The organism is Streptomyces sp. NPDC041108 (assembly GCF_055592645.1).
Map to the genome: position 1 here is coordinate 1 of NZ_JBVIYK010000018.1, position 114,789 is coordinate 114,789.

The 114,789-nt window shown below is 72.6% G+C and carries 91 protein-coding genes and 4 pseudogenes (1 of these 95 only partly in view); 53 read left to right on the top strand and 42 right to left on the bottom strand.

Annotation, left to right across the window (positions count from 1 at the left end; all coding sequences use genetic code 11):
* Positions 1 to 234 precede the first annotated feature (234 nt).
* Complete coding sequence (locus tag ACZ6BB_RS34895; protein ID WP_471619135.1) at positions 235 to 840, bottom strand: TetR/AcrR family transcriptional regulator; 606 nt, start codon at positions 838 to 840, stop codon at positions 235 to 237.
* Positions 841 to 917: 77 nt separating this feature from the next.
* On the opposite strand from ACZ6BB_RS34895, the gene ACZ6BB_RS34900 reads away from it, so the two are divergent.
* From ACZ6BB_RS34900 to ACZ6BB_RS34910, 3 genes are read left to right on the top strand one after another with little or no spacing between them, the layout of a single operon-like run.
* Positions 918 to 1,469 carry an amino acid permease gene (locus ACZ6BB_RS34900; protein ID WP_471619136.1) on the top strand — a complete coding sequence of 184 codons (552 nt, stop codon included), beginning with the start codon at positions 918 to 920 and terminating at the stop codon, positions 1,467 to 1,469.
* Positions 1,466 to 1,666: a hypothetical protein gene (locus ACZ6BB_RS34905; RefSeq protein ID WP_471619137.1), complete on the top strand. Its 201-nt coding sequence runs from the start codon at positions 1,466 to 1,468 to the stop codon at positions 1,664 to 1,666. Before ACZ6BB_RS34900 ends, ACZ6BB_RS34905 begins: the two co-directional genes overlap by 4 nt.
* Positions 1,656 to 2,702, top strand: coding sequence for an alpha/beta hydrolase (locus ACZ6BB_RS34910; RefSeq protein WP_471619138.1), 1,047 nt, complete (start codon positions 1,656 to 1,658; stop codon positions 2,700 to 2,702). The genes ACZ6BB_RS34905 and ACZ6BB_RS34910 overlap by 11 nt, the downstream gene beginning before the upstream one ends.
* Positions 2,703 to 2,913: 211 nt before the next feature.
* Here the strand turns inward: ACZ6BB_RS34910 and ACZ6BB_RS34915 are convergent, their stop codons facing one another.
* Complete coding sequence (locus ACZ6BB_RS34915) at positions 2,914 to 4,590, bottom strand: protein-arginine deiminase domain-containing protein (RefSeq protein ID WP_471619139.1); 1,677 nt, start codon at positions 4,588 to 4,590, stop codon at positions 2,914 to 2,916.
* A gap of 383 nt (positions 4,591 to 4,973) precedes the next feature.
* Between ACZ6BB_RS34915 and ACZ6BB_RS34920 the strand changes: the two genes are divergently transcribed.
* The gene (locus ACZ6BB_RS34920; protein ID WP_471619140.1) at positions 4,974 to 5,396 is read left to right on the top strand and encodes an ATP-binding protein; all 423 of its coding nucleotides are present in this window, start codon (positions 4,974 to 4,976) and stop codon (positions 5,394 to 5,396) included.
* Positions 5,397 to 5,429: 33 nt separating this feature from the next.
* Positions 5,430 to 5,576: pseudogene (locus tag ACZ6BB_RS34925) on the top strand (LuxR C-terminal-related transcriptional regulator); the annotation flags it as partial.
* A 19-nt stretch (positions 5,577 to 5,595) separates the two neighbouring features.
* Here ACZ6BB_RS34925 and ACZ6BB_RS34930 read toward each other — a convergent pair.
* Complete coding sequence (locus ACZ6BB_RS34930; RefSeq protein WP_471619141.1) at positions 5,596 to 6,390, bottom strand: phytanoyl-CoA dioxygenase family protein; 795 nt, start codon at positions 6,388 to 6,390, stop codon at positions 5,596 to 5,598.
* Between the two features lie 63 nt (positions 6,391 to 6,453).
* On the opposite strand from ACZ6BB_RS34930, the gene ACZ6BB_RS34935 reads away from it, so the two are divergent.
* The gene (locus tag ACZ6BB_RS34935) at positions 6,454 to 7,380 is read left to right on the top strand and encodes a helix-turn-helix domain-containing protein (protein WP_471619142.1); all 927 of its coding nucleotides are present in this window, start codon (positions 6,454 to 6,456) and stop codon (positions 7,378 to 7,380) included.
* Positions 7,381 to 7,406: 26 nt separating this feature from the next.
* On the opposite strand, the gene ACZ6BB_RS34940 is transcribed toward ACZ6BB_RS34935, so the two are convergent.
* Complete coding sequence (locus tag ACZ6BB_RS34940; RefSeq protein WP_471619143.1) at positions 7,407 to 8,666, bottom strand: SLC13 family permease; 1,260 nt, start codon at positions 8,664 to 8,666, stop codon at positions 7,407 to 7,409.
* A 119-nt stretch (positions 8,667 to 8,785) separates the two neighbouring features.
* Positions 8,786 to 11,200 carry a SpoIIE family protein phosphatase gene (locus tag ACZ6BB_RS34945; RefSeq protein WP_471619144.1) on the bottom strand — a complete coding sequence of 805 codons (2,415 nt, stop codon included), beginning with the start codon at positions 11,198 to 11,200 and terminating at the stop codon, positions 8,786 to 8,788.
* Positions 11,201 to 11,678: 478 nt separating this feature from the next.
* Between ACZ6BB_RS34945 and ACZ6BB_RS34950 the strand changes: the two genes are divergently transcribed.
* The 4 genes from ACZ6BB_RS34950 (at position 11,679) to ACZ6BB_RS34965 (ending at position 17,094) form a co-directional block, all read left to right on the top strand.
* A complete protein-coding gene (locus ACZ6BB_RS34950; protein ID WP_471619145.1) occupies positions 11,679 to 13,922 on the top strand; it encodes a glycoside hydrolase family 9 protein in 2,244 nt (747 codons plus the stop codon).
* 152 nt (positions 13,923 to 14,074) lie between these two features.
* A complete protein-coding gene (locus tag ACZ6BB_RS34955; protein ID WP_471619146.1) occupies positions 14,075 to 14,320 on the top strand; it encodes a hypothetical protein in 246 nt (81 codons plus the stop codon).
* A gap of 3 nt (positions 14,321 to 14,323) precedes the next feature.
* Positions 14,324 to 14,701 (top strand): hypothetical protein, encoded by a 378-nt coding sequence (locus tag ACZ6BB_RS34960; protein WP_059078428.1) that lies wholly within the window; start codon positions 14,324 to 14,326, stop codon positions 14,699 to 14,701.
* A gap of 560 nt (positions 14,702 to 15,261) precedes the next feature.
* Entirely contained in the window at positions 15,262 to 17,094 is a 1,833-nt protein-coding gene (locus ACZ6BB_RS34965) for an RICIN domain-containing protein (protein ID WP_471619147.1), read from the top strand.
* A 55-nt stretch (positions 17,095 to 17,149) separates the two neighbouring features.
* Here the strand turns inward: ACZ6BB_RS34965 and ACZ6BB_RS34970 are convergent, their stop codons facing one another.
* Positions 17,150 to 18,337 carry a lactate 2-monooxygenase gene (locus ACZ6BB_RS34970; protein WP_471619148.1) on the bottom strand — a complete coding sequence of 396 codons (1,188 nt, stop codon included), beginning with the start codon at positions 18,335 to 18,337 and terminating at the stop codon, positions 17,150 to 17,152.
* A gap of 496 nt (positions 18,338 to 18,833) precedes the next feature.
* Here ACZ6BB_RS34970 and ACZ6BB_RS34975 point away from each other — a divergent pair, with 496 nt between their 5' ends.
* Positions 18,834 to 19,268, top strand: a complete 435-nt coding sequence (locus tag ACZ6BB_RS34975) for a protease inhibitor (protein ID WP_471619149.1) — start codon at positions 18,834 to 18,836, stop codon at positions 19,266 to 19,268.
* 197 nt (positions 19,269 to 19,465) lie between these two features.
* On the opposite strand, the gene ACZ6BB_RS34980 is transcribed toward ACZ6BB_RS34975, so the two are convergent.
* From ACZ6BB_RS34980 to ACZ6BB_RS34995, 4 genes are all read right to left on the bottom strand, one after another.
* Positions 19,466 to 19,657 (bottom strand): hypothetical protein, encoded by a 192-nt coding sequence (locus ACZ6BB_RS34980; RefSeq protein ID WP_471619150.1) that lies wholly within the window; start codon positions 19,655 to 19,657, stop codon positions 19,466 to 19,468.
* A gap of 115 nt (positions 19,658 to 19,772) precedes the next feature.
* A complete protein-coding gene (locus ACZ6BB_RS34985) occupies positions 19,773 to 20,252 on the bottom strand; it encodes an STAS domain-containing protein (protein WP_471619151.1) in 480 nt (159 codons plus the stop codon).
* A 199-nt stretch (positions 20,253 to 20,451) separates the two neighbouring features.
* Positions 20,452 to 20,637 (bottom strand): hypothetical protein, encoded by a 186-nt coding sequence (locus ACZ6BB_RS34990; RefSeq protein ID WP_471619152.1) that lies wholly within the window; start codon positions 20,635 to 20,637, stop codon positions 20,452 to 20,454.
* 25 nt (positions 20,638 to 20,662) lie between these two features.
* Positions 20,663 to 21,685, bottom strand: a complete 1,023-nt coding sequence (locus ACZ6BB_RS34995; RefSeq protein WP_471619153.1) for a Ppx/GppA family phosphatase — start codon at positions 21,683 to 21,685, stop codon at positions 20,663 to 20,665.
* 213 nt (positions 21,686 to 21,898) lie between these two features.
* Here ACZ6BB_RS34995 and ACZ6BB_RS35000 point away from each other — a divergent pair, with 213 nt between their 5' ends.
* From ACZ6BB_RS35000 to ACZ6BB_RS35015, 4 genes are all read left to right on the top strand, one after another.
* Positions 21,899 to 22,453 (top strand): GNAT family N-acetyltransferase, encoded by a 555-nt coding sequence (locus ACZ6BB_RS35000; protein ID WP_471619154.1) that lies wholly within the window; start codon positions 21,899 to 21,901, stop codon positions 22,451 to 22,453.
* Between the two features lie 69 nt (positions 22,454 to 22,522).
* Complete coding sequence (locus ACZ6BB_RS35005) at positions 22,523 to 24,016, top strand: ABC transporter substrate-binding protein (protein WP_471619155.1); 1,494 nt, start codon at positions 22,523 to 22,525, stop codon at positions 24,014 to 24,016.
* A 299-nt stretch (positions 24,017 to 24,315) separates the two neighbouring features.
* Positions 24,316 to 25,785, top strand: coding sequence for an ABC transporter permease subunit (locus ACZ6BB_RS35010; RefSeq protein WP_471619156.1), 1,470 nt, complete (start codon positions 24,316 to 24,318; stop codon positions 25,783 to 25,785).
* Positions 25,782 to 27,074, top strand: coding sequence for an MDR family MFS transporter (locus tag ACZ6BB_RS35015; RefSeq protein WP_471619157.1), 1,293 nt, complete (start codon positions 25,782 to 25,784; stop codon positions 27,072 to 27,074). Before ACZ6BB_RS35010 ends, ACZ6BB_RS35015 begins: the two co-directional genes overlap by 4 nt.
* Positions 27,075 to 27,301: 227 nt before the next feature.
* Here the strand turns inward: ACZ6BB_RS35015 and ACZ6BB_RS35020 are convergent, their stop codons facing one another.
* The 4 genes from ACZ6BB_RS35020 to ACZ6BB_RS35035 form a co-directional block, all read right to left on the bottom strand.
* A complete protein-coding gene (locus ACZ6BB_RS35020; protein WP_471619158.1) occupies positions 27,302 to 30,124 on the bottom strand; it encodes an NHLP bacteriocin export ABC transporter permease/ATPase subunit in 2,823 nt (940 codons plus the stop codon).
* Position 30,125: 1 nt separating this feature from the next.
* Positions 30,126 to 32,363 carry an NHLP family bacteriocin export ABC transporter peptidase/permease/ATPase subunit gene (locus ACZ6BB_RS35025; protein ID WP_471619159.1) on the bottom strand — a complete coding sequence of 746 codons (2,238 nt, stop codon included), beginning with the start codon at positions 32,361 to 32,363 and terminating at the stop codon, positions 30,126 to 30,128.
* Positions 32,360 to 33,166 carry a hypothetical protein gene (locus ACZ6BB_RS35030; protein WP_471619160.1) on the bottom strand — a complete coding sequence of 269 codons (807 nt, stop codon included), beginning with the start codon at positions 33,164 to 33,166 and terminating at the stop codon, positions 32,360 to 32,362. The genes ACZ6BB_RS35025 and ACZ6BB_RS35030 overlap by 4 nt, the downstream gene beginning before the upstream one ends.
* 102 nt (positions 33,167 to 33,268) lie before the next feature.
* The gene (locus ACZ6BB_RS35035; protein ID WP_005484006.1) at positions 33,269 to 33,484 is read right to left on the bottom strand and encodes a hypothetical protein; all 216 of its coding nucleotides are present in this window, start codon (positions 33,482 to 33,484) and stop codon (positions 33,269 to 33,271) included.
* Positions 33,485 to 34,166: 682 nt separating this feature from the next.
* Between ACZ6BB_RS35035 and ACZ6BB_RS35040 the strand changes: the two genes are divergently transcribed.
* On the top strand, positions 34,167 to 35,615 hold the full coding sequence (locus tag ACZ6BB_RS35040) for a S1 family peptidase (RefSeq protein ID WP_471619161.1): 1,449 nt from the start codon (positions 34,167 to 34,169) through the stop codon (positions 35,613 to 35,615).
* A gap of 254 nt (positions 35,616 to 35,869) precedes the next feature.
* Here the strand turns inward: ACZ6BB_RS35040 and ACZ6BB_RS35045 are convergent, their stop codons facing one another.
* Positions 35,870 to 38,008, bottom strand: coding sequence for a SpoIIE family protein phosphatase (locus tag ACZ6BB_RS35045; protein WP_471619162.1), 2,139 nt, complete (start codon positions 38,006 to 38,008; stop codon positions 35,870 to 35,872).
* 282 nt (positions 38,009 to 38,290) lie between these two features.
* Between ACZ6BB_RS35045 and ACZ6BB_RS35050 the strand changes: the two genes are divergently transcribed.
* Positions 38,291 to 38,899, top strand: a complete 609-nt coding sequence (locus ACZ6BB_RS35050; RefSeq protein WP_319369435.1) for a response regulator transcription factor — start codon at positions 38,291 to 38,293, stop codon at positions 38,897 to 38,899.
* A gap of 261 nt (positions 38,900 to 39,160) precedes the next feature.
* On the opposite strand, the pseudogene ACZ6BB_RS35055 reads toward ACZ6BB_RS35050, so the two are convergent.
* The 4 genes and pseudogenes from ACZ6BB_RS35055 to lanKC all read right to left on the bottom strand — a co-directional run.
* Positions 39,161 to 40,705: pseudogene (locus ACZ6BB_RS35055) on the bottom strand (ATP-binding cassette domain-containing protein); the annotation flags it as partial.
* The gene (locus tag ACZ6BB_RS35060; protein ID WP_471619163.1) at positions 40,705 to 42,537 is read right to left on the bottom strand and encodes an ABC transporter ATP-binding protein; all 1,833 of its coding nucleotides are present in this window, start codon (positions 42,535 to 42,537) and stop codon (positions 40,705 to 40,707) included. The gene ACZ6BB_RS35060 and the pseudogene ACZ6BB_RS35055, both read right to left, overlap by 1 nt.
* Positions 42,538 to 42,676: 139 nt before the next feature.
* Positions 42,677 to 42,793 (bottom strand): SapB/AmfS family lanthipeptide, encoded by a 117-nt coding sequence (locus ACZ6BB_RS35065; protein ID WP_005483995.1) that lies wholly within the window; start codon positions 42,791 to 42,793, stop codon positions 42,677 to 42,679.
* An 85-nt stretch (positions 42,794 to 42,878) separates the two neighbouring features.
* Entirely contained in the window at positions 42,879 to 45,548 is a 2,670-nt protein-coding gene (lanKC, locus tag ACZ6BB_RS35070) for a class III lanthionine synthetase LanKC (RefSeq protein WP_471619164.1), read from the bottom strand.
* Positions 45,549 to 45,799: 251 nt separating this feature from the next.
* Between lanKC and ACZ6BB_RS35075 the strand changes: the two genes are divergently transcribed.
* Positions 45,800 to 48,220, top strand: coding sequence for a SpoIIE family protein phosphatase (locus ACZ6BB_RS35075; protein ID WP_471619165.1), 2,421 nt, complete (start codon positions 45,800 to 45,802; stop codon positions 48,218 to 48,220).
* Positions 48,221 to 48,399: 179 nt separating this feature from the next.
* Positions 48,400 to 48,903 (top strand): metallophosphoesterase family protein, encoded by a 504-nt coding sequence (locus ACZ6BB_RS35080; protein WP_471619166.1) that lies wholly within the window; start codon positions 48,400 to 48,402, stop codon positions 48,901 to 48,903.
* Positions 48,904 to 48,906: 3 nt separating this feature from the next.
* Here ACZ6BB_RS35080 and ACZ6BB_RS35085 read toward each other — a convergent pair whose 3' ends face one another.
* Positions 48,907 to 50,046 (bottom strand): XdhC family protein, encoded by a 1,140-nt coding sequence (locus ACZ6BB_RS35085; protein WP_471619167.1) that lies wholly within the window; start codon positions 50,044 to 50,046, stop codon positions 48,907 to 48,909.
* A 227-nt stretch (positions 50,047 to 50,273) separates the two neighbouring features.
* Here ACZ6BB_RS35085 and ACZ6BB_RS35090 point away from each other — a divergent pair, with 227 nt between their 5' ends.
* On the top strand, positions 50,274 to 52,325 hold the full coding sequence (locus tag ACZ6BB_RS35090; protein ID WP_471619168.1) for a GTP-binding protein: 2,052 nt from the start codon (positions 50,274 to 50,276) through the stop codon (positions 52,323 to 52,325).
* A 201-nt stretch (positions 52,326 to 52,526) separates the two neighbouring features.
* Complete coding sequence (locus tag ACZ6BB_RS35095; RefSeq protein WP_471619169.1) at positions 52,527 to 54,392, top strand: glycoside hydrolase family 5 protein; 1,866 nt, start codon at positions 52,527 to 52,529, stop codon at positions 54,390 to 54,392.
* Here the strand turns inward: ACZ6BB_RS35095 and ACZ6BB_RS35100 are convergent.
* Entirely contained in the window at positions 54,385 to 55,650 is a 1,266-nt protein-coding gene (locus ACZ6BB_RS35100) for a YncE family protein (protein ID WP_471619170.1), read from the bottom strand. The two genes, ACZ6BB_RS35095 and ACZ6BB_RS35100, sit on opposite strands and share 8 nt — an antisense overlap.
* 215 nt (positions 55,651 to 55,865) lie before the next feature.
* Between ACZ6BB_RS35100 and ACZ6BB_RS35105 the strand changes: the two genes are divergently transcribed.
* On the top strand, positions 55,866 to 56,528 hold the full coding sequence (locus ACZ6BB_RS35105; RefSeq protein ID WP_471619171.1) for a TetR/AcrR family transcriptional regulator: 663 nt from the start codon (positions 55,866 to 55,868) through the stop codon (positions 56,526 to 56,528).
* A 128-nt stretch (positions 56,529 to 56,656) separates the two neighbouring features.
* On the opposite strand, the gene ACZ6BB_RS35110 is transcribed toward ACZ6BB_RS35105, so the two are convergent.
* Complete coding sequence (locus ACZ6BB_RS35110; RefSeq protein ID WP_471619259.1) at positions 56,657 to 57,874, bottom strand: glycosyltransferase; 1,218 nt, start codon at positions 57,872 to 57,874, stop codon at positions 56,657 to 56,659.
* 111 nt (positions 57,875 to 57,985) lie between these two features.
* Positions 57,986 to 58,351 (bottom strand): nuclear transport factor 2 family protein, encoded by a 366-nt coding sequence (locus ACZ6BB_RS35115; protein WP_471619172.1) that lies wholly within the window; start codon positions 58,349 to 58,351, stop codon positions 57,986 to 57,988.
* A 165-nt stretch (positions 58,352 to 58,516) separates the two neighbouring features.
* Between ACZ6BB_RS35115 and ACZ6BB_RS35120 the strand changes: the two genes are divergently transcribed.
* Together ACZ6BB_RS35120 and ACZ6BB_RS35125 are read left to right on the top strand one after the other, a co-directional pair.
* The gene (locus tag ACZ6BB_RS35120) at positions 58,517 to 58,813 is read left to right on the top strand and encodes a hypothetical protein (RefSeq protein ID WP_471619173.1); all 297 of its coding nucleotides are present in this window, start codon (positions 58,517 to 58,519) and stop codon (positions 58,811 to 58,813) included.
* A 182-nt stretch (positions 58,814 to 58,995) separates the two neighbouring features.
* Positions 58,996 to 60,456, top strand: coding sequence for an aldehyde dehydrogenase family protein (locus ACZ6BB_RS35125; RefSeq protein WP_471619174.1), 1,461 nt, complete (start codon positions 58,996 to 58,998; stop codon positions 60,454 to 60,456).
* 29 nt (positions 60,457 to 60,485) lie between these two features.
* Here the strand turns inward: ACZ6BB_RS35125 and ACZ6BB_RS35130 are convergent, their stop codons facing one another.
* Positions 60,486 to 62,246, bottom strand: coding sequence for an ABC transporter ATP-binding protein (locus ACZ6BB_RS35130; protein WP_471619175.1), 1,761 nt, complete (start codon positions 62,244 to 62,246; stop codon positions 60,486 to 60,488).
* Between the two features lie 191 nt (positions 62,247 to 62,437).
* Between ACZ6BB_RS35130 and ACZ6BB_RS35135 the strand changes: the two genes are divergently transcribed.
* The 3 genes from ACZ6BB_RS35135 (at position 62,438) to ACZ6BB_RS35145 (ending at position 65,244) form a co-directional block, all read left to right on the top strand.
* Positions 62,438 to 63,523: an S-(hydroxymethyl)mycothiol dehydrogenase gene (locus tag ACZ6BB_RS35135; protein ID WP_471619176.1), complete on the top strand. Its 1,086-nt coding sequence runs from the start codon at positions 62,438 to 62,440 to the stop codon at positions 63,521 to 63,523.
* Positions 63,523 to 64,152, top strand: a complete 630-nt coding sequence (locus ACZ6BB_RS35140; protein WP_471619177.1) for an MBL fold metallo-hydrolase — start codon at positions 63,523 to 63,525, stop codon at positions 64,150 to 64,152. Before ACZ6BB_RS35135 ends, ACZ6BB_RS35140 begins: the two co-directional genes overlap by 1 nt.
* Positions 64,153 to 64,329: 177 nt before the next feature.
* Positions 64,330 to 65,244 (top strand): SDR family oxidoreductase, encoded by a 915-nt coding sequence (locus ACZ6BB_RS35145; RefSeq protein WP_471619178.1) that lies wholly within the window; start codon positions 64,330 to 64,332, stop codon positions 65,242 to 65,244.
* A gap of 7 nt (positions 65,245 to 65,251) precedes the next feature.
* On the opposite strand, the gene ACZ6BB_RS35150 is transcribed toward ACZ6BB_RS35145, so the two are convergent.
* Positions 65,252 to 65,839, bottom strand: coding sequence for a hypothetical protein (locus tag ACZ6BB_RS35150; RefSeq protein WP_471619179.1), 588 nt, complete (start codon positions 65,837 to 65,839; stop codon positions 65,252 to 65,254).
* A gap of 38 nt (positions 65,840 to 65,877) precedes the next feature.
* Entirely contained in the window at positions 65,878 to 66,657 is a 780-nt protein-coding gene (locus ACZ6BB_RS35155; RefSeq protein ID WP_471619180.1) for a DUF3050 domain-containing protein, read from the bottom strand.
* Between the two features lie 154 nt (positions 66,658 to 66,811).
* Here ACZ6BB_RS35155 and ACZ6BB_RS35160 point away from each other — a divergent pair, with 154 nt between their 5' ends.
* Genes ACZ6BB_RS35160 through ACZ6BB_RS35185 form a run of 6 tightly spaced genes read left to right on the top strand, consistent with a single transcriptional unit; the run spans position 66,812 to position 74,893 of the window.
* Positions 66,812 to 67,477 carry an antibiotic biosynthesis monooxygenase gene (locus tag ACZ6BB_RS35160; protein ID WP_471619181.1) on the top strand — a complete coding sequence of 222 codons (666 nt, stop codon included), beginning with the start codon at positions 66,812 to 66,814 and terminating at the stop codon, positions 67,475 to 67,477.
* A 30-nt stretch (positions 67,478 to 67,507) separates the two neighbouring features.
* Entirely contained in the window at positions 67,508 to 69,628 is a 2,121-nt protein-coding gene (pabB, locus tag ACZ6BB_RS35165) for an aminodeoxychorismate synthase component I (protein ID WP_471619182.1), read from the top strand.
* A complete protein-coding gene (locus ACZ6BB_RS35170; protein ID WP_471619183.1) occupies positions 69,625 to 71,247 on the top strand; it encodes a benzoate-CoA ligase family protein in 1,623 nt (540 codons plus the stop codon). Before pabB ends, ACZ6BB_RS35170 begins: the two co-directional genes overlap by 4 nt.
* Positions 71,248 to 71,288: 41 nt before the next feature.
* A complete protein-coding gene (locus tag ACZ6BB_RS35175; RefSeq protein ID WP_471619184.1) occupies positions 71,289 to 72,878 on the top strand; it encodes a class I adenylate-forming enzyme family protein in 1,590 nt (529 codons plus the stop codon).
* Positions 72,875 to 74,074, top strand: a complete 1,200-nt coding sequence (locus ACZ6BB_RS35180) for an FAD-dependent monooxygenase (RefSeq protein ID WP_471619185.1) — start codon at positions 72,875 to 72,877, stop codon at positions 74,072 to 74,074. The genes ACZ6BB_RS35175 and ACZ6BB_RS35180 overlap by 4 nt, the downstream gene beginning before the upstream one ends.
* 24 nt (positions 74,075 to 74,098) lie before the next feature.
* A complete protein-coding gene (locus ACZ6BB_RS35185; RefSeq protein ID WP_471619186.1) occupies positions 74,099 to 74,893 on the top strand; it encodes an aminotransferase class IV in 795 nt (264 codons plus the stop codon).
* A gap of 108 nt (positions 74,894 to 75,001) precedes the next feature.
* On the opposite strand, the gene ACZ6BB_RS35190 is transcribed toward ACZ6BB_RS35185, so the two are convergent.
* Positions 75,002 to 75,487: a carboxymuconolactone decarboxylase family protein gene (locus ACZ6BB_RS35190; RefSeq protein WP_471619187.1), complete on the bottom strand. Its 486-nt coding sequence runs from the start codon at positions 75,485 to 75,487 to the stop codon at positions 75,002 to 75,004.
* 135 nt (positions 75,488 to 75,622) lie between these two features.
* Between ACZ6BB_RS35190 and ACZ6BB_RS35195 the strand changes: the two genes are divergently transcribed.
* Complete coding sequence (locus ACZ6BB_RS35195) at positions 75,623 to 76,318, top strand: L,D-transpeptidase family protein (protein WP_471619188.1); 696 nt, start codon at positions 75,623 to 75,625, stop codon at positions 76,316 to 76,318.
* A 40-nt stretch (positions 76,319 to 76,358) separates the two neighbouring features.
* On the opposite strand, the gene ACZ6BB_RS35200 is transcribed toward ACZ6BB_RS35195, so the two are convergent.
* Positions 76,359 to 77,561, bottom strand: a complete 1,203-nt coding sequence (locus ACZ6BB_RS35200; RefSeq protein WP_471619189.1) for a Gfo/Idh/MocA family protein — start codon at positions 77,559 to 77,561, stop codon at positions 76,359 to 76,361.
* Between the two features lie 167 nt (positions 77,562 to 77,728).
* Here ACZ6BB_RS35200 and ACZ6BB_RS35205 point away from each other — a divergent pair, with 167 nt between their 5' ends.
* Both ACZ6BB_RS35205 and ACZ6BB_RS35210 read left to right on the top strand, forming a co-directional pair.
* Entirely contained in the window at positions 77,729 to 78,889 is a 1,161-nt protein-coding gene (locus ACZ6BB_RS35205) for an ROK family transcriptional regulator (RefSeq protein WP_471619190.1), read from the top strand.
* Between the two features lie 79 nt (positions 78,890 to 78,968).
* Positions 78,969 to 79,151 (top strand): hypothetical protein, encoded by a 183-nt coding sequence (locus ACZ6BB_RS35210; protein ID WP_020115084.1) that lies wholly within the window; start codon positions 78,969 to 78,971, stop codon positions 79,149 to 79,151.
* 103 nt (positions 79,152 to 79,254) lie between these two features.
* Here the strand turns inward: ACZ6BB_RS35210 and ACZ6BB_RS35215 are convergent, their stop codons facing one another.
* The 3 genes from ACZ6BB_RS35215 to ACZ6BB_RS35225 all read right to left on the bottom strand — a co-directional run bounded on the left by ACZ6BB_RS35215 (position 79,255) and on the right by ACZ6BB_RS35225 (position 82,104).
* On the bottom strand, positions 79,255 to 80,634 hold the full coding sequence (locus ACZ6BB_RS35215) for a S1 family peptidase (RefSeq protein WP_471619191.1): 1,380 nt from the start codon (positions 80,632 to 80,634) through the stop codon (positions 79,255 to 79,257).
* 100 nt (positions 80,635 to 80,734) lie between these two features.
* Entirely contained in the window at positions 80,735 to 81,253 is a 519-nt protein-coding gene (locus ACZ6BB_RS35220) for a GNAT family N-acetyltransferase (RefSeq protein WP_471619192.1), read from the bottom strand.
* 11 nt (positions 81,254 to 81,264) lie between these two features.
* Positions 81,265 to 82,104: an SAM-dependent methyltransferase gene (locus ACZ6BB_RS35225; protein ID WP_471619193.1), complete on the bottom strand. Its 840-nt coding sequence runs from the start codon at positions 82,102 to 82,104 to the stop codon at positions 81,265 to 81,267.
* A gap of 288 nt (positions 82,105 to 82,392) precedes the next feature.
* On the opposite strand from ACZ6BB_RS35225, the gene ACZ6BB_RS35230 reads away from it, so the two are divergent.
* The gene (locus ACZ6BB_RS35230) at positions 82,393 to 83,028 is read left to right on the top strand and encodes an HAD family acid phosphatase (RefSeq protein ID WP_471619194.1); all 636 of its coding nucleotides are present in this window, start codon (positions 82,393 to 82,395) and stop codon (positions 83,026 to 83,028) included.
* An 84-nt stretch (positions 83,029 to 83,112) separates the two neighbouring features.
* Positions 83,113 to 83,502: a PPOX class F420-dependent oxidoreductase gene (locus ACZ6BB_RS35235; RefSeq protein WP_471619195.1), complete on the top strand. Its 390-nt coding sequence runs from the start codon at positions 83,113 to 83,115 to the stop codon at positions 83,500 to 83,502.
* Between the two features lie 48 nt (positions 83,503 to 83,550).
* On the opposite strand, the pseudogene ACZ6BB_RS35240 reads toward ACZ6BB_RS35235, so the two are convergent.
* A pseudogene (locus tag ACZ6BB_RS35240) lies at positions 83,551 to 84,214 on the bottom strand (LuxR C-terminal-related transcriptional regulator).
* On the opposite strand from ACZ6BB_RS35240, the pseudogene ACZ6BB_RS35245 reads away from it, so the two are divergent.
* From ACZ6BB_RS35245 to ACZ6BB_RS35255, 3 genes and pseudogenes are all read left to right on the top strand, one after another.
* Positions 84,174 to 84,796, top strand: a pseudogene (locus tag ACZ6BB_RS35245) (sensor histidine kinase); the annotation flags it as partial. The pseudogenes ACZ6BB_RS35240 and ACZ6BB_RS35245 sit on opposite strands and share 41 nt — an antisense overlap.
* Before the next feature lie 88 nt (positions 84,797 to 84,884).
* Positions 84,885 to 85,676 (top strand): peptidoglycan-binding domain-containing protein, encoded by a 792-nt coding sequence (locus ACZ6BB_RS35250; protein WP_471619196.1) that lies wholly within the window; start codon positions 84,885 to 84,887, stop codon positions 85,674 to 85,676.
* A 90-nt stretch (positions 85,677 to 85,766) separates the two neighbouring features.
* Entirely contained in the window at positions 85,767 to 88,157 is a 2,391-nt protein-coding gene (locus ACZ6BB_RS35255; RefSeq protein WP_471619197.1) for an ATP-binding SpoIIE family protein phosphatase, read from the top strand.
* Positions 88,158 to 88,211: 54 nt separating this feature from the next.
* Here ACZ6BB_RS35255 and ACZ6BB_RS35260 read toward each other — a convergent pair whose 3' ends face one another.
* Together ACZ6BB_RS35260 and ACZ6BB_RS35265 are read right to left on the bottom strand one after the other, a co-directional pair.
* The gene (locus tag ACZ6BB_RS35260) at positions 88,212 to 90,116 is read right to left on the bottom strand and encodes a phosphatase PAP2 family protein (RefSeq protein ID WP_471619198.1); all 1,905 of its coding nucleotides are present in this window, start codon (positions 90,114 to 90,116) and stop codon (positions 88,212 to 88,214) included.
* 96 nt (positions 90,117 to 90,212) lie between these two features.
* On the bottom strand, positions 90,213 to 91,127 hold the full coding sequence (locus ACZ6BB_RS35265) for a BadF/BadG/BcrA/BcrD ATPase family protein (RefSeq protein WP_471619199.1): 915 nt from the start codon (positions 91,125 to 91,127) through the stop codon (positions 90,213 to 90,215).
* Between the two features lie 243 nt (positions 91,128 to 91,370).
* Between ACZ6BB_RS35265 and ACZ6BB_RS35270 the strand changes: the two genes are divergently transcribed.
* The 5 genes from ACZ6BB_RS35270 (at position 91,371) to ACZ6BB_RS35290 (ending at position 97,777) form a co-directional block, all read left to right on the top strand.
* The gene (locus ACZ6BB_RS35270; RefSeq protein WP_471619200.1) at positions 91,371 to 92,492 is read left to right on the top strand and encodes an ROK family protein; all 1,122 of its coding nucleotides are present in this window, start codon (positions 91,371 to 91,373) and stop codon (positions 92,490 to 92,492) included.
* A gap of 284 nt (positions 92,493 to 92,776) precedes the next feature.
* Positions 92,777 to 94,099: an extracellular solute-binding protein gene (locus tag ACZ6BB_RS35275; protein WP_471619201.1), complete on the top strand. Its 1,323-nt coding sequence runs from the start codon at positions 92,777 to 92,779 to the stop codon at positions 94,097 to 94,099.
* 146 nt (positions 94,100 to 94,245) lie between these two features.
* Entirely contained in the window at positions 94,246 to 95,157 is a 912-nt protein-coding gene (locus ACZ6BB_RS35280; RefSeq protein WP_471619202.1) for a carbohydrate ABC transporter permease, read from the top strand.
* Entirely contained in the window at positions 95,154 to 96,056 is a 903-nt protein-coding gene (locus tag ACZ6BB_RS35285) for a carbohydrate ABC transporter permease (protein WP_471619203.1), read from the top strand. Before ACZ6BB_RS35280 ends, ACZ6BB_RS35285 begins: the two co-directional genes overlap by 4 nt.
* 2 nt (positions 96,057 to 96,058) lie before the next feature.
* The gene (locus ACZ6BB_RS35290; protein ID WP_471619204.1) at positions 96,059 to 97,777 is read left to right on the top strand and encodes a hypothetical protein; all 1,719 of its coding nucleotides are present in this window, start codon (positions 96,059 to 96,061) and stop codon (positions 97,775 to 97,777) included.
* A 191-nt stretch (positions 97,778 to 97,968) separates the two neighbouring features.
* On the opposite strand, the gene ACZ6BB_RS35295 is transcribed toward ACZ6BB_RS35290, so the two are convergent.
* Positions 97,969 to 98,622: a nucleoside/nucleotide kinase family protein gene (locus ACZ6BB_RS35295; RefSeq protein WP_471619205.1), complete on the bottom strand. Its 654-nt coding sequence runs from the start codon at positions 98,620 to 98,622 to the stop codon at positions 97,969 to 97,971.
* 93 nt (positions 98,623 to 98,715) lie between these two features.
* Here ACZ6BB_RS35295 and ACZ6BB_RS35300 point away from each other — a divergent pair, with 93 nt between their 5' ends.
* From ACZ6BB_RS35300 to ACZ6BB_RS35310, 3 genes are read left to right on the top strand one after another with little or no spacing between them, the layout of a single operon-like run.
* Positions 98,716 to 99,594 (top strand): ANTAR domain-containing protein, encoded by an 879-nt coding sequence (locus ACZ6BB_RS35300; RefSeq protein ID WP_471619206.1) that lies wholly within the window; start codon positions 98,716 to 98,718, stop codon positions 99,592 to 99,594.
* 56 nt (positions 99,595 to 99,650) lie between these two features.
* Complete coding sequence (locus ACZ6BB_RS35305) at positions 99,651 to 100,409, top strand: HAD family hydrolase (RefSeq protein WP_471619207.1); 759 nt, start codon at positions 99,651 to 99,653, stop codon at positions 100,407 to 100,409.
* Positions 100,406 to 102,766 (top strand): glycoside hydrolase family 65 protein, encoded by a 2,361-nt coding sequence (locus ACZ6BB_RS35310; protein ID WP_471619208.1) that lies wholly within the window; start codon positions 100,406 to 100,408, stop codon positions 102,764 to 102,766. Before ACZ6BB_RS35305 ends, ACZ6BB_RS35310 begins: the two co-directional genes overlap by 4 nt.
* 1 nt (position 102,767) lies before the next feature.
* Here the strand turns inward: ACZ6BB_RS35310 and ACZ6BB_RS35315 are convergent, their stop codons facing one another.
* From ACZ6BB_RS35315 to ACZ6BB_RS35335, 5 genes are all read right to left on the bottom strand, one after another.
* Positions 102,768 to 103,883, bottom strand: a complete 1,116-nt coding sequence (locus ACZ6BB_RS35315; RefSeq protein WP_471619209.1) for a serine hydrolase domain-containing protein — start codon at positions 103,881 to 103,883, stop codon at positions 102,768 to 102,770.
* A 130-nt stretch (positions 103,884 to 104,013) separates the two neighbouring features.
* Positions 104,014 to 105,375, bottom strand: coding sequence for a CAP domain-containing protein (locus ACZ6BB_RS35320; protein ID WP_471619210.1), 1,362 nt, complete (start codon positions 105,373 to 105,375; stop codon positions 104,014 to 104,016).
* A 40-nt stretch (positions 105,376 to 105,415) separates the two neighbouring features.
* Positions 105,416 to 105,733 (bottom strand): YkvA family protein, encoded by a 318-nt coding sequence (locus tag ACZ6BB_RS35325; protein WP_471619211.1) that lies wholly within the window; start codon positions 105,731 to 105,733, stop codon positions 105,416 to 105,418.
* A 106-nt stretch (positions 105,734 to 105,839) separates the two neighbouring features.
* Complete coding sequence (locus ACZ6BB_RS35330) at positions 105,840 to 106,223, bottom strand: hypothetical protein (protein WP_383894135.1); 384 nt, start codon at positions 106,221 to 106,223, stop codon at positions 105,840 to 105,842.
* 292 nt (positions 106,224 to 106,515) lie between these two features.
* Complete coding sequence (locus ACZ6BB_RS35335; RefSeq protein WP_471619212.1) at positions 106,516 to 107,439, bottom strand: MurR/RpiR family transcriptional regulator; 924 nt, start codon at positions 107,437 to 107,439, stop codon at positions 106,516 to 106,518.
* A gap of 159 nt (positions 107,440 to 107,598) precedes the next feature.
* On the opposite strand from ACZ6BB_RS35335, the gene ACZ6BB_RS35340 reads away from it, so the two are divergent.
* The 4 genes from ACZ6BB_RS35340 to ACZ6BB_RS35355 all read left to right on the top strand — a co-directional run bounded on the left by ACZ6BB_RS35340 (position 107,599) and on the right by ACZ6BB_RS35355 (position 112,918).
* Entirely contained in the window at positions 107,599 to 107,988 is a 390-nt protein-coding gene (locus ACZ6BB_RS35340; protein WP_471619213.1) for a hypothetical protein, read from the top strand.
* On the top strand, positions 107,988 to 108,806 hold the full coding sequence (locus tag ACZ6BB_RS35345) for a DUF1206 domain-containing protein (RefSeq protein WP_471619214.1): 819 nt from the start codon (positions 107,988 to 107,990) through the stop codon (positions 108,804 to 108,806). The genes ACZ6BB_RS35340 and ACZ6BB_RS35345 overlap by 1 nt, the downstream gene beginning before the upstream one ends.
* Positions 108,807 to 108,956: 150 nt before the next feature.
* Complete coding sequence (locus tag ACZ6BB_RS35350) at positions 108,957 to 109,490, top strand: DUF6328 family protein (RefSeq protein ID WP_471619215.1); 534 nt, start codon at positions 108,957 to 108,959, stop codon at positions 109,488 to 109,490.
* 209 nt (positions 109,491 to 109,699) lie between these two features.
* Entirely contained in the window at positions 109,700 to 112,918 is a 3,219-nt protein-coding gene (locus ACZ6BB_RS35355; RefSeq protein WP_471619216.1) for an amidohydrolase family protein, read from the top strand.
* 21 nt (positions 112,919 to 112,939) lie between these two features.
* Here the strand turns inward: ACZ6BB_RS35355 and ACZ6BB_RS35360 are convergent, their stop codons facing one another.
* On the bottom strand, positions 112,940 to 114,139 hold the full coding sequence (locus ACZ6BB_RS35360) for a 4-hydroxybenzoate 3-monooxygenase (protein WP_471619217.1): 1,200 nt from the start codon (positions 114,137 to 114,139) through the stop codon (positions 112,940 to 112,942).
* 30 nt (positions 114,140 to 114,169) lie between these two features.
* A protein-coding gene (locus tag ACZ6BB_RS35365) for a threonine/serine dehydratase (RefSeq protein ID WP_471619260.1) crosses the window boundary here: on the bottom strand, positions 114,170 to 114,789 show its 3' portion. It continues 358 nt past the right edge of the window; 620 of the gene's 978 nt are visible here — the last part of the coding sequence; its start codon lies off the right edge, out of view; it ends in the stop codon at positions 114,170 to 114,172.

A 114,789-nucleotide genomic window follows, 5' to 3' on the forward strand; every position in this document is an offset into this window, starting at 1 on the left:
CCTGCGCGATCTGGCACAACCGCACCATCGGCGCACCCATCACCAGGTCCCTGACCGCCTACGACCACTGAGCCACATCGGAACTAATCATCTAGGGCGAACAGGGCGAGCAGCAGGCGCCGTTGGAGGGTGGCGCGGTCGATGCGCTCGTACGCGGCGACGGCGGAGAACTCGTCGAGCCGGTGAGGAAGTCGGCGTTCTTGAGCACGTCCAACTGCACCGAGGACGCGGGCGTCATCGCTTTGCAGTTCGCTGCGTGTCAGGACCAGGAGCGGGCAGCAGTGCCTTCACGTGCTGCCACGCCTGTTCGACGGTGAGCGTGGTGTCGCCCGTCAGCAGAGCCACGCTCAGCCCGTCCATGAGGGCGACCACTCGCTGTGTGAGCGTTTCGATGTCGTCGGTCAGCTCGCCGAGGATCTGGGCGATCGCCGCGCGCCAGGCGGCGTCGAACTCGAGCTGAGCCTCGCGCAGGGCGGGCTCGTGCATCACCCGCGGCCACAGCTCGACCCAGAGCAGCCAGCGGGGGTCACCGGCGGCACGAGGGAAGTTGAGCATGCACAGACTGCGCAGTCGCTCCTCGGCCGAGCCGTCGGACTCCAGCACGAGTGCCAGCTGCTCGGCCAGCTCGTGCTCGCTCCAGCGGAGCAGCTCGAGGAGCAGGCCGCTCTTGCTGCCGAAGTAGTAGGAGAGGTGACCGGCGCTGGTGTCCAGGCGACGCCCGAGTTCGGAGAGGCTCAGGTCGGCCAAGCCGCGCTCGACGAGCAGCGCCCAGGCCTCCTGCATGACCCGCTCGCGCGGACGCTCGAGCCGGCGGTGTCGCCTGAGGTTCTGGTTGGTCACCTCTTGACTCTAGCCACGGGGCGCCGCACAGTGACGCGAAGCATAGTTTTGAAAGGCTTTCAATTCGAGGAGTCATCATGGCGCCGACACCCACCGAGACGACCGCCGATCCTCCCGCCGAACCCCCCGCCCGGGCCTCGAGACGGCTGAAGCCGGTGCTCGGCGTGACCGCGGTGATCCTGCTGACCGTCTCGTGCATCACACCGGCCTCCAGCCTTTTCATCATCGTGCCGGAGCTGCTGGCCAGGCCGGGCTCGGGCGTCGTCATCGCGTTGCTCCTCGGCGTCGTGGTCTCGATCGCCGTCGGCGCCTGCTACGCCGAACTGGGCACGCGCACCCCGAGCTCGGGCGGTGAGTACGCGATGATCACCCACACGATCGGCCGCACGCTCGGCTGGCTGACCTTCGTGCTGACGGCCGCCCTGCTCGTCATCATCCCGCCGATCATCGCGCTCGGCACCGCGGACTACCTGAGCTCGATCGCCGACCTCGACCCGGCCACCACCGGTGCGGTGGTGATGCTGCTGGCCACCTGTACGGCCATCCTCGACGTCCGAGCGAACGCGTTCGTGACCAGGCGCCCTCGTCGCGACACCCGCTTCCTGGTGGACGCGAGGGAGGACCGGTGACCCATCGCGAGTCGTCACCCGTCCTGGTCCTGACCGGCGGGAATGTGCACACCGTCGACCGGGCCGTGCCGCACGCCGATGAAGTCGCCGGGCGCGGCAACCGGCTCGCGTGGGTCGGCGACGCCGCTGACCCGCCAGCCTGGGTCGTCAACGCGATGTCGGCCGCCCTCAACCGCGAGGTCATGAATGTCCATTGAGAGTTTCGCAACCGATAGCGGGGCCGCAATGAAGATCAGTCGGCTCGACAGCCTCGATCCTGAGCTACGGGTACCGCTGGAAGAGCTCCTCGAGAAGTTCCCCGGTGGGGTGTACGCCATCGAGGACCTTGCGGAGCGTCGGCGCATCGATGCCACGCATGCGGCAGAGATGGTGGAAGCGGTCGCGGCGGCCCAGACGTGCTCCACCGAGGACGTGTGGGTGCCTGGTCCGGCGGGGTGCGCAGACGTGCCTGTACGCGTCTACCGGCCCAGACGGCTTCAGCCCGCCTCACCCGCCGTGTTCTTCATCCACGGCGGCGGGATGTATCTCGGTGACCTCGACTATGAGCACGTAACGGCCGTGAAGATCTGCGAGGAGCTCGGGGTACTCGTCGTCTCCTCCGGCTACCGCAAGGCGCCGGAGCATCCGCACCCGGCACAGGTCGACGACTGCTACGCCGCCCTGAGCTGGATGAGCGACAACGCGACGTCCCTGGACTTCGACCCAGGGCGGTTGGCGATCTTCGGGGGGAGCGCGGGTGGCAATCTGGCCCTTGCCACTGCCCTCAAGGCGCGTGACCTCGCAGGACCTGCCCTCTCCTATGTCATGGCCCTCTACCCGATGGTCGACCACCGCGACACCACGCCGTCGGCTCACGAGGTCACGGAGGTCGGGGCGTGGGACCGACGGACCAACGTCGAGGCCTGGGAGTGGTTCCTCGCCGGGCAGGAGCCTGACGGATATGCCGCTCCGCTGCACGCCGAGGACCTGGCCGGCCTGCCGCCGACGTTCATCGACGTGGGAACCGTCGATGTCTTCCGGGACGAGGACCTCGCCCTGGCGCAGCGGCTCCTCGCCGCAGGTGTCACCACAGAGCTGCACGTCTATCCCGGTGTCTATCACGCCGCGGAGCACTACGCGCCCGACGCGGAAGCGGCCCGCCACATGTGGACGGTCCGGTTCCGAGCCCTTCGCAGGGCTCTCGGTATACAGCCCGTTCCTGTCGAAGCCGACAGGAACGGGCACGACAACTGACCATCGCCGTCGGCCCGGCGGCCCCGCGTCGGGCGAGCGCGTTCCCATGAGGTGCTCAGGTCCGACCAACCTCGGGTTGAAGGACGGCGAGTCGTCCTCCCGGGCGAGGGAGGCCGTCAACGGCAGCGAGCCGGGGCAGGATCCTCCCGCGTCCCTGAGGTGTGGCATCGCGCTGAGGCGTGCGGAGCGACCGCGCCTCAGGAGTCCGGTCCTACTGAGTGGAGCTCCACCACGCCGTGTCCGCCGCGCGGATCGTGTTGGTGCCGCAGTGCACCTCGCCGGCGGACACGTGGTGGGTGCGCCAGTCGTCCAGGTACCGCACCCGCATGCCGGTCTTGGCGTACGCCTTGGTCACCGCGGCGGCGAGGATGTCCTTGCCATCGACGACCGGGCCCCACTGCTTGGCGGCCAGGTAGGTCCTCGGGCTCAGTACGACGCCGTTGACGGCACCGGGGTAATACGCGATGACCGGCCGGTTCTGCGCCCGCGCGGACGGCGCGGAGCGCGTCCCGGGGAAGCCACCGAAGCCGAAACCGCTCTCGAACATCGCCGGGATCTTCACGATCTCGGCGTCCGTGACGCCGGTCTCCCGCTTCAGCAGTGCCAGGTTCTCCTTGAGCTTCCGGGCCGCGTACGCGTTGTCCTTGAGCAACTGCCGGTCGGACAGGGCCTGGTCGATCGTGGGGATGCGGCCCCAGGCGTAGGAGCGGGGGATGGAGAACACCTTCGTGTGGCCGTGTCCGTCGCGCTGTGCCTTGCGCAGCAGGGCGAGCGCGCCCTCCGGGTCGGCGATGCCGATCTTCCATCCGCGCGGGGTGTCGGCGGGCAGGAACTGCACGAACTCGTCCACATGACCGACGCCGAGCCAGCCGGCGTCGAGTACCAGCGGGTCCTGGGCCTGCTGGGCCCTGAGGAAGGCGGTGTGTGCGGGCAGCCGGGAGCCGTGCCGGCCGGTGATGATCCGGCCTGCCGGGTAGGACGTGCCGTTGTGGGTGTACGGCGGGATGGTCTCCAGGTTTCCCGTGGAGTTGATCTGGCCGTCGTACAGCCCCTTGTTGATCTGTACGGCGCCGACGCCGGGACCGCGCAGCTCGAAGACCTGCTTGCCGGCGTCGCGGTCCATCTGCGCCGAGCGGATCATCATCCGCAGTACACGCGGCTTGCCGCCCGGGCCGGGCATGCTGACGTAGCCGGGCTCGATGAAGTCCTGCGCCCAGACGTCCGAGCCGTCCTTGAACATGTACGTCGGCTTGGTGATACCGGCCTTCCGCACTTCCTTCGCGAACGCCCTTGCGAACGTGCGCTGGTTGGGGTCAGCGCGGTTTCCGTCCACGACCAGCGCCTGTTGGACACGCTGCAGGTGGTGCTGGGTCAGGACCGGGGCGGCGCGCAGCATCACCTCGTCCGTGGAGGTGCGTTCACCGTCGGTGACGGTGAAACGGACGGTGATCCGGCCGTCCCAGTCCTCCCGGATGACGTCCCGCCCGTCGAGGCCGAGCCGCAGTCCGGCCCGCACTTCAGCCGCGGTGACCCGGGTGCGATCGGTGACGTATGTCCAGGTGCCGCCGCGCTGGAGGAACAGCCGCACCCGGGAGTTGCCCACGCCGACGAGCTGGAGGCTGCCGGTGGCGGCGTCCGAGACGTCGCCGGCCGGGACCGTCCGCAGCTGCGCCAAGTACTCGGGAGCCCGTACGGCGGTGCCCTCAGCGTCGTTGCACGCCTGCAGACGGGCGTTGGACAGCCAACGGCCGTCCGGCGTCCTCGTCTTGCAACGCCGCAGCTTGTCACCGAGGTTGGGCAGGAAGATCGCGCCTCGCCCGCTGGTCCATGTCGTCTTGCCCGCCGCATCGGAATGCCCGGTGACATCGACCGCACCGTCCCGGTTCACATCGGCACGAATGTCTGCCCGTATTCCCCCGCTGTCGTCAGCCGCGGAGGCCGGCACCGTGCCGGAGACAGCCGCCAGAGCGATCACCAACGCTGTCGCAGTCCTGGCACTCACTTTGTTCATTCACGTACTCCTCATGGGGGTTGTCTGCACCTCCATCCCATCGCGCTCCCATGAGGCATTCGCTCCGCTGACCGGCGGAACCACCCCCGCCGACCTGCCGGACTCCGGTCATCCGAAAGTGGCACCCGTGACGGGCGGCGCAAGTCCGGCGGCGCCGCCCGGACGGGCCGTGCCCTCGCCGCTTCCGGACCGGCCGCGCCCTCGCCGACTCCGGCGCGGAGACCGCCAGAGAGACGAGGTGACCCGACCGGCGCAGCCCAGTGATCACTGCCGCCGGGCGGCAGTCCAGCGCACCAGGAGGATCCGCCCACCGCAGCGCCGCACGGCCGACCGACCGGCACGGCCGGTCGGCGGACCGAGCAGTCGGGCGAGACGACCCCAGTCCGTCCAGTCCGCGGTGGGGGACACCGCTCAGAAGGTCGCGACACCCGGCAAGTGGGCGGCGGCCCCGCGACGACACGGCCGTCACCGTCGAGGTCCGGGACGACGGCGTGGGCTTCGACCCGCTGGCGACCGGCGGGGGGCGGCGCGACCGGGGTCTCGGCCTGCCCGCCGGCCGCGAACGCCTCGGCGCCCTCGGCGGCTCGCTCACCGTCCGCAGCGCGCCCGGCCGCGGCACCCTGGCCCGCGCCAGCCTCCCCGTGGGCGCCCTCGCCCTCGCCGGCCCGGCGGGCGAGCGATGACCGCCCCCGACGACACCCCGCTGCGCGTCCTGATCGTCGACGACCATCGCCGCCGCCCTCCACCTCACCGAGGCCACGATCAAGACCCATCTGGTCCCCGTCTACCGCAAGCTCGGCACGGAGAACCGGGCGAGCACGGTGTCGGAGGCGGTCCGGCGGGGGCTGCTCGAACTGGGGTGAGCCGGCCCCGGGCGCCGGTTCAGTGGGCGCCCGCCGGTTCGAACTCGGTACCGCACGGGCCCGCTCCCTCGCTCTCCGGCAGGGGCACCGCAGCGCCGCTCATCGTCAGCACGTCGTAGTACCGGCCGATGCGTTCGGTGGAGCGGCCCACGTAATGACCGATGAAGGAGCGCCGGAAGCGGTCGGTGGTGCGGTTGGGCTGGGAGCCGTGCACGAGGCTGCCGTTGAAGAAGAGGACGTCGCCCGGGGCCATGTCGACGGGAACCGCGGCCAGCCCGGGCGGCGGCGGGACGTACTCCCGGACGAACGAGACCTCCGCGTCCGCCTCCTCCGGGCAGAACAGATCCATGCGGTGCGTGCCCGGCACGACCTCCAGACCGCCGTTGGCGCGGTCGATCACATCGCAGGCGATCCAGGCCGCCACACAGGTCCCCGGCTCGACCCGCAGATAGAAGTTGTCCTGGTGCAGCGCCTGCCCCCGGGCACCCGGCGGCTTGAAGTAGAACATGCTCTGCGCGGCCAGGACCTCTTCCCCCAGCAGCCCTTCGAGGATGTCCCGCAGCCGTGCGTCCAGGAGCACCCGCAGCGACAGTTCGTCGATGCGGTGCGGCTGCATCACCCGGGGGTGGGAGTCCAGCGGGTCGGCCGGCCGGCCCGCCGCGGGCGGCCGGGGCCGGAAGTGCCCCGGGACCGGCCCGCCCTCCCGCAGGGCCTCGAACCGGTCGCACAACTCCTCGATCTCGGCGGGCGAGAACAGTCCCCGCGCCACCAGAAAGCCGTTCTCCTCGAACTCCGCCCTGCCCCTGACTGCCATCCGCGTGCCCCTTCCGTGCGTCCCGAACGTGCTCCACGCTAGGTCCGAGCGCCGTGGGAGAGGATGCCTGTGCATGCTGACGACCTGCCCGTGACTGCTGTGTCCGCCGATCCGTCACCGCCCCCGGGGCAGATGATCATCGGCCGCTTCGACCGGTCGCCGCCGTACGCGGTGAACCGGCCGCGCGGCGCGGACAGCTGGCTGTTCACCTGGACCACGGGCGGCGCGGGACTGCTGCGGCAGGGCTCCGCACGGACGCGGGCGACCCCGGGCGACCTGGTGGTCCTCGGCCCGGGAGTGCCCCAGCACTACGCGGTCGCGCCCGGCGCCGCACACTGGGCGTTCTGGTGGGCGCACTGCCGGCCGCGGGCGTCCTGGACGGCCTGGCTGCGCCCGTACGAGACCGGGGACCGGCTGTACGCCCTCCCGTCGGCCCCCGGCGGCATCCGCGTACGGGCCGACGCGGCCTTCCGTCGGATGCTCGCCGACGCCCGCTGGACCGGCGAGGGCGTGCCGCCCGCCGCCGGGGGCACCTCGCAGGGCGACGCCGCCACCGAGGTCGCCGTGGCCCACGGCACGGCGGCCCGCGAACTCGCCCTGTGCTCCCTGGAGGAGGTGGTGCTGCTCACCGCCGCCCGGTCCGAGCCGCGCCCCTCGGGGGTGGACCCGAGGATCCGCCGGGCGGAGGACCTGATCGCCGCCGACCCGGGAGCCCCGCACACCGTCCGCTCCCTCGCCGAGTCCGTGGCCCTCTCCCCGTCCCGGTTCGCGCACCTGTTCACCGAGCAGCTGGGGCGCTCCCCGATGCGCGTGCTCCACCACGCCCGCCTCCGGCATGCCGCCCGTCTGCTGGAGGCCACCGAACTGCCTGTGGAGCGCGTGGCCGGAGCCTCCGGGTTCGGCAGTCCGTCCCACTTCAGCAGGGCGTTCCGGGAGCGCTACGGGGCGCCGCCGGGGGAGTACCGGCAGGGTCTGCGGGACGACGGCTGAGGACCCGTCTCACCGGTGTGCGGGGCTCAGCCCCCGAAGACGAGCAGCGACAGCCACAGCGCCACCACCGAGGAGAGCAGCGCCGCCGGGACGGTGAGCAGGCCGAGGCGGGTGAACTCGCCGAGATCGACCTCGTCCTCGTGCTGGTGGACGATGCGGCGCCAGAGCAGGGTGGCCAGGGAACCGGCGTAGGTGAGGTTCGGGCCGATGTTCACACCGAGCAGCACGGCGAGGACGGCGCCCGTGCCGAGCGGGGCCGCGAGGGGGACCAGGACCAGGACCGCCGGCAGGTTGTTGATGACGTTGGACAGGACGGCGGCGAGGGCGGCGACACCGAGGAGGGCGAGCAGACCGGTGCCGGACGGCATCACGCGGCCGAGCGCGTCGGCGAGGCCGCTGTCGACCACGGCGCGCACCACGATGCCGAGCGCCAGCACGAACGCCAGGAAGGGCAGGGAGACGGACCGCAGCAGCGCGACCGGGCCGGTGGTACGGCGCACGAGCGCGCGGACCGCCAGCACCACGGCCCCGGCCAGCGCCGCCCAGACGGGCTCGATCCCGAGCACGGACGTCAGGACGAAACCGGCGAGCGTGCACAGGACGGTGACCAGCGCGAACATCGGCAGCTCGGGCGCCTCGACCGGCTGCTGGGGCGTGGGCGCCACGGCGTCGAGGTCGCTCGCGAAGAACCGCCGGAAGACCAGGTACTCGGCGGCCACGGCCACCGCCCACGGTGCCGCCATCAGCAGCGCGAACCGCGTGAAGGTGAGCCCGCTCGCCGTGAACGCCAGCAGGTTGGTGAGGTTGGAGACGGGCAGCAGCAGCGAAGCCGTGTTCGACAGGTGCGCGGTGGCGTACACATGCGGCTTGGGGCGGGCGCCGAGCCGGGCGACCGTCGCGAACACCACCGGTGTCAGCAGGACGACCGTGGCGTCCAGACTGAGCACCGCCGTGATGCCGGAGGCCAGCACGAACGTCGAGCCCAGCAGCCGCCGGGGCCGGCCCGCCGAGGCGCGCGCCATCCACGCCCCGCACGCCTGGAAGAGCCCCTCGTCGTCGCAGAGCTTGGCCAGCACGAGCACGGCGGCCAGGAAGCCGAGCACCGGGCCCAGCAGTTCGGCCTCGGCGCGGGCGTGGTCGAGGGAGACGGCCCCCGCGGCGACGACGACGCCCGCGGCCGGGACGGCGACCACGGCCTCCGGCAGTCCGAACGGGCGGGCGACCGCACAGCCGAGGACGACGACGAGCAGGACGACGGACAGGACCTCGGCGAGGGCGGTGTTCACGGCAGGGCTTTCGGGCGGTAAGTGGCGCTCAGACCTGAGAACCCTACAACCGTGGGGTCCTGCGGAAGCGGGCGCGGCCCTGCGGTGAGGTCCTTCTCACGTGGTGCGGAGCGCCCGCCTCACTCCTCGGAGAGGGTCAGCTCCGCCCAGATCGTCTTGCCGTCCTCGGTGTGCCGGCTGCCCCAGCGCTGGGTCAGCTGGGCCACCAGCAGCAGGCCGCGTCCGCCCTCGTCGAACGTCTTGGCGCGGCGCAGGTGCGGGGCGGTGCCGCTGCCGTCCGACACCTCGCAGATCAGGGTGGTGTCGTCGTGGATCAGGCGCAGCTGGATCGGCGGGACGCCGTGCCGGATGGCGTTGGTGACCAGCTCGCTCACCACCAGCTCCGCCGTGAACGCCGACTCGCTGATGCCCCACAGCGCCATCTGCGTCAGCACGTACTGGCGGGTGCGGGCGACGAACGCGGGGTCGGCGGGTATCGACCAGGTCGCGACCTGTGCCGCCTGCAGACCGCGCGTACGGGCCAGCAGCAGGGCCACGTCGTCGGGGGCGCCGTTCGCGGGCAGCAGGGACTGCACCACGCCCTGGCAGATGTCGTCCAGCGAACCCGTACGGCCGGAGAGCGCCTCGGCCAGCAGCTCCTGACCGGCGTCGATGTCCCGGTCACGGGTCTCGATCAGACCGTCGGTGTAGAGGGCGATGACGGTGCCCTCGGGCAGTTCGAGTTCGGCGGACTCGAAGGGAAGTCCGCCGAGGCCCAGCGGCTGTCCCGACGGCACTTCCACCTCCATCGGCCGGCCCTGCGGGTCCAGCACGACCGGCGGCGGGTGCCCGGCGCGGGCGAAGGTGCAGCGGCGGGTCACCGGGTCGTAGACGGCGTACAGACAGGTGGCGCCCACCTCACCGGTCACCCCCTCGCTGCCGGCCTCCGCGGAGAGCCGTACGACGAGGTCGTCGAGGTGGGTGAGCAGTTCGTCGGGGGCGAGGTCGACGTCGGCGAGGGTGCGGACGGCGGTGCGCAGCCGGCCCATGGTGGCGGAGGCCTGCACCCCGTGCCCGACGACGTCACCGACGACCATGGCGACCCGCATCCCGGACAGGGGGATGACGTCGAACCAGTCGCCGCCGACCCCGGCCTGCGCCGCCGGGAGATACCGGGACGCCGCCTCCAGGGCGGGCATGCGGGGCAGGGTCTGCGGCAGGAGACTGCGCTGGAGGGCCAGGGCGGTCTCGCGTTCACGGGAGTAGCGGCGGGCGTTGTCGATGCAGACGGCGGCCCGGGCCGTCACCTCCTCGGCGAGCAGCTCGTCGTCGGCGGTGTACGGGTCCAGCCGCTTGAAGCGGGTCAGGACGGCGACGCCCAGGGTCGTGCCGCGGGCCCGGATGGGCACCGACATGGTGGTGCGGACGCCCAGTTCCTTGACCCGCGCGCTGCGCAGCGGGTCCCAGGCGAGCCAGTCCGACAGGGTGTTCGCCGGGTCGGTCGCCACGACCGTGTGGCCGACGCACAGGGAGGCCGCCTGTGGGGAGGAGGCCGGGTAGACGTCCGTGCGTCCCACCTCCACCACCGCCTCCGGGCAGCCGGGGGTGACCGACTGGTGGGCGGCGCGGCGGAGGGTGAAGGGGGCGGAGAGCGGACCCTCGTGCGGTTCGTCGCCGTGGTCGAGGGACTCCATGAGGTCGACGCTGACGAAATCGGCGAGGACGGGGACGCACACGTCCGCCAGCTCCTGGGCGGTGCGCCGCACGTCGAGGGTGGTGCCGATGCGGATGCTGGCCTCGTTGACCAGCTGCAGCCGCTGCCGCGCCAGGTACTGCTCGGTGATGTCGTGCCCGGTGACACAGACCCCGATCGGCGTGCCGGACTCGTCCATGAGCGGTGCGATGGCGGCCGACCAGGCGTGGGCGCGCTGCTCGTCGGCGGCCCGCAGGAAGGTCTGCACGTCCTTGCGCCGGCCCAGGGCGAGCACCTCGCGCAGGTCCTCCTCCAGCTTCTCGCCCTGCCGGCCGCCGATGATCTCGGACATGTGCAGACCCCGGAGGTTGTCCTCGGGCATGCCCACGGCGTCCGCCATCACGTCGTTGATGCCGCGCAGCCGGAGCCGGTCGTCGAAGACGGCCATGGCGCACGGGGACTGGAACATGACGGCCGCCGCGAGCGGATCGTCCCGCCCCAGCGGGCCGGGATCGTCCAGCGGGCACAGAACCAGCCAGTTGCCCTCGCCGTCGCCGTTCTTCGCGTGCTGCTGGTGGGCGAGCAGCCACGCGGTCACCGTACGGCCGTCACGGTGACGCAACGTGAGCGTTCCGCTCCAGCTGCGGCTTCCCGGCGGGGGTGGGAGGAACGCGTCGCCCGGGGCCAGCAGCTCCTCGGCGGGGCGCCCCACGACGTCCGCCGCGGGCCAGCCCAGCAGACGTCTAGCGCCCTCGTTCCACTCGACGATCGTGCCATCGCCGTCCATGGCCGCCCGCGCCGTGGCGGCACCGTCCAGGGCATACGCAGGGATGTCGCCGTGCGTTACCTTGCGGCTCCTCATCGTCGCGAGTTCCATTTCGCCGGACCGAACGGGCTTACGGGTGAAATCCAGCCTATGCGCTCAGCGGGGAAAGCGGATGGGAAACCGTATCCTCGTGCGGTCTCTCGTACCGGTGTTCGCCAAGTGGCGCGGGGTTCTCGGGCGCCTCAGGGGCGCCGACGTTGGTGGCGACGAGGGGCCGGGGGTCGCCCCCCGCCGTCGCCCTGATGCGTGCGACGAGGGGTGCCCCGTGAGCGACGCCCCGGCAGGTGCCGCCTGGCGGTCCTCCCCGCCCGGCCCCCGCGTCGGAGCGCGTCGCCGGGGCCGGGCGGGGAGAGGGAGGAAAACCGGTCCCGTCCGGACCGTTGACGGGCCTGTCATGTCTCTAACAGCATGACCAGGGTCCGCATTTGGGAGCGCTCCCATGCTCAAGTCGTCTCCTGCGCCACCGTTCGTCCGTCACCGCTGTGCGCCCCCACCTCCCCCGAGGAGCCCAGACGTGAAACGACGCAGAACCAGCCTTCTCGCCCTCACGGGCCTCCTCGTGGCCGCGCTCACCGCGCTGCCCGGCGGCTCGGCCCAGGCCGAGGAGGTCGAACAGGTCAAGAACGGCACCTTCGACACCACCACCGCCCCGTGGTGGACGACCGGCAACGTCACCGCCGGCCCCACCGACGGCCGTCTGTGCGCCGACATCCCCGGTGGCACGACCAACCGCTGGGACGCGGCCGTCGGCCAGAACGACATCACCCTCGTCAAGGGCGAGTCGTACCGGTTCGCCTTCTCCGCGTCCGGCACACCCCAGGGCAACGTCCTGCGGGCGATCGTCGGCCTGTCGGTGGACCCGTACGACACCTACTTCGAGGTGAGTCCCCAGCTGAACGTCTCGGGCGACTCGTACACCTACACCTTCACCTCGCCCGTCGACACCACACAGGCCCAGGTCGGCTTCCAGGTGGGCGGCAACGCGAACCCGTTCTCCTTCTGCATGGACGACGTGTCGCTGCTCGGCGGGGTGCCGCCGGAGGTGTACGAGCCCGACACCGGGCCCCGGGTCCGCGTCAACCAGGTCGCCTATCTGCCCGCCGGGCCCAAGAACGCCACCCTGGTCACCGACGCGACGGCGAAGCTGCCCTGGCAGTTGAAGAGTGCGTCGGGCGCTGTCGTCGCCCATGGGCGGACCACACCCCGCGGACTCGACGCCTCCTCCGGGCAGAAGGTCCACTCGATCGACTTCGGCGCGTACCGCAAGCGCGGCACCGGCTTCACGCTGGTCGCCGACGGCGAGACCAGCCGCCCCTTCGACATCGACCCGCGCGCCTACGAACGCCTGCGCATCGACTCGCTGAAGTACTACTACACCCAGCGCAGCGGTACCCCGATCAGCGACGCACTGCGCCCCGGCTACGGCCGCGCGGCGGGCCACGTCGACGTCGCGCCCAACCAGGGCGACGGCAACGTGCCCTGCCAGCCCGGTGTCTGCGACTACCGGCTCGACGTCACCGGCGGCTGGTACGACGCCGGCGACCACGGCAAGTACGTCGTCAACGGCGGCATCTCCACCTGGGAGGTGCTCAGCACCTACGAGCGCGCGCTGTACGCCCGTACTGGCGAGTCCGGCAAGCTCGGCGACGGCTCGCTGGACATCCCCGAGAGCGGCAACAAGGTGCCCGACCTGCTGGACGAGGTCCGCTGGGAACTGGACTTCATGCTCCGGATGCAGGTACCGAAGGGGCAGCCGCTCGCCGGCATGGCCCACCACAAGATCCACGACGAGCAGTGGACCGGCCTGCCCCTGATGCCCGCCGCCGACCCGCAGAAGCGCGAACTGCACCCGCCGAGCACCGCGGCGACCCTGAACCTGGCCGCCACCGCCGCCCAGGCGGCCCGCCTCTACCGCCCCTACGACCGCGCCTTCGGCGCCAAGGCCCTCGCCGCGGCCCGCACGGCCTGGGCGGCGGCCGTCGAACACCCCGCGATGTACGCCTCCGAGAGCGACGGCGTCGGCGGCGGCACCTACGCCGACAACAACGTCACCGACGAGTTCTACTGGGCGGCCGCGCAGCTGTACCTGACCACGGGTGAGAAGGCATTCCAGGACTACGTCCTCGCCTCGCCGGTGCACACCGCCGACATCTTCGGCCCCATCGGGTTCGACTGGGCCCGGACCGCCGCCGCCGGACGACTCGACCTCGCGACCGTGCCGAACAAGCTGCCCGGCCGCGACAAGGTCCGCAAGTCAGTGATCAAGGGCGCCGACCGCTATCTGGCCGCGCTGGAGTCCCAGCCGTACGGCATGCCGTACGCGCCCGACAACCATGTCTACGACTGGGGTTCCAACCACCAGATCCTCAACAACGCGGTCGTCGTCGCCACGGCGTACGACATCGCCGGAGCGTCCAAGTACCGCGAGGGCGCGCTGCAGAGCATGGACTACCTCTTCGGCCGCAACGCCCTCAACATCTCCTACGTCACCGGCTACGGCGAGGTCGCCGCCCGCAACCAGCACAGCCGCTGGTACGCCCACCAGCTCGACCCGGATCAGCCCAGCCCGCCGGCCGGCACCCTCGCGGGCGGCCCGAACTCGGGCATCCAGGACCCCTACGCACAGAGCAAACTCCAGGGCTGTGTCGGTCAGTTCTGCTACATCGACGACATCCAGTCCTGGTCGACCAACGAACACACGATCAACTGGAACGCGGCGCTGGCCCGCATGGCGTCGTTCGTGGCCGACCAGACCTGACGCGTCCGGGCGACCGTGTGACCGGTCGACTGGCTGACCACCGTGCGGCCGACGCCCTTCCGGGGCGTCGGCCGCACGGCGTCGGTACCGCAGGTCACGCCCTTTGACCTGCGACTATTTACGGGTAAGTACCCTCGCGGTACCGTGGGCGCATGCCAGCTCTGAATGTGGAGTTCAGCGACCGTGAGCTTGAGGACCTGCGGCAGATCGCCAAGGAACGCGGTACGTCGATGAAGGCGCTCGTGCGGGCGGCGGCCGCGGCCGACATAGTGCGACACCGGGCGCTCAAGGAGGGTGCGGAGACCTTCCGCCAGTTCTTCACCGCGCACGCCGACGAGTTCGCGGCCGCCTTCCCGGACGACGAACCCGCCGCGCGGGTGAGAGGGCGGGCCGTCTGACCGATGGCCTCCGTCATCCACATCGACGTGCCCTGGCTGCTCCAGCGGCACGAAGAGGTCATGCCCGAGCAGCCCAGCATCAGCGACTTCTCCGCACTCGTCGCGGCCGTGGCCCGGCACCGCGTCGATCCGCCGCGGCTCGGTGTCGACTCCGACCCCGCCTGGCGTGCCGCCGCGCTGCTGCACACCCTCGCGGTGCTCAAGCCCCTGCCGGCCGCCAACGCCCGCTTCGCCTGCGCGACGGCCGTGGCGTACATGTTCGTCAGCGGCGCCGGCATCGACCCGCCCTACGGGACCCTGGTGGACCTCGCGCGCGATCTGCTCTCCGGGGCGACGGACGTCTACGGGGCGGCGGACCGGCTGCGGTCCTGGCAGATCTGAGCGCGGGGGAGCGGCGACCGCCGCGTGGACACGGCCTCCGGGGCCGCCGGCCGAGGGCGGGAGGATCAAGGCCGGCGGCCGTTTCGCGCGGGAGAGCCGCCGTTCCGCGCGGGGCCTTCCGAGGTGGCCGCCTCGATTGAACAACGCACCGCGGCCGCACGGGAGCGTGCGCGGGCCGTCGGGGCGTGCGCACGGTTCACACGGGGTGCTCGGTCCTTGAATTTTCAGGAACCGGAAGGCTTCGTTCTGCGAAGCGGAAGCATTCGTACCGGTCATCTGACCTGCTTTTAGTGATGTAGATGTTGCTCAAGCGCCTTGTTAGCCATGAGTAACTTGTGCAAGGGTGAACTTCCTGCGCATGGGCAATGGCCCGGCTGGAAAGGGTATTTGGCCTTTCCGGTCGCCGAAGGGCCCAAAAGGCTCGCGGCAGACGGCCGTTGCGCGGCCCGGTCCCCGGCCGCTTTCCCGGCGCCCGCCAAAAAGGTACGCACCAGTCCAGGGCCCTTTTCGGCGGCCACAACTCCGTGTGCCATCTTGTGCCTTGGAAGGAAACCCGCTCTGTGCACACCCCTCGCCCTCCCCGCCCCACATATCCGCCCGCTCCCGGCCCGGTGCCCGGAGAGTCCGACGAGACTCTCGCCGCCCGGCTGAGGGGCTGGCCGGACGGCGGCACCGGCGACCCCGTCGCCCTGCTGATGGCACGGCACTGGCAGCCCACGTACGACTACGCGGCGATCTGTCTCGCCACCCAGTCCGGTGTCGCCTCGATGGTGACCGCCACCGCCTTCCACCGGGTGCTCGACGGGCTGATGCGGGGCGAGTCGGGCGTCGCGCTGCGGCCGCGACTGCTGGTGGCCGCGCGCGACACCGTCAAGGAGTGGTCCGCGGAAGAGGGTGTCTCCCAGGTGCTGTCCGACCTGCGGAAGCCCGCGGGCGGGCGCGGTATGCGGGCGGCGAAGTCCATGACCCCCGAAAACCGCAAGCTCGTCGAGCGTTCATTCCAGGCCCTCCCGGCGGTCGCCCGGTGCCTGCTGTGGCACACCGAAGTAGAAGCCGAAACGATAACCATACCCACCGGTCTGCTGGGGCTGGACGCCGACAACGCGGTGGCCACGCTGGAACAGGCCCGCGACAAATTCCGCGAGGGCTGTGTCCGCGCCCACCGGGAACTCGCGCCGTCCAAGGACTGCCGCTTCTACAACCGGCTGCTGGACGTGCCCATTCGCCGGGGCGGCGCCCTGCTGCCGGATGTCCAGCAGCATCTGCTGGAGTGCCGTTACTGCCGATACGCCGCCGAGCAACTCAGCCATTTCGAGGGCGGACTGGGCGGTGTGATCGCCGAGGCCGTACTCGGCTGGGGAGCCCGGCGCTATCTCGACTCCCGCCCCGGCCGCATGCCGCAGAAGGGGGCTTCGCGACGTCCCGGCAGCGGCGGCCGGCACCGCCTGCTCTCCCAGATCCCCGCGCAGCGCCGCAAGCTCACCTCCGGCCCGCGCAATCCGCGGGCCCTGCTCACGATCGGCGTCTCCTCGGGCGCCCTGCTCGCGGCCGTCCTGGGCGCCGCGTTCCTCGCGGACGACGGCGGCGCGGCCGATCCCGCCGCCTCCACCAGCGCCACCGGGGGCGTCGCCACGGCGCCCGACACCGGCAACGAGACGACCACCGACACCGGCTCGCCGACTCCGCCCGCCTCGGCCGGACGGCCCACGGGGCCCCTGCAGACGCGGCTGCGCAACCAGGCCGCCGATCTGTGCCTCGACGTCAAGGGCGGCAAGGCGGAGAAGGGCGCCGCCACCGAACTCGCGGAGTGCGGCTCCGACTGGACCCAGAAGTGGTCCTACGAGGAGGACGGTCTGCTGCGCAGCGTCGCCAACCCCGAGCTGTGCCTGGACTCCCAGGTCGACGCCGGCGTCATCGTCCTCGGCAAGTGCGCCGACGAGGACTCCGAGCGCGGTGACGACGTGCGCTACGACTTCACCGTGCAGGGCGAGTTGCTGCCCCGCTGGGGGGAGGGGCTCGCCGTCGCCCCGATCGGCAGCGAGCCGAAAGCCGACATCGTCATCAAGGTGCGGGACAACTCCGGCCGGCAGCACTGGCTCACCGACGGTGTGACCGCCAGCCCGGACTCCTTGTCCGTCTCCGGCTCCGAGGCCCCCACGCCCGAGACCGAGCCGGTCACCCGGCGGCCGGAGGCCGACGTCTCCCCGGCTCCGGGACCGCGCGACTCCGGCTCCCCGGAGCCGGGCGCCTCGCCCGAGGCCGAGCGGAACGGCTCGATCCGGTCGGTGGCCGACGGCACCACGACGGAGATCGAGCCTGGCACGGAGACCGAGCCGGTGCGTCCTCCGACGGCCGTCGACATCCCGCATCTCCTCACCGGGCTCGCGTTGTGAGCCGGGGCGGTCCTCGGGCGCGGGGGCGCGAGGACCGCTCGCGGAGCCGGCCGGGTCAGTCGTCCGCGCGGGGGCGGCCGATCCCGTCGGCGAGGCTCTCCGGGCCGACCGAGGCCGGCGTGCGGTGCCCGGACAGCGCGAGGGTGAGGTCGAACTCGGCGAGCAGACACCGGATGACATGTTCCACCCCGGGCTGCCCGTCGAGGGCGAGACCGTAGACGTAGGGGCGCCCGAGAAGCACGGCCCGCGCCCCGAGGGCCAGCGCCTTGAAGACGTCGTCACCGCTGCGGACGCCACTGTCGAAGAGGACGGTCAGGCGGTCGCCGACCGCCCGGGCCACGCCCGGCAGCGCGTCGGCCGCCGCGATCCCGCCCGCAACCTGCCGGCCCCCGTGGTTGGACACCACGACCCCGTCCATCCCGGCGTCCGCGGCGAGCCGGGCGTCGTCGGGGTGGAGCACGCCCTTCAGCACGATCGGCCCGTCCCAGTGCTCGCGCAGGAACGCCAGGTCGGGCCATGTCTTGCCGGGGTCCCCGAACATGCCCGCGAAGTGCAGCACGGCCGCGTCCGGGTCCTCGTGGACCGGTTTGGCGAGGCCCGCCAGGAACGCCGGGTCGGAGAAGTAGTTGGCGGTGCCGACCCCGTGCAGGAACGGCAGGTACGCCCGCTCCAGATCGCGCGGCCGCCAGCCGAGCAGCGGGGTGTCCAGGGTGACCACGAGCACGGAGTACCCCGAGGCCCTCGCCCGGTCCAGGAAGCTCCGGGTGACCTCACGGTCCTTCGCCCAGTACAGCTGGAACCAGCGCTCAGCGTCGCCCAGCACCTCCGCGACCCGTTCCATGGGCGTGCTGGACGCCGAGGACAGGATGTACGGCACGCCCTGCGCGGCGGCGGCCCGTGCCGCCGCCGTCTCCGCCTCCGGATGCACGATCGACAGCACGCCCACCGGAGCCAGGGCCAGCGGCGCGGGCAGCGTGCGGCCCAGCACCTCGACGGACAGATCGCGTTCGCTCACGTCCCGCAGCAGCCGGGGCACGATCCGCCGCCGCTCCAGCGCCGCCCGGTTGGCGCGGGCCGTGCTGCCGTCGCCCGCGCTGCCCGCCACGTACCCGACCGGACCCGCGCCGAGCCGGTGCTCGGCCAGTTCCTCCAGCCGGTTCGCGTCGGCGGGCAGCCGTGGCACGGAACCGCCCATCCCGCCCAGGTAGATCTCGTACTGGAAGTCCGCCCAGTGCTTCGCCATCCGTCCGCCCTGCCCCTCGCCGTCGAGAACGCCCCGCGTCGCCGACGATCCTGACGAGCTGTGAGGGAGCCGTCCAGCATCGCGCAGGCGCCGGGGCGGTCCGTCGCGCGCACGGGAGGGTGATCCACCCGTTCCGAGGAGCCGGGAGCAGGTGAATCGTCCACCACTGCGGGCCGTGCGGAGGCCGATCGGGCGGTTGTCGCGAGCGGAAGCGGAATGTTTCAGGCCTATTGCGCAGCCGTGCAGATCCGGCCATTCATGATCATGGGGCGATCGGGAGCCGCTCAGAATCAGGGTTTGCATGGTCGGATTCCGTGACTTCGAGCCACTGATTCAATACTCAAAGTTACTGAAACGCATGGGGTCGATGTGTGTTCCGGCCCTGGACCCGGCAGACTCGCGCTCGCCGATCCGGCACCGTCCGGGCCGGCTTCGTCCACACGACAGATGTGGCGGGGCCGCCCGGGAACTCCTGCAGAGCGGAAGGATGCACACCATGCGGAAGACCGCGCGTTGGGCAGCGACTCTCACCCTGACGGTCACCGCCGTCTGCGGTCCCCTCACGGGCTCCGCGCTCGCCGCCCCCGAGCCCGCCGCGGCCGGGCTCTACGCCCCCTCGGCCCTGGTGCTGACCACGGGTCACGGCGAGACCGCGGCGGCCGTCACCCCCGAGCGCGCGGTCACTCTGACCTGCGCGCCCAAGGCCTCCGGCACGCACCCCGCGCCCGTCGACGCCTGCGCCGAACTCCGCCGCAGCGGCGGCGACTTCGAGGCCCTCGCGGGCAACACCGGAGCGATGTGCAACAAGCGGTACGACCCGGTGGTCGTCACCGTGGACGGTGTCTGGCAGGGCAAGCGCGTCGCGTACGAGCGCGTCTTCGCCAACTCCTGTCTGAAGGACGCCGCGGCGAGCGTCCTGTACGCCTTCTGAGCGTCCCTCACGACGAGGCCGCCTCGCGCGGCCGACAGACCGGGGTCGTGTGGTTCCGCGAGTGATGAGCGAGGGCCCGTGGCTGGGGAGCGCGAGCCCTGTCGCGGTGTGCCACGTGATCCCGCCCGGGGGCCGGCCGAAGCGGAGTGGGGCCGCGGCCGGCCCCCGGCATCATCCGCCGGGGAGCTTCCGGCCGGTCACCCGGGAGTGATGCTCCAGCGTCCGACCTCCTGGTGCCCGGAGTCGTACAGGGGCTGGCCGTCGCCCGGTGCGATCTCGCAGTGCCGCAGGTTGCCGCCCCAGTAGCGCAGGATGCGCTCCAGTTCCTGGACGGTGGTGCCCTCGTCCCAGTCCGTGCCGTCCAGGTCGACTTCGAGAAGAAACTTCACTTCGCCTGTCCCCACTTCCGTCTCGCTCGGTTTCCGGGCCGTTCGGATTCCGTGCCGACGTGCGCCGGCACGGAGTGCGCGCCCGCCTCCGTCCTTCAATCGTTTCATTGAAGTGCTACTTGAGACTTGGCCCTGGCGGCGGAGGTGCCCCGGGGGGAGGTCGAGGAAGGTCCGCGAGCGGCGGGAAGCGACCCAGCAGCCGGGCCGCGCGCAGCAGCCGGTGCATCCGGGGCTGGTCGCAGACCAGCCGGAGCCGTCCGCCACGCGCCCTGGCGGTGGCCTCGGCCCGGCACAGCACGCGCAGTCCCGAACAGTCGAAGAAGGCGACCTCGCGCAGGTCGACGAGCACGTCCGGTTCGCCGGGTCCGTCGGCCGCGGCCGCCAGATGTTCCGCCAGCAGGTCCGCCGACGCCACATCGATCTCGCCCGCGACCACGACCACGGTGTACGGGCCGGTCCGGCGGGTGTGCGCGTACCGGTTCGCGGGAGGAGGGGCGGGCGGAACGGCGGAGGTCGCCGCCCGGCCGGGGCCGGGCCCGGCCCCGGCCGCGTCCCCGGGCCGAGGAGCGGCGCGGTCATGGGCATCCGGAGTCATGGCGGCTCCCCCTTGTCCGGGGTAGGGCGCGTTCGATCCCGTTAGCTACCCCGGCGTGGAGCCGGCCATCCCTTCCGCGCCTCGCACAAGATCTACGACACTCGAAAAGGTGAATTCCCTATTCATGCATTGACACGTCCGGGGTCTGCTGATCCCGGACGGATGCCCCCGTGCCGCCGTCCCGTCGGTGATGGGCGTGTCAGTCGTGGCGGGACTCCTCCTGTGCCTGCTCGGCGGGCGTGATCGCGTCGCCGGCCTCGCCCCGGCGGCGGCGCCGCTCCTCGGGGTCGGTGACCCGGGTCGCGGCCTCCTCCGCCTCGTGCAGGACCTCCTCCAGGGCGGTGTCGGGCGTCTCGTCGGTGTTCCGCTCGTCGTGGCGGGTCATGGGATGTGCCTTTCGGTGGGAGGGGTCAGCGGGCCGGCACGGCGATGCGCAGGGGCACCGCGCCCGCTCTGCCCGACACGGCCGATCCGGTGTCCTCGGCGTGCCGCGTCACCTCCGACCACCAGGCCGGGCCGTCCTCGATGTGCCGCAGGAGCACGCCCTCGCGGATCGCCCAGGGGCAGATCGTCACGGACTTCAGACCGGTGAGCTTCATCGTGGTGTGCCCGACCAGCGCGCCGGCGAGACTCTGTCTCGCCCGGGGCGCGGAGATGCCCGGGAGCGCGGACCGCTCGGCCGACGGGAGGCGGGCGAGGCGCGCGATGGCCACCTCCAGGTCCGCGCACCGCAACTCGCGCTCCACGAACGGTCCGTGGCGGCCCGGCGCCGAGCCGCACAGCCGGGAGAGCTGCTGGAAGGTGCGCGAGGTGGCCACGGCGGTGCGCGGCCCCTCCCAGCGGATGCGCGCGGAGACGTCCCGCAGTTGATGGCGGACCTTGCGCCGCAGCGCCTTGACGCTCTCCGGGGACGGGGGGTCCTGTCCGAGGAAGAACTCATGGGTCAGCCGGTTGGCGCCCAGCGGCAGCGAGGCCACGAAGTCCGGCAGCCGGCCCCGGCCGAAGGCCACCTCCAGCGAGCCGCCGCCGATGTCCATCAGCGCCAGCGGGCCCGACCGCCAGCCCATCCACCGCCGCGCCCCCAGGAAGGTCAGCTCGGCCTCGACCTCGCCGGGCAGGGTGCAGATCGGTACCCCGGTCGCCGCGCGCACGGCCCGCAACACGTCCTGGCAGTTCGGCGCGGAGCGCACCACGGCGGTCGCGAAGGCGAGCGGCGTCGACGCCCCCCATCTCTCCGCCGTGCGTGCCGCGGCCGCGACCGCGTCGCACAACTGCCGTACGGCCTCGTCGGGTACGGCACCTCCGGGCGTCACATGCTCCGACAACCGCAGGCGCCACTTCGCGGTGTGCACCGGCAGCGGCACACCCCCCTCGGCGTCCGCCACCACGAGTCGTACGGTGTTCGATCCGACATCCACCACGCTCATCCGCATGACCCACGGAGTACCCGTGAGGGGCCTGCGCACGCGTGACCCGCTCGGCGGGCGGTGGCACACGGTCGCATACCGGCCGACCGGGCGCCGTCGCACACGCCGGGCGGAGGGTCGGCCGCGCGGGTGCTCAAGGAGGCGCCGCCCAGGTGTGCCTGAGGGTGAGTGGTCGCACTCCTGATCGGAATGATCAGACTTCTTGCATATGATGTGCAGGTGCATAACTACGACATCAGGGTGGCGGGGCCCGGCGACCTCGACGGCGCCCGTACGGTGATGCTGGACACCCTCTACCGCGACTTCGGCACGGGCTATGTGCCGCGCTGGCACGGGGACATCATCGATCCGCTCGGCGCGTACGTCGTCCCCGACCGGCATGTACTGCTGGTGGCGGTCGACGGGCGGGACGGCGCCGTCGTCGCCACCGGCGCGCTGGACTCCCGAGGGCCCGCCCATCCGCCCAACCCCCGCCTGCTCGCCGAGCGTTACCCCTCCGGCGAGACCGCACAGCTGCGCCGGGTGTACGTACGTGCCGAGCACCGGCGGCGCGGGCTGGCCCGGCGCCTGGTCGCCGCGCTGCTCGACTTCGCCGCGGCCGACGGCGGTTACCGCTCGGTCTATCTGCACACCGACCCCGGGGTGCCCGGCGCCGAGGCCTTCTGGCGGTCGCAGGGCGTGGCCGTGTGCGACGAACGCGAGGTGACGGGGGAGCGGGTCGTGCACTTCGAGATCCCCGTGCCCGTGCCCGCCGGTCCCCCCATTGCGGGATGAAAATCATTCTCATGTAGGCTGCGTCGCGCACCACCGCCACCCCCCTGTCCTCACAGAGAACCAAGGACCATGCGCTCTCCCCGCCGCCGTCGCGTCGTCGCCGGCCTGCTCCTCGCCCCCGTGCTGACCGGCTGCTTCGCCTCGGGCGGTGACACCTCCGACGACTCCTCCGACGGCGGCTCCCGGCTTCGGGTGGCCCTGGCCTTCCCGCCCGCCGAGAACTTCTCCCCCTACGGGGCAGACGCCACCCTCCTCAGCCGGCTCGGCGTCACCGAGGGACTCACCAGGCTGGACGCCAACGGCGTCCCCGCCCCCGCGCTCGCCGAGTCCTGGACCCGGGAGAACGACCGGAACTGGCTCTTCACCCTGCGGGAGGCCACCTTCCAGGACGGCACCCAGGTCACCCCGGCCGCCGTCGCCGCCGCCCTCGTCCACGCCACCGAGGCGGAGCCGGTCACCGCCGCGCTCTCCGGCATCACCCTCACCGCGAAGGCGAGCGGCGACCGCCGGGTGCGCGTCACCACGCAAAGCCCGGACCCCGCCCTGCCGTTGCGGCTCTCCAGCCCCGGCCTCGCGATCCTGTCCGCCAAGGCCTACGGCGCCAAGCGCGTGAACCCCGTCGGCACGGCCACCGGCCCCTTCGAACTGACCGAGGTCACCGGCACCACCGCCGCCGCCCTGGACCGCTACGACGCCTACTGGGGCGGCCGCGCCCAGGCCGCCGGCATCGACGCCCGCTTCATAGCCGACGCCTCCGCCCGCACCAACGCCCTGCGCACCGAGCAGGTCGACGTGGCCGAGTCCGTCCCCGTGGCCCAGGCATCCACCCTGGACAAGGAAGTCCGGCGCGAGACGGCCACCACCCGCACCACCAGCCTCCTCCTCAACACGAAGTCCGGCGCTTTCAAGGACCCGCAGCTCCGGGCCGCCGCCCGCGAGGCCGTCGACGGCTCCGTCCTCGCCGAGGACGTCTACGAGGGCTACGCCGACGCCGGAACGGGCATCTTCGGACCTGCCGTGACCTGGGCCGCCGACAAGCGCGTCGAGCCCGCCGGGCGCGCGAAGGCCGCCGACGCCGACGGCACCGCGATCACCATCGCCACCTACGACAACCGGCCCGAACTGCCCGAGGTCGCCCAGGTGCTGCAACAGCAGCTCCAGAAGGCCGGGTTCAAGGTGAAGCTGGAGGTCCGCGAGTACTCCCGGCTGGAGAGCGACGCCCTCGCGGGCAAGTTCGACGCCCTCGTCGGCGCCCGCAACTCCCTGCTCGACACCGGCGACCCCGTCTCCATCCTCGCCAGCGACTTCACCTGCGACGGCAGCTACAACCTCGCCCTGCTCTGCGACAAGAAGGTGGACCGGGCCGTCGCCGCCGCCGCGAAGGAGTCCGACACCGCGAAGCGGCAGCAGGCGGCGATGAACGCCGAGGCCGCGATCCTCGCGACGGACGCCGCCGTCCCGCTCGTCCACCAGAAGATCATCACCGGCGTCGGCGCCTCCGTCCAGGGCGTGATCCTCGACCCGTACGAGCGCACCCTGGTCGGAACGGGGACCCGGCGCTGAGACGGATACTCTGGCGGATCCTGCTCGCCGCCACGCTGCTGTGCTGCATCGGCCTGCTGCCGTGGCTGTCGCGCACGGACCCCGCGCTCACGGTCCTCAAGGCGCGCTCGGCCGAACGCGACCCGACACCGGAGGTCCTGGCCGCCGTACGCGAAGAGATCGGCCTCGACGCGGGCCCGTGGAGACTGCTGGGCCAGTGGTGCGGCGGGCTGCTGCGCGGTGACGCGGGCCGCTCGTGGATCTCCGGCGCGGAGGTCACCCCAGCCGTCGTCCAGGCCCTCGGCGCCTCGCTGCTGCTGATGGCCGCCGCGCTCCTCGTCGCGGCGGCCACGGCCGCGGCGGTCTGCGCCCGCACCCTGTGGCTCGGCGCGCACCGCCGCCTCGACGCCCGCCGCGGCGGCGGCAGCCTGGCGGCGATGCTCGCCGCGCTCCCCGAGTTCCTCACCGGCTCCGTGCTCGCCGTCGTCGTCGGGGTGCACCTCGGCTGGCTGCCCGCGCTCGGCTGGTACGGGCCGCAGTGGACGGTGCTGCCCGCCCTCGCCCTCGGCCTGCCCGCCGGCGCGCTCCTCGGCCGGATGCTCGACGACCTGCTGCCCGGCGCCTTCGCCGAGCCCTGGGCGCTGGCCGCCGCCGCGCGCGGCATACCCGGGCGGTCCACCGCCCGCCAGGCCGTACGCCGTTGCATACCCGGACTCCTGCCCAACATCGGCCTGTTCGTGGTCGGGCTCACCGGCGGCGCCGTGACCGTCGAGCAGATCTTCGACATACCCGGTCTCGGCCGCACCACCCTCCAGGCCGCCATCGCCCAGGACCTTCCCGTCCTCCAGGCCGGCACGCTCGCCCTGGTGCTGCTGGCCGCCGTCGCCGGCGCCCTCGCGCGCCTCGCCGCCCGCCTGCTGATCGGGCCGGCCCTCCGCGACGGCGCACTGCACTCCCTGCACCGCCCGAAGCCGCCCGCGCCCCGCCGCGCTCCTCTGCTCCACGGCACGCTGCTCCTCGCGGTCGTCGCGCTCGGCCTGACCCGTGACCCGCTCGCCCTCGACACCGGTGCCCGGCTCCGACCCCCGTCCTGGGTCCACCCGTTGGGCACCGACGCGCTCGGCCGCGACCTGCTCGCCCGGATCGGACACGGGGCGTTCACCACCCTCGCCCTGGCCGTCACCATCAGCGCCGCCGCACTGCTCGCGGGCCTTCTCCTCGGACTGCTGCCCCGCTTCTCCGGGCCCCTCGTCGACACGGTCAACGCGATCCCGGCGGTCCTCGCGGGCCTGCTCGTCGCCGGTGTCGCCGGCAGCGGAGCGACGACACCGGCGCTGGCCGTCGCCGCCGTGGCCTGGGTGCCGCTCGCCGCGCACACCACGGCCCTGCTCGAACAGGAGCGTGCCACCACCCACATCACGGCCACGAAGGGGCTCGGCGCGGGCAACGGCTATCTGCTCCGCCGCGAACTGCTGCCCGCCGTCCTGCCGCCCGTCGCCCGCCACGCCCTCCTCCGGCTGCCCGGTGTGGCCCTCGCCCTGACCTCCCTCGGCTTCCTCGGCCTGGGCGCGCAGCCGCCGGACCCGGAATGGGGCCTCCTCCTCGCCGAGAACCAGCCCTACGCCGAACGCGCCCCATGGGCCGTCCTCGCCCCCGCCACCGCCCTCGCCCTCCTCGGCGCGCTCGCGGTCACGGCCGCGGGCGGGGTGCGGTGGCCGCGCCCGTGGGCCGCCGTGTCCGTACGCCGCACGCAGCCCGCCGCCGTCCCCACCGTCGGAGAGACCGGATGACCGAGCCCCACCAGAAGCAGCCGGTGAGTGACATACCGGAGCGGAGGACACCGCACCGGGCACCCGAGAAGAGCATCGCCGCGTCGCCCCGGCGCGGTACCTGGGCGAGGCTCGACCCGCTCCTTCGGCTGCTGATCCTCACCCAGCTCGCCTTCAACGTCGGTTTCTTCGCCGTGCTGCCGTTCCTCGCCGAGCATCTGGGTACGGCGATCGGCATGGCCGGCTGGATGGTCGGCTTCGTGCTCGGGCTGCGGACCTTCAGCCAGCAGGGGCTGTTCGTGGTGGGCGGCGCGCTCGCCGACCGCTACGGCGTCCGGCCGGTGGTGCTGGCGGGCTGCGCGCTGCGGATCGCCGGGTTCGCCTGGCTCGGCTACGCCGACGAGGACTGGTCGGTCATCGGATCGGTCCTGCTGATCGGTTTCGCGGCGGCCCTGTTCTCGCCCGCCGTCGAGTCCGAGGTCGCCCGGCAGGCCGTGGTGTGGGAGCAGTCGGGCGGCGGCCCCCGCACGAGCGTCCTCGCGCTGTTCACGGTGGCGGGACAGGCCGGCGCGTTCGTCGGACCGCTGCTCGGCGCCCTGCTGCTGGCCGTCGACTTCCGGGTGGTGTGTCTCGCGGGCGCCGGAGTCTTCGTGCTCGTCCTCGCCGGGCACGCCCGCCTGCTGCCCCAGCACATACCGGGCCGCGACCGCGTCGAGGTGCGCGGCGGCCTCGGCGGCCTGCTGCGCAACCGGCGGTTCCTGGCGCTGTGCTGCGCGTACGGGGCGTACCTGCTGGCCTACAACCAGCTCTACCTGCTGCTCCCCGACGAGGTCGAGCGGGCCACGGGGTCGCAGTCCGCGCTGGCCTGGCTGTTCGGGCTGTCCTCGCTGCTGGTGGTGACCGCGCAGCTGCCGGTCACACGGTGGGTGGCGGAGCGGCTGGACCTGCGGCGGTCGATGACGGTGGGGCTGCTGCTGATCGCGGTCGGGTTCGTGGTGGTGGCGGTGGCGCTGCCCGCCGGGTGGACGGGGTACGCGGGGCTGCTGCCCGCCGCCGGGTTCGTGGTGTTGCTGACGGTGGGGCAGATGCTGGTGGCGCCGGCGGCACGGGCGTGGGTGCCGGATCTTGCGGTGACGGGGAGGCTGGGGCTCTACACCGGGGCGATGTCGTCGGTCTCGGGGCTGATCGTGCTGGGGGGTAGTGCGGGGGCCGGGGCGCTGATGGACGCGGGGGTGTCTCGGGTGGTGCCGTGGGTCGTCCTCGCGATGATCCCGGCTACGGCGATCGCGCTCCTGCCGCGCCGGTCCTAGCCGCCCCCGCCGCCCCTACCCGTCCCGTCCCCAGGGGCTGCGCCCCTCGGCCCCCGCTTCGGGATCGCGGGTATGCGCGCGTCCGGTGGGGCTTCTCGCGCAGTTCCCCGCGCCCCTGAAAGCCCAGGCCCCGCGCCCCTGAAAGCCCAGGCCCTGCGGGCCTGAGAAGCACCAGGCCCTGTGCGATTACCAGCCCTCACCGGAGCCGCACCCGACAACGCACCCACTCAGGCCATCTGACGGCGGACCAGTTCGTGCAAACGGCCCGCAGGGTTCGCCAGCAACTCGGCCGGGCGCCCCACCTCCGCCACCTTGCCGTCCTCCATGACCACCACCCGGTCCGCGTCCATGACCGTGGACAGCCGGTGGGCGATCACGACGCGCGTCGCGTTCAGCGCACGCGTGCTCTCGATCACCGTCCGCTGCGTCTCGTTGTCGAGCGCGCTCGTGGCCTCGTCGAAGAAGAGGATGCGGGGGCGGCGGATCAACGCCTGCGCGATCATCAGGCGTTGGCGCTGCCCCCCGGAGATCGCGCCGTTGCCCTGGACGATGGTGTGCAGCCCCATCGGCATGCGCTGGATGTCCTCGGCGAGACCCGCCATCGCCGCCGCCGCCATCGCCTCCTCGGGCGTGAACGGCTCCGTCCCGCAGATGACGTCGAGGATCGAGCCGGTGAACGGCTGCGCGTGCTGGAGGACGACACCGCACTGCCGGCGCACGGCGGACCGGTCGAGGGCGCCGAGGTCCTGACCGTCGTAGAGCACGCTGCCGGAGACCGGCTTGTCGAAGCCGATGAGCAGCCTCAGCAGTGTCGACTTGCCGCAGCCGCTCGGGCCGACGATCGCCACGAACTCACCGGACCCGATCGCGAAGGACACGTCGTCCAGCACCAACGGGCCGTCGTCCGCGTAACGGAAGGAGAGCCGGCGGGCCTCCAGCGCACCGGACAGGACCCCCGGGCGCGTGCTCGCCGTACGCACCTCCGGCGTGGCCTCCAGCACCGGCTTGATCTCCTCGAACAACGGCAGCACCGCCACCGCCGACACGAACGCGCCCGTCAGCTGGGTGACCGACGTCAGCAGCATCGTCACCGAGGTGTTGAAGGTCAGGAACTCCGCCGCCGACAGCGACCCCCGCGCCGGCCCGGCCAGCAGCATGAACATCAGCAGGGTGCACAGCGGGAGGTACACCGCCCCCAGCACCGTGTTGAGGTTCTTGATGCCGCCGACCTTCTGCTGCAGCTCCCTGCTGCGCGCGAACTCGCCCGCCCAGGCGGCGTACGCGTAGTTCTCGGCGGCGGCCACCCGCAGCTTCGGCAGACCGCGCAGGGTCTGGAAGGCCTGGTTGTCGAGCTTGTTGCCGAGGACCACCAGACGGCGCTGCCAGCGGATCTGCCACAGGCCGAGGCCGAGGAAGACGGAGGCCACGAGCACCAGCATCCCGATCGCCGCCAGGGCCATGGGCACGCTGTACCAGAGCAGCAGTCCGAGGTTCACGGCGCCGACGGTCACCGACTGGGCGACGACCGGGCCGACCCCGGCCAGGGTGCGGCGGATCGCGCTGATGCCCATGGCGGCGCCGGCCAGTTCACCCGTGGAACGCGACGCGAAGAACGTGGTGGGGAGCCGCAGCAGCCGGTCCCAGACCGCCGGTTGGAGGGTCGCCTCGATACGGCCCTCCAGCCGGAGGATCGTCATGTTCTGCAGCAGCAGGAACGCGGCCGACACCACGCTCGCCAGCATGATCGCCAGGCAGACCTGCACGATCAGGTCCTCCTGCGCCTTCCGCACGTACTCACCGAGGACCTTGCCCGTCGCGACGGGCACCAGCGAGCCGAGCAGGACCGTCACCAGACCGCTGACGAGCAGCCCCGTCAGGTCGCCGCGCGTGCCGTGCAGACTGAACCGCATCAGCCGCAGCGGGCCCGGCACCCGTTCGGGCAGCGGGCGGTAGAACATCACCGCCCGCGGCTCGAACTCCGCCGCGTTCGCCTTCTCGATCGGCGTCTCCCGGCCGGACGAGGGATGTACGGCCACATAGCCGCCGCGCCGCCACAGCAGCGCGACCGGGGCCCCGGACAGCGCCCGGTGCCCGACCAGCGGGCCCACGTCCTCCCGCCACCAGTTCCCGGCGAGGCGTACGGCCCGGATCCGGACCCGTGAGGCGAGCGCGACGCGTTCCACGGGGTCGAGCCGGTCGTTCTCGGTGCCGCTCCGCGCCGGCTCGGAGAGGGCGATGCCGGCCGTCCGGGCGACCAGCTTGCAGGCCGCGTACGTGGCGTCCGCGTCGGCGGCGGTCGTACGCCGGTTCGCGCTTGACGTGCCGATGGACGCGAGGAGGGTGCGGTCGGCCTGGGCGCGCACCGCCTCACCGGCCTTGATACCGGCTGCCGTCCGGTCCTCGTGGGTGCGCTCCAGCTGCTCGATCCAGCGGTCCAGCGTGGCCAGCAGCCGGAACTGCTGGTCCACCATGCTCTGCCACACCCCGGGGTCCATCAGCAGATCGGCCGCCGCCTCCGCGCCGTACAGCGAGCCGTACTGGACGCTGCCGGGCGGCACCCGCATCCAGAACACGTCGTCGTCGGTGGGCGCGGCGGCCTGCTCGGTGGCCATCGGCGCCTGGAAGAGGATGGACAGACCGCGGCCGACGCCCAGGGCCAGGGCGTGTTCGAGGGGGCTGGTCTGCGGGGGGACGAGCTGGGGGTTGCCCCACGCGTCGTACGACCAGGTCTCGGTGCCCGCCTGCTGGTACAGCTCGCGCAGGCCGATGCGCCGCACCACGCAGTCGCGGAGCGGGCGCGCGACCAGGGTGTGCTGGGGCCCGGCGACCGGGCCGAGCAGCAGCGCGCCCGCCTCCAGACGGCCCAGATGGTGCCAGTGGCCCTGCCCGCCGGCGTCGACCGCGAACAGGTCCAGGGCGCCGGAGGCCACCAGCCACAGGGTCTGCGGCCCTTCGAGGTCGAGGCGGGTGCGGCCGGCGCAGTCGAGGGGGGTGCCCAGGGCGCCGAACGCGCCGAGGACGAGGTCGCCCTCGCCGGGCGGGGACGTCATCTCAGTGCTCCCTCACCAGCTGGGCGTACGCGCCGCCGTGTGCCACCAGCTCCTCGTGCCGTCCGCGCTCCACGATCGTCCCGTGCCGCAGGACCACGATCTCGTCGCTGTCGCGGACCGTGGAGAGCCGGTGGGCGATCACCACACACGCGCAGCCCCGCTTGCGGAGGTTGTCCATCACGATCAGCTCGGTCTCCGCGTCGAGCGCGCTGGTCACCTCGTCGAGGACCAGGATGCTGGGCCTTCGGACCAACGCCCGCGCGATCTCCAGACGTTGCCGCTGACCGCCCGAGAAGTTACGGCCGTCCTGCTCGACCCTGCTGGTGATGCCGCCCGGCCGACGGGCCACCACCTCGTACAGGGCCGCGTCCCGCAGCGCCTCCACCACGGCCTCGTCCGGGATCGACGGGTCCCACAGGGCCACGTTGTCGCGGACCGTGCCCTCGAACAGGAAGACCTCCTGGTCGACGAAGGAGACCGAGGCGGCCAGGGCTCCCCTAGGGATGTCCTCCAGGCGCCGGCCGTCGATCCGGATCACCCCCTCCCAGGGGGTGTACAGACCGGAGATCAGCCGGGACACCGTCGACTTGCCGCTGCCGGAGCCGCCGACCAGCGCCACCTGCTGCCCGGGACCGACGGTGAGGTCGAAGCCGGTGAGCAGGGGCGTGTCGAGGGGGCTGTAGCCGAAGGTGATGTTCTCCAGCTCCACATGGCCCCGCAGCCGGCGGGTGGACTCGGCGGTGTCAGGGCGGGCGTACAGCGGATCGGCCCGGAAGTTCTCGACGTCCTTGAGGCGGGCCACGTCCGCCGCGAAGTCCTGGATGCGGCCCGCGACGCCGTTGAGGCGGGTGATCGGCGCGGTGAACCGGGTGACCAGCGCCTGGAAGGCCACCAGCAGACCGACGGAGATATGGCCCTCGACGGCCCGCATGCCGCCGATCCAGAGGATGAGCGCGCTGTTGAGGGTGGCGAGGGTCGGGGCGACGACCCCCAGCCAGGCGCTCGGCACCCCGAGCCGCTGCTGTTCCTCCAGCGTGGTGGCGTGCTGCCCGGCCCACTTGCGGAAGTAGCCCTCCTCGCCGCCGGTCGCCTTCATCGTCTCGATCAGCTGCAGACCGGTGTACGCCGTGGTGGTGAGCCGGGCGTTGTCGGCGCGCAGCTTCGCCGTACGGGTCGCGCGCAGCCGGATCACCACCCGCATCGCCACCACGTTCAGCAGCGCCACCGCGACACCCACGAAGGTCAGCTGTGGGTCGTAGGTGTAGAGGAGCACGGCGTAGAGGACGACGACGACCGCGTCGACTCCGGCGGCCGCGAGGTCGCGGGCCAGGGTCTCGGCGACCGCGTCGTTGGACCGCAGGCGCTGGACGAGGTCGGCGGGGCTGCGCTGGGAGAAGAAGGTGACGGGCAGCCGCAGCAGGTGCCGCAGGAAGCGGGCGCTGGACAGGGTCGAGGAGATCAGGCGGCCGCGCAGCAGGTTGGCCTGCTGCAGCCAGGTCAGCAGGACCGTCAGCAGCACGCACGCGCCCATCGACCCGAACAGCACACCCAGCAGGGAGGTCTGCCCGCCGATCAGGAACATGTCGATATAGGTGCGGCTCAGCGCGGGCATCGCCGCGCCGACCACCACCAGCAGCAGACTGGCGAGGACGGCGGCGGGCAGGGTGCCGGCGGTGCCGCGCATCCTGGCCGGCATGGCGCCGAGAACACCCGGTCTGCGGCCGCCCTTCGCGAAGTCCTCGCCGGGCTCCATGACGAGGACGACCCCGGTGAAGGCGGCGTCGAAGTCCTCCATGGGCACGAACCGGCGGCCCTTGCCGGGGTCGTTGACGTGGACGCCGCGCCGGCCGAGACGACGCCCCATGCCGTCGTAGACGACGTAGTGGTTGAACTCCCAGAAGAGGACGGCCGGGGCCTTCAGTTCGGCGAGGGCTGCCACGTCCATCTGCATGCCCTTGGCGGTCAGACCGTAACTGCGGGCCGCCTTCAGGAGGTTGCTGGCGCGGGAGCCGTCGCGGGAGACACCGCAGGCGATGCGCAGTTCCTCCAGCGGGACATGCCGTCCGTGGTGACCGAGGATCATGGCGAGGGAGGCGGCGCCGCATTCCACGGCCTCCATCTGCAGCACGGTCGGGGTCCGCACGGCCCGCTGCCGGCCCCGGGGGACCGGGGGCCTGCTCGGGGCGGCCTTGCGTCTGCCGCGCGTCGGCGGCCGGGCGGTGTCCTGGGACGCGGTCACGGGAGCAGCCAATCGACGGGACGCTCGTCGGCCAGCCGGATCGAACCGGTGGCCATGGTCATGGAGGTCAGCTCGAACGGCGGCCCGTCCTGCGAGGACCACGCGTAGCCCGACTCGGTGGACGCCCTGCGGTCCAGCCGTACGGTGACGGCCACCGGCCGGCCCTTCCTGGTGAACTGCTCGCCCAGCTGGGTGTCCCCGAGGAACGCGGCGATCGACTGCGGGGTCTGCGCGGCGCGGTCCACCTTCTTCACATGGCCGCGCAGCACGCCGTACCGCTGGGTGGGCGCCGACTGCACGGTCAGGTCCACGGCGGCGTCGTCGGGGATCGAGGCGGCGCTCTCGGCGGGGACGTACACCGTCGCGTAGAGCGGGTCGCCGGCGTCGGCGACCTTCTCGATCGCCGCGACGTCGGCGCCCGTGCCGATGATCCGGCCGATCGTGGCGGCGAGCGCGGAGACCCGGCCGGCGGCGACGGCCCGTACGACCTTCTCACCGTCGGCGGTGGCGACCCTGAGGACGGGGGCCCCGGCGGGCAGCCGCTCGCCCTGCCGTGCGAGCACGGCGGTGACCTGGCCGGCGACGGGGCTCTGCAGGATGTAGCTGCCCTGCCCGTGGGTGAGGACGGCGGGGGCGCTGACGGTGGAGGCGACGGAACCCGTCACGGCCCACACGGACGCGGCGGCCATGGCGGCCACCGTCACGGACAGCACCAGCCAGCCCTGCGGGCGGGCGAACCGCACCGGCAGGTCGAGTTCCTCCGGTGACTGGAGCTTGGCGAGGGCCTGTTGGCGGAACTGCACGGGACTTCCCTCACCTGCGCGACTCGGGAGGAGGACGTTCGGGCACCGGAGAGTCCCGGAACCTGTCAGGTGGTTCCGGGACTCAGCGGCACTGAGGCTCGATCAGAGACCGGCGACCAGGCTCGTGACCGGGGCGGTGTTCAGGCCGGTGACACCCTCGACGGTGCCGACGGCCGTGTTGACCAGGCCGGAGACCGGGGCGACGCCGTCCACCAGGCCGGTGACGGTACCGACGGCGTTGACGGACAGGCCACCGGAGACGGCGTCGAGGGCGGCGTCCGAGATCTCGGCGGTCTCGACCTGGGGGGTGGAGTTCATGGGGGAACTTCCCTTCGTATAGCTCTTCATAGGGGGGAGCGGCCCCCTTCTGGGGACAGAACGACGGCCGCGCACGTGGGTGCCCGCTCTCGTCTCCGAGAGTCCGGCGGCCCCCGCGGTGCGATGGATCAAAGCAGACCGCCGCTGCGCACTTCCAATCAACAGGGCCTCCCACCAGCGCTCTTGGTGTCCATGGCGATACATCCGTGCAGGATCGGGCACGGGTTGGAGGCAGCTTCTTCACACGGATCGCGGCATCGTCATACGCGGTTCGTTGCCGTCAGGAAAACGAATGGGACAGTCCTCCTGAAAGGCACGGGACACGAGTCACCCGTGTGCAGAACTCCCCTCGGCCGTGACCCCGCTGGGCATTCGGTGTGGAGATTCCCGGAAGCCGGTTTCCCGGCCGCCGAGGGGGACGGACCGCTACCGGGCCGTCGCCGAGTGTGCCGGGTGCGGCGCGGCCCGCCGGTTCGCACAGGCGCCCCACAGGGGGTGCGGGCGGGAAGTCGTGACATGACGTGCGAACGAGGGGCGTAGCGCGCTTTGCGAAATGGAAGAGCGGAATCTTTTTGCTGAGCGTTGAACACCCCACCGGAACCATCCGTACCAACTGGCAACCAGGCGCCCCCAGTTCACCCGCCGGACGGCGGCACGGACCCCGTCCCCAGGAGGTCAAGAGTTGAGTCACAAACGAGCCACCAAGCGCAAGGCGTTCATAGCCGCAGGCGGCGTGGCGGCGCTCGGCGCGGCAGCCCTCATCCTGCCGAACGCCATGGCGTCGCAGACGGACGCGAAGGGCGCCGCCCCCAGGACGCTCGCCGCGAGTGACGCCTCGGACCTCGCCTCCCAGCTCCGCGAGTTGCTCGGTGACGCGTTCGCAGGCGCGTACTACGACTCCGGCGAGAAGCAGCTCGTCGTCAACGTCATCGACGGTCTCCAGATCGAAGGCGACGACAACAACGTGATCGTCCAGGCGCAGAAGGCCGGCGCGGAGGTCCGTGAGGTCGAGAACAGCTGGTCCGAGCTCCAGAAGGGCGCGGCGACGCTGAAGGCGAAGGCCAGCGTTCCGGGCACCGCCTGGGCCATCGATCCCCGTACGAACAAGATCCAGGTCACCGCCGACTCCACGGTCACGGGCGAGAGCTGGGACACCATCGAGTCGGCCACCAAGTCGCTCGGCTCGGGCGTGGCGACCATCAAGAAGTCCGCCGGCACGTTCAAGCCGTTCCTGGAGGGCGGCGACGCCATCTTCGGCGGCGCCGCGCGCTGCTCGGCCGGCTTCAACGTCGTCAACGCCGAAGGTGCCCCGGCCTTCCTGACCGCCGGTCACTGCGGTGTCGCCGAGGCCGAATGGTCCGAGGAGGAGGGCGGCGCCCCGATCGCCACGGTCGACGCCGAGACCGCCACCTTCCCCGGCGCCGGTGACTTCGCCCTGGTCAACTACAACGACCCGGCGACCCAGGCCGCCAGCACGGTCGACCTCGGCAACGGCCAGACGGTCGACATCAAGGCGGCCGGCGAGGCCGAGGTCGGCCTCCAGGTCTTCCGCATGGGCAGCACCACCGGCCTCGCCGACGGCCAGGTCACCGGTCTCGAGGCCACGGTGAACTACCCCGAGGGCACGGTCACCGGTCTCATCCAGACCAACGTCTGCGCCGAGCCCGGCGACAGCGGCGGTTCGCTGTTCACCGAGGACGGCCAGGCCATCGGCCTGACCTCCGGCGGCAGCGGCGACTGCACCGTCGGCGGCGAGACGTTCTTCCAGCCGGTCACCACCGCCCTCGCGGCGGTCGGCGCGACCCTCGGCGACGCCGGCGCGGGCGCCGGTGAGGAAGCCGCCGGCGGTGCCGGTGACGCCGCGGGTGCCGGTGAGCAGGCAGACGGCGGTGCCGCCGCCGGCGCCGGTCAGGAAGAGGGCGCCGCAGCCGCGGGCGCGGGCGAGGAAGAGGGCGCCGCCGCGGCCGGTGCGGGCGAGGAGCAGGGTGCCGTGGCCGGTGCCGGTGACGCCGGTGCGGGCGCCGCGGCCGGTGCCGGTGACGACGCCGGGGAGGGCCGGCAGCACGACCAGGGCGCCGGTGACCAGGGCGGCGAGGAGCAGGGTGCCGAGCAGCAGGGCGTCCACCAGTAAGCCGGACACCCCCCGTACGTGGACGACGGCCCGGGACCAGCGGCCACTGACCCCCGGGCCGCCGTCCCACGACCCACCCGCCGGCCCCACCCCAGTGGTGCGGCCGGCGGGTGGAACGGTCCGACCCTCCGGCGGGAGGGCCGGACCGCTTTCGTCCGTGCGGCGCGGACACGCGGGAGCCACGGGACCCACGCGGCCCGCGGCCCGCACGGCACGGCGCGGCTCGTCCGGCGGCGCCGGCCCGCACGGTCGGGTCACCCGGCGGTGCCGGTGGCCCGCAGCAGCAGCAACGCCACGTCGTCCGCCCGCTCCTCCGCCGCCTCCGTCTCCCGCACGAGACGGTCGGCGAGCCATTCCAGGGGCCGCTCCCCGGCCGTCGACAGCCGCTCCCCGAGACTCGCCAGCGCGTCCTCGATGTCGACCCCCGGCGACTCGATCAGCCCGTCGGTGTACAGGACCAGCACGGACCCCTCCGCCAGCGCCACCTCGGTCGTCGGATACGACGCCGCCGCGTCGATACCGAGCAGCGGACCACCCGCGAGGTCCAGCACCCGCACCTTCCCGTCCGGCCGGCGCAGCAACGGCGGCGGATGCCCCGCCCGCGCCATGACCGCCGTCCCGTGCGCCGGGTCGAGCCGCAGATACAGACAGCTCGCGAACAGCTCCGAACCCAGGTCGATCAGCAGCCGGTTGGTACTGCTCATCACCTCCTCCGGTGCCTGCCCGACGGTGGTGTACGCGCGGACCGCCGTACGGATCTGCCCCATCAGGCCCGCCGCCGTCACGTTGTGCCCCTGGACGTCCCCGATCACGGCGGAGGCCCGCCCGTGCGAGAGGACCAGGTCGAAGAAGTCGCCGCCGATGTCCATGCCCCGGGTGGCGGGCAGATAGCGGGACGCGGCCTCGATCCCCGGGATGGACGGCAGCGAGTGCGGCAGCAGCGCCTGCTGCAGCCCGTGCGCCAGCTGGTGCTTGGCGTCGTACAGCAGAGCCCGCTCCAGGGCCTGGGCGATGAGACCGCTGAGGCTGGTCAGCACCGCGCGCTCGTCGGCGGGGAACGGGTGCGGCTCCGCGTACCCGAGCACCCAGGTGCCCACCGGCCGTCCCGAGGCGATCAGCGGCACGTACGCCCAGGCGTTCAGCCCGTCCGGGGTGTCCCGCCGCACCGGATACAGGTGCTCCAGCTGCTGCCGGGACTCGAAGAAGGCGGGCACCCCGGTGGTCAGGGCGTGCGCCCCGGGCATCGGCGCGGTGAGCGGTGTGCCGTCGAAGCGCTCCACGAGGTGCGGGTCGGCGTAGCCCCGGTGGCCGAGCACGTGCAGACGCCCGGCACGCGAGCCGTACATCACGAGGGCCTGGCCGCCGATGGCCGGGACGATCTCGTCGGCGACCAGATCCACCACGTCCTGCACGCTCACCGCCTCGGTGAGCGCGCTCGCCAGCGCCAGCACGTGATGGATGGTCACCAGACGGCCCGGCTCCTCCACCCGGGCGGCGTGTTCGGCCTCGGCGACCGCACGGGCCCGCGAGATCCGTACGCTCAGCCCGTTCGTCCCCGGGTACAGCCGGAACGACAGCCAGTCGCTCGGCGGTCTGAGCGCCACGAACGACGTCACGTGCTGGCTCATCAGCGCCGCCCGGTACCGGTCCTCGTACGTGGGATCGTTGAGCCACGGCACCGACACCCACAGCTGGGTGCCCAGCAGGCCGCTCACCGGGATGCCGAGCAGCTCGGCCGTGGCCGCGTTGGCGAAGGTGATCCGGCCGTGCAGATCGAGCGCGCACATCCCGTACGGCAGCCGCGCCACCATCCGCGCCGCCTCCACCGTGCCGAGCGTGCCCGCGACCATGGTCGCCGACGGCGCCGACAGGTCCGGCTCCGGCAGCACCGGCCGGCCCTCCTCCTCCGCGCGCCGCAGCCGCTTCGCCAGCCGGTCGCACGCCGAGGTCAGCTGGTCCTGCTCGCGCTCGCTGAGCTCCGGCGGGTGGGAGCCGGGCCAGGTCAGGAAGACGGCGCCGTAGGTGGTGTCGCGGGTCGCCACCGGCAGCGCGGCCAGGGCGAACGGGTAGGGCAGGACCACGGCGATCCGCGGATAGCGGCGGGCCATCTGCTCCTCGCCGCTGACCCACACCAGCCGCTGACCGCGCACCGCCTCGGAGACGGGGACCGGGGCGCTCAGGCCCACCCGCTCCCACGGCGCGGCGAACGACCTCGGCAGGCCCGCCATGACCGCCATCTCCAGCACCGGCTCGTCCGGCGCCAGCAGATACACCGCCCCGGAGTGGGCCCCCACGTCGTCCATCATCGAGGCCAGCGCCAGGGAGAGCAGCGGATGGCCGACGCGGGCCGTCTCCACGGTCGTCCGCCCCGCGGACGCATGGACGTCGGACATGCCCACCACCTCCTCGCGGCCGCGCGACGGTTCCAGGGTCCAGGCTCCTCCTAGGGGGCCGCCCACGCACGGCGAGCGCCGCCCCGGACGAACCGCCGTACCCCCTCACGCCCGGCCCATGCCCCCTCGCCTGATGCGCGCTCTCGCGAACGGGCGCCGCGAGTGCGCCCCCGCGCCCCCCGTTGGCTGGTTCTTCGCGCCCTGGTGTGTGGTCATGGACGCCGACAATGGGCACGCGCTTGGGGCGGAGGACATCGGTGGGCCGGGAGGCGGAGGGCGAACGTGATCGGGGTACTGCTCGTGCACGACGAATGTCTGGTCAGGTCGGTCCTCGCGGAGTGGCTGCGCCAGGAACCCGACCTGGCGGTCCACGACGCGTCGTGGCGCGCGGCGCCGGGCCGTGCGCGGTCCCTGCGGCCCGACGTCTGCGCGGCCGACCTGGACTGCGCCGACGCGGTCGGCATCCCGCCCCTGGGCGACCTGCGCGGCGCGGGCGGCTCCGCCCCCGCCCCCGGGCTGCTGGTCCTGGCCCACGCGGGCAGACCCGGACTCCTGAAGCGGGCGGCCGAGGCCGGGGCCCTCGGGTACGTGGACAAGGAGGGCTCGCCGCAGCGGCTGGTGTCCGCGATACGCGAGGTCGCCCGGGGGAGACGCTTCGTCGACGACTCCCTCGGCTTCGGCTTCCTCAAGGCCGCCGAGATGCCGCTGACGCGCCGCGAGCTGAGCGTGTTATCCCTGGCCGCGGAGGGGGCCTCCGTCGCCGAGATCGCCGGCAGCCTGCACCTGTCCCACGGGACCGTGCGCAACTACATGGCCGCCATCACCCGCAAGACGGGGGCGCGCAACAGGATCGACGCCATCCGGATCTCGCAGGGAGAGGGCTGGCTCTGAGGAACGTCCGCCACGAGGACGCGGCGGAGCCGGTACGGGGGACCAGGCGCCGACCAGGTCCCGGTACAGCGGCGAACGGGCCAGCAGGTCGCCGTGCTCCCCGTACGCGACGGACCGCCCGTCCATCACGAGCACCCGGTCGGCGCGGCGGGCCGAGCTGACGCGATGGGCGACCACCACCAGGGTCGTGCCCGGCCGGCGGGCGAAGGCCCGTTCCGCGCGCTCCTCCGCCTCCGCGTCCAGGTGACAGGTCGCCTCGTCGAGGATCACGACCGGCACGGCCGACAGATACGCCCGCCCCAGCGCCACGAGCTGCCGCTCACCGGCGGACAGCGCGCGCGGGTCGACCTCGGCGCCCGGGCCGCCCAGCCGGACCATCACCTCGGTGAGCCCCACCGCCTCCGCGGCACCCCACAGCTCCTCCTCGGGCACGGGTTTCGGCCGCAGCTCGCCGAGGTTCTCTGCGAGGGATCCCCCGAAGACGTACGCCTCCTGCGGAATGAGCACCCGGCGTGCGCGCGATGTGGCAGCGGCTGCCCGTTCCCCGCACAAGCGGACGGTGCCGTGCCGGGGGCGCAGCAGACCCGCGACGAGTCCGGCGAGGGTGGACTTGCCGACACCACTGGGCCCGACGACGGCCAGATGCGTGCCGTGGGGGAGGTGGAGGCTGAGGTCGTCGATGACGGGGGCGGCGCCGGGGCCGTAGGCGAAGGTGACCCCGGAGAGGGAGAGGGCGGCAGCGGGGTCGCGGGATGCCGGGGGCGTCGACGGGGCGGTTCGCGGCGGTGCGGGCGCCGGGGGCGCCGACGGTTCGGGGCGGGAGGGCGCGTGCGGCGGGTGGGCGGTGGGGCTCGGCGGGAGCAGCCTGCGCAGGACCACCGCGAGCCGGGCACCGCTGGTGCCCAGGCCGTGGACCAGGTTCTGGAGCGCGGGCAGGAGGGACTGGGTGACGTAGGCGAGGGCGCCGATCAGGGCGCCCGCGGTGACCCCCCGGTCCAGGAGCCAGGGTGTGCAGGCCGGCAGCAGGACGACGGGCAGGTGGCCGCCGATCGCGAGGGCGGCGACACGGACGACGCCCCAGCGGGCCAGCGAGCGGGCGGCCCGGTGCTCGGCCTCGATCCGGCGGCCGGCGTCGGCGGCGACGACGTCCTCCGCACCGGCCGCCGTGATGTCCCGCAGCCCGTGGCAGACCGGGCCGAGCCGGGCGGCGAGGGCCTCGTCGGCGACGAGGAAGGCCTCCTGCCGACGGGCCAGCGGCCTGAGCGTGGCCAGGAAGAGGGCCACGCCGACGACCAGCGGGGGCGCCACCACGAGCAGCAGCGGCGGGGCCAGCGAGAAGAGTCCGACGAGTGCCCCGGCGGCGGTGAACAGGAACGAGCGCGACACCATCACCAGCCCAGCGAAGGTGTCCCGGGCGATCTCCACCTGCTGGGTCAGCCCGGACAGGGCCCCGTCGTCCGCCTCCCGCACCCCCCGCCCGACCACCCCGCGCACCAGCCGGTCCCGCAACGGCTCCACCAGCCCCGCCACACACCCGTACACCCGCCCGGTCCCGTACGCCCCGACGGCCACCGCCCCCGCCCCGGCCCCGAGCCACCCCAGCCCGACCCCCGGCCGCCCGGCGAGAAACCCGTCGTCCAGGGCCCGCGCCAGGGCGTACCCCGTCAGGAACGTCTGCACCGTCTCCAGCACGGACCACAGCACCAGCCGTACGACGACCCGCCCCCGGCTCCGGAGGAAACGGAGGCCGCGCCGGGGCAGGCCCGGCGGCCCGGAACGTCCGTGCCGTGCGTCCCGGCCCTCCATCACACACCGCCGTGCGGGAGCGTCCCGGCCCCGGTGCCCTGCGGCCCGCACCGGCCGGGCGGGGCGGGCCGGCCCTCCTCGCCCGCCGACGCGTCGGCCCCGGCGCCCTCCCCGAACAGCTCCCGGTAGGCCGCCGTCCGCCACAGCGCGGCGTGCGGCCCCACCGCCCGGACCTTCCCTCCGTCCAGCCATGCCACCGCGTCCGCGCGCGCGGCCGTGGTGACGCGATGGGCGATGATCAGGCGGCTGCCGCCGGTCGGGCCGAGGAGCGCCTCGGTGATGCGGTGCTCGGTGACGGTGTCGAGGCTGGACAGGGCGTCGTCGAGGACGAGGAGGCGGCTGTCACGGGCGAACGCCCGCGCGAGGCCGAGGCGTTGGGCCTCCCCGCCCGACAGGGGGGCGTCGGCGCACGGGGTGGCGTAGCCGTCGGGGAGGCGCCGGACGAACGCGTCGGCGTGCGCGGCACGGGCGGCCTCCCGGACGCGGGCCCGGGAAGGACGGGGGACACCGAAGGCGATGGTGTCCGCCACGGAGTCGCCCAGCAGGGCCGGGCGTTCGAAGGCGTGGGCGACCGCCGCGCGCAGTTCCCGGCGGTCCAGTTCGCGCAGGGGCACCCCGTCGAGCCGTACCTCTCCCTCGTCCGGGTCCGTGAGCCGCCCGGCGACGGCCGCGAGCAGCGACTTGCCCGCCCCCGAGCGGCCCACGACGGCCAGCGTGCTCCCGCCCGGCACGACGAGATCGACCCCGTCCAGCACGGCGCGCCCACCGCGCCGGACGGTCACGGAGCTCAGCTCCAGCCGTCCCACCGGGAGCCCCCGGCCCGGCGGCGGCAGCGTCCGTGCGCCGTACGAGGCCGGGGGCTCGGCCAGTACCTCGGCGAGCCGGTCCGCCCCCGCCCGGGCGCGGACCAGGCCCGAGACATGGCCGACCAGGACGCCGATGCCGGCGGCCAGCACCGCGTAACGGGACGCGGCGAGCAACTCGCCCACGGACAGACGGTGCCGGGTCAGCAGGACGCCCGCCGTGGCCACCACGGAGAGCTGCAGCAGGGGAGCCACGGCGGCCGTCCGCGCGGCGGCCCGGCCCTGGACCCGCCACATCCGGTGCCCCTCGCGGGAGAGTTCGGGCAGGGGGCCCAGGACGCGGGCGACGGTCCGGTCGGCGATTCCCGCGGCGGCGATCGTGCGGTGTCCGGCGACGGCCTCGGCCAGTGCGCCCGCGATACGTCCCTGGGCCCGCTGGTAGCGCGCGACGCAGTCGGAGGAGCCCCGGGCGAGCGCGCGCAGCACCAGGGCGAGCAGCGGGGCTCCGGCCAGGAACACCACCATGAGCAACGGGTCGATCAGGCCCAGTGCCGCCACCGCGCCCAGCGGCCCGGCGAGCGCCGCGAACAGCGCGGCCGTGGTGGCGGGGGCCGTTGCTGCCTGGGCCGCGTTCCCGACGAGCCGGGCCACCAGGTCGCCCGGCCCGAACCGGCCGACGGCCCGAGGCCCCACGGCCAGTGCGTGTCCGACCAGACGGTGGCGCAGCCAGGCGGCGGACCGGGCGTTCGTGGTCCCGGCGACGACGGTCTCGACCGCGTCCAGGGCGGCGACGGCGAGCACCAGCCCCGTCGCCCACAGCACCCAGCGCGCGCCGCCCGGGTCGCCGGCCAGCAGCAGGTCCAGGGCCCGCCCCAGGGCGAGCGGCAGCGCCAGGTTCGCCCCCGTCGCGGCCACGGACACGAGCGCCAGGGCCGTGCAGCGGGCGCCGCAGTGCCGGACGGTGGAGCGCAGCAGGGGCACGGACGCGGCTGCCGGGCCGGGGGCGCCGGCTTCGGAGAGGGTCGTCATACCCGTCCTGACGTGGATGAATGAGCCCCGGACGGCTCCTTCCCGGGCAGGGGAGAGGAACCGTCCGGAGCTGTCGTCGCGGCTCAGCCGCTGTGCCGGTCGGTCGGGCGCCCGGGGCGACCCGGACGCCCCGGCCGGGTCAGAGACAGAGCGTGATGCTGGCCGCGCTCACACACGACAGCACGCTCAGGGAGCTGGGCCCGCCGGTACCGGTCGTCTCGTCGGCTTCCATCGTCTGCAGGTCGAGAAGTGCCATGTCGATTCCTTTCGGTCGTGGCCCGCTCGGCGGGCCTCGGGGACGGGGGTGTCACGTCACGACTCCGCCGGGTGGCGGAACCGCGTCATCGGGGCCGCCGTCGTGGCGGCGGCAGGAACGGAAGGTGTGGCGTGGCGTCGTCGGCCGTGGCGTGCGCCGCGCCGAGAGCCAGCAGACATCCCGCCGTCCCGGTACCGAGGTCCATGGAGAGCCGCATCAAGTGGTTGCCGGGAAAGGCCAGTTGTCCCTCGTAGGGCATCGAGTGCCAGCCGAGCGCGGCGATCTGTTCCGCCAGCGCCTCACGCGGGGCGCCCGTCCGGGCGAGGTGGAGGATCATCCCGGCGCGGCCCTCGAACAGCCCGGGCTGTGCGTAGAAGCGGTAGGTCGCGGCGGTGAGGACGCCCGCGCGGATCTGCGCGAACCCGTCCTGCGTGCCGACGCCATCACCTGTTCCGGAGTCGTCCGCCGCGAAGTCGCCCGTTCCGGCGCCGGTCGCGGCCAGATGGTCGTCGAGCACCATGCCGACGCCCACGCTGCCGTCGCCGAGGTACGGCATCGTCCGCCAGCCCTCGTCGACGGCGAGCCCGCCGTTCTTCTGGCCGACCAGGCACTCCAGATCCTGCCGCAGCGCCTCACCGGCCGACGCGAGCAGCGCGGGATCGCCCGTCGCCTCGTACCGGCGCAGCAGGAACAGGGCGGGCCCGCTCGCGCCGCGCAGCAGACCGGCGCGGCGGCGGGGCGGAGCCGGGCGGGGCTCGCCGAGGCGGTGCGCGAGAAGGCGTGCGGCCTCGGCCGCGTGGTCGCGCAGCCCCGGCTCACCGGTGGTCCGCGCCAGCTCGTCCAGCACCAGGCCGAGCCCGGCCAGACCCCCGCGCAGGTCGGACGACAACCGGTGCCACTTCTCGGCGAGGATCTGCTCGACCAGGTCCAGGGCCCGCTGCCGGTGGCCCAGCCGGTCCAGGGTGAGGGCCACGCCGGCGAGACCGTCGTACAGGCCGAGCGGGGTTCCGACGGGCACCGGAGCGGTGTGGTCGAGCAGCCAGCGCTCGCCCTCCTCGTAGCGCTCCGCGCCGACCTCCGCGAGCGCGTACAGGACGCCCGCCGCGCCGTGCGCCAGGCCGAGGCCGCCGCCGTCGGAGAACTGGGCGACGTCCCCGGGGAAGAGCCGGTCGTCGCGCTCCGGCGTGGCCGAGGCCAGGATCGCCTTGACCATCGAGTCACGGCTGTACGGCCAGTCCCCGGGCTCGGCGAGGGACCAGCCGCCGTCGGCTGCCCGTGCCCCCTGCACCCCGCGTCCGGCGGCACCCGTTCCCCGGGTGATCTCCGCGACCGCCTCGTCGAGGAAGGCGCGCGGCACCTCCGGGAACCGCTGCGCGATCACCGCGGCCAGATGGGCGGCCTTCTCCCGCTCCACCACGAACAGGGAGGTGACCGGCAGGAACAGCGCGAGGCGCAGACAGGCCAGGGCGTAACGGTCGACGTCCGGGCCGGTGCGGTCCGGCGGCGCGAGGAAGCCGGGGTGGGCGACGGTCTGCCGGCCGTTCTCCTCGGCGGGGGCCGCCGCCTCGAAGTCGAGGAGGGTCACCGACCGCTCGTCCGGCGCGACCATGATGTTGAAGACGTGCAGGTCGTTGAAGACGATCCCGCGCGAGTGCACCGCCGCGACCGCCTCCTCGACGGCCCGGTGCACCCGCAGCGCCCAGTCCGTGTACGCCGCGACCGCGCCCGGCCCGGGGTCCGCGGACAGCAGGGGATGCCGTTCGGCGACGTACGAGTTCAGCGGGCGGCCCTCGACGAAGTCCATGACGAGGAAGCGGTGGTCGCCGAGGGTGAACCAGTCGCGCACCCCGGGCACGACCCCCAGTCCGGCCAGCCGCTCCAGCGCCTCCTTCTCCCGCTCCAGCCGGGTCACCGCGTCGGCCCCGTCGGCGGCCAGCCCGGCGTGCGGACGTCCCTCCTTGAGGACGACCCGGCTGCCGTCACGGGTGTCCGTGCCGGCGTACACGCCGCCGCCGTTGGAGAAGTGCAGCGCTTTGTCGATGCGGTACGGCAGATCGCCGACCGTCGTCGTGTTGCGCGCCGCCAGCTGCGGCTCCAGGAAGGCGGGCAGGGTCACCCACTCGGGCACGTGGAAGGTCGGCTTGCGCTGGTCCGGCACCAGGGTGCCCGTGCCGTCACGGACGGCCGGGACGAGCGTGCCGCGCTCGTCGACGACGAAGGAGCGGGCGAAGGCGCCGTAGCGGACGTACAGTGGTCCGTCGTTCCAGCGCAGATCGGTGAGGATGTACGGCCCCTCGTGGCCGTCGAGGAGTTCGCCCAGCTCGCGCAGGACCAGGTGCAGCTGCTCCTCGTCGGCCGGGTAGACCGTGACGAACTTGCCGCTGGTGTCGCGGGCCGCGTACTTGGCGTTGCGCAGATGCAGCAGATGGGGTCCCGGTACGAACTTGAACGGGATCTCGCGGGGCACGCAGTAGTCCCACACGATCGCCGCGATCCGGTCCGCGTTCCCCCGGGTGGCGGAGGCGTGCACCTTCCATCCCTGGGTGGGTCCGGGACGGGGCCGCCCGTCGTCGTCGACCGGGGTCAGCGTCAGCCAGTCCCCGATCCGCACCGCCCGCCAGCCCTCGGGGACCGGGCGCCCGGCGGTCTCGTAGCCGGGGGCCGCCGCACCGGCGCGGTCGCCGGCCGGGAGCCGGTCCGGTGTCTCGTAGAAGTGTCGGTCGGCGAGCGCGTACGCCTCGTACCGCTTGTCCATGCCGGTTCCCCCGGGTCGTGTGCCGTCGCTCCCTGGGCCAAGTGAGGACGAGCCTTCCAGCCCGCCGCGGCGCCCGACAGTCACGGCTGTCACCACAAACCCCTCACGCCTGTCACGCCCTCACCGTGCGGAACGCACGCGTAAAGATGTGTTCGACGCCCTTCGAACCGGGCGGCGCGCGGACGGCCTCGCAGCCCGCCGGGACGTCGCAGGGGCTGCGCGACCGTGCCGGAAGCGCTGTAATTGCGGACGTGGTCACTGCAGGTGCTGCGGAACGCGGAACGAGGACGCTGCGTGCCGAACTCGCGCTCAAGTCGCTCGGCGGCCATCTCGATCCGCACGAGCGGCTGCACGCCATCCTCGAACAGGTGCTCGTGTTCACCAGTGCGACCGTCGCCGCCGTGTACCTCCCGGACGGCGAGGGCGACACCCTGCTGCTCACGGGCTTCGCCGGTGTCCCGAGGACCCTGTACGGGCTCGGTGACAGCTATCCGGCGTCGGGGACCGCCCCGGTCGCCGACGTGTGCCGCTCGGGCAGGCCGCGCTGGCTCGCCTCCGCCGACCTCCAGGGGGACCCCGACGTCCGCCGCGCCCACGCCGAGGACTTCTCGCTGGGCGTGCTGCCGCTGCGGGAACGCGGCTGCCTCGTCGCCGTCGGCGACGGCACCAACGCCTTCGGCGCCGAGGACCGGCAGTGCCTCGACCTGTTCGCCGAGGCCGTCACCAGCTCCGCGCCCGCGCCGCCGGCCGGGCCCGGCGCCTCGTTCGACCTGGCCATGGACACCGGGCGGGTCGAGGTCGACGAGAGGCTGCTTGAGCTGTTCGGCATGGGCCCGGACGACTTCGACGGCCGGGTGGAGACCCTGATCGCGCTGACCGTGCCCGAGGACCTGCCCGCACTGATGTCCGTCGTGGAGGCGGACCACATGTCCATCGGCGACCGGGAGCTGGAGTTCCGCATCCTGCAGCCCTCCGGCGAACAGAAGTGGCTCAGGCTGCGCGGCCGGATCCTGCCCGGCCGCGAGGACCGGCCCGCCCGTCTCGTCGGCACCGTCGCCGACGCCTCCACCCTGCGCACCGGCCGCGGCGACGTGGCCCGCATCCAGCGCCTCGCCGCCTCCCTGGCCACCGCCGGCACGGTCCGTGACGTCAGCCAGGCCGTGGTGACCGCCCTGCGCAAGCCGCTGCGGGCCGACCGGATCGCCCTCGCCGAGCTGGAGGGGGACCGGCTGGTCGTCACCGTCCTCGATCCGCCGCAGCCGGAGATCTGGCCCGAGGTGTGGCGCTCCGAATGGCGTTCCGAGTGGCCCGACGCGCCCGTGCGCACCATGCCGACCCTCGCGACCGCGCTCCGTGAGGGACGCGCCGGGATCTGGCCCGCCGGCGCCGATCTGGAGCCCGCCCTCGCCGAGGTCGGCCCCGGCGGCCTGGCCGTCCTCCCGCTGCCCGCCGGGGGCCGGATGGCCGGGGCCTGTCTGATCGGCTGGGACACCCCCCACGACTTCGGCCCCGAGGAGCGCGCCCTGCTCACCGCGGCCTCGGGCCTCGCCGGGCAGGCCCTGATGCGGGCCCACGCCTTCGACGCCGAACACGAACTCGTCGGCATGCTCCAGCGCACGCTCCTGCCGCGGCGGCTGCCCCAGCTGCCGGGCGCGGTCGCCGTCGCCCGGTACCTGCCCACCACCGCCGGACTGGAGGTCGGCGGCGACTGGTACGACGTCATCCCGCTGCCGGACAACCATGTCGCCCTCGTCATCGGCGACGTCCAGGGCCACAACGCGGGCGCCGCCACCCTCATGGGCCAGATGCGCACCGCCCTGCGCGCCTACGCCGTCGAGGGCCACCCCCCGGACGTGGTGGTCTCGCACGCCAACCGGCTCCTGATGGACATGGAGACCGACCTCTTCGCCACCTGCTGCTACGTCGACATCGACATGGAGGAGGGGTCCGCCTGGTACGTGCGCGCCGGACACATCCCGCCGGTGGTGCGTCACCCGGACGGCTCAACCGAGATCAGCGAGGCGGAGGGCGGGCCGCCCCTCGGCGTCGTCATGCGCGCGGACTTCCCGATGAGCCCGCTGCGGCTGGCCCCCGGCACGCTGCTGGCCCTCACCACGGACGGCCTCGTCGAGTCCGCCGACATCGACGTCGAGGACGGCCTCGACCATCTCGCCGCCGAACTGGCCGCCGCCGACCCCGCCCACCTCGGGGTGGTCGCCGACACCCTGCTGGGCGGCGCCAACCGCGACGACGACGTGGCCCTGCTCCTCGTGCGCTACGACGGCATGGCCCTGCGGCCCCAGCGCGAGAACTGGAGCGTGTGGCGCGTCCCGCAGGCGGTCGGCCAGGCCCGCCGCTACACCCGGCGCGTGCTGCGCCGCTGGGACGTGGAGTCCACGGCCGACACGGTGCTCCTCGTCGTCTCCGAGCTCGTCACCAACGCCCTCGTCCACACCGACGGCCGGGTACGCCTCGACCTCACCCTCCTGGCCGACCGCCTGCGCGTCGCGGTCGCCGACTCCTCCCCCCGTACGCCGGCGAAGCCCACCGTCATCGGCTGGGAGGCCACCGGCGGCCGTGGCATCCTCCTCGTCGAGGCCGTGTCCTCGGCCTGGGGCACCGTCCCGGTCAGCGGCGGGAAGCAGGTGTGGGCGGAGGTCCCCCTCGACTGAGCCGTCGCGTCCGGGCGGTCGGACGAGCCGCACGGAAGCGCGGTGCGCGGTCTCTCGCCAGCTCGCCAGCTCGCCAGCTCGCTCGCGTGGTCGTTCGCGCGGTCTCTCGCGTGGTCTCTCGTGCGGTTTCCCGCGCCGTCGGACGCCGGTGCGGCCCCGCCGGATGCGACCCTGTCCCCGTGCGCCTCCTGCTGACGACCGACACCCACCTGCCCAAGCGCGCCAAGGCGCTGCCCGAACGGCTCCTCGCCGAGATCGCGGAGGCCGACGTGGTCGTCCACGCCGGCGACTGGGTCGACGAGGACACCCTCGACCTGCTGCAGACCCGTTCACGCCGGCTGATCGCCGTGTACGGCAACAACGACGGCCCCGCCCTGCGCGCCCGCCTCCCCGAGGTCGCCCACGCCGAACTGGCCGGTCTGCGCCTCGCCGTCGTCCACGAGACGGGCCCCGCCCATGGCCGCGAGCCGCGCTGCGCCGCCCGCTTCCCCGACACCGACGTCCTCGTCTTCGGCCACAGCCACATCCCCTGGGACACGACCGCGGCCACCGGCCTGCGCCTGCTCAACCCCGGCTCCCCGACCGACCGCCGCCGCCAGCCGCACTGCACGTACATGACGGCGACGGCGGCGGACGGCGAACTGACGGACGTCCGCCTCCACCGACTGCCGCCCCGCACCTGACCGTCACCGCGACGGTTCCGGCGGCGGGTGGATGGCCCCGGTGGTCGCGGTCAGGGGGGTGCCGGTGCCGCCCCATCGGAGTGCGACGATCTCCGCGGCGACGGAGACGGCGACCTCTTCCGGGGTGCGGGCGCCGAGGTCGAGGCCGACGGGGGAGCGCAGCCGGGACAGGTCGGCGGCGCCCAGCCCGGCCTCCCGCAGCCGCCGCGCCCGGTCGTCGTGCGTGCGGCGGCTGCCCATCGCCCCGATGTACGCGGCCGGCCGGCGCAACGCCTCGCGCAGCAGCGGCACGTCGAACTTGGGGTCATGGGTGAGGACGCAGATCACCGTGCGGTCGTCGGTGGGTGTGCCGCGCAGATACCGGTGCGGCCAGTCGACGATCACCTCGACGGCGGCGGGGAAGCGCTTCGGGGTGGCGAACACCGGGCGCGCGTCGCAGACCGTGACCCGGTAGCCCAGGAAATCGCCGATACGGGCGACCGCGGCCGCGTAGTCGATCGCCCCGAACACCAGCATGCGGGGCGGCGGCGCGAAGGAGTGCAGGAAGACGGTGACCGCGTCCTCGCGCCGTTCACCGTGCGGACCGTAGTGCCGCTGCCCGGTGGCACCCTGGGCCAGCTCACCCCGCGCGTCGGCGGCCACGGCCACGTCCAGCCCCGCGGAGCCGAGGGTGCCGAGGGTGCCCGGCGCGAGGGGCGCGCCCGGCGCCGGGTCCGGCCACACGGCGAGGGTGGCGCCGCGCGGGGCCGGGCCGTCGAGCACGGTCGCCACGGTCACCGGGCGCCCGGCGGCCACGGACTCCGCGACCCGCCCGAAGGCGGGGTCCTCGGCCGCCGTCACCCGCCGTACCAGCAGTGTGATCTCCCCGCCGCACGTCAGCCCCACCGCGAACGCGTCCTCGTCGCTGTAACCGAAGGTCTCCAGCCGCGCCTCCCCGGACGCCACGACCTCCCGGGCCAGCTCGAACACCGCCCCCTCCACACAGCCCCCGGAGACGCTGCCGACGACCTCGTCACCGGGCCCGACCGCCATGGCGGCCCCCGGCCCGCGCGGCGCGCTGCGGCTGACCGCGACCACCGTCGCCAGCCCGAAGGGGGAGCCCGCCGTGTACCACCCGCCGAGCGCCGGAAGAACCTCACGCACGGGCCCACTCCTCTCACCATCGCCCCGTGCCTCCAGCGTCCGCCGACTCGGCCCCCGCCGCCCGCCGGGGGCGGGAAAACCGTTTGCGGGTGCGCAGACCGCCTTGCTTCACTGCGGAGGAGGCCGGAAGAAGCCGGCAGCAGCCCCGAGCGTCCGAGGAGCCCCGATGCGCGCAGCGTCCCTGTCCGACCAGGAAGGAATGTCCCCTATCTCCAAGGACCCGACGCTTGTCACGCACCCTCAACCTCGGCATCCTCGCGCACGTCGACGCGGGTAAGACCAGCCTGACCGAACGCCTCCTGCACACCGTCGGAGTGATCGACGAGATCGGCAGCGTCGACGACGGCAGCACCCGCACGGACACCCTCGCGCTGGAACGGCAACGAGGCATCACCATCAAGTCCGCCGTCGTCTCGTTCGAGATCGACGACCTCACCGTCAACCTCATCGACACCCCCGGCCACCCCGACTTCATCGCCGAGGTGGAGCGTGTGCTCGACGTGCTCGACGGCGCCGTCCTGGTCGTCTCGGCCGTCGAGGGCGTCCAGGCGCAGACCCGCGTCCTGATGCGCACCCTGCGGCGCCTGCGCATCCCCACGCTGGTCTTCGTCAACAAGCTCGACCGCCGCGGCGCGCGCCACCAGGACCTGCTGGAGAGCATCGCGGCCCGCCTCAGCCCGGCGATCGTCCCCATGGGCGAGGTCGCCGAACTCGGTACGCCCGAGGCCCGCTTCACCCCGTACGCCCCCCTCCCGCCCCGGCTCCTGGAACTCCTCGCCGAGCACGACGAGGGCCTGCTCGCCGCCTATGTGGACGACGGGGCGGCCGTCCCCGACACCCGGTTGCGCGCGGCCCTCGCCGCCCAGACCGCCGAAGCCCTGGTCCATCCGGTGTTCCACGGCTCGGCGATCACCGGCGCGGGGATCGCCGAACTCATCGACGGCATCAGCGCGTTGCTGCCCGCGACGGACGCGTCGGACACCACAGGCGCGTCGGGCACCACAGACGCGTCGGACACCACCGGCGCGACCGGCGCGGACACCCCGCCCTCCGGCACCGTCTTCAAGGTCGAGCGCGGCCCGGCGGGCGAGAAGATCGCCTACGTGCGGATGTTCGCCGGAACCGTACGCGTTCGCGACCGGCTGACCTTCCGGGACGGCACCCGCGAGGGCAAGGTCACCGCGATCGGCGTCTTCGAGGGCGGGAGCGACGTGCGCGCGACGGCCGTGACGGCGGGCCGGATCGCACGGCTGTGGGGCCTCGCCGACATCCGGATCGGCGACACCGTCGGCACACCACGGGCACGGGCGGCGGCCGACGGGCACCACTTCGCCCCGCCCACCCTCGAAACGGTCGTCCTGCCCGCCCGTGCGGAGGACGGCGGCGCCCTCCACCTCGCCCTCACCCAACTCGCCGAGCAGGACCCCCTGATCGGTCTCCGGCACGACGAACTCCGTCAGGAGATCTCGGTGTCGCTGTACGGGGAGGTGCAGAAGGAGGTCGTACAGGCGACGCTCGCCGACGAGTACGGCCTCGACGTCACCTTCCGCGAGACGACGACCCTCTGCGTCGAGCGTCTCGCCGGATGCGGCGCGGCCGTCGAGTACAACAAGAAGGACGGCAACCCGTTCCTTGCGACGGTCGGGCTGCGGGTGGAACCGGCGCCGGCCGGCTCCGGGGTCGGGTTCCGGCTGGAGGTGGAGCTGGGATCCATGCCGTACGCGTTCTTCAAGGCCGTCGAGGACACGGTCCGGGAGACGCTGGAGCAGGGACTCCACGGCTGGCGGGTCCCGGACTGCACGGTCACGATGACGCACTCCGGCTACTCGCCCCGCCAGAGCCACGCCCACCAGGGCTTCGACAAGAGCATGTCGAGCACCGGCGCGGACTTCCGGGGCCTGACCCCGCTGGTCCTGATGGACGCCCTGCGGCGCGCCGGCACCCGCGTCCACGAGCCGGTGCACCGCTTCCGCGTCGACGCCCCGGCCGACACCCTGGGCGCGCTGCTGCCGGTGCTCGCCGCGCTGCGCGCCGTACCCCGAAGCACCCGCGCGAGCGGGGCGGCCGTACGGCTGGAGGGGCTGGTGCCCGCCGCCCGGGTGCATGAGCTGGAGCAGCGGCTGCCCGGACCGACCAACGGGGAGGGCGAGCTGGAGACCGCGTTCGACCACTACGCGCCCGTCGCCGGCCCGACCGTCCCCGAACGGCCGCGTACCGACCACAACCCCCTCGACCGCAAGGAATACCTGCTGAACCTGACCCGGCGGGTGGGGATCTGAGCGACGGCGCGGGACGAACGCGCGGGGGTCTTTATCGGGTCCCCGCGCGCCCGCACAAGGGCCCGCCTGGCCGCGCAGGGCAAAGAATCGGCCGTGACAGGTGAACTCCCCTGCAAAAAGGGGTACTTACTCGTGCGTCAGTTGCTATTGACGGCCCGCCTGACCATTGGGACGGTAGTGCACATGTCGAATGTGGCGGACATGTCAAGATTGCGCACTCGTCTGCTCGGTGTCCTGGTACTCGTCACCGGCTTCCTGACCACGGCGGGCCCCACCCAGCCCGCCTCCGCTCTCACTGATGATCTCTGGTTCGACTCGCAGGCCGCGGCCACCCTCACCGTCGAGGGCGGCCGCTTCAAGGACGGACTCGGCCGCGAGGTCGTCCTGCGCGGCTACAACGTCTCGGGTGAGACGAAACTCAAGGAGAACAACGGTCTGCCCTTCGCGTCGGTCGCCGACGCGAGGAAGTCGGCGACCGCGCTCAGGGCGCTCGGCGGCGGCAACTCCGTCCGCTTCCTGCTCTCCTGGGCGTACGCGGAACCGGTACGCGGGCAGGTGAGCACCGCCTACCTCGCGGCGGCCACCGCGCAGATGGGCGCCTTCCTGGACGCGGGGATCAGGGTCTACCCCGACTTCCACCAGGATCTGTACTCCCGCTGGCTGTTCGACTCCGACAGCTGGTACACCGGCGACGGCGCGCCCAAGTGGGCCGTCGACCTCGGCAACTACCCCGACGAGTACTGCGGGATCTGCCCCTTCTGGGGCCAGAACATCACCTCCAACGCGGCGGTGACGAAGTCGACGTACGACTTCTGGCACAACACCTACGGTGTCCAGGACTCCTTCCTGGACACCGCGCAGAAGACGATGGCGTACGTGAGGTCGAACCTCACGTCCGCCCAGTTCCAGGGCGTCGTCGGCTTCGACCCGTGGAACGAGCCGCATCCGGGCGTGCTCGACTCGGGGCAGACCAGCAGGACGTGGGAGAAGGACGTCCTGTGGCCGTTCTACGTCAAGTTCCGCTCCCGGATGGACGCGGCGGGCTGGCAGGCCAAACCGGCCTTCGTCGAGCCGAACCTGTTCTGGAACGCCAACATCGACTTCCAGAAGCAGGAGGGCGGACTCCTCGACGCGGGCACCGTCGGACCGCGCTACGTCTTCAACACCCACTTCTACGACCAGAAGGCGATCTCCGGCATCTTCATGTGGGGCAAGGCGGAGAACGGCCAGTACGTGAACGACTTCGGGACCGTGCGCGACCGGGCCGCCGCCGGCGGCACCACGGCCGTCGTCAGCGAGTTCGGGCACCCGCTCAGCGGTTCGGTCTCCGACAAGGCGCCCACGGTCTACAAGGCGATGTACCAGGCGCTGGACTCCCGGGTGAAGGGCGTCGACTGGTGGTCGAAGCCGGCCTCCTCGGGCCCGGTCCTCTCCGGCTCCCAGTGGCAGTGGGACATCTACTGGGGCCGCCATCGCGAGCTGATGAACGACAACCCCGACAAGGTGCAGGCCGAGGGTGACGCCTGGAACGGTGAGGACCTGTCGGCGGTACGTCTCGACGACTCCGGTACGGCCGTGCTCCGCCAGGACGCCCGGATGCTGGACCGGATCTACCCGAGCGCCACGGCGGGCAGCACGGTCGCCTTCACCTACGAGGACCGCTCGCGGGACGGTTCCACGACCCTGACGTGGAACCCGGTGCCCGGCTCACTGCCGAACGTCTCCTCGCTCGTCGGCTCCGGCCAGTACTCCCTGCTGGTCTGGCGCTCGGACGGCAGCGCGGAGCCGACCGAACTCCACCTCCCGGCGTCCTTCCCCACCGCGTCCACCACGGTGGTGTCCGACCTCGGAGTGTCGGCGGCGCCGCCGGCGTACACCACGTCCACACCGATCGCCGCCGCGAAGGAACCGGGCGGCACCGGCAGCCGCCGTCTGCTGCTGACCGCCGCCGACACGGGCAAGCTGCACTACGCCCTGGTCACCAACGGCGCGACAGCCCCGTCCGCCGCGCAACTGGGCGCGGCACGGACGGAGCTGTCGAACTGGCTGACCGCCAGGTTCAGTTAGCCGAGGGTCCGGTCCAGTCGGCGGGCACCTGTGCCACACGCACCCGCTGGGGGTGGTCGCCGACTGCGACGGACACGGTCTTCCTGCCGGTCGCGAAGTCGATCGCCGTGACCTGGTCGGCGCCGCTCTCGGAGACCACACAGGACTTGCCGTCACCGCTGACGGTCGACCAGTACGGCTTGGAGACGGGGACGAGCGGGCCCTCCTGGAAGGTCGCGCGGTCCACGACGGTCGCGTAGTCGTCCATCGTGCCGGCGATGCACAGCTTCGTGCCGTCCGGCTTCATCGTGAGGCCATGGTGGCGCGAGTCGTTGACGAAGGTCGTCCGGTCGTCGCTGACGCCCGGGGACTTCGGCAGGGTCTTGGTACGGGTGATCTTGTCGGTGGCGATGTCGTACTCGAAGAAGCCGTTGAAGAACGACACCTGGAAGTACAGCTTCGTCTCGTCGGGCGAGAAGGCGGCGGGGCGGACCGCGTCCGAGTAGTCGCTCAGCCCGACGGCGTCGAGCCGCGCGCGCATGTCGATCACCTTGACCTGCTGGAAGGTGTTCGCGTCGGCGACCGTGATCTTGCGGTCGCCCTTCGTCCAGTCCAGCCAGGGCGCGTCGGTCTGGGTGTTGACGTCGCCGATCGCCATGTTCCAGATGTACTTGCCGTCCTTGGTGAAGATGTTCTCGTGCGGCTTGTCGCCGGTCTTGAACGAACCGAGCTGGCGGCCGGTGACGATGTCCAGGACGTGCACGGTGTTGCCGGTCGACGCCGACACCGCCACGCGCTTGCCGTCGGGGGAGACCGCCATGTGGTCGGAGCGGTAACCCGACACGGGGAAGCGCCAGTTGACGGCGCCGGTCCTGATGTTGATGGAGACCACGTCGGCGAAGCTCGGGCGGGAGACGACCATCGAGGAGCCGTCCGGCGTGGAGTACATGTCGTCCACGTACTGGTCGTGGCCCTCGCCCACGCTGTTGCGGATCGTCATGTAGGCGATCCAGCGGATCGGATCGGCGTTGATCTCCGCCATCCGGGCGGCCTTGTCGGGGATGACGTTGATCCGGCCGATCTTGGCGAAGTCGCCGGAGGCCTTGATGACGTCCGCGGTGCCCTCCCAGTTGTTGCCCACGAACATCACCTCCCGCAGGTCGGCCGCGGCGCTCGCCGGAGAGGCGGTCGCCACGGCCGAGGCGGTCAGTGCGAGAGCGGCGACGGCGGCACCGACATGCCGGGTCCTACGACGGCGGGGGGTGGGGACGACGGACATTTCGGTTCCTCCAGCTTGCTCAAGGCATGACAAGGCGACTCAGGGACCGCGAAGGTCGGAAGGGGCGACGGGAGTCTGAATACGTCGGCGTTCAGATCGACTTACTGGAAAGTAAGGAACGGCCCCGCTTCACCACAAGACCGGGGACACGACAAAATCGACCGACGGCCGAACCCGGCCGTCGCGGCGAGTGGCGTCATGTCGGGAGGATCAGCGTGGCGGGCAGGCTCAGACAGCCCACCGGTCGGTACGGGGGGAGGTCCGCGGCGGAGCGCCGGGCCGAGCGTCGGGACCGGTTCCTCGACGCGGGCCTGCAGCTGTTCGGCGACAGCCCCGGCTTCCGGGCGACCACGATCGCGGGCCTGAGCGAGGCCGCCGGCCTGTCGACCCGTCAGTTCTACGAGGAGTTCACCACGTTGGAGGAGGTGCTGGCCGCCCTGCATCTGCGCGTCAACGACTGGGCCGAGGAGGCCGCGCTCACCGGACTCGCGGCGGCGCAGGGGCAGTCGGTCGCCGAGCGCGCCACGGCGGCGTTCCGCGCCTACGCCGCGAACGTCACGGGCGACCCGCGCCGGCTGCGGATCACCTTCACCGAGATCATCGGCGTCAGCCCCCGCCTGGAGCGCCAACGCCTCGAACGCCGCTCCCGCTGGGTCGACTTCATCTGTGCCGAGGCCACCGCGGCCGCCGAACGCGGCGAGGCCGCCCCCCGCGACTACCGCATCGCCGCCGCGGCCTTCATCGGCAGCGTCAACGGCCTCCTCCACGACTGGCAGGCCGGCTGGGTCGACGCCCCCCTGGACGAGGTGGTCGACGAACTGGTCGGCCTGCTGCTGGGGATACTGCGCCCGGCGGGGTGGAGTCCGGGGGAGGGCTGAGACGGGTGCGGCGGCCGGTCGGCGGCCGAGGGCGGTCGAGGTGGTGGCCGGGAGCGGGGCGGTGACCGCGTTCGGTGGTCCCGGTCCCGGTCCCGGTCGAGGGAGGGGCCGAGCGGGAGGCCGCGTGGTCAGGCGAGCCGGTCCAGGGCCGTCAGGACCGGTCGGACCCCGTCCTCGCCGCGCAGCTCCTGCGCCAGGACGCGTGCGCGACGGGCGTACGACGGGTCGGTGGTCGCGCGTCGCAGGGCGGCCTCCAGCGCGGCGGACGTGAAGCCGCGCAGCGGTACGGCTCCGGGGGACACTCCGAGGGCGACGAGACGGGCCGCCCAGAAGCCCTCGTCGAACTGCACGGGCACCGGCACCGCCGGGACCCCGGCGCGCAGGCCCGCCGCCGTGGTGCCCGCGCCCGCGTGGTGGACGACGGCCGCCATCCTCGGGAAGAGCAGGGAGTGGGGCGCCTCGCCCACCGTGAACATGTCCTCGCCCTCGCCCCGCAGTTCACCCCAGCCCCGTTGGACGACCCCGCGCAGCCCGGCCGCCCGCAGGGCACGGACGATCTCGCCGCTCATCCGCCCGGCATCGGGCACGGTCGCGCTGCCCAGGCCCACGAAGACCGGGGGCGGTCCGGCGTCGAGGAAGTCGAGCAGCGCCGCGGGCAGCCGGTCCTCGCGGTCGTACGGCCACCAGTAGCCGGTGACGTCGTGCCCGGCCCGCCAGTCGCCGGGGCGGGGCACCACCCGGGGGCTGAAGCCGTGGAGGACCGGCCCCTCACCGCCGCTTCGCGCACCCACCCGGCCGACGGGCGGGAGCCCGTACTCCGTGCGCAGCCGCCGCACCTCCTCCTTGAAGATCCACTCGACGGCCGCGTTCACCGCGTGCCCGGCCATCCGGTTGCCGACCGGGCCCCAGGACCGGACCCCGGTCATCGGCGGGGCGAACTCCCGCGTCGGCGCGAGGGGTTGCAGGTTCACGCCCAGGCTCGGGAGCGACAGCCCCCGGCCGATGGCGTGACCGAGCGGCGCGACCGTGCCGGCCAGCAGCAGGACGTCACCTGCCCGGGCGGCGGCCACCAGTTCACCGGCCATCCGCCCCACCAGGCTCCGCGCCATCTCCGCCGCCCGGTACAGCTTCCCCGCTCCGGTGGAACTCCGGTGCAGTCCCCGGCCGCGCTCCGACTCCAGCTCCGCCCGGGGATCCACGGGGAGGGCGTGGAAGGCGACTCCCGAGCCCGCCACCAGCGGCTCGAACCGGGCGTGCGTCACCAGCGTGACCTCGTGCCCGGCCCGCACCAGCCCGTGCCCCAGCCCGGTGTACGGGGCCACGTCACCCCGGGAACCCGCTGTCATGATCGCTACACGCACGCCCGCCAGTATCGCGTCGCCGCGCAAACCCCGGCAGCGGAACGCACCGCGATGACCCGAAAGAGCCGCTGTCCGAAACCGCCCGCGAGGGAGGGGCTACTCGTCCCAGGCCTGGACCATGGTGTGGTCGATGATCTTGCCGTCGCGCAGGGAGATCATCGAACTGGCCCAGACCCGCACCCCGTCGGGGTACTCGCAGGACTCGGTGAGGGCGACCTGATCGCCCTGGACCAGGCACTGCTCGACCTTGTGGGTCATCTCCCGGCTGCAGACGTCGTCGTACATCGCGGCGATCGCGTCCCGGCCGTGCATCACCTTGGGGTGGCTGGGCTGGGTGTTGCGGTCCACGACCCGTATCTCGGCGTCGTCCGCGTAGAGCGACGTCAGCGTCGCCGCGTTCGCTTCCTCAGTGCCCCGGCGCAGCGCTTCGACATCGAAGGCGGGGCTCGTCGAGGTGCCCATGGCTGACCTCCTTCGAAGGCCGGGGCCCGGCAGGAGGCAGCGGGCCGCTCAGGCCTCTCCTGCCAGGCTCCTCCGCCGGGCCGCGCCCGGCAAGCGCGGTGGCGGACATGCGCCTCACGGGTGAGCGGCCGTGACCGACCGGGGCCGGCACCCGTTGCTGAGGGCATGATCTCAACTCGACGTGTCGTCGCCGCCGTGGGTCTCGCCATCGGTGTCACGGGCCTGGCCGCACCGATGGCGAACGCGGACGCGACGGCGGACGCCACCCGCATCAACCCGATGTCCACGCTGGACTCGCTCGCCGTCAGCGACCTCCCCGCGGAGCGGAAGGAGAGCCTTCCGCGTCCCTCGCAGCAACTCAGGAGCCTCGACCAGGTCCACGAGCTGAACCGCCTGAACGAGCTGCACCAGGTCACCGACCTGGCCGCGCCCGCCCTCGGTCTGCTGGGCGCCGTGCAGTAGCGAAGCCGGCCGGACGGCCGAGAGCCCCGCCGCTGACAGTGCGGTGGGGCTCTTGACATTCTCCGGGAGTCGGGCAGAGCATCACGGAACAGTAACGTAATTGAATTTCGCACTACGATCGTTCGCGAGCGATCATGCTCGATCACGTACCGTCGTCGCTACGTACCCGAGGAAGCAGCATCATGGCCCTGACCCGTGACCTTCTGATCGGCGGCAAGGACGTGCCTGCCGCGTCCGGCCGCACCGCCGAGGACCTCGACCCGTTCACGGGGGAGGTGTACGCGACGGTCGCGGCGGCCGGGCCGGAGGATGTGGCCCGGGCGGTGGAGGCGGCCGACGCGGCGTTCGAGGAGTGGGCCGCGCTGGCCCCGTTCGCCCGGCGGGCGATCTTCCACAAGGCCGCCGACCTGCTGGAGGGCCGCAGCGAGCAGATCGCCGACATCATGGCCCGCGAGGTGGGCGGCACCCGGCCGTGGGCGTACTTCAACGTGGCGCTGGCGGCGAACATGCTGCGTGAGGCGGCGGCCGCGGTCACCGCTCCGCGGGGTGAGGTCCTGGCCACGCAGAAGGAGGGCGCGCTGAGCCTGGCGGTGCGCGAGCCGCTGGGCGTGGTGGCGGCGTTCGCGCCGTGGAACGCGCCGGTCATCCTCGGTGTCCGGGCCGTGGCGGCGCCGCTGGCCGCCGGCAACACCGTCGTCGTCAAGCCCAGCGAGGACGCGCCGATCGCCTGCGGACTGCTGGTCGCGGACGTGCTGCGGGAGGCCGGGCTGCCCGACGGTGTCCTCAACGTGGTCACCAACGCGCCCGAGGACGCGGCGGAGATCGCCGAGGCGCTGATCTCCGATCCGCGGGTGCGCGCGGTGAACTTCACCGGCTCCACCGGCGTGGGGCGGATCATCGGTGAGCACGCGGCCCGTCACCTCAAGCCCGCCGTGCTGGAGCTGGGCGGGAAGAACTCCGTGATCGTGCTCGGGGACGCCGATGTGGACTACGCCGTCGACGCGGTCACCTTCAGTGTCTTCATGAACGCCGGACAGATCTGCATGTGCGGTGACCGGATCCTGGTGCACGAGTCGCTGGCGGAGGAGTTCACGCGGAAGTTCACCGCCAAGGTCGCCTCCCTGCAGGCCGGTGACCCCAGCCACCCGCACACCGTGGTCGGCCCGCTGGTCAGTGCCGCTGCCGCCGGGCGGATCGCCACCCTGGTCGAGGACGCGGTCGCCAAGGGCGCCACGGTCCTGACCGGGGGCGGGCGGCCGGAGGGTGCGGTGCACCCGGCGACCGTGCTCGCCGGGGTCTCCCCGGACGCCGACCTGTACCACCAGGAGTCCTTCGGTCCGCTGTGCGTGGTGCAGACGTTCACCGACGACGAGGAGGCCGTGGCCGCCGCGAACGACACCGACAACGGCCTGAGCTGCGGCATCATCACCGAGAGCGCCACCCACGGCCTGGCCGTCGCCCGCCGGATCCGTACCGGCATCGTGCACGTCAACGACCAGTCCGTGGCCGACGAGCCGATGGTCCCCTTCGGCGGCGTGAAGGCCTCCGGCTACGGCCGCTTCGGCGGCCGCTGGGGCATCGAGGCCTTCTCCAACACCCGCTGGGTCACCATCGCCACCCAGCACTCCCACTTCCCCTTCTGACCGACCGGGAGGGCTCTCGGCGCGCCGGTCTAACCGGCCGTCGCGAGGAACTGCGTGGCCGCCAGCTCCGCGTACAGCGGGTCGGCGGCCACGAGTTCGCGATGGGTACCGACCGCGCGGACCCGGCCCGCGTCCATCACGACGATGCGGTCGGCCGCCGTCACCGTCGACAGCCGGTGGGCGACGACCAGCACCGTCGTCGTCCGGGCCACGTCGGCGACCGTGTCGCGCAGCGCCGCCTCGTTCACCGCGTCCAGCTGACTCGTCGCCTCGTCGAGCAGCAGCAGACGGGGGCGGCGCAGCAGGGCGCGGGCGATGGCCACCCGCTGGCGTTCGCCGCCGGACAGCTTGGTGCCCCGGTGACCGACCAGGGTCTCAAGGCCCTGCGGCAGCTTGGCCACCAGGCCGTCCAGCCGGGTCGTCTTCAGCACCCGCGTGAGTTCGCCCTCGCCGGCGTCCGGGTTGCCGAGGAGCAGGTTGTCGCGCAGGCTCCCGGACAGCACGGGAGCGTCCTGCTCGACGTAGCCGATCGCGGACCGCAGCCGGGTCAGCTCCCACTCGGCGACATCGCGGCCGTCGACCGTGACGAGGCCCGCCTCGGGGTCGTAGAACCGCTCGATGAGCGAGAAGACCGTCGTCTTGCCGGCACCCGAGGGGCCCACGAACGCCGTCATGCCCCGCGCCGGGACCTCGAAGGTCACCCCGTGGTGGACGTACGGCAGATCGTCGGCGTAGCGGAAGCGGACCTCGTCGAAGGCGAGCGCGGCGGGTGCCGCGTCGGCGGACGGCAGCGGAGCCGGTTCGGCGGCCGGTTCCGCGGGCAGCCGCAGCGCCTCCTGGATGCGGGAGAGCGCGGCGGCACCGGTCTGGTACTGGGTGACCGCTCCCACGACCTGCTGTATCGGCGACATCAGATAGAAGACGTACAGCAGGAACGCCACCAGGGTGCCCACGTCGATCGCGCCGGTCGCGACCCGGGCGCCGCCCACCGCCAGCACCGTGATGAAGGCGATCTGCATGGCGAGCCCCGCCGTGTTCCCGGCGGCGGCCGACCACTTGGCGGCCCGGACGCTCTGGCGCCACGACTCCTCGGCCGCCGCGTGGATCGTCTCCTCCTCGCGGTGCTCGGCACCCGACGCCTTCACCGTGCGCAGCGCGCCGAGGATCCGCTCCAGGGAGGCGCCCATGGCACCGACCGCGTCCTGCGCGGCCCTGCTCGCCCGGTTGATACGCGGCACGATCACCCCGAACACGACGCCCGCGCCCACGATCACGCCCAGCGTCACGGCCAGCAGCACCGGGTCCACCAGACCCATCAGCACCACCGTCGCGACCAGGGTGAGCCCGCCGGTGCCGAGGCCCACCAGGGTGTCGGTGGTGACCTCGCGCAGCAGGGTGGTGTCGGAGGTGATCCGGGCCATCAGGTCGCCCGGCTCGCTGCGGTCCACCGCAGTGATCCGCAGCCGCAGCAGATACGAGGACAGGGCGCGCCGCGCGCCGAGCACCACCGACTCGGCGGTGCGCCGCAGCACGTACGAACCCACCGCGCCCACCGCCGCGTTGGTGACCACCAGGACGGACATCAGCACCAGGGCCCAGGTGATGGTCCGGTCGTGCGAGAGATCGTCGATCAGCTCGCGGGCCACCAGCGGCAGCGCGAGCCCGGTGGCGCCGGTCACGAGGGACAGCAGCGCGCCCAGCAACAGTGCCCAACGGTGGGGTCGTACATAGCCGAGCAGCAGCCGCCAGGTGGGCGGCTGCCGTTCGGCCGTGGTCTCAGGGGTGCTCACGAGGCTCCTCGGCAGATCGGTCGGGGAGTGGGGACCGGGGCGCGGAGCTTCACCCTACGTCGGGGCCGCGCGACACCGGGAACGACTTTCGACCGCGAACGAACCCCACCGCAGGCGGTACCGGCTGGTCACTCCGTAGGGTGACCGTGGGCGGGCGACCGCCCGATCTCGGATCGACGGAAGGGTTCACCATGGCGCAGCAAGTACGCGGCGTGATCGCACCGGGCAGGAACGAGCCGGTGCGGATCGAGACGATCGTCGTGCCCGACCCGGGGCCGGGGGAGGCCGTGGTGAAGGTGCAGGCGTGCGGGGTGTGCCACACCGACCTGCACTACAAGCAGGGCGGCATCAGTGACGACTTCCCCTTCCTCCTCGGGCATGAGGCCGCCGGTGTGGTGGAGTCGGTCGGCGCGGGGGTCACGGATGTCGTTCCCGGGGACTTCGTGATTCTCAACTGGCGTGCGGTGTGCGGGAGTTGTCGGGCCTGTCGGCGCGGGCGTCCCTGGTACTGCTTCAACACCCACAACGCCACCCAGAGGATGACCCTGCTCGACGGTACCGAGCTGTCCCCGGCGCTGGGTATCGGGGCGTTCGCGGAGAAGACGCTGGTCGCCGCCGGTCAGTGCACCAAGGTCGATCCGGCCGCCGCTCCGGCGGTGGCGGGTCTGCTGGGCTGTGGGGTGATGGCGGGCATCGGCGCGGCGATCAACACGGGCAACGTGGGCCGGGGTGACACGGTCGCCGTGATCGGCTGCGGCGGTGTCGGGGACGCGGCCATCGCCGGGTCCCGGCTGGCGGGTGCCGAGAAGATCATCGCGGTCGACATCGACGACCGGAAGCTCACCACCGCCAAGGGCATCGGTGCCACGCACACGGTCAACTCCAAGGACACCGACCCCGTCGAGGCGATCCGTGAGCTGACCGGCGGCTTCGGCGCCGACGTCGTCATCGAGGCGGTGGGCCGCCCGGAGACGTACAAGCAGGCGTTCTACGCCCGTGACCTGGCCGGCACGGTCGTCCTGGTCGGCGTCCCCACCCCGGAGATGAAGCTCGAACTCCCCCTCCTCGACGTCTTCGGCCGCGGTGGCGCCCTGAAGTCCTCCTGGTACGGCGACTGCCTGCCCGACCGAGACTTCCCCATGCTGATCAACCTGTATCTGCAGGGGCGCCTGGACCTGGAGGCGTTCGTCACCGAGACCATCGCGCTCGACGACGTGGAGAAGGCCTTCGAGCGGATGCACGCCGGCGACGTCCTTCGCTCGGTGGTGACGCTCTGATGGCCGCCCGCATCGAACACCTCGTCACCTCAGGGACGTTCAGCCTCGACGGCGGCACCTGGGACGTCGACAACAACGTCTGGCTCGTCGGCGACGACCACGAGGTCGTCGTCATCGACGCCGCCCACGACGCCGACGCGATCGCCGAGGCCGTGGGCGACCGCAGGCTGGCGGCCATCGTCTGCACCCACGCCCACAACGACCACATCGACGCGGCCCCCGCCCTCGCCGAGCGCACCGGCGCGCCGATCTGGCTCCACCCGGACGATCTGCCGCTGTGGAAGCAGACCCACCCCGACCGGCTCCCCGACCACTGGCTGGCCGACGGGCAGGTCATCGAGGCCGCCGGCGCCGACCTGACCGTCCTGCACACCCCCGGCCACGCCCCGGGCGCCGTCTGCCTCTACGACCCGGGCCTCGGCACGGTCTTCACCGGCGACACCCTCTTCCACGGCGGCCCCGGCGCCACCGGCCGCTCCTACTCCCACTTCCCGACGATCATCGACTCCATCCGCGACCGCCTCCTCGCCCTCCCGCCCGACACGGTCGTGCGCACCGGGCACGGCGACAGCACCACGATCGGGGCGGAGGCCCCGCATCTCCAGGAGTGGATCGCGCGCGGTCACTGACGACCGTCGGGGGCCCGGCTGCCGAGAAGGCATGGCAGCCGGGCCCCGCCGTGAGCGCGCCTGACGGCCACGGAAAACCCGACAGAAGATGTCCGGCTTCCACGACACCCTCGTGTCGAGGACGCCGGAACACCCCCGGCGTCGGCCAAGGTGGCACGTACACACGGGAGGTCGGACATGTCGAAGCCGCTGGACGGCAAGGTCGCACTGGTCGCGGGGGCCACGCGCGGAGCGGGCCGGGGGATCGCCGTCGAACTGGGGGCGGCCGGAGCGACGGTCTATGTGACAGGGCGCTCCACGCGGGAGCGGCGCTCCGAGTACGACCGCCCGGAGACCCTGGAGGACACCGCCGACCTGGTCACCGAGGCGGGCGGCCACGGCATCGCCGTCCCCACCGACCATCTCGAACCGGACCAGGTCCGGACCCTCGTCGACCGGATCACCGAGGAGCAGGGCCGGCTGGACGTCCTCGTCAACGACATCTGGGGCGGCGAGAAGCTCTTCGAATGGGAGAGCCCGGTCTGGGAGCACGACCTCGACAACGGTCTGCGGCTGCTGCGCCTCGCCGTCGAGACCCACGCCATCACCAACCACTTCGCCCTGCCGCTGCTGCTGCGCCACCCCGGCGGCCTGGTCGTGGAGATGACCGACGGCACGGCCGAGTACAACGGCGCCAACTACCGCGCCACCTTCTTCTACGACCTCGCCAAGTCCTCCGTCCTGCGCATGGCGTTCGCCCTCGGCCACGAACTGGGGCCGCGCGGTGCCACCGCCGTGGCCCTCACCCCCGGCTGGCTGCGCTCGGAGATGATGCTCGACGGGTACGGCGTCACCGAGGAGACGTGGCGCGACGCCCTCGAACGCGTCCCCCACTTCGCCATCTCCGAGACCCCCCGCTTCGTCGGCCGGGCCGTCGCCGCGCTCGCCGCCGACCCGGAGGTCGCCCGCTTCAACGGGCAGTCCCACTCCAGCGGCTCCCTCGCCCGGATCTACGGCTTCACCGACCTCGACGGCAGCCGGCCGGACGCCTGGCGCTACCTCGTCGAGGTCCAGGACGCGGGCAAGCCGGCCGACACGACCGGCTACCGCTGAACCGTGCTCACGTGCGCGGCGCCGGTGGTGGGGCGGACGGAGGCGTACTCCCCGTGAGCCCCGCCGCCGGCGCGGGCGGCAGTTGCCAGCGCGCGGCGTGGCCCGGCGGCAGCGCCAGGTCCTCGCGTACGGCGGTGTAGTAGGCGTCCCGCCCGGCGCGCTGCCGCTCCAGCAGCGCCTGCCAGGTCGCCGGGTCATGGGTCCCGGCGCGCAGGAACTCCTCCATCCGCATCACCGTGACGACCCAGGCGCGGGCCTTCTCCACCACCTCCGGGCTGCCGAGGAGCAGCAGCGCCTCACCGGAGGGGTCCCGGGCGGCCGTCGCCTCCGCCATGAGGGGCGCGGCCTCCTCCGGCGACAGCGGGTGGGGGTGCGGGTCGTTGCCGAGATGGGAGGCGACCCGGTAGGTCAGCGTGATCGACTGCTTGACGGCCCGCGCCCAGTCGGCGTACACGGCGAGCCGCCGCTCCTCCCAGCGGCTCTCCCGCTCGCGCCGGAACCGCACCTGCTCGCCCCGCATCACCACCAGATAGGAACCGAACGCACCGATCACCACACCGAGCAGGGCCGGGAGTTGCTGGACAAAACTCGACATGCGCAGACGTTATCCGGGACGGAGACCGTGGCGCAGGCTCACCCCATCGCCGCGACGATCCCGTCCCAGAACCGTGCCCGTGCCTCCAGCGCCGCCGTCGCCGTCTCCACCGCCTCCTCCCACCGGCGGTCCTCCTCTCCGCACAGCTCCGCCACCATGGCCATCGCCATCGGTGTGTGCTCCTCCCCGTCCACCTCGATGTGCCGTGCGAGGTAGTCGCAGAACAACGGGAACCGCTCCGTGCCCTCCTTCTCGATCACCTGGTCGAACATGTCCGGGATCAGGTCCTCCCGGGAGAACGCGAAGGCGGCGGCCCGGCAGTGCAGCGGCCGTTCCTCGACGATCTCGAAGGTCGTGCGGACGAACTCGGCGGCGGGGTCCGGTACTCGGGCGACCCGCAGGGCGGCGGACACGGCGTGGCCCTCGCCGACGAGCCCGAGGAAGGTGTCGAGGCGGGAGGTGTCCGCGCCGGCTTCGGCCATGCCCGCGCGGTACAGCTCGAAGTGGCTGGTGAACCCGCCGTTCAGCGCGTCGCTCTCCTCGGCCAGCACGATGTCGTTGACGAGCCGTCGGCCGACCGGGGACCCGCGCGGGACCCAGGGAACCTCCACACAGGTCAGGTCCCGCTGGAGGGACGTGAGCAGGGACATGAAGTCCCACACCGCGAAGACATGGTGCTCCATGAACACCGCCATATCGGCGCGGCTGTCGATGCGCCGATAGATCGGGTGCGCGGTGACTTCCTTCCGTACGGGTTCGACCGCGGCGCGCGCCCGGTCGATTCCGTCGTGGTTCACATCCCAGTCGTACCTGGACATGACTCTCCTTCGTTCTCCTGCAATTCCCCCCGAGCCTTTCGGTGATGGTGCTCCTTTTCCGGCAGGCCGGGCAAGCGCTTCCGGGAATTGCCGAAAAGTTACCCCGGCGTACTCGCCCACAGAAGACCTCAAGGCATCTGAAACACCGTCAAAAATGTACGTTCCGGACAGCCGGAAAAAGTTTGTTGAAGATGTGAACGGGGTCCCCGTTCTCTTCGTATTCGACGGAGTGAGCAGGAATCCCGTTACCGTCACCGTCGCGTACCAGGTGGTGCCGGGGCGCGAGGCCGACTTCCACTCCTGGGGGTGGGCCGCGCTGCGTACGAGTGCGCAGCAGCCGGGTTTTCTGGGGGGTGGCGTACTCGTCGACGGAGAGGCGGAGTGGCATGTGGTCTACCGCTTCGACAGTGAGGACACGGCTCGGACCTGGGAGAACTCCGTGGTCTGGGCTCAGTGGTCGGCTCGTGTCGACGCCCTGGCGCAGGAGACCGGGCGCCGGAGCATCGCGGGGTCCAGGGCCTGGTTCGACTCCCAGACCTCCCGGGCCCCGGCACCTGCCGGCCCCCCGGGGCCACCCCCGAAATGGAAACTCTGGTTGGTGAACATGAGCGCGGTCTTCCCGCCCGTGCTCTTATTCAACCTGCTGATACTTCCCTATCTCAACGACCTGAATCCGCTTTTTCGTACACTTCTGCTGTGTCTGGCCGTTACAGCCATCGTGACCTGGATTCTCATGCCGAGACTCCAGCGATTCCTGAAGAAATGGCTGTATCCGCCGCTGCAGGCGCTGCGCGGCCGGCACAAACGACGGACCGCCTAGGTCCGCGAACGATCAAAGGGGGGTGGGCGGGTGAAGACCCTGCTCATCGACAATTATGACTCGTACACGTACAACCTGTTCCAGCTGATCGCCCAGGTGAACGGCGAGGAACCGGTGGTCGTACTCAACGACGCTCCTGTGGAAAGCATTCCGGAGCTGCGGGAATTCGACAACGTGGTGGTGTCGCCGGGCCCCGGCCATCCCTCGGAACCGCGCGACTTCGGCATCGCCGCCCGGGTGATCGCCGAGGCCGAGATCCCTGTGCTCGGCGTCTGCCTGGGCCATCAGGGCATCGCGGCGGGCGAGCGGGCCACCGTGGAGCCCGCCCCGTGGCCGCGCCACGGGCACCTGTCCACGGTCCGGCACGACGGCCGCGACCTGTTCCGGGGGCTGCCCCAGAACTTCACGGTCGTGCGCTACCACTCGCTGTCCGTGCGCGAGCCGCTGCCGCCGACCCTGGAGGCCACCGCCTGGTCCGAGGACGGCGTCCTGATGGGGCTGCGGCACCGCGAACGGCCGCTGTGGGGCGTGCAGTTCCACCCCGAGTCGATCCTGACCGACCACGGCCAACGTCTGCTGGTCAACTTCCGTGACCTCACGGAGGAACGGGCAGGCAGCCCGCGCACCCACAACACCGCGGTCATCCCCCTCGGCGGCGCGATCCCCCGCCCCCGCAGGGCTCCGGGACCCGCCTACCGGCTGCACACCCGCCGGATCGCCGGCGCGGTCGACGCCGAGGCCGCCTTCACCCGCATGTACGCCGACGCGCCGCACGCGTTCTGGCTGGACAGCTCCCGCGTCGAGCGGGGACTGTCCCGGTTCTCCTTCTTCGGCGACGGCAGCGGTCCACTGGCCGAGGTCGTCCGCTACGACGTCGACAGCGGCCTGTGCGAGATCGAGCGGGACGGGCGGCCCACCCGCCGGGTCCGGGCGAGCGTCTTCGACTACCTGAAGCGGCAGCTGGCGAGCCGCAAGGTCGACGCGACGGGCCTGCCCTTCGACTTCACCGGCGGATACGTCGGCTACTTCGGCTACGAACTCAAGGCCGACACCGGCTCCACCAACCGGCACAGGGCCCAGACCCCGGACGCCGCCTGGCTGTTCGCGGACCGGCTGATCGCGGTGGACCACGAGGAGGGGCACACCTACGCCGTCTGCCTGTCCGAGGACACCCCCACGGCCTCGCGCGAGGCCGGCGACTGGCTCGACACCGCACTGGCCCAGCTGACCTTCGTCGGCTCGGACACCACCGTCCCCCTGCGGTCGGCCGCGGCGCCCTACCCGCGTGCCGCCGAACCCTGGCTCGTCCGCGACCGCGCCACCTACCTCGCCGACATCGACGCCTGCAAGGCCGAGCTGAACGCGGGCACCAGCTACGAGATCTGTCTGACCAACGCCGCCCGGTTACCAGCCCCGTACGACCCCTACGACTTCTACCGGGTGCTGCGCCGCATCAACCCGGCCCCGTACGCCGCCTTCCTCAGGTTCGGCGACCTCGACATCGCGGGCTCGTCGCCCGAGCGGTTCCTGAGGATCACCCGCGACGGCGTCGCCGAGGCCAAGCCCATCAAGGGCACCGCCCCCCGCGGCACCACCCCGGCGGAGGACGAGCGGCTGCGCGAGGAACTGGCGGCCGACCCCAAGACGCGCGCCGAGAACCTGATGATCGTCGACCTGCTCCGCAACGACCTCGGCCGGGTCTCGCGCACCGGCTCGGTGCAGGTCACCCGTCTGATGGCCACCGAGACCTACGCGACGGTGCACCAGCTGGTCTCCACGGTCGAGGGCAGACTGCGCGAGGGCACCGGCGCCGTCGACTGCGTCCGGGCCTGCTTCCCCGGCGGATCGATGACCGGGGCGCCCAAGCTCCGCACGCTGGAGATCATCGACTCGCTGGAGACCGAGGCGCGAGGGGTGTACTCCGGAGCCCTCGGCTACCTCGGGTGCGCCGGCGGCGCCGACCTCAACATCGTCATCCGCACCGCCGTGTTCCAGGGCGGCCGTATGCATCTGGGCGCGGGCGGCGCGATCGTCCTCGACTCCGATCCGGCCGCCGAGTACGACGAGATGCTGCTGAAGACCGCGGCACTGATGCGTGCCCACCGGGAGCACGCCTCCGCCCCGGCCGTCACCGAGGAGCCGACGCGATGACGATCACGACCACAGCGCAGCCCACCCGGCTCCCCGCCGACGCGGGCGCCCCCGGCAACCTCGCGGCGCACCTCGCGGCCCTCGCCGAGCGCCGCGGCTGGACCGGCCGTCCCGCCTTCCACCAGGGCCACCGGGCCTACTCCCACGGCGAGGTGCACGACCTCGCGGCCCGCACCGCCACCGTCCTCACCGACCACGGAGTCCGTCCCGGCGACCGCGTCCTCCTCGCCCTCCCGGACTCCGTCACCTGGGTCACCACCTTCCTCGCCCTGGCCCGCCTGGGCGCGGTCGCGGTCCTGGTGAACCCCGAACTCACCCCGCCGGAACTGCAGTTCATGGCGGAGGACACCGAGGCGGTGCTCTGGGTCACGGGACCGGCACTGGACAACTACATCCCGGCGCCCCGGACCCCGCGCGCGGCCGCGGCGCACACGGCCCGGCCGCAGGGGCCCGACCGGCACCGCCCGGCCCGCGGCGCCACCTCCTCGCCGCCGCGCCTGGGTTCGGACCAGCTGACCGCTCTCAGCGCCACGGCCGTCCCCACCCCGCACGCCCACCCGGTGGACGCCCACGCCCCGCTCTACATCCAGTACACCTCCGGGACCACCGGCCGCCCCAAGGGCGTCGTCCACGTCCACGGCGACCCCCGGACCTACCACGACCTCATCGGCCGCCGGCTCCTGCGCATCACCCCGGACGACGTCACCCTGTCCGTCTCCCGGCTGTACTTCGCCTACGGTTTCGGCAACGCCCTCGTCTTCCCCCTGTTCTCCGGATCCTCCGCCGTCCTCGCCGACCGCCGTCCCACCCCCGCGGCGGTCGACGAACTCGTCGCCCGGCACCGGGTGACCCTCCTGTACTCGGTGCCGTCGGCCTACGCGGCCCTCGTCGCCGACCGGGCGGACGGCCACGAGGACTGCTTCGCCTCGGTGCGCGCGGCGGTGTCGGCCGGCGAGGGCATGCCCGCCGGACTCGGCAAGCAGGTCACCGAACTGCTCGGCGCCCCCGTCCTCGAACAGATCGGCTCCACCGAGGCCGGACACGCCTTCTGCGCGAACAGCTTCGACCACAACCACCCCGGCACCGTCGGCCGCCCCGTCCCCGGCTTCGAGGTCGAACTCCGCGACCGCGCCGGCGCCCAGGTCGCGGACGGCGAGGCGGGCGAACTCTGGGTGCGCGGCCCGACGGTGACCCCCGGCTACCTCAACCGGCCCGAGGAGAACGACCGCACCCTCGTCGGCGGCTGGCTCAACACCCGGGACCGGGCCGTCCGTGAACCCGACGGCACCTACCGGCACCTGGGCCGGGCCGACGACATGGAGATGGTCGGCGGCATCACCGTCTCCCCGCTGGAGGTGGAGGCCCTGCTGCGTACCCACCCCGGGGTCCGGGACATCGCCGTGGCCGCGGTCACCGACGAGCGCGGCGCCAGCCGACTGCGGGCCTTCGTCGTCCCCGTCCCGCCCATCGGGGTGGGGCTGGAGGCCGAACTGATCTGCATGGCCCGCGACCGGCTCGCCGCCTTCAAGGTCCCCCGCAGCGTCAGCTTCGTGCCCACCCTGCCCCGCACCGCGACCGGCAAGCTCCGCCGGCACCTCGTCCGCCAAGGGGCGTGGTGAGCATGGCCGGCACCCTCGTCCCCGCAGAAAGGTCCGGTCCCATGCGCGACCAGCTCCAGGCCGACCGGCAGCCCGCACTCGCCCTCACCGGCCGCGGCTTCTACCTGGGCTCGATGTTCACAGAGGCCGCCGAACGGCACGGCCCTGTCTTCGTCACCCTGGACCGGCCCCTCGACGTCCGCCCCGACCTCGGGACCGACCTCACCTACACGGCCCTGGCCGACGTGGTCGACGAACTCTCCGGCCGCCTGTGGGAAGCGGGCGTGCGCCCCTCCGAGGAGGTGGTCGTCCACAAGACGGACAACGTCGACATCGTGCTGCTGACCTGTGCGGTCTCCCGTATCGGCGCCGTCCCCGTCCTGCTCTCGCCCGGCCTCGCGGGCCCCGTGGTCGGACAGCTCCTCGAGCGGCTCCACGGCCCCTGGCTGATCACCGACCGGGCCAAGCTCGAAGGCCCCCTCGCGGATGTCGCCCTCACCGGCCTGGTACGGCGCACCCTCTGCGTCGACGACGCGCCCGGCGCCGAACCCCTGCAGACGTACGCGGGAGCCCCCACCCCCGCCGCCGTCCGGCTCCACCCCCGCGACCCGTCCCTCATCACCCACAGCTCCGGCACCACCGGCCTGCCCAAGCTGGCCGTGCACTGCCCGAACACCATGTGGAACCGGCTCGTCCCGCAGAAGGCGATGGGCTGGCCCACGCGCGGCGAGACCGCCGCCCTGCACATGTCGTTCGTGCACTCGCGCTTCTACCACCTGCTCGGCGTCCTGCTGCACTTCGGCAGCCCGCTGGTCCTGATCATCGATCCGGAACCGTCGAACGTGGGGCCCCTGCTGGCGCGCCACCGTCCCGGGATCGTCGAGACCCACCCCAACACCTTCGTGCTGTGGGAGGAACTGGCCGACGCGCCCGGAGCACCGCTGTCCCGCGTCCGCTCCTACGGCTCCACCTTCGACGCCATCCACCCGCGCACCGTGCAGCGGCTGTTGGACGCCTCCCGGCGCCGCTCGCCGTGGCTGATCCAGCTGTACGGGCAGAGCGAGACGGGTCCGGTCGCCTTCCAGTGGTTCACCCGCCGCAGCGCCGCCCGCGCCGACGGCCGCCGGGTCGGCATCGGCATCCCCGGCTTCACCCGCGTCCGGGTCGCCGACGAGGCCGGCCGTCGAGTGGCCCCCGGCACCGCGGGCCGGATCGAGGCCCGCACCCGGGGCCGCATCCTCACCTACCTCGGCGCTCGCGAGCGCTATCTGCGCCAGCTCGACAGCGGCTGGTGGCAGATGGGCGACATGGGCTACCAGAGCCGCTGGGGCGCCCTCTACCTCATCGACCGCGAGATCGACCAGATCGACTCCGTGCACAGCAACCTGGAGGTCGAGGACACCCTGATGTCCCGCCTCGAGGAGCTGCGCGAGGTCGTCATCGTCCCCGGCGTCGACCGGGAACCCGTCCCCGTGGTGTGCGTGCGCGGCGAACGCCCCCTGGACCTGCGCCGCTGGCACGAGGCCACGGCCGACCTGCCGACCATGGCCGAGCCCCGCCAGTGGCGGTTCGAGGACCTGCCGATGACGTCCACCTGGAAGGTCAAGCGGGTCGAGATCACCCGCATGCTCACCGAGAGCACCCGCTCATGACGCCCCCCGTTTCTGTCCCTGTCCCCGTCCTCGTCGTGGGCGCCGGCCCCGTGGGCCTGACCGCCGCCCTCGCCCTGCGCGCCCACGACCTCCCCGTCACGATCCTCGAAGCCGACTCCGAGGGCCGTGAACGCCCCGGCAGCCGCGCCCTGTTCGTGCACCGCGAGACCCTGGAACTGCTGGAGGGCGTCCGCCCGGGACTCGCGGGCAAGATCGCCTCGTACGGCCGGACCTGGCACACCAGACGCACCCTGTACCGGGGCCGCGAGGTCTACGCCCGCACCTTCCCGCCGCCCACCGGCACTCCGCCCTTCACCAGCCTCCGCCAGGTCGACACCGAGCGCTTCCTGCTCGCCGCCTGCCGGGACGCGGGCGTGGAGTTCGTGTGGGACGCGCGGATCGCCGCCGTGACCACCGACCCGGACGGGGTGCGGCTCACCGGCGAGGACGGCCGCACCTGGACCGGCGTCCACGCGGTGGCCGCCGACGGTGCCCGCTCGGCCGTACGGCGCGAGCTGGGCATCCCGATGGAGGGCACCCACGGCGAGGGCTTCCACGTCGTCGCCGACATCGCCGACCTCCCCGGCGCCGAACTGCCCCTGGAACGGGTCTTCCACTACGAGCATCCGGCGCTCGGCGGCCGCAGCGTGATGCGCGTGCCCTTCACCGGAGGCTTCCAGCTCGACCTGCAGTGCCGCGACGACGACGCGACGGAGGAGTTCGGCACCGAGGAGGCCGTACGGCGCTGGCTGCCGGAGGTCGTCGGCGACGGGTACGCCGAGCGCGTCCTGTGGGTGTCCACCTACCGCTTCCTGCGCAAGGTCGCCGCCGCCTTCACCGACCCGCACCGCCGGGTGCTGCTGGCCGGCGAGGCCGCCCACCTCTTCCCGCCGTTCGGCGCGCGCGGCATGAACAGCGGCATCGCGGACGCGGTCGCCGCGGCCCGCGCGATCGCCGACGGCACCCCCGCGGCGGTCGACTCCTTCGCCGAGGTCCGGCGCTCGGCGGGCCTGTTCAACAGCGCCGCCGCCGGCACGGCCCTGGACCATCTGCGGCCCCGGCGCCGTATCGTCCGCGTCAAGCAGCGCGCGGCGGCGGCCCTGGCTCCCGTGGTGCCCCGCTGCGGCGCCTGGCTGGAGCACGCCCCCTACGGCCCCCGGCACGGCTCCCCGGCCGCCGCGGGCCGCAAGTACTGACCGAAAGACCGACAGGAGCACCGAGTGACACCACCCGCCATCGCGGAAGGTCTGCTGACCTGGTCACCCGAACACGGCCTCGTCCCCGGCCAGGCGCACGGCGGCCGCCTCCTCGTCGCGGACTCGTGGCTGCTGCGCGACGGACGGGTGCGCGGCTTCGACCGGCACCGCGAACGGTTCCTGAGATCCTGCGGCGAGTGCGGAGCCCCGGCCCCGGCGCGGGTCGCCGACTTCTGGCGGGACATGACCCGCGCCCTGCCGCGCACGGGGGAGTGGTTCCCCCGGGTCGAACTCGCCTCCGGGTCACTGGAGTTGCGGCTGCTGCTGCGCCCCGCGCCGACCGTCACCGCCGATGTGCGGGTGTGGGCGGCCGGTCAGCCCGACCCGCGGACCGTGCCCCGCCGCAAGGGGCCGGACCTGGACGCCCTGGCCCGCGTGCGCGGACGGGCGGCGAACGCCGGTGCCGACGAGGCCGTCCTCATCGCGCCCTCCGGCCTGGTGCTGGAGGCGGCCAACTCCAGCCTGTTGTGGTGGGAGGACGACACCCTCTGTCTGCCGCCGCCCCGCCTGCCGCTGCTCGCCGGTGTCACCCTGGCCCTCGTCCAGGAACGGGCTGCCCGCACCGGGGTCCATGTCGCCCACCGCGAACGCTCCCTGGCGGAACTGGACGGCCGCGAGGTGTGGCTCGTGAACGCCCTCCACGGCATCCGCCCGGTCGCCGCCTGGACCGGGCGCCCGATGACCCCCGGCCCGGCCGTCCACGCCCCCCGGTGGCGGACATGGCTGGACGGTCTCATGGAGCCGCTGCCGCACGACTGAACCGACAGCGACATACGGGCGTGGAAAAGCGCCGGGCCGAAAGGAAATCGGCCCGGCGCTGAAAGCTGTTCCGGAAATCGCGACGAAAAGGACGCGAATGCCTCGGAGTTATTTCTGGACGGGCTGGTAGGCCCCGGGAACCATACGGGTGGCGATCGCGATCCGGTTGTACGCGTTGATCACGGTGGCCGCCCAGATCAGTGCCGCGATCTGCTCCTCGTCGAACACCTCCGCGGCGCCCGCGTAGACGTCGTCGGGTACCTGACCGTCGGCGACCAGCGTCACCGCCTCGGTCAACGCCAGGGCCGCGCGCTCCCGTTCGGTGAAGAAGGGGGTCTCGCGCCAGGCGTTGAGCGCGTAGATCCGCTGCTCGGTCTCGCCCTGGGCGCGGGCGTCCTTGGTGTGCATGTCCAGGCAGAACGCACAGCCGTTGATCTGCGACGCGCGAATTCTGATCAGTTCGAGTATCTCGGGCTCGACCTTCGCGTCCTGGGCCGCGGAAACGGCGGCGCCGTGCAGGGAGCCCATCGCCTTGGACACGTCGGGAGTTTTTTTCTTGAGGGCCACGCGAGACGGGGAATGACTGTTGCTCATGGGGGGAACTCTATATCCGAATTCCAGGCTGTGTAACTGTTTCGTCTCGACGTGCGCCGACCCACAACCGTGGCCGTCGGCCGTATGTCTAGGCAGGCAGAAGCAGCGAGAACACGTGAAGGGGGAGGACCCGGCATGGGGGACATACGCAGAAGAGGCGCGGTCGCGCTCACGGTCACCGGTCTGCTGGCACCGCTCACGCTCGCGATGGGCATCACGCCCGCGCAGGCGGCGAGTTGTACGGCGACGAAGGGCCCGTACCAGAAGCAGGTGGAGAAGTTCCTCGGGCGGCCGGTCGACGGCAAGCAGTCCACCGCCGACTGCGAGGCCATCAGGGCCTTCCAGACCAAGCACGGCATCTCGCCGAACATCGGCTACGCGGGCGCCGTCACCTGGGGCGTGATGGACCTCATGAACAAGCAGAAGGCCGTGGGCAAGAACCCCAACGCGGCGGGCAAGTGCCCGACGAACAAGGGCCGTATCGCCTGCGTGAACCTGACGCTGCAGCTGAGCTGGATCCAGGACGGCGGCAAGCTGGTCTACGGGCCCGTCCCGGTCCGCACCGGCCGCGACGGCTACGAGACCCGCACCGGTCTGAAGAAGATCTACTGGCGGAACATCGACCACGTCTCCTCGATCTACCACGTGCCCATGCCCTACGCCCAGTTCTTCGACGGCGGCCAGGCCTTCCACTCCGTCGGCCTGAGCATGTGGAACCCGCCCGGCTCCCACGGCTGCACCAACATGACGAAGACGGACGCCAAGAAGTACTGGTCGCTGCTGAAGAAGGGCGACGACGTCTATGTGTACGGCCGCAAGCCGGGCACCTGACGGATGGTCGGGAGCCCGGACGGCGGGCGGTGGCGGGACGTCACGCCTCGGGGGCGTCCCCGAAGTCCGGGATCTCCAGCCTGACCCCGCCCTGCCGGGCGGACTCGTGCGCGACGATGCCCGGCAGGGTGTAGCGGGCCGCCACCCAGGCGTTGACCGACGGCAGGGTCCGGGTGTTGACGGCCGTCACGAAGTCGTCCACCAGGAAGTGGTGACTGCCCTCGTGCCCGTTGTGCAGTTCGTCGAACTCCCGCGGCAGCCGGGTCCGGTCGTGCACCGGCGCCGACCCGGAGGTGAAGGCGGCCCGCAGATCCGGTGCGATGTGCTGGAGGGAGGGATCGTCGGGAGACAGGGTCTGCTTGGGCTCCAGCAGCTCGCTGATGTCCGTCACCCCCTTCTTGTCCTGCCAGAACGCCACCGTGGCGAGCTGCTCCATGCTGGCCTCGGTACCGAAGAACCTGAAGCGCGACTCCCGGATCTGTGAGGGGTAGCCGACCCGCCGGAACTCGTTCGTACGGAACGAACCGCCGCCCGCCACCTCGAACAGCGCGGTCGCGTTGGAGAAGTCGTTGCCGAACTGGCTGACCTCCTTGTCGAACACGCCGTCCCCGCGCTCGTCCACGACCCCGATCGCGGACACGCTCACCGCGTGTGTCCCCCAGGCGCCCAGCACCCCGCCCACCGAGTGGGTCGGGTAGAGCAGCGGGGGGTAGCTGGCGGTCCGCTTCCAGTCCTCGCCGCCGCTGTACCGGTAGGCCTCGTAGAACCCCAGGTCCATGTCGTGGACGTAGTCGCCCTCGGCGTAGAAGATCCGTCCGAACGCGCCCTCGGCGATCTGGTTGCGGGCGTGCACGGTCGCCGGGTTGTACTGGCTCGTCTCGCCCATCATGTACGTCAGTCCGGTCGCCCGGACCGCGTCGATGATCGCCGCGATCTCCTCGGCGGTGACCGCCATGGGGACGGCCGAGTAGACGTGCTTGCCGGCCGCCAGCCCCTGGAGCACCAGCGGTCCGTGCGTCCAGCGCTGGGTGAAGATCGCGACCGCGTCGACGGTCGGCGACTCCAGCATCGCCTCGTACGAGGGGTAGGTGCCGGCCAGCCCCTGGGCGGCCACGAGATCTTCGGCACGCTCGGGCAGCAGGTCCGTGACGTAGACGTCGCCGACGCCGGGGTGGGCCTGGAACAGCGTGGCGAACTGGCCGGAGAACTGGCCGGCGCCGACGATGCCGAGGGAGAACGTCATGTGAGGAATGTCCTTCTCTGCTGGAGAGTCACTGCTCACTTACTTTTGTCGCGAAAGAATTATGCCGTCAAGAGGGTGTGTGGTTATCTTTCGGTAGCGATCGGGAGGATCGCGGGCGGCTGGTTGTTTCCGTGACGGAAGAAAACGGATGTGGGAGTCTGGCCCCCATGACCGCACTCGCCGCCAGTTGGCTGCCGCTCAGTCCCGGGGAACGCTCGGTGGCGATCGAGGTGCTCGTGCACGGCCCGCTCTCGCGCACGGAACTCGCCCGGCGGCTCGGTCTCTCGGCCGGAAGTCTCACCCGGCTGACCAAACCGCTGACCGAATCGGGCCTGCTGGTGGAGACCGCCGAGGGCGCCGCGCACCCCGGGGCCCGTCAGGGGCGCCCCTCGCAGCCGCTGGACATCGTCGCCGAGTCCTGCTCCTTCCTCGGCTTCAAGATCACCGACGACATGGTGTACGGCGTCGTCACCACCCTCCGCAGCGAGATCGTCGCCCGGCACGACCGTCCGCTCACCACCCATGAACCCGGGAAGGTCGCCGATCTGCTCGCCGAGATGACCGCGGGACTCGCCCGCGCCCATCCCGCGCTCGCCGGTATCGGCATCGGGGTCGGCGGATTCGTCCGCGACCGCGCGATGGTCGGGGAGTCGCCCTTCCTGTCGTGGCGCGAGGTCCCGCTGGCCGAACTCGTCGAGGAGCGCACCGGACTGCCGGTGGTCGTCGAGAACGACGTCGCCGCGCTCGTCGAGGCGGAGACCTGGTTCGGCGCGGGGCGCGGCCTCGACCGGTTCGTCGTGCTCACCATCGGTGCGGGCATTGGCTACGGCCTGGTCCTGGGCGGCAGGCGGGTGGCGCACGCGGAGGAGGACCGGGGCTTCGGCCGCCACTGGATCGTGGACCCCGCCGGCCCGCTCACCCCCGACGGCAGGCGCGGCAGCGCCGTCTCCATGCTGAGCATCCCCGGCATCCGGTACCAGGTGCGGGCGGCGACGGGGCGCGAGGTGACGTACGAGGAGATCCTGGCCGGCGCGGCCGACGGCGAGCCCATGTGCGTGCGGGTCGTCGGGGAGGCGGGGCGGGCGCTGGGGACGCTGGTGGCCCAGATCGCCAACTTCGTGATGCCGCAGAAGATCCTGCTCGCGGGGGAGGGGGTGGGGCTGATGGAGGTGGCGGGGGAGGCGGTGGACGAGGCTGTCCGCGCGCACCGGCATCCGCTGGCCGCGCCCGTCCCGCTGGAGACGAAGATGTCCGACTTCCACGACTGGGCCCGGGGGGCCGCCGTGCTGGCCATTCAGGTTCTCGTGCTCGGGACCGTGGAGCCGTAAACGCAGCGTGATCAGCTTCACGGTCCGTAATGTCGGAAGTGGGGACCTTTACTCACATCGGCTTCACGTTCGAGGACATATGGTTTACACCATGTCCACTACCCCTGATGTCGTCCTGGAAAGAGCGGAAGTACCGGCGCGAACGGCCGCCGAGGTCAACGAGGAGATCCGGGCGCTCTGGTTCCGGAGCGGCGGGACGTTGAACAGGGAGCAGCGGAGCGAGTACGAGCGTCTGGTCCTCGAATGGGCCGCCGCCTCGTAGTCCGCCGACCGCGCCCCTCGCGGGGCGCGGAGCGACGAGAGCGCACATCCCACAGGGCGTGGACTCCTGGGGACCTTCTGACGGATCTCCGTGGGAGGTCGTCCTAACCCCAACTCCCCGAGTACTGCCGGCGGTACGCCTGCCGGTCCTGTTCGGTGCGGATGAAGCGGGTGGCCGCCAGGGCGACCATGCTGCCGGCGACGACCAGCAGACCGGGCCCGACGTTGCGGGGGTCGGCGAGGCGGTCGAGGAGGTCGGAGGCGGCGCCGACGGAGTCGACGGGCTCCACGGACCCCGGCTCGGCCCCGCCGGGAGCGGCGGCGCCCTGGGAGTCGTCGCCGGAGGAGCCGTCGGCCGCCGCGGTCGGCTCGGCGGCGGACTGGGGCAGTCCGGTCAGCCGGACGCCGAGGTCGTCGAGGGCGTCGGACAGCGGCTGGAAGAACGTCGTACCGCCCTCCTCGCAGTCCCCGTTGCCGCCCGAGGTCACCCCCAGGGCCACCCCCTCCGAGAACAGCGGGCCGCCGCTGTCGCCCGGTTCGGCACAGACCGTGGTCTCGATGAGGCCGCTGACGGTGCCCTCGGGGTAGTTGACCGTGGCGTCGAGGCCGGTCACCTCGCCGTTGCGGAACCCGCTGGTGCTGCCGCTGCGGAAGACGCGCTGGCCGACCGCCGCCTCACCGACGGAGGTGATGCGCACCCCGCGCCCGTCACCGACCGAGACGATGTTGGTCTTGTTGCTCGGCGCGTCCTGGAGGTACTGGACGAGCGAGTAGTCGGAGCCGGGGAAGTTGGTCTCGGTCGTCCGGCCGATCTCCTGCCGGCCCTCGTTGTCCGAGAACCAGACCGAACCGGCCGGACCGCAGTGCCCGGCGGTGAGCATGAAGTCCCGCTCTCCGTCGGTGACGTTGAAGCCGATCGAACAGCGTCCGCCCGTGCCGAAGATGGGCTGGGCGCCGTTCAGCCGCATCGTGTACGTGCCCTCGGTGCGCTCCATCCGGACGGACCCGCCGATCTCCTCGGCGAGATCGGTCAGGCTCGACCAGTCCTTCTTGGACACGGTGCTGTCGGCCCGCACCACGACCTCGTTGGACGCGGGATCGATGGCCCAGGAGGTGCCCGACACCCGGGGCGCGGCCCGCAGCGCCTTCGTGGCGGACTTCAGGTCCTCACCGCTGAACTCGACCATCTTGGGACGGGCGCCCGCCTGCTCGACCTCGGCGGCGGCCTTCTCGTCGGTGACCGCGACGACCGGCTTGCCGTCGTCGGCGATCCAGGTGCCGGCCGTACGTTCGGAGCCCAGCTCGCTGACCAGGCCGTTGCCGGTGCCGGAGGCGGCCAGCACCGCACTTCGGGTCGCGGGCGGGGAGGTGGTGGGTTCGGTCGCCATCGCCGCCTGCGCGACCATCAGGGTTCCGCAGATCAGTCCACCGGCGGCCGTCAGCCGCGCCACCCGCTTCACGACTCGCCGTCGTGCGTGCCTCATCGCCTGGCTCTCCCGAACCCCGTCCGACACGGTGTCAACACCGCCAGGGCGTCCGGTCCTTGAGCGCCCTCCTTTCATACGTGCGGTGGTCGGCACATGTTCACCGGTCCGCGTCGACGTATCCCAGCGTCCGGTTCATGGCGATCGCGCGGGTGTTGGCCGGATGGTGCACCGTACGGACGATGCTCACACCGCAGATCCCGGCGAAGCCGATGCCGAAGGTCTTCATGGCCACCGAGATCCCGCGGCCCCGGTGGGAGGCGCGCACCCCGGTCATCTCGTTGAACACGAAACCGGACCGCCGTCGGTCCGAGGTGACCGCCATGCCGATCCACCGGTCGTCGTCCAGGGGATCGAGGGCGAGGACGACCCCGCGCGGATCGTGGGCGGGCACCTCGAAGCGGAGCCGGTGGTACTCGTCGTAGGCGAAGAAGGGGCCGCGCTCCGGGATGTCCGCCGAGCACTCCTTGTTGAGTTCGTACAACGCCCGGCGGTTTCGCGGGGTGTCGCCGAGTTCGGAGAGGGTCGTCAGACGGATGCCGGCGGTACGGCACTTGTCGACATACGGCTGGAAACGTGCCAGGTCGAAGTCGGTGACGTCCAGTTGGAGCCTGACCATGTCCGTTCCCGTCAACGCTTGCCTCCCACTCCGCAGTACATGGGCACGACCGCTGGTTCCCCACAAGCGGGATCGCCGGTGGTGTCCGGTCTCCAGCGGGTGCACGAGACGATGCCGGGCTCCAGCAGGTCGAGCCCGTCGAAGAACCGGGCGATCCTGTCCGGCGTGCGCTGGGTCAGCGGCGGGATGCCGTGCTCGTTCCACCAGGCCGCCGCGATGTCCACGTCGGGCCACTCCGGGCTGGTGATGGTGTGCGAGAGCACCAGATGGCTGCCGCGGGGCAGGGCGTCCAGCAGGCGGCGCACGATGCCGTCCGGGTCCTCGTCGTCGCGGATGAAGGCCAGCACGTCGAGCAGCAGCAGGGCGACCGGCCGGGTCAGGTCCAGGGTGCGCGCCGCTTGGGCGAGGATGGCGTCGACGTTGCGCAGGTCCTCGTCGACGTGGTCCGTGCGGCCCTCGGGCGCGCTCGTCAGCAGGGCGCGCGCGTGCACCAGGACCAGCGGGTCGTTGTCGACGTAGACGATCCGGGAGTCCGGCGCGATGTGCTGGGCGACCTCGTGGGTGTTCTCCGCGGTCGGCAGCCCGGCGCCGATGTCCAGGAACTGCCGGATGCCCACCTCGGTGGCCAGATGACGCACCGCCCGCCCCAGGAACTGCCGGTCCGCGCGGGCGTAGTCGCCGATGCTCGGATACAGCTTGCGTATCTCGTCCCCGGCCTTCCGGTCGACCTCGTAGTAGTCCCCGCCGCCGAGCCAGTAGTTCCAGATCCGTGCCGCGGCCGGCCGTGTGGTGACGATGCGCCGGTTCAGCGGCGACGAGGGGAAGTCCGGGGCTGCCGGGTTGTCCGTCACGGAGTCGACTCCTGGATCTTCTGTGAAGGTGCTTCATCCAACGGGCAATGTAGACCTGTCGGTTGGCCTTTGCCGAGACTTCGGCGATCTTCTCGGCGCCCGGATCCGCCGGGTTCCGCCGCGCGCCGCCCGGCTTGGCCGGCGGCCCATGGAACAAGGGTTGTCGCGACCCTTCTACCAACCGGTAACTCTTGGGTAGTCTCCCGGCCACCAATGGGCATGACCATGACGAGCGCGGCGGGAGTTCCATCGACCTCGCCGCGCCGACATGAGAAAAAGGGGACGAACATGACAGGAAGCGGTGTGGGACGCCGCATCACCACGGTCGCCGCGGTGGCCGTACTGGGTCTGGGCGGTTCGGTGACCGCGGCGGCGCCCGCGGCCGCCGCGCAGAGCGGGACCACGGCCGGCACGGCGGCCGCCGCCGAGGTGGACTACGCCACCTGGCAGAAGGACGTGAAGGCCGTCGTCGACACGGCCACGCCCTATGTGCAGCAGCGCACCGCGAACCCCTCGGGGCAGAAGCTCGCCATCGTCTTCGACATCGACAACACGACGCTGGAGACGCACTACACGCCCTGGTACCAGCTGCCGACCCCGGCACTGAAGCCCTCCCTGGCGCTGGCCAAGTACGCCAAGTCCCGCGGGGTCGCCGTCTTCTTCGTCACCGCCCGGCCGGGCATCATCGAGAGCGTCACCAAGTGGAACCTGAAGAACGTCGGCTACCCCGTCGACGGCCTGTACGTCCGTGACCTGCCCGACCTGTTCGCCGAGGTCTCGGCCTACAAGACCGCCTCGCGCGCGGACATCGAGTCCGACGGCTACACGATCATCGCCAACGTCGGCAACAACACCACCGACCTCGTCGGCGGCCACGCCGAACGGACGTACAAGCTGCCCGACTACGACGGGCTGCTCGACTGACACCGCTCCAGCGTCCGCACCCGGGGTGTACGGCCGCCGGTCCCTTCCGGCGCCCGTGCACCCCGGGGCACCTAGACTCCGGCCATGGCTGACGACACCTCGCTCGACGCGCTCGGCGCGGGCAAGTACCTGCTGCTCACCACCTACCGCAAGAACGGCACCACCGTCCCGACGCCGGTGTGGGTGGTGCGGGACGGGGACGCGCTCGGTGTCTGGACGGTGGCGGACTCCTGGAAGGTCAAGCGCGTCCGCAACCGCGCCGACGTCCTGGTCGGCCCCTGCGATGTGCGCGGCAACCCCACCGGCGACTCCGTGCCCGCACGCGCCGAGATCCTGGACGCGGCCGGCTCCGCCGCCTACCGAGGGCTCATCGCCCGCAAGTACGGCGTCCTCGGCGGGCTCACCCTGCTCGGCAGCCGACTGCGCCGGGGCTCCGACGGCACGGTCGGCATCCGCGTCACCCTCACGCCGTAGGCACCCCCAGGGCCCCCGCGAAGCCCCTCCCGGCTCCCCGGCCGACCGTCATCGCTCGCCCGCATGCCCCGTCCGCCACGCCCACGCGGCGATCTCCACCCGGTTACGGGCGGCGAGCTTCAGCTGGACGCTGCCGAGGTGCGTCCTGACCGTGGACAGGGAGACGAACATCGAGGCGGCGATCTCGGCGTTGGTGTGCCCGAGCGCGACCAGGCGCACCACGTCGAGTTCCCGTTCGGTCAACGGCTCCTGGGCGCGCGGGGCCCCGGAGCCCGCCGCGGCCTCCTGCCGCCTCTCCTCCGTCCTCTCCGCCGTGACGTGCTTGAGCAGCCGGACCGTCACCGACGGCGACACCGGCGCGTCCCCCGCCGCGGCCGCCCGGACGGCCTCGGCCAGCAGGGTCGGCCCGGCGTCCTTGAGCAGGAAACCGCAGGCGCCGCCGCGCAGCGCCCCGTAGACGTACTCGTCGAGGTCGAACGTCGTCACCACGACCACCCGCAGCGGATCGGCGACACCCGGACCGGCCGGCAGCCGGGTCGCCTCCAGACCGTCCAGCCTCGGCATACGGACCTCCAGCAGACACATGTCGGGGCCGCAGCCCGCGGGCCAGCCGCACGGCCGTCTCGCCGTCGGCGGCCTCGGCGACCACCGTGATGTCCGGCTGCTGCCCGGCCGACCTGCACGACTTCGTCGCCCACCACGTCACCGGGATCCTCGTGCAGAGCCAGGTCGCCCGGATGATGGCCGGCACCGAACCCGAGCGCCTCGACCCCGTCCTCGTGGGCATCGAGCGGGCCGCGACCGAGGCGCTGGCCTCGATGCGCCGCACGGTCGGCGTCCTGCGCGACCGCGCGGAGGGGAGCGACCGGCGACCGGCGGCCGGTCGGGGATCTGGCGGGCGTCGACGAACTGGTGCGCGGCTTCGACGGTGTCGGCGGGGTCGACGGACACACCGCCGTACTGCGCCACGACGCCTCCGTCCCCGCCGGCCTGCCGCACGAGGTGCAGGCCGCCGCCTTCCGTGTGGTGCAGGAGGCCCTGACGAACGTCCGCCGGCACGCCGCCGACGCCACCGAGGTCACCGTCGACCTCCACTACGCCCGGGGCGACCTGGAGGTCCTGGTCCGTGACGACGGACGGGGCGGCGCCCCGGCTGGCGGAGGCGGCCCGGGGCGGAGGGTTCGGCCTCGTCGGTCTCACGGAGCGCGTCACCGCGCTCGGCGGCCGCATCCAGGCCCGCCCCCGTGAGGACGGCCCCGGCCGGGCGGTCCTCGCCGTGCTCCCGGCCGCCCCGGCCGCCCGCCGAGCTGAACCTCCCGGGCCGGCTGCCCGTATCTCCTCTCGGGGATGGCGGGAGACCGCGTGCACGGAAGGAGAACAGCGTGTCGAAACCGCCCGAACCGGGCAGGACGACGAAGCGTCCCACGATCGAGCCGACCTATGTCATGCGCCGGCGCAGGACCGAGGCCCTGGCCGAGCTGCTGCGGGAGTTCGAGCAGTTCAAGGGGGAGGCCGCCCGGCAGGACGAGTACGAGACCGTCGCCGTACCGCCCAGTCAGGCACCGGAGCCGGTGCCCACCCCTCCGCCCGCGCCCCCGGCGCACCCCGCTCCCGAGCGGATCCTGCCCCGGCTGGAGTACGAGACCGAGGAACTGCCCCCGGTCATGGTCGGCGAGGACTTCGGCTCCGGCACGGTCCCGCCTCGCACCGAACGGCGGCAGGAGCGGCGACGGCGTCCCGTGCCCGGCGGCGGACCGGGCCTGAAGCGCGCGGCGGTGGTCGTCGGCGTCGGCGCGGCGGCCCTCCTCGGCTTCGGTGCCGCGCTCCTGCTGCCCGGCGGCGACACCGACAAGGAGGCGCGCACCGTCACCCCCAAGCCGACCCCCTCGGCCGCGGCTCCCGAGGTCTCCGCCCCCGCCCGGAACGACGCCGTCGACCCGGACGGCGCCGGCACCCTGAGGGAGGGCGACAGCGGCCCCCAGGTCTCCGAACTCCAGCAGCGGCTGCTCCGCATCCCCAATGTGTACGACAACGGCTCCACCTCGGGCCGGTACGACGGCGTGCTCAAGGAGGCGGTGGCGCGCTTCCAGCTCTGGTACGGCATCCGGGGCGACGAAACGGGCGTCTACGGCAACGACACCCGCCAGGACCTGGAGTCGCGTACCGCCCTCTAGCCCCGTGCTGTCCGTGGCGGGGCCGCACGCCCGGTACGTCACCGGCGGATCCGGGTTGTTGCCCCGCCCCGGACGGACCATCCTGGCCATATGGTGACGAAGGGGTCCGGCGCGTCGCGGGCTGCCACGGCCGGCGAGGCGATGGCGGTGGTCGACGCGCGCGGCCTCGTCGCGGGGTGGAGCGAAGGGGCCCGGCGGCTCACCGGGTACGCCGCGGGGGACGTGACCGGGCGGCCGGCGGCGGACCTCGTGGACGGGGACGCGGCGGCGGTGTGGCGGACGCTGCTGACGTACGGCGACACGGTGGTGGACCTGATCCACCGGGACGGGCGGCGCCAGAAGGTGACGCTGCGGATCTGCCCGCTGGGGGGCGGGGCGGGCCAGGGACGGCGGTTCGTCGTCCAGGTGGCACCCGACCCGGCCGAGCGCGGCCTCGGGGAGCTTGCCTTCACCCAGGCGTCGATGTCCATGTCCGTCTTCGACACCGGCCAGCGCTATCTGCGGATGAACGACTGGGCGTGCCGGGTGATGGGGCGGCCCGAGGAGGAGTTCCGGCACCGGTACTTCCCCGACACCGTGGAGGACGCCGAGCACAGCCGGGGCTTCCTGCGCCACCTGGAGATCGTGGTGGAGACCGGGCAGCCGGTCCGTTACGAGAGCTGGACCCGTTCGCCCGCCGGCCGGCGCATGCACGCCTGGACCTCCGAGATGTGGCCCGTCCGGGACGACTCCGGCCGGCTGATCGGCACCGCGCTCGCCGCGTTCGACAGCAGTGAGCAGTTCGCGGCCCGCCAGCGTCTCGCCCTGCTGAACGAGGCCGCCGGAACCATCGGCACCCGACTCGACGTCGTCCGGACCGCCCGCGAACTGGCCGAGCTGGTAGTGCCCCGGCTCGCCGACTTCGCCAGCGTGGACCTCCTGGAGTCCGTGCTGCAGGGCGAGGATCCCGAGGCGGTCCCGGAGGGCCGTGAGGTGAGACTGCGCCGTGCCGCCCACCACTCCCCGACGCCGGGCGTCCCGGAGGCGGCGATCGGCCTGGGCTCCGCCGACGTCTACCCGCCCGCCTCGCCGCCCGCCCGTGCGCTGCTCACCGGCGAGCCCGTGCTCACCCGCACCGGCGACCACGCCCTCGACTCCTGGTTCGCCCGGCACGGTGCCCGTTCCGCCAAGCTCCGGGAGGCCGAGGAGCACGACCTGTCCCTGATGGCCGTGCCCCTGGTCGCGCGCGGCACAACGCTCGGCGTGGCCGTCTTCGTCCGCCTCCTGACCCCCGAGCACCCCGACGCCTTCGACCAGGACGACGTGTCCCTCGCGGAGGAACTCTGCAGCCGGGCGGCGGTCTGCGTCGACAACGCCCGCCGCTACACCAGGGAACGCACGACGGCGCTGGCCCTGCAGCGCAGCCTGCTGCCGAAGACGGTCGCCGGACAGGCGGCCGTCGAGTTCGCCTCCCGCTATCTGCCCGCGCTGTCCCAGGCCGGGGTGGGCGGCGACTGGTTCGACGTGATCCCGCTGTCCGGGACCCGGGTGGCCCTGGTCGTCGGGGACGTCGTCGGGCACGGCATCCCCGCCTCCGTCACCATGGGCCGGCTGCGCACGGCCGTGTGGGCGCTCGCCGACGTCGATCTGCCGCCGGACGAGCTGCTCACCCACCTGGACGACCTCGTGGAGCACCTGGCGGCCGGTGACGACACGGGCGACGGGGAGATCGGCGCGACCTGCCTCTACGCGGTGTACGACCCGGTGGACGGCAGCTGCTCCATCGCCTCGGCCGGGCACGTGCCGCCCGTGGTGGTGCGGCCCGACGGCGGTGTCGAGGTCGTCGAGGTGGTGGCGGGACCGATGCTCGGCGTCGGCGGGCTGCCGTTCGAGGCGACGGAGCTGGCGCTGCCCGAGGGGTCGGTCCTCGCCCTGTACACCGACGGTCTGGTCGAGGCCCGCGACCGTGACGTCGACACGGGCACCGGCGCCCTGTGCGCCGCGCTGGAAGGGCCGGTGGGCAGCCTGGAGCGCGCCTGCGACACCGTACTGAAGGCGCTGCTGCCCGACACACCGGCCGACGACGTGGCCCTGCTGCTGGCCCGCACCCGCGCGCTCGACGCGGAACAGGTCGCGGTCTGGAACCTGTCCGACGACCCGGCGCTGGTCGCGGGCGCGCGCAAGCTGGCCACCGACCAGCTCACCCGCTGGGGCCTGGAGGAGGCCGCGTTCGTCACCGAACTCGTGGTCAGCGAACTGGTCACCAACGCCATCCGCTACGGCGGCGCCCCCATCCAGCTGCGCCTGATCCGCGACCGCACCCTCATCTGCGAGGTGTCCGACGCCAGCAGCACCTCGCCGCATCTGCGCCGGGCCCGCAGCTTCGACGAGGGAGGCCGCGGCCTGCTCCTCGTCGCCCAGCTCACCGACCGCTGGGGCAGCCGCCCGAGCGGCGCGGGCAAGACCATCTGGGCCGAGCAGGCCCTGCCGCCGAGCCTGTGAACGGCTGTCGGCGGCGGCGCGCGCCACCCCCGACAGCCGTTCCGGCGTGGGGAGTTACTTCTTCCGCAGGTGGACCGACACCCCGTGCGCGGTGAAGACCTGCTCGGCCGTCCAGCCCTCGACGGCCACGGAGACCTCGGCGAACCGGCCCTGCACGGACCGCGCCCCGACGACCGCCACCGTGTCGCCGGACCGCGGCGCCTGCGCGGCGTCGAAGCGGACCACCAGCTTGCTGCCGGGCTCCAGGACCGCGCGCCTGTCCACGTCGAGGGCCGGGTCGGCGCCCCGGTCCAGCGTCACGTCGAGGACGCCGGCCTGCGTGTAGTCGCCCCGCACGCGCACGGTGTGCCCGCCCGTGGCCAGCGTCCCGCCCTTCACCCGGACGTCACCGCGGCCGAGGGCCTCCTTGGAGCCCGCCGCGAGCACACCGGCCTCCACGACGGTGCCGCCCTTGTAGCGGTTGGCGCCGGTCAGCGTCAGCGTGCCGCTGCCGCGCTTGACGAGACCGCCCACGCCGTCGATGTCGTTGCGCCAGGCGTCGGCCGCGCCGAAGCCGCCGAGCGCGGCGTCCAGCGTGACGGTGACGTCCGTGTCGAAGGCGCCGTAGCCGTCCGCCGCCGCGAACAGGTTGAGCCGGCCCCACTGCTCCCAGCCGTCCAGCAGGACGTACCCGGAGGGCAGCGCGGTCGTGCGCAGCACCTCGCGCCGCTGCGCCGCGTCGAGGTACGGCAGACGCGTCTCCAGCAGGACCTCGGCCCCCTTGGGCACGGTCATGCCCTCGGACGCGCCGCGCCGGCGCAGGACGTACGTCAGCTTCGGCTCGACCAGGCGGGCGTTGGCCAGGCGGTCGGCGTACGGGTCGTCGGCGTCGGAGTGCGCGTAGGCGAACAGCGTGTCGGCGGTGGTGCCGGTCTTCGCCTGGAAGTACTCGGCGGCCTGCTTGCGCGCGGCGGCCTTGAGCGCGGTGTTCTCCGGCTTGTGCAGCACGGCGGCGGCCAGCGCGGTGGCCATGATGCGGCCGCCCATGACGTCGACCGTGGAATGCATGCCGGACATGATCCGGGTGTGGGTCAGCTCGAAGGCGCGGGTGATGATCTCCTGGAAGCGCTCCGGGACCGCGTACGCGTACGCCAGCGCCGCCAGGTGGAAGGCGTTGGTGTGGCCGCTGGGGAAGCCCCCGTCCTCGGCCGGCACCTCGCTGCGCTGGCGCAGGAGCTGCTTCACCACGATCACGTCGGACTCGTAGACGGGGTACCCGAGCGCGTCCTTCTCGCCGGTGTCGACGACCTGGCTGTCCTCGTTCATCCGCCAGGGCCTCGGGTACTGGAAGCTGAACTTGGCGGGGTTGCTGGAGGTGAAGTCGCCGCGCACGGTGTCGACGAGCTTGGCCACCAGGCCGAGGTCCGAGTCGTACGAGCCGGCGCCCAGCGCGGAGCCGGCGGGCGCGCCGGCGGGGACGGCGTCGTTGATCTTGGTCGCGGGGATGCCGTCGGGGGCGGCGGTGATCGAGGTGACCGCCTTGGCACCCGTGCGGTACAGGTCGGCCAGGGGGCCGAGACCGCCGATCATGGCGTAGCTCTGGTGCTGCCGGTCGTAGACGAACGCCTCACGGGCCTGCGCCTCCGTGCGGCGGCCGGTCAGGCGCGCGCAGTAGCGCATGTTGTCGCGCAGGATCTCCGGCAGCAGCGGAGTGCCGGTGTTCCAGGCGCCGCCCGTCTTCCAGATCACGGCGAAGCCGCCGAGCGCGCGGATGACGGCGTTGGTCTCGGCGGTCTGGTTCGCCGTGCTGTTGGTGCTGTAGTCGTCGACGAAGGCCGCGAACGCGGTGGCGGCCTTGGCCTCGGGGGCCTGCCACAGGTCGACGACGGTCGGAGCGGCTATCAGGCCGGCCGTGACGCCGAGTGAGTTCCTGAGGAAGACACGGCGGTCGAGAGTGTGGTGCCCGGCGGATGACGGCATGGAGCGCCGCTCCTTTCGCGAGGTGGTGATCGGGTGCGGGCTGAGCGTGAGGTTGACGCATGACCGGTCGGTGTCCGGTCGGCGACCGGACGGTGATCAGCGGGCGACCGGTCGGAGGAGAGTACGTGAGAGTGCCAACGCCCCTTCGACCGGCGGCACTTGGAGCACATGCGGTCGCGCGGACGGTACAGCGTCGAGGAGCGCTTCGGCGAATGCGGAGTACAGGGCGGGCCTGGAGAGGATCGTCCCGCCGGCCACCACCACGTCGTCGACGGGGACCTGGCGGGCCGCGAGCCGGGCCACGAGCGAGGCGAGCGCGCGGGCCCCTTCGGCGATGACCCGGCGGGCGAGGACGGAGCCCTCCTCGGCGGCCTCGAACACCTGCGGGGCGTGCCGGCCCCAGTCGGCGGACATCGCCGTGGCGGCCTCCAGCGCCCCGCCGAGAGCCGGCACCTCGCTCACCCCGAAGGCGGCGATCAGCCGGCCGGCGAGCGCGTCGGGTGCCTCGCCCCGGTCGTGCGCGGCCCACACGGCGCGGCACGCCTCCCGGACCAGACCGGCGGCGCCGCCCTCGTCGCCGAGGACCGCGCCCCAGCCGCCGACCTGCACGGACGTGCCGTCCGCGGAGCGGCCGACGGCCACCGAACCGGTGCCCGCGACCAGCCCCACCCCCCGGGCGAAACCGGCGGCGGGAGCCAGCAGCTCGGCGTCGCCGACCACCAGGCACGGCACCTGAAGCCGTTCCTGGAGGGCGAGGCGTATCCCCTCGCACTGCCGGGGCGTCTCGCAGGCATGGGCGCCGACGGCCACGGCGGACCCGGGGGTGTGCGCGGGCAGCACCTCCTCGACCAGCGTGGCCAGCCATGCGGCCGCGGCCGCCGGGTCGTGCGGCCGCCAGCCGCGGCTGGCCCGGACGTGGTCGGCCACCGGCTCCGTCCCCGCGACAGCACGGAGATGGGTCTTGGTGCCGCCCACGTCGATACCGACCGTGACGGGCCTCGAGTCCGGCACGTGAGCCTCTTTCGTCGTTGCGTTGCGATGGGCGCAGCGACGGCTGGGCGAAACCGTGCCAGGACACACTGGGTCTGTGGGGGGTGCTAGGGAAGCCCCGGGACGGGCCTCGGCGGATGCGGCAGACGAGTACCGCTTGACTTCGTTAGGAAATTAACTAACGAATAAGGGTGCGTCAAGGGTTACGACGCCGGATACCGCACGACCGTGCGGTAGGACGAACGCGGCACGACTGGGGAGACCATGCAACTGAGCGAGAGCGCCCGCGCCGTTTTCGCCGTACTGGCCGCGTCGAGCACCGCCACCCGCCCCCAGCTGGCGACCGGCGCGCGCCTGTCCAAGCCGACCGTCTCCACCGCCGTGGCCGAGCTGGAGGCCGCCGGACTCGCCGCGCACTCCGGCACGCTCTCGGGCGGAACGGGCAGGTCGGCGGCCGTGTACGACCTGGGGCCGGCCGCGGGCGCGGTCCTCGCCGTCGACCTCGGGCCGAGCGTCACCCGGGTGCGGGTCTGTGCCCTGGACGGCATCCTGCTCGCCGAGGGCACCGGTCCGCGGGCGGACACCGTCGACGTGGTCGCGGACGCGCTGCGCGGGCCGGCGCCCGGGGCGCCCCTGCGCGCCATCGTCGTCGCCGTCGGCGATGTCACCGTCCAGAGCCGCGAGGGCACGGCCGTACGGCCCGCCACCGCCAAGGCGGGCCCCATCTTCGACGCCCTGACCGTGGCCCTCCCGCCCGGAGTGCCCGTGCACGTCGAGAACAACGTGAACTGCGCCGCCCTCGCCGAACTGCACGAAGGAGCCGCCCGGGGCCGGGACACCTTCGGCTACCTGCGGATCGGCGTCGGTATCGGTCTCGGTGTCGTCATCGGCGGCCAGGTGCTGCGCGGCGCGAACGGGGCCGCCGGTGAGGTGGCCCGGCTGCCGTACCCGTGGGACGCGGACCGGGAGCCCCGCCACGAGGGCCTGGAGGCCCACCTAGGAGCGGGTTCCCTGCTGCGCCGGGCGGCGGACGCCTGGCAGGGCGGAGACGGCATGTGCCCCGACACCGTCGACGGACTGTTCGCGCTGGCCGACACCGGACACCCCACGGCGTGCGCCGTCGTCGGCCGGCACGCCGCCGACGTGGGCAGACTCGCCGCCGCGGCCACCGCCGTCCTGGATCCCGGCCTGATCGTGCTGGGCGGCGCCGTCGGCTCGGAGCCCCGGCTGCTGCCCGGCGTACGGGCCGAACTGGCGCGGCTGAGCTGGCCCACCGAGGTCGTGAGCAGCGCGCTCGGCGACAGCGGCACCGTGGTGGGGGCCAGTCGGCTGGCCGTGGCCCGGGGAATCCAAACCGTGACCGGAGGTGCGGCGGTGAAGCATTGACGGACTCCACCGCCATCTGCCAATGTCCGGACAAGCGCTTTCTAAGTCGGCCGGGACGCCGGCTTGGGGTGAGCCTCCCGCCTGTACTCGATGTCTCGATGTACGGCAATCGCACGAGGGCGTGCCCGTGCGGTGACGGCCGGTACGGCCGGGGATCCCGCCCCGTGAGGACGACGCGGCCGGGCGAGGCCGTGGCCCCCGGAAAGCAGCCTTCCTGCAAAATGCACCCGTGCCGCCTCGGTCGGCGCCGTGCTCCGTCCCCTACCGAAAAAAAGGGATCGAAGATGACCACTGTGGGTGTGCGGCGCTCCCGCCGACTCGGCCGCGGCGGTATGCGCCGCCTGGTTCCCCTCGCTGCCGGTGCCTCGGCGGCGGCCCTGCTGCTCTCGGCCTGCGGAGGCGGCTCCGAATCGGGCGGCACCTCCAAGTCGCTGACGTTCTGGATCTCCACCGTTCCGGGACAGGACGCGGGCTGGAAGAAGGTGGTGGCGCAGTACAAGAAGGACAAGGGCGTCAAGGTCAAGCTCGTCAACATCCCCTACGACGGCTACACGACCAAGCTGCACAACGCCGCGCAGGCCAACTCCCTGCCCGACGTGGCCGCCGTGCCGGCGCTGGACCCGATCTGGTCGAACAAGCTGATCGACCTCAAGTCCATCGCCGACAAGAAGAGCAACAACATCAACCAGAACTTCCTGGCGAAGGACTCGTCCGGGAAGGTGCTGGCCATCCCCTCGGACGTCACCGCGTCCGGCATGTTCATCAACAAGTCGCTCTTCGAGAAGGCCGGCGTCGACTACCCGACCTCGCCCGACAAGACCTGGACCTGGAGCGACTTCATCAAGGCGGCGGACAAGGTCCGCGAGAAGACCAAGGCGAAGTACTCCCTGACCTTCGACCAGTCGCCGTCCCGGCTGCGTGCCATGGTCTACGAGATGGGCGGCAAGTACGTCCACGCGGACGACTCCGGCAAGTTCTCGGTGGACGAGGCGACCAAGAAGGCCGTGAACACCTTCGTCGGGTGGAACGACGACAAGACCATGCCGAAGTCGGTGTGGACCAGCGGCGCCGACCCGTCCGCGATGTTCCAGAGCGGTGACGTCGTCGCCTACTGGTCCGGCGTGTGGCAGGTGCCCGCCTTCGCGGAGAGCATCAAGAAGTTCGAGTGGGCGAGCGTCCCGACCCCGGCTCAGCCGGTGCAGGCCAGTGACGTGAACGCCGGTGGCAACATCGTCGGCTTCAACAACAACGCCGACGCGGCCGCCGCCGCGAAGGACTTCCTGTCCTGGCTGTACGAGCCCGACAACTACCGGACGCTGTGCGAGGCCTCCGGATTCCTGCCGGTCGAAAGCGGCCTGAACCCCACGTACCCGTTCAAGTCCGAGGCGGCGCAGGCGGCGTACAAGCTCTACAACGAGTCGATCCCGCTGTACGACCCGATCTCCGGCTACTTCAACGGCGCGCAGACCAGCTGGGTGCTGAACGGCAAGAGCCTCACCGAGGACCCGACCAAGACGGAACTCGGCAAGGCCATCAACGGCCAGCAGTCGGCCGACAAGGCCCTGGAGGCCATCGTGGCCGGCTACAACCAGCAGGTCGGCGGCTGAGCGTAGGCCCGAGGGCCGGGCGGCGGGGTCCAGACGCCGCCGCCCGGCCCGGACGCCCGCGCAGTGCCGGGCTCATGGTGTGAGCCCGCGGGGGGCTCACGCCGGTGAGCCCCAGCAATCCATTCCACCAGCACGGAGTCAGGAAGATGACAAAACGCGCCTCGGCCGTGTCCGCGAGCCCGCCCAGGAGACGGAGCAAGTACACCCTTGCGCCGCTCGTCCTCATCGCGGCCAATGTCGTGCTCTTCTCGCTGTTCTTCGTCTGGCCGGCGGTGATCGGGCTCATCTACAGCTTCACGAACTACACGGGAGTGGGGGCGTTCCAGTTCATCGGACTGGACAACTACCACAACCTGTTCGGGGACTCCACCTTCTACTCGGCGCTGACCCGGACGCTGCTGTACGCCGTGCTCTTCGTACCGCTGAACTTCGCGGTCTCGCTGCTCATCGCCAACCTGCTCGTGAGCAAGCACGCCAAGGGCGGGTCGGTCGCCCGCGTCATCTTCTTCATCCCCTGGCTGCTGTCGCCGATCGTCGTCGGTGTCCTGTGGCGGTGGCTGTTCGGTGAGAACTTCGGACTGGTCAACTACATCATCGAGCAGTTCGGCGGCAGCGCCGTTCCGTGGCAGTCGAACGCGGACCTGTCGCTGATCGTGGTGGTGATGGCCGCGTCCTGGACCTGGACCGGCTTCTCGATGCTGCTGTTCATCGCGGCGATCAAGAACGTGCCGGTGTCCTACTACGAGGCCGCCTCGCTCGACGGCGCCGGCCCGTGGCGCCAGTTCTTCAGCATCACGCTGCCGAGCATCGCCCCCACCTCGTTCATCGTCATCCTGCTCAACACGATCAACGCGATGAAGGAATACCCGGTGTTCGTCGCCCTCAACAACGGCGGACCCGGCACGTCGAACAACCTGCTCGTCCAGTACATCTACGAGACCGGCTTCAAACGGGGCCAGATCGGCTACGCGAGCGCCGCGTCGTTCGTGCTCATGATCATCCTGATGGCCGTCGCGATCGTTCAGATGATCGTCAACCGGCGGGTGGAGAACCGATGACAACCACAGACATCCCCCGCCCGGTCGACGCCGGGTCCGCACGACCCGTCTCCAAGAAGCGGCCCCGCCGTGCCGCCACCGGTGGCCTCCGGCAGGCCGTGTCCGCGACGACACTGCTGTGGATCCTGGCGTGCCTGTACGGGCTGCCGGTGCTCTGGTTCATCCTCAGCTCCCTCAAGCCGGCCAGCGACCTGTTCTCCTATCCGCTGACGCTGGTTCCGCGCAACCCCACCCTGTCGGGCTTCGAGGCGGCGTGGGACAGCGCCAACTTCTCCCAGTACTTCATCAACACGGCCATCGTCTGCGTGATCACGACGATCCTCACGGTGGGCGTCAGCTGCTGCACCGGGTACGCGCTGGCCAAGTACGACAACAGATGGCTCAAGGCCTTCTTCATCTGCATCCTGGCCACCACGATGCTGCCGGGCGAGGTCATGCTCGCCCCCTCGTTCCTCGTGGTCCGCGACCTCGGCCTCTACAACTCGTTCGGCGGCATCATCCTGCCGGCCGTGCTGACCGCGACCGGATGCTTCATGTTCCGCCAGTTCTTCCTGACGGTTCCCGACGAACTCGTGGAAGCCGCGCGCATCGACGGCGCGCGTGAGCTGTCGATCTTCATGCGGATCATGGTGCCGATCTCCCGGCCGATCATGCTGACCCTCGCCATCCTCTCCTTCCAGTGGCGGTGGAACGACTACATCTGGCCGCTGCTGATGCTCAACGACCCCAACAAGTTCACCGTGCAGATCGGCATCCAGAGCATCGTCGGCGCGCAGAACATCAACTGGTCGGTCCTGCTCGGCGCGTCGGTCATCTCCATGATCCCGCTGATCCTGGTCTTCCTGGTCTTCCAGCGCTACGTCATGGGCGCCGACATCAACGCCGGACTGAAGGACTGATCTTGCCCACCCCGCTCGACCACGAGTTCGTCCGGTCGGTGGCCCGCGCCGCCGACCGGCAGGCCGCCCCGCTCGCGGCCCGCCCCGACGAGGAACCCGCCGGTGTGCCGCACCGCGGTCTGGCGCGGCGGGTGAAGACCCTGGTCGCGGCATACCGGTCCCCCGACTCGGCCCTGCACGGCAGCGGGCGGGCCGTCACCGCCGCGATGACCCACCTCCGGGCCCTGCGGGCCACGCAGACCACCACCGGCCTCTTCGCCGGCGGCGACAACGTGCAGTCCCCGCCGGACTCCGCGTTCACCGTCAACGACGTGTGCGACGCGCACCTCCTCGCCGCCGGCGCGGGGCCGGAGCTGAGCGAGGCCACGGCGGCCCTCGCCGAGATCGCCGGCGCCGCCTCCGACAGCCTGCGGACGGGCGGGGTGCACACCCCGAACCACCGCTGGGAACTGTGCGCGGCGCTGGCCCGCCTGCACCGGTCGTTCCCCGACGACCGGCTGCTCGACCGCGTCGAGGAGTGGCTCGCCGAGGGCGTCGACATCGACGCGGACGGCCTGTACTCGGAACGGAGCGCCAACTACGCGGCCCACGTGTCCAACCCGTCGCTGCTGCTCCTGGCCGAGGTGCTCGGCCGCGCCGACCTGCTGGACGCCGTCGAACGCAATCTCGCCACCACCCTGGACCTCATCCGACCCGACGGCACGGTGGAGACCGTCCACTCGCGGCGGCAGGACCAGTACGCCCCGTTCCCGCTGGCGCCCTACCTGCCGCACTACCGGCTGCTCGCGATCCGCACCGGCCGGGGCGACCTCGCCCGGGCGGCACGGCTGGCGGCCACCGAAGGCATCGACGACCCCGACCTGCTCGCCGAGACCCTCCTCACCCCGGACCTGTGCCGTGCCCTGCCGGCCCCGACCGCCGAAACCCTTCCGCGCGACCGGTACCTCACCACCGCACGCCTCGCCTCCCGCGCATCGGCCACCGCGCACACGGTGGTGTACGGCGGCTCCGACGTGCCCGAGCACCGGCGCATCCGCTCGGGCCTCGCCTGCAACCCCACCTTCCTGCGCCTGTTCGCCGGCGAGGCCGTGCTCGACGCGGTCCGTCTCTCGCGGGGGTTCTTCGACCTGGGCCCGTTCCGCGCCGCCGACATGGAACAGCTCGCCGAGAACCGGTACCGGCTCACCGAGACCCTCACCGCCGCCTACTACCAGCCGCTGGCGAAGGACCGGAGGCGGGACGACGGCGGCTACCGGCTGGGGGACGAGGGCCGCTTCTCGGCCGCGATGGCCTTCCCGGACCGGCCCCGAGACGAGGTCTCCCACACGACCCGCGTCGAGGTCGACCTGCGGGAGGACGGCGCCGACCTGCGGATCGACCTCAGCGGACCCCGGGTGCCCTGGGCCCTGGAACTGACCTTCCGGCCGGGCGGTGTGCCGCAGGGCGCCGTGCCGCTGGGCGACGGTCGCTGGTGCCTGACGGACGGGCCGATGACCTACCGGGCCGGTGAGGACGAGATCCGCGTCGAGGTCACCGTCGAGGCGGGCGAACCGCTCGCCGGGCCGGACCGGAGCGAGGTACTGCGGTACGACCCGGGTCAGGACCACACCGTCGTGGGCGGTACCGACGCCACGACCGGAAACCCTGTCTATCTCGGTGGAATGGGCCCGCACACCCTCACCGTCGCTCTGCGCGCCCGCCGGTCCGCCCCCCTCGCGTGACCGGCAGCACCACGCACCTGCAGGGGGAGCGGCGTACCTCGCCGACGACGGGACACGTCATCGGTGACCCGGCGGGCGACCACCGGGGGGACCGACCCTGAAGCTCCACGCCTGATCACAGGCCCCGATACCAGCAGCCCGGCGTTCCTGACGACGCCGGGCTGCTGCCCGTCCGTACCGGGCCCCCACCCCTACGCCTCCACCACCGGCATCGCCGACACCGGCACCACCAGGTCGGCGTGACGCCTGCTCGCCGTCACCGACTCCGCGTTGCGCCGATCCGTACCGTCGACCCAGGCGACCGCCTCCGCGTGCCCCTTGCCGAACTCCTCGTGCCGGGCCACCAGCCGCCGCACCCGTTCACCCTCGTCGAGGTCGCAGAACCAGACCTCGTCGAGACGGGAGCGCACACGCGGCCAGACACCCGCCTCCAGCAGGAGGTAGTTCCCCTCGGTGACGACCAGCCGGGCGGACGGCGGCACGGGGATCGAACCCGCGACGGGCTGCTCCAGGGTCCGCTCGAACCCCGGCGCGTACACGACGTCGTCCTCGTCCCGGCGCAGCCGCTCCAGCAGGGCCGCGTAGCCCGCCGCGTCGAACGTGTCCGGCGCGCCCTTGCGGTCCCTGCGGCCGAGGCGGTCGAGTTCAGCGTCCGCCAGGTGGAAGCCGTCCATGGGGACATGGGCGACCCAGGGCTCACCGTCGCCGTTGAGCGCCCGGGTGAGCCGCTCGGCGAGGGTCGACTTCCCCGCGCCGGGGCTGCCGGCGATACCGAGCAGGGTCCGGCGGCCGGGGCGGGCCAGCGAGGCGGCCCGGTGCAGCAGGTCGTCGAAGGTCAGGGGCATGCCGTCGACGGTAGCCCCCGTCCGGCTTACTCGGACAGGGACCGGGCAGACGAGCATCGCTGCCACTGGAACGAGAACAGCGGAAGGTGCGGGATGGGAGCGGGACCCAGGCCGGAGCCCCACGGCGAGGACGAGGCGACTCGGGAGGAGCTGGCGCGCCTGCGCGCCGAGGTACGCAGCCTCCGCACCCGGACGGAGGGCCGGACCCTGATCGCCCAGGCCCAGGGCATGTTGCGGGAGCGCTACGCCCTGCCGGACGCCGAGACCGCGTTCGCGCTGCTCCAGCACGCTTCGCAGCAGTACAACGTCAAGCTGCGCACCCTGGCCGGCGCGGCACTGGGCGCGCCCCGTCCGCACAGCCGCGGCGACCTGTGGTTCCCCCGCCGGTTCCGGCGGGCGGAGCCGGCCCTCGGCTTCGGGGCGGCACGCGAGCCCCGCTCCGGCCGGGGCAACCGGAGCGAGGTGCTGGCCGCCGTCCTCGACCGGACGCTCGCCGTCGCCGGCACCGGCATGGGCAACGTCCAGATCGCCGACCGGGCCGAGGGCGGACTGCGCATCGAGCGGCACACGGGACTCACGGCCGACTTCGTCGACTTCTTCGCGTACGTCGGCGACGGCGGCACCTCCTGCGCCAAGGCCGCGCGGGACGTGGCCCAGGTCACGGTCCGGGACGTGGCGACGGACCCGGTGTTCACCGAGGAGGCCCGCGAGGCGATCCTGCGCGCGGGCAGCCGCGCCTGCCACAGCGTGCCGCTCACCACCGCTTCCGGGCTGGTCGTCGGTATGGTCTCGGCTCATTTCGAACGCCCGCTGCGGGATCTGAACCGAGCCCAGACCAAGGAGCTCACCGTCGTGGGCGCCCGGGCCGGGGAGTGGCTCGCCTGGTACGACAGGACCGTCGTCCTCGACGCCCTGGAACACCTCCACACCCTCGGCCGTGCCCACGGCGGTGGCGGCATCAGCAGGCGGTGAGCGGTTTCTCACCCGACCGCCTCACTGACTCCGGCCGCGAAGGGAACCCCGACTCCATGACAGAGACGACCGAACCGACCGCACTGGGCCTGCCCGGACGGATCCGTGCCTGCCTCTTCGATCTCGACGGCGTCATCACCAGGACGGCCGTCGTGCACGCCGCCGCGTGGCGGCGTGCGTTCGACGAGTTCCTGCGCCGTCGCGACGGCGACGCCTTCCGGCCCTTCGACCCGTCCGCCGACTACGACCGGTACGTGGACGGCCGCCCCCGCGCCGACGGCGTGCGCACCTTCCTCGCCTCCCGCGACATCCACCTCCCCGAGGGCAGCCCCGACGACCCGCCCGACGCGCCCACCGTGCACGGCCTCGGCAACCGCAAGAACGAGATCCTCCTGGACCTCATCCGCACCGACGGCGTCGACGCCTACGACGGCACCCTGCGCTATGTCGAGCGGGTCCGCGAGCAAGGGCTGCGCACCGCCGTCGTCTCCTCCAGCGCCAACTGCCGGGACGTGCTGCGCTCGATCGGCGCCGAGCACCTCTTCGACGTACGGATCGACGGCGTGGTGGCCGCCGAGCGGGGACTGCCGGGCAAGCCCCGCCCGGACACCTTCCTCGCCGCCGCCCACGACCTCGGAGTCGAACCCGCCGACGCCGCCGTCTTCGAGGACGCCCTCGCCGGCATGGACGCCGGACGCGCGGGACACTTCGGCCATGTCGTCGGCCTCGACCGCGTCGGCCAGGCCGACGCCCTGCGCGCCCACGGCGCCGACATCGTCGTACCGGACCTGACGGAACTGGGGGACTGGGCTTGATCACCCACAGGGCGTACGCCGTCGAACCCTGGAGCCTGCGCGAACAGCACCTGCACCTCGACGTCCTGCCCCAGAGCGAGTCGGTGTTCGCCCTGTCCAACGGACACATCGGCTGGCGCGGAAACCTCGACGAGGGGGAGCCGCACGGACTGCCCGGCAGCTATCTCAACGGCGTCCACGAGTTCCATCCGCTGCCGTACGCGGAGGCCGGCTACGGCTACCCCGAGTCCGGGGAGACGGTGATCGACGTCACCAACGGCAAGATCCTGCGGCTGCTCGTCGACGACGAACCCTTCGACCTGCGCTACGGCCGGCTGCGCCGCCACGAACGCGTCCTCGACCTGCGCGCCGGAGTGCTGCGCCGCAGCTGCGAATGGACCTCCCCGGCCGGGACGACCGTCCGGGTCCGTTCCACCCGCCTGGTGTCGTTCACCCAGCGGGCGATCGCCGCCGTCGCCTACGAGGTCGAGGCCGTCGACGGCGAGACACGCATCGTCGTCCAGTCGGAGCTGGTGGCCAACGAGCAACTGCCCGAACGCGAGGGCGATCCACGGGCCGCCGTCGCCCTGAGGACGCCACTGGAACCGGAGGAGCATTTCGCGGACGGGACCCGGCTGCGGCTCGTGCACCGCACCCGGCACAGCGGCCTGCGCGTCGGCGCCGCCGCCGACCACGTCGTCACGGGCCCCGGTGACATCACCACCGGGGCGGAGAGCAGGGACGACGTCGCCCGTCTCACCGTCACCACCGTCCTCGCCCCCGGGCAGCGGCTGCGGGTGGAGAAGGCCGTCGCCCACGGCTGGTCCGCCACCCGTTCGCTGCCCGCCGTCGCCGACCAGGTCGACGCCGCCCTCTCCGCCGCCGCACACGGCGGCTGGCAGGGCCTCGTCGACGAACAGCGGTCCTTCCTCGACGACTTCTGGGCCCGTGCCGACGTCGAGGTCGACGGCGACGAGGAGATCCAGCAGGCCGTACGGTTCGCCCTGTTCCACGTCCTCCAGGCGGGCGCCCGCGCCGAACAGCGCGCCATCCCCGCCAAGGGCCTCACCGGCTCCGGCTACGACGGCCACGCCTTCTGGGACACCGAGACCTTCGTCCTGCCGCTGCTCACCCACACCGCGCCCGGCGCGGTCGCCGAAGCCCTGCGCTGGCGCCAGAACACCCTGCCCGCCGCCCGCGCACGTGCGGCCCAACTCGGCCTGAAGGGCGCCGCGTTCCCCTGGCGCACCATCAGCGGCTCGGAGCGCTCCGCGTACTGGCCCGCCGGCACGGCGGCCTTCCATGTGAACGCCGCCGTCGCCGCGGCCGTGGTCCGCCATGTCGTCGCCACCGGCGACACCGCCTTCGAACGCGACACCGGCGTCGAACTGCTCGTGGAGACCGCCCGGCTGTGGCGGTCGCTGGGCCACCACGACCGGCACGGCGCCTTCCACATCGACGGGGTGACCGGCCCCGACGAGTACAGCGCCGTCGTCGACGACAACACGTACACCAACCTCATGGCCCGCGCGAACCTCCTGGCCGCCGCCGACGCCGTCGAGCGCCACCCCGACCGCGCCGCGCGCCTCGGCGTCGAGGACGAGGAGAGCGCCGCATGGCGCGACGCCGCCCACGCCATGCACGTGCCCTACGACCACGAACGGGGAATCCACGAACAGCACGCCGGATTCACCCGCCACCAGCGCTGGGACTTCGAGAACACCGGGCCCGACCGGTACCCGCTGATGCTGCACTTCCCCTATTTCGACCTCTACCGCAAGCAGGTCGTCAAGCAGGCGGACCTGGTGCTCGCGATGTACACGTGCGGCGACCATTTCGACGACGGCCAGGTGGCACGCAACTTCGCCTACTACGAGCCCCTCACGGTCCGCGACTCCTCCCTGTCCGCCTGCTGCCAGGCCGTCGTCGCCGCACGGGTCGGCCACCTCGACCTCGCCCACGACTACCTCACCGAGTCCGCGCTGATGGACCTGGCGGACCTGGAGCACAACACCCGCGACGGCCTCCACATCGCCTCCCTCGCCGGCACCTGGACCGCCCTCGTCGCCGGCTTCGGCGGGATGCGGCACCACGGCCCGACCGTCGGCTTCAGGCCCCGCCTCCCCGAGCGCCTGAACCGGCTCGCCTTCACGGTGGGGCTGCCCGGCACCTGTCTACGGGTGGAGATCGAACCCCGGCACGCCACCTACGAACTGCTCTCCGGCGACAGCCTGACGCTCCGCCACCATGGTGAGCCGGTCACCCTCCACGGCGACAAACCCCGGCGGCTGGACATCCCGGCACTGGAGCCACCCGGTCCGGAGCCCGAACAGCCCCCGCACCGGCGTCCCGGCCGCCGCCGGAGGCGCGCCGGCTGAGTCAGCCGCAGAACGTGGACTCCAGCGTGCTGTTCACCGTCGCGTACACCGGGCCGTTGTTGGACGTGTTGGCGAACGAGGTCACGCTGCGCTTGCCGTTCTTCGAGGTGAACGCCCAGGTGTAGTAGCCCTGCACGGTTCCCGTGTGCCCGTACACGGAGACCCCGCACGACAGATCGCGCCGGCGCAGCCCCAGTCCGTACGCCTGGGTGCTGTTCACCGGTGTCCACGTCATCATCTGCTTCAGCTGGGCGGCCGAGGTGAGCTTGCCCCGCACCAGCGCGGACATGAACTTGTTCAGGTCCTTGGCGCCGGAGACCAGACCGCCCGCGCTCTGCGCCCACGACGTCGTCTGCAGTGTCGAGTCGATCTTCTTCCCGGTGGAGTCGGCCGTCATGTAGCCGCGGGAGTGCTTGCCGGGGATCGTGTTCTTCGGGTGGACGTAGAACGTGTCGACCAGTTTCAGCGGCTTGATGATCCGGTTCTGGTAGGCGGTCGCCACCGGCTTCTTGGTGATCTTCTCGATGAGCATGCCCGCGACCACGAAGTTGGCGTTCGAGTACGCGTAGGCCGCGCCCGGCTTGTTGGTGCGCGGCTCGGCGAGGGACATGTCCATCAGCTGACGGTAGGTGAACACCTTGTTCCGCACCTTCTCGAACCCCGCCACGCTGGGGGAGAAGAGGGTGTTGGCGTAGTCGTACAGCCCGCTGCGGTGACTGAGGACATGGCGCACGGTGATCTTCTTGTCCGGCAGCAGCCCCGGCAGATACGTGTCGACCGAGGAGTCGAGCTTGAGCTTGCCCTCGTCGACCAGCTGCAGCAGGACCACTGTCGTGAACGTCTTGGTGACGCTGCCGACCCGGATGCGGTCCCCGGTGCCGAGGGCCCGCTTGGTGGACCGGTTCGCGACACCTTCCGCCAGATGGTGCACCGTGCCGTTGTCGTCGATCCTCGCGAACGCGCCCGGCGCCCCCTGTGACAGCGCCGTGCGCAGCAGTTTCCGCAGCCCGGTCGTGTCGGGCCCCGCCTGCGGGGCCGCGTGGGCGGGGACCGTCACCAGGGACAGGACGATCGCGCCCAGCGTCGCCACACCCGTGCCCACCGTTCTCGTAACCATCTGACTCGACTCCCGTCGCTCTCCGTCATCGACAGGGTGCATTGGAGTCCAGCGATCACGGAGAGTCAAGTAGCCGAGTGGGGAGGCGAGTTGACCGACCCGAAAGAGGGACAGTCACGGCGGGTCGGTTTCAGCCGCCGAAAAGCTGGGTCCAGTAGGTGCCGGCCGCCCCGCCGCCGACGAAACCGACACCTATATGGGTGAAGCCGGGTTTGAGGATGTTCGCGCGGTGCCCGGGGCTGTTCATCCAGCCGCGCACCACCTCGGCGGCGGAGCGCTGGCCGCACGCGATGTTCTCCCCGACCGACCGGTGGGTGGATCCGGCCGCCGCCGCGCGGTGCCACGGTTCACCGCCGTCGGGGGAGGTGTGCGCGTAGAAGGCCCGCGCCACCATGTCGGCGCTGTGCGCCTGGGCGGCGTCGGTGAGGTGGGGGTCGGGGGAGAGCGGAGGAAGGCCCGCCCCGGCCCGTTCGCCGTTGGTGAGGGTGATGACCTCGGTGGCGGTGCGGTGGAGGCCGGCCAGGGAGAAGGGGTGGGCCCACAGGGCCGTCCAGAAGACGGTTCCCGAACGGGGGTCGGTGGCCTGGCCGAGGCCGGTCTCGCTCCAGGCGGGTTCGCGGAGGGTGCCTCCGGCCGTCCCGTCGGAACGGCAGTAGTCCACGAACTCGGCGGCGGTGCGGGGGCCGGAGACCAGGTGTTCGCCGATGGTGAGGTAGGCGTAGCCGGTACCGGTGACGCGTTGGTGGACGGAGACGCCGTCCCGGCCCTCGGCGGCGAGCCGGCCCTGGGCGGCCATCGCGCCCGCGTGCGCCCGGGCGGCGGCCGACAGACGGCTGTCGAGCGAGACGGGCGGAGAACCCGCGCCGGCACGGACGGAGTTGACCAGGCCGAGGAAATCGGTGTGGGCGGGGGGAGGTGGTGGACCGGTGGGGCGCGTACGGGCCGGTGGGGGCAGGTCGCGCCCTCGCGGCGCGGCCCCGGGCCCCGGACGGGGTGGCGGCGCGGGCGTCTCCTCCTCCAGCACGTCCACGCCGAAGTCCCGCGCCACTCCCGCCAGGCCGTCCGCGTATCCCTGTCCGAGGGCCCGCAGCTTCCAGCCCGTTCCCCTGCGGTACAGCTCCGCCAGGAGCAGTACGGTCTCGCGGGCGGGTCTCGGCGGGGTGAAGCGGGCGATCGTGCGGCCCCCGGGGCCGGTGACGAGCAGGGTCGGGGCGGGCAGGTGGCCGAGCGGCGTGTCCGGGGCGGCCGGGCTGACCGCGACGGTGAGGCGGGTCGCGCCGGGGCGCAGGGCGGCCGGGTCCACCGTCAGGGTCTGTCCGGTCAGCCGGGCGCCCGGCGCCGCCGGCTGGTTGTAGAAGACGAAGTCGGCGTCGCCGCGGACCTTGCCGGTGTCGTCGGTGACGAGGGCGGACACGTCGAAGGGGCCCGGCACCCTGATCGTCAGGGTGCCGCCCGGCAGAGGGAGATTGCCCCCGGGAACCAGCTCGCTCATCGGTGCCGTCCGTCGCAGTGACCGTCGGCCCGACAACGTCTCACCCCCGCAGTGCGGTTCCCGTGCCCTCCCGGCCCTCGTCGGCCAGGGCGTCCTGGCGGCCGGTGCGCATCGTCCGCAGCGCGAGCAGGAGGACGCCGATGTCGTCCAGGTAGACCGGGTCGGGTACGAGATCGGTCGGCAGGACGAGATAGAGGACGGCACCCCAGAAGACCCACTTGGGGCCGGTCGGGAGTCCGGCGCGGTTCAGCTCGCGCCGGGTGCGCACCAGCCGCAGCAGCAGCCACACGGCCACGCCGAGGACGGCGGCGGCGATCAGCGCGATCGCGGCGATCACACCCCAGGTCCAGGAATCCATCGGTCCGCCCCTCCGTCGGGCCGGGCGGTGCGCCCGGCCTGTGCCTGCCCATCGTCTTCCCCCCGGGCGGCGCCGTGTACCGCGGCGCGCGGGGAGTGTGACCGGGTCAGTTCGAGGCGCGGGCGAGGTTGTGGTCCACGAGGGCCTGGCTGACGGCCCGGATGGAGCGGGCCATGTGGTTCAGCTGCATGACCTCGGCGGCGTACATCTTGATGGTGTGCTCGATGACCGACTCGGACATGCCGAGGCTGGGCAGCTCGGAGCGGGCGGTCTGCAGGGCGGTGCGGGCGACCCGGATCTCGTGCTGGACCTGGATCTGGGCGTGGCGGGCGAGCAGCACGGGGTGCCGCATCATCGCCGGGTAGCTGCCGTAACGGGCCGGCACCAGCTCGCGCAGCCACTTGGCCGCGGACCTCTCCCAGTCGTAGCTGCCGGGTGTCTTGACCTGACACGGCCAGTCCGTGCGGAGGGGCGAGGAGGTCAGGGCCATGTGTAACGCTCCGGTCTTGCATCGACGCCATTGGGTGCAGCGGGTAGTGGAGTCTGGGCGGCCCCGGCATAGGGGATGGCCGGGGCCGCCTCACCCGGGGCGCCGTGGCGGGTAGGAGCGGACGGACCCGGGTGGACGACGTGACCCGGCGTCCACCGGGTCACGATCCGCGAGCAGTATTTATATATACCCCTGAGTATGCAAGGGCATGGAAAAATTCATGCTGGCCGACGGCGGGAGAGGGCACGAGGAATCCTCCGCCCTCCCCGGCATCGGGGAGGGCGGAAAGGGATCAGTCCCTGAGGAAGAACTGATGCTGCTCCGACACCTGCTCGTACGCCTCCAGCCGCGCCTGGGTGCGCTCGGGGTCCGCGTCCGTCATGGCCTGCAGCAGGGCGGAGGACATCATCACGGGGGCGGCGTAGGAGTCGAAGACCAGGCGTGAGCCGGTGCCGATGGCGAAGACGGCGTCGGCCTCGTCCGCCAGCGGGCCGAGCGCCAGGTCGGTGACCAGGGCGACCCGCAGCCCGGCGCCGTGGGCGACGCGCAGCGCCGTCAGCGTCTCCTGCGCGTGCCGGGGCATGGAGAACGCCAGCACCCAGGTGCCGCCCGCCTCCCGGGACTGCAGCAGGGCGTCGTAGGCGACCGTGCCGCCCTTCGTCACCAGCCGGACGTCGGGGTGGATACGGCGGGCGGCGTAGGCGAAGTACTCGGCGAGCGCACCCGAGATCCGCAGCCCGAGGACGGTCAGCGGGGCCGAGCGCGACAGGGCGCGGCCGACCCGGATCACCTGGTCGGGGTCGGCGAAGTCGCGCCGCAGGTTCTCCAGGTTCTCGATCTCGGCGTCCACGGCGGCCTGCAGTTCGTTGCTGCGGTCCGCCGCGGAGACGCCCGGGGCGCTGCCGAGGGTGGCGAGCGCGATGGACTGGAGCCTCTCCCGCAGCGCCGGGTAGCCGCTGAAGCCGACGGCCGCGGCGAACCGGGTCACCGAGGGCTGGCTGACGCCGACCCGCTCCGCGAGGTCCGTGATCGACAGGAACGCGGCCTCGGTGATGTGCTCGATCAGGTACTGGGCGATCCGCCGCTGCCCGGGGGAGAGCCGGGGGCCGTCGAACAGTTCCCTGAGCCGGGACGTGGGCGACTGCTCGGTCTCCGGGGCGGTACGCCCGGACGTGATCGCTGATGCCTGCGCACGTGCCTGCTGCGGCGATGGCACGCGCGTGCCTTCTTCGTCTCCCACGAGCACTCAACATAGCCCACGGCCCGCACACCTCCCGGCGCCCGCCGGTACGACCTGCGAGAACCCCGTTTCGGGCAGACCATGGGGGTACTCGGGGTACCCGCATCCTGTCGCCTCCTACGAGGGAGAAGGCTCGTGACCCTGCCCAGTCTGCCGGTGTCCCAGGTCGAGGTCGTGCTCTGCGACTGCTCGGCCGAGGACGCCGAACGTGTCTTCGCGTGTCTGCGCGCCCACTACGAGACGGACCGGCGCCCCGACGACCCACCGCACGAGACCGGCACCGACCGGCCGACGATGTGGACCGGCATGTACGACACGGCCGCCGCCGTCCCCTCCGGCTCGGGGGAGCAGCCCCGGCCACCGTCCGCACCCGTCACGGTCGAGGTGCAGGGCAGCCCGCCCGCCGTACGGCTGCTGCGCGAGGCGCTGGAGGAGGCGTACAGCGTCCGTCAGGTGGGCGTGGACGCCGGTGATCAGGAAGTGCAACTGCAACTGCGGGTCGAGGGGCGGGAGGGGCGTAGCTGATGACCACTCTGGGGGTGGGGCGCGGGCGTGCCGCGCGGAGTTCGGTGACGGAGGGCGCGGCGCGCGCCGGGCTGACCGCGCGCGGTGTCATCTATCTGCTCGTCGGGGCACTGGCCTTGCAGATCGCCTTCGGCGGAAGCTCGGAACAGGCCGACAGACAGGGAGCGTTGGAGGAGATCGCCGAGAAGCCGCTGGGCTCCGTGCTGCTGTGGGCGCTGGGCATCGGCCTGGTCGGCATGGCGCTGTGGCGGCTGTCGGAGGCCGTGTTCGGCGCGGCGGGAGCGGACGGCCGCAAGTGGACCAAGCGGCTCGCGTCCGCCGCCCGCTTCGTCTTCTACTCCTTCGTCGCCTACTCGGTGCTGACCTTCGCGGCCGGCGAGGCCGGCGGGGGCGGTTCCAGCGACGAACAGTCCCGGGACGTGACGGCACGCGCCCTCGAACTGCCCGGCGGGCAGTGGATCGTGGGCGCGGCGGGTGTCGGGGTCGTCGTCGCGGGCGGATGGATCGGCGTACGGGCCGCGATGCGCTCGTACCACAAGCATCTGCGGCTCGGTGAGATGTCCCGGCGCACGCGGCGGCTCGTCGACGTGACCGGCGTGGGCGGCGGGGTGGCGCGCGGCCTGGTGTTCGCCGCGGCGGGTGTCTTCGCGGTCCGCGCCGCGATCCAGTACGAACCCGACGAGGCCAAGGGCCTCGACGACACCATCCGCTCCTTCGCCGAGGCCCCCGCCGGTCCGGCGCTCCTCGCGTGTGTCGCGGCCGGGCTCGTGCTGTTCGGGGTGTTCTCCTTCGCGATGGCGCGCTGGCGCAAGGTGTGAGTCGCGGGGCGAGGGTGCGGGGGAGAGAGCTGGTGAGGCCGTCCCGGCCGACGGGCGAGGCCGATCCGGCCTCGGTGGGTTCCGCCGAGCAGATTCGCTCGTGCGACTGAAATGGCGCGAGGTGCGCTTGAGGTCCGGGCGCACAGCGTCATGGAGGGAGGGGAACATCGACTTCAGCAGCCGGGAGGGCACGTGAGCGAGGTGCAGGGCGACCGGGGCAGAGGGCGCGACGAGACCGAGGACGAGCGGGCCGACCGACGCTGGAACGAACTCATCCAGGAGGTGCGGGTCGCCCAGACCGGTGTGCAGATCCTGTTCGGTTTCCTGCTCACCGTGGTGTTCACGCCGCGCTACGAGGATCTGGCGCAGACCGAGCGGACGATCTACATCGTGACCGTCGTCCTCGGCGCCGCCGCCACCGGTGCGCTCATCGGGCCCGTCTCCTTCCACCGGATCGTCGCCGGCCGCCGGATCAAACCCGCCGCCGTACGGTGGGCCGCCCGCCTGACCATCGTCGGCCTGGTCCTGCTCCTCGCCACGATGACGGCGGCGCTGCTGCTGATCCTCCGCGTGGCCACGCACGACGAGTACGTGCCCTGGCTGGTGGGCTGCGTCCTGCTGTGGTACCTGCTGTGCTGGTTCGTACTCCCGGCGTGGATCCGCCGACGGCACGCCGACGACTGATTCCGGGCGCCGGCGCCTGATCCACGGGTGCCGCCGCGCCCACGCCCGGTCCTGGACGCCGCCGCCCGCCCCCGGCCCCGCCGCCCGGACACCGGCCGCCACCCCGCCGACGCCTGCCACCGGCCGCCGTCACACCGGTGGGTGACATCCCCGATGGCGTGAATGGCGGTGTTGCCCGTGTGCCGTGCGGTGCGCGAGCGTGCGGTGTCATGGACCGTGACCAGAGTCACCGCATCCCGCCCCTGACCCGCCGTCAACTCCTCGCCGCCACCGGGGCCACCGGGGCCGCCGCGGTCCTCGGCACCGCCGGTCCGGCCGCGGGCGCTGCCGGACCGGGTACCCCCGGCACCGGCCCCTCCCTCACCTTCACCCGGGCGACCAACGCTTCGGCGACCCTCGCCACCAGCGGCGACACCCTGATCGCCGAGGTACAGAGCGGCCTGTGGTCCCTGCCGCGCGGCGGCGGCAGAGCAGTCCCCCTCACCCCGGCCGGCCTCGAACCCAACCGGCCCACCCACTCCCCGGACGGCGACCTGGTCGCGTTCTGCGCCTACCAGGGCGGCGGCTTCCACCTGTGGACCATGCGCCCCGACGGCTCCGAGCTCAAGCGGCGCACCGACGGCCCCTGGGACGACCGGGCCCCGGCCTGGTCGCCCGACGGCACCCGGCTCGCCTTCTGCTCCGAACGCGGCGGCGACCCGGACAGCCCAGCCAACGGATGCCCCTACCGCGTCCACGTCCTGGACCTCGCCACCGGCGACATCACCCGCGTCACCGGCCTCCCCGGCCAGGCCGGCCCCCTCCAGGACGGCGGCTGGGAGGACTTCGACCCCACCTGGTCACCGGACGGCACCCGGCTGCTGTTCGTGCGCGGCAAGGTCGTCACCACGGGCACGACCCCGGCCGTCGAGTCCCGCACCGTGGCCGCCGTGGCCGCCGACGGCACCGGCCCGGTGACCGTCGAGCACACGGAGACCGAAGCCGCCCAGGTCATGACCCCCGCCCTCGCCCCGGACGGCCGGCTCGCGTACCTGCGCACCACACCCTCCCCCCACGGCACGTGCACCCTCGTCGTCGCCGGAGAGCCCGTCCCGGTCGACGGCGACCTCGCGCCCGTACCGCCCCGCTGGACGGCCCGGGGCGAACTGCTGCTCACCCTGGACGGCCGGTTCACCCTCCTGCGCCCCGAAGCACCCGCACGAACCGAGAGGATCCCCTTCGAGGGAGTCCTCCCCGTGGACCGGCCACGCCACCGGACCAAGGAGTACGACCTCGGAGAGGCACGGGTGCGGCCCGCGCGGGGCATCCACCTGCCCGCACTCTCCCCGGACGGGCGGAGCGTCGCGTTCGCCGCCCTCAACTCGCTCTGGCTGGCGCGGACGGCGGGCGGCCGCCCGCCGAAGCGGCTGCGGCAGTCGCCGCCCACCCGCTGGCTCCTCGCACCCGCCTGGGCGCACGACGGACGGTCCCTCGTCTACGCCGACGACCGCGACGGCCTCCTCGGCGTGTACCGGCACGATCTGGCCACCGGAGAGGAGACCGCCCTCGCCACCGGCGGCCGGGTCATGCCCGCCCTCTCGCCCGACGGGCAGCGGCTCGCCTGCCTCGACATGGCCGGCCGCCTCGTCGTACGGGACCTGGCGAGCGGCGAGGAACGCGTCCTCGTGGAACCGCTCGGCGGAGGCGGCATCCCCGGCAGGCCCAGCTGGTCGCCGGACGGCCGGTATCTCGCGCTGTGCGACCGCAACCGGCTCGGCGCCCGTTTCCGCGAGGGCTACAACCTGATCCGGGTCGTCGACGCCACCACCGGCGCCGACCGGCTGCACGCGGTCGCGCCCCACACCTCGATCGCCGACCGGTACGACTCCGGGCCCGTCTGGTCGCCCGACGGCCGCTGGATGGCCGTGATCGTCGAGTCCGCGCTCTGCCTGCTGCCCGTGGCCCCCGACGGCACCCCGCGCGGAAAGCTCCGCACCCTCACCACCGACCCCGCCGACCACCCCACCTGGTCCGGCGACTCCAGGACCCTGCTCCACCAGTCGGGCACCCGCCTCCGGCTCGTCGACGTCTCCGGCGGCCGCCCGCGCACCGTCCGCGTACCGTTGGACCGCACCCGGCCCACACCCGCCGACACCGTCGTCCACGCCGGCCGCCTGTGGGACGGCACCGGCGAGACGGTCCGCGAGGACGTCGACATCGTCGTACGCGGCGGCCGGATCACCGCCGTCGAACCCCACCGGGGCGACCGCCGGGCCGCCCTGCGCCGTGTCGACGCCTCCGCGCACACCGTGATCCCCGGCCTGTGGGACACCCACACCCACCCCTGGCAGAGCACCTACGGCAGCCGCCAGGCCGTCGGCCAGCTCACCTACGGCGTCACCACCGCCGTCTCCCTCGGCGGCTTCGCCCACGAACAGGCCCGCATCCGCGAGGAGGTGCACGCCGGACGGCTCGCCGGACCCCGCCTGCTCACCACCGGCGAACTCCTGGACGGCGCGCGGGTCGCGTACAGCATGGGACGCGCCCACCGGACGCGGGCGGGACTGCGCCGCTCGCTGGAGCGGGCCGCCGCGCTCGACTGGGACTTCGTCAAGACGTATGTGCGGGCGCCCGGTTGGGTGATGAGCGAGGCCGCCCGCTTCGCCCACGAACGTCTCGGCGTCCGCACCGGAGGCCATCTGCTCTCCCCGGGCGTGCAACTCGGGCAGGACCTGACGACCCATCTGCAGGCCACCCAGCGCGCCGAGTTCGGCCACGCCGTCACCGCGAGCGGGCGGGCGTACGAGGACGTCGTGGAGATCTACACCCGGCAGGGCGTGGACTTCTCCCTGATCGCCACCCCCTTCACGGCCCTGCCCCTCATGGGCGCGGATCCCTCCCTGGCCGACGACCCCCGGGTCACGGCCGTGATGCCACCGTGGGACGCCGCCCTCGTCCGGCAGGGAGCGGGAACTCCTCCCACACCCGACCAACTCGCCGCGCTGCGCACCGAGACCGACGTCTACCGGCGGATCCTCACGGCCGGCGGCATCGTCGCCCTCGGCACCGATCAGCCGCTCGTACCCGTCGGCCTCTTCCTCCACCTCGCTCTGCGCGCGCTGCACGCCGGCGGGCTCACCCCGGCCGAGACCCTGCGCACGGCCACCGTGCTCCCGGCCCGCCTCTTCGGCCTCGACGACCACCTCGGCACGGTCGGCGCGGGCAAGCTGGCGGACCTGACCGTCGTCGACGGCGACCCCTTCACCGACTTCGCCGACCTCGTCCGCACGGTCTCGGTCCTGCGCGGCGGAACGCCCTACACCACCGAGGAGTTGGTGGCCGCCTACCGACCGGCGGCCCGGCGCGCGAAGGCCGCCGGGACCGAGGAGGACTGGCTGGAGGTCGGCCGTCAGATGCGCCGGGACAGCTGCTGCCACGACGGCCACTGAGGGTCGTCCGGTCTCCGGTCCCTAGTGGTCGGTGTCCTTGCCGATGAACAGCTCCGCGAAGGCGGACGCGGCGGCGGGGGAGCCGAGGACGCGACGCAGCCGGGCGGTGGCGGCACCCGCCCGGAACGCGTCGCCGGACGACGGCCCGTGCAGCAGCTCCGCCAGCCACTGCGAGAACTCCTGGTAGTGCCAGACCCGGCGCAGACAGGCCGCGGAATAGCCGCGCAGCCCGCTGTCGTCGCCCTCGCGCAGCCGGGCGATCAGGGCGTCCGCGAGGAGGAGGGCGTCGTGCAGCGCGAGGTTCATGCCCTTCGCGGCGATCGGCGCGACGAGATGGGCCGCGTCGCCGGCGAGGTACAGACGGCCGTACGCCATGGGCTCGGTGACGTAGTTGTGCATGTCGAGCACCCGCTTCTCGACCAGCGGGCCCTCCGTGAGCGGCCTGGTGCCGGGCACCGCCAGCCGGGCGTGCAGCTCGGACCAGACCCGCTCGTCCGGCCAGTTCGCCGGTTCGTCGCCCGCCGGGACCTCCAGGTAGTAGCGGGTGACCTCCGGGCCGCGTGCCATGTGCCCGGCGAAGCCCCGGGGATGGACACCGAGGATCACGCAGTCGGACGAGGGCGGCGCCTCGGCGAGCAGCGCCAGCCACCCCACCCCGTGGTCTTGCCGGGCCACCGTGGCGTGCGCGGCGGGCAGCGCGGTGCGCGTGACACCGCGCGCGCCGTCGCAGCCCGCGACGAACTCGCAGTGCAGCAGCCGCCGTTCGCCGCACGCCGGGTCCAGGTACGACACCGAGGGCCGCTCGCCGTCGACGTCGTGCAGCTCGACCTCCCGCACGCCGAAGCGGATGTCACCGCCCCGGACGTCCGCGTACTCCCCGACCAGGTCCGTCACGAGCAGCGGCTGCGGGTACACGTAGTGGTGGTGCCCCGTGATCTCCGTGTACGGGAAGCGCCGGCGCTCACCGGCGAAGCGGAACTCGAACTCCGTGTGCACCGGCGCCCGTTCCACGAGCCGTCCCGCCAGCCCGCGCCGCTCCAGGGCACGCACCGCCCACTCCTCCAGGAACCCGGCCCGGGGCCGGGTCTCGATGAACTCCCGGCTCTCGGTCTCCAGCACCACACAGTCCACGGAGGCCGCCCGCAGGATGTTGCCGACGGTCAGCCCGGCGGGTCCGGCGCCGACGATGACGACGGGGACGCGTTCGGCGGGGGAGGCCATCCGAGCATTATGCCGGTCCTGGGCGGACGGTCACCGCAGCCCGAACTGCCCTGCCCAGTCGGCGATGTCGGCCATGGTCGCGTTGCCGCCGCAGACCACGAGACCCAGCCGGGCGCCGTCGCCGACCCGCTCCCGCACCTGCCGGGCCGCGGGCAGCAGGCATCCGGCGGCGGGCTCCGTCCACACCTTGGCGTGCTCGGCGAAGTCGAGGACGCCCTGTACGGCCTCGGCGTCGGGGACCACGAGGACGTCCTCGACGAGGGCGGTCACATGGTCGTAGGTGAGGCGGGAGGCGGAGGGCGCGCTGAGCGTGGTGACGACGGAGGAGAGGGGGACCGTGACGGGGCCGCCGGCCGCGAGCGCCTCGGTCATGGCCGTCGCGCCGACGGTCTCCACACCCCAGACACGGACGCCGGGACGCAGGGCCCGGAAGACCGCCGCGACACCGGCGATCAGCCCGCCACCGCCGATGCTCACGAGTACGTCGGTGAGCGCGCCGGAGGCGTCCGCGGTGTCGGTGTCCTCGACGAACTCCAGGCCGACGGTGCCCTGACCGGCGATCACCAGCGGGTCGTCGAAGGGGTGGACGAGGGTGAGACCCTCCTCCCGCAGCCGTTCGGTCAGTGCGAACGCCTCCGCCATGCCGTCCG

Excerpts from the sequence above, each read along its gene's own strand:
- ACZ6BB_RS34900 (WP_471619136.1), top strand. The coding sequence starts at position 918 with ATGGCGCCGACACCCACCGAGACGACCGCCGATCCTCCCGCCGAACCC.
- ACZ6BB_RS34910 (WP_471619138.1), top strand. The coding sequence starts at position 1,656 with ATGTCCATTGAGAGTTTCGCAACCGATAGCGGGGCCGCAATGAAGATC.
- ACZ6BB_RS34930 (WP_471619141.1), bottom strand. The coding sequence starts at position 6,390 with ATGGCAGTCAGGGGCAGGGCGGAGTTCGAGGAGAACGGCTTTCTGGTG.
- ACZ6BB_RS34935 (WP_471619142.1), top strand. The coding sequence starts at position 6,454 with ATGCCTGTGCATGCTGACGACCTGCCCGTGACTGCTGTGTCCGCCGAT.
- ACZ6BB_RS34945 (WP_471619144.1), bottom strand. The coding sequence starts at position 11,200 with ATGAGGAGCCGCAAGGTAACGCACGGCGACATCCCTGCGTATGCCCTG.
- ACZ6BB_RS34955 (WP_471619146.1), top strand. The coding sequence starts at position 14,075 with ATGCCAGCTCTGAATGTGGAGTTCAGCGACCGTGAGCTTGAGGACCTG.
- ACZ6BB_RS34960 (WP_059078428.1), top strand. The coding sequence starts at position 14,324 with ATGGCCTCCGTCATCCACATCGACGTGCCCTGGCTGCTCCAGCGGCAC.
- ACZ6BB_RS34970 (WP_471619148.1), bottom strand. The coding sequence starts at position 18,337 with ATGGCGAAGCACTGGGCGGACTTCCAGTACGAGATCTACCTGGGCGGG.
- ACZ6BB_RS34975 (WP_471619149.1), top strand. The coding sequence starts at position 18,834 with ATGCGGAAGACCGCGCGTTGGGCAGCGACTCTCACCCTGACGGTCACC.
- ACZ6BB_RS34985 (WP_471619151.1), bottom strand. The coding sequence starts at position 20,252 with ATGACTCCGGATGCCCATGACCGCGCCGCTCCTCGGCCCGGGGACGCG.
- ACZ6BB_RS34990 (WP_471619152.1), bottom strand. The coding sequence starts at position 20,637 with ATGACCCGCCACGACGAGCGGAACACCGACGAGACGCCCGACACCGCC.
- ACZ6BB_RS34995 (WP_471619153.1), bottom strand. The coding sequence starts at position 21,685 with ATGCGGATGAGCGTGGTGGATGTCGGATCGAACACCGTACGACTCGTG.
- ACZ6BB_RS35005 (WP_471619155.1), top strand. The coding sequence starts at position 22,523 with ATGCGCTCTCCCCGCCGCCGTCGCGTCGTCGCCGGCCTGCTCCTCGCC.
- ACZ6BB_RS35010 (WP_471619156.1), top strand. The coding sequence starts at position 24,316 with ATGGCCGCCGCGCTCCTCGTCGCGGCGGCCACGGCCGCGGCGGTCTGC.
- ACZ6BB_RS35015 (WP_471619157.1), top strand. The coding sequence starts at position 25,782 with ATGACCGAGCCCCACCAGAAGCAGCCGGTGAGTGACATACCGGAGCGG.
- ACZ6BB_RS35020 (WP_471619158.1), bottom strand. The coding sequence starts at position 30,124 with ATGACGTCCCCGCCCGGCGAGGGCGACCTCGTCCTCGGCGCGTTCGGC.
- ACZ6BB_RS35035 (WP_005484006.1), bottom strand. The coding sequence starts at position 33,484 with ATGAACTCCACCCCCCAGGTCGAGACCGCCGAGATCTCGGACGCCGCC.
- ACZ6BB_RS35045 (WP_471619162.1), bottom strand. The coding sequence starts at position 38,008 with ATGTCCGACGTCCATGCGTCCGCGGGGCGGACGACCGTGGAGACGGCC.
- ACZ6BB_RS35060 (WP_471619163.1), bottom strand. The coding sequence starts at position 42,537 with ATGACGACCCTCTCCGAAGCCGGCGCCCCCGGCCCGGCAGCCGCGTCC.
- ACZ6BB_RS35065 (WP_005483995.1), bottom strand. The coding sequence starts at position 42,793 with ATGGCACTTCTCGACCTGCAGACGATGGAAGCCGACGAGACGACCGGT.
- lanKC (WP_471619164.1), bottom strand. The coding sequence starts at position 45,548 with ATGGACAAGCGGTACGAGGCGTACGCGCTCGCCGACCGACACTTCTAC.
- ACZ6BB_RS35095 (WP_471619169.1), top strand. The coding sequence starts at position 52,527 with ATGTCAAGATTGCGCACTCGTCTGCTCGGTGTCCTGGTACTCGTCACC.
- ACZ6BB_RS35100 (WP_471619170.1), bottom strand. The coding sequence starts at position 55,650 with ATGTCCGTCGTCCCCACCCCCCGCCGTCGTAGGACCCGGCATGTCGGT.
- ACZ6BB_RS35110 (WP_471619259.1), bottom strand. The coding sequence starts at position 57,874 with ATGACAGCGGGTTCCCGGGGTGACGTGGCCCCGTACACCGGGCTGGGG.
- ACZ6BB_RS35115 (WP_471619172.1), bottom strand. The coding sequence starts at position 58,351 with ATGGGCACCTCGACGAGCCCCGCCTTCGATGTCGAAGCGCTGCGCCGG.
- ACZ6BB_RS35120 (WP_471619173.1), top strand. The coding sequence starts at position 58,517 with ATGATCTCAACTCGACGTGTCGTCGCCGCCGTGGGTCTCGCCATCGGT.
- ACZ6BB_RS35125 (WP_471619174.1), top strand. The coding sequence starts at position 58,996 with ATGGCCCTGACCCGTGACCTTCTGATCGGCGGCAAGGACGTGCCTGCC.
- ACZ6BB_RS35135 (WP_471619176.1), top strand. The coding sequence starts at position 62,438 with ATGGCGCAGCAAGTACGCGGCGTGATCGCACCGGGCAGGAACGAGCCG.
- ACZ6BB_RS35140 (WP_471619177.1), top strand. The coding sequence starts at position 63,523 with ATGGCCGCCCGCATCGAACACCTCGTCACCTCAGGGACGTTCAGCCTC.
- ACZ6BB_RS35145 (WP_471619178.1), top strand. The coding sequence starts at position 64,330 with ATGTCGAAGCCGCTGGACGGCAAGGTCGCACTGGTCGCGGGGGCCACG.
- ACZ6BB_RS35150 (WP_471619179.1), bottom strand. The coding sequence starts at position 65,839 with ATGTCGAGTTTTGTCCAGCAACTCCCGGCCCTGCTCGGTGTGGTGATC.
- ACZ6BB_RS35155 (WP_471619180.1), bottom strand. The coding sequence starts at position 66,657 with ATGTCCAGGTACGACTGGGATGTGAACCACGACGGAATCGACCGGGCG.
- ACZ6BB_RS35160 (WP_471619181.1), top strand. The coding sequence starts at position 66,812 with ATGTACGTTCCGGACAGCCGGAAAAAGTTTGTTGAAGATGTGAACGGG.
- ACZ6BB_RS35170 (WP_471619183.1), top strand. The coding sequence starts at position 69,625 with ATGACGATCACGACCACAGCGCAGCCCACCCGGCTCCCCGCCGACGCG.
- ACZ6BB_RS35175 (WP_471619184.1), top strand. The coding sequence starts at position 71,289 with ATGCGCGACCAGCTCCAGGCCGACCGGCAGCCCGCACTCGCCCTCACC.
- ACZ6BB_RS35180 (WP_471619185.1), top strand. The coding sequence starts at position 72,875 with ATGACGCCCCCCGTTTCTGTCCCTGTCCCCGTCCTCGTCGTGGGCGCC.
- ACZ6BB_RS35190 (WP_471619187.1), bottom strand. The coding sequence starts at position 75,487 with ATGAGCAACAGTCATTCCCCGTCTCGCGTGGCCCTCAAGAAAAAAACT.
- ACZ6BB_RS35195 (WP_471619188.1), top strand. The coding sequence starts at position 75,623 with ATGGGGGACATACGCAGAAGAGGCGCGGTCGCGCTCACGGTCACCGGT.
- ACZ6BB_RS35200 (WP_471619189.1), bottom strand. The coding sequence starts at position 77,561 with ATGACGTTCTCCCTCGGCATCGTCGGCGCCGGCCAGTTCTCCGGCCAG.
- ACZ6BB_RS35205 (WP_471619190.1), top strand. The coding sequence starts at position 77,729 with ATGACCGCACTCGCCGCCAGTTGGCTGCCGCTCAGTCCCGGGGAACGC.
- ACZ6BB_RS35210 (WP_020115084.1), top strand. The coding sequence starts at position 78,969 with ATGGTTTACACCATGTCCACTACCCCTGATGTCGTCCTGGAAAGAGCG.
- ACZ6BB_RS35215 (WP_471619191.1), bottom strand. The coding sequence starts at position 80,634 with ATGAGGCACGCACGACGGCGAGTCGTGAAGCGGGTGGCGCGGCTGACG.
- ACZ6BB_RS35220 (WP_471619192.1), bottom strand. The coding sequence starts at position 81,253 with ATGGTCAGGCTCCAACTGGACGTCACCGACTTCGACCTGGCACGTTTC.
- ACZ6BB_RS35230 (WP_471619194.1), top strand. The coding sequence starts at position 82,393 with ATGACAGGAAGCGGTGTGGGACGCCGCATCACCACGGTCGCCGCGGTG.
- ACZ6BB_RS35235 (WP_471619195.1), top strand. The coding sequence starts at position 83,113 with ATGGCTGACGACACCTCGCTCGACGCGCTCGGCGCGGGCAAGTACCTG.
- ACZ6BB_RS35255 (WP_471619197.1), top strand. The coding sequence starts at position 85,767 with ATGGTGACGAAGGGGTCCGGCGCGTCGCGGGCTGCCACGGCCGGCGAG.
- ACZ6BB_RS35260 (WP_471619198.1), bottom strand. The coding sequence starts at position 90,116 with ATGCCGTCATCCGCCGGGCACCACACTCTCGACCGCCGTGTCTTCCTC.
- ACZ6BB_RS35270 (WP_471619200.1), top strand. The coding sequence starts at position 91,371 with ATGCAACTGAGCGAGAGCGCCCGCGCCGTTTTCGCCGTACTGGCCGCG.
- ACZ6BB_RS35275 (WP_471619201.1), top strand. The coding sequence starts at position 92,777 with ATGACCACTGTGGGTGTGCGGCGCTCCCGCCGACTCGGCCGCGGCGGT.
- ACZ6BB_RS35280 (WP_471619202.1), top strand. The coding sequence starts at position 94,246 with ATGACAAAACGCGCCTCGGCCGTGTCCGCGAGCCCGCCCAGGAGACGG.
- ACZ6BB_RS35285 (WP_471619203.1), top strand. The coding sequence starts at position 95,154 with ATGACAACCACAGACATCCCCCGCCCGGTCGACGCCGGGTCCGCACGA.
- ACZ6BB_RS35295 (WP_471619205.1), bottom strand. The coding sequence starts at position 98,622 with ATGCCCCTGACCTTCGACGACCTGCTGCACCGGGCCGCCTCGCTGGCC.
- ACZ6BB_RS35300 (WP_471619206.1), top strand. The coding sequence starts at position 98,716 with ATGGGAGCGGGACCCAGGCCGGAGCCCCACGGCGAGGACGAGGCGACT.
- ACZ6BB_RS35305 (WP_471619207.1), top strand. The coding sequence starts at position 99,651 with ATGACAGAGACGACCGAACCGACCGCACTGGGCCTGCCCGGACGGATC.
- ACZ6BB_RS35315 (WP_471619209.1), bottom strand. The coding sequence starts at position 103,883 with ATGGTTACGAGAACGGTGGGCACGGGTGTGGCGACGCTGGGCGCGATC.
- ACZ6BB_RS35320 (WP_471619210.1), bottom strand. The coding sequence starts at position 105,375 with ATGAGCGAGCTGGTTCCCGGGGGCAATCTCCCTCTGCCGGGCGGCACC.
- ACZ6BB_RS35325 (WP_471619211.1), bottom strand. The coding sequence starts at position 105,733 with ATGGATTCCTGGACCTGGGGTGTGATCGCCGCGATCGCGCTGATCGCC.
- ACZ6BB_RS35330 (WP_383894135.1), bottom strand. The coding sequence starts at position 106,223 with ATGGCCCTGACCTCCTCGCCCCTCCGCACGGACTGGCCGTGTCAGGTC.
- ACZ6BB_RS35345 (WP_471619214.1), top strand. The coding sequence starts at position 107,988 with ATGACCACTCTGGGGGTGGGGCGCGGGCGTGCCGCGCGGAGTTCGGTG.
- ACZ6BB_RS35350 (WP_471619215.1), top strand. The coding sequence starts at position 108,957 with ATGGAGGGAGGGGAACATCGACTTCAGCAGCCGGGAGGGCACGTGAGC.
- ACZ6BB_RS35355 (WP_471619216.1), top strand. The coding sequence starts at position 109,700 with ATGGACCGTGACCAGAGTCACCGCATCCCGCCCCTGACCCGCCGTCAA.
- ACZ6BB_RS35360 (WP_471619217.1), bottom strand. The coding sequence starts at position 114,139 with ATGGCCTCCCCCGCCGAACGCGTCCCCGTCGTCATCGTCGGCGCCGGA.